A 114613-nucleotide genomic window follows, 5' to 3' on the forward strand; every position below is an offset into this window, starting at 1 on the left:
CCATCGGGGCACCCGGGTGACCGGATTTGGCTTTCTGTACTGCGTCCATGCTCAGGGCTCGCAGCGCGTTGGCGCACAGGCTGCGGGTGGTTTTTGTGGTATTCATAAGTCTCTTTTCCTGCCCTTACAGCATCTGCTGAATCTGATTTTCCAGTTTGACCTGATCGACCGCGAACAGGCGGATACCTTCCGCCAGTTTTTCCACCGCCATCGGATCCTGATGATGCTGCCAGAGGAACTCCGCCTGAGTCATCGGGCTGGGGCGGGTTTCCGTCACGCAGCCGGGCGCCAGTTGGCGACTCAGCGTCCCTTCACTGGCGGCCAGTTCATCAAGCAGCGCCGGGGAGATAGTCAGGCGATCGCAACCCGCCAGCGCCTGGATCTGCTCGATACGGCGGAAGCTGGCCCCCATCACCACGGTGTCGTAGCCGTGCGATTTGTAGTACTGATAAATCTGGCGCACGGAAACCACGCCCGGATCGCTGTCGACCTGATACTCCGACTGCGGTTGGTTTTTCTGATACCAGTCGTAAATACGCCCCACGAACGGCGAGATTAAAAAAACGCCCGCTTCGGCGCAGGCCCGCGCCTGGGCAAAGGAGAACAGCAGGGTCAGGTTACAGTTGATACCACTTTGTTCCAGCTCCTCTGCGGCGCGAATCCCCTCCCAGGTGGCGGCTAGTTTGATAAGGATGCGTTCCGGCCCGATGCCGTTCTTTTCATACATCTGAATAAGCTTGCGCGCCTTCGACACGCACATCCCGCGATCCCAGGCAAAACGGGCATCGACTTCGGTAGAAATACGCCCCGGCACATGACGCAGCACCTCGGTACCGATATCCACCGCCACCTGATCGCAGGCGTTTATCAGCTGCGTTTCCGGGCTGCCGCCCTGCCGACGCGCCTTGCCGATTGCGTCGGCAATGAGCGCCTGATACTGCGGGAGCTGCGCGGCCTTCAGCACCAGTGAAGGGTTGGTAGTCGCATCCTGCGGGGCAAATTTTTTAATCGATTCGATATCGCCGGTGTCGGCAACCACCGTGGTGTATTTTTTCAGTTCGTCTAACTGGCTCATAGTCTGTTCCTTATATTACGACTGCGGATATTAATCTCTGGCGTGCTGGTGTTCGTAATAGTCGATACGCTCCACTTTCGACGCGGAGCCGCCGCCTTCATATTCGGATTCAAGCCAGGCCTGAATAATTTTTTTGCCCAACTCCGGGCCAATCACGCGCGCGCCAAGAGTGATAATCTGCGCGTTATTACTTTTGCGCGCCCGCTCGGCGGAGAAAGTATCGTGGCATTGGGCGGCTCGTATCCCCGGCACTTTATTTGCCACAATGCTCATTCCAATGCCGGTGCCGCAAATCAGAATGCCGCGATCGTGCTCGCCCTGCTTTATTGACATTGCCACCGCGTGGGCAACATCCGGATAGGCCATGCTGCCCTGGCGTTTATCGCTGCTGTAATCCGCGACCTTAATTCCCTGCCCATTCAGATAAGCGACGATAGCGTCGCGAAAAGCATAGGCGGCATCATCCGCACCAATAGCGATTGTTTTCATGATAATTTCCTTAATTTAGCTGTACGTCTTAATTTAGTTCCGGATAAAAAAAGATTTGGTCGCCGCGCTGAATATCCTGGGGGGCGTCACCATTGAGATGCACCATCCCTGGTAATTCAGCGGTGGCAGCGCTATCAAATTTTAAAGTGATATGGCCAAGCCGTTTTAAATTTGCCGTTGCAACACGACCTACCGCCGTGACTCGATAAATAGTCTCATTTATTTTCATTATCTGCCCGGGTGACAATTCAGCTGTCAGCTCACTGCTCTGATGTACGGCACAATACATCGCAATATCGTCAGGAACGGATTCAGAAAATAAAATCAGCTGATGCTCCTGTAGAGAGTTTTTGACATATTCCCCGACAGCCGTGATAAGTAATAAATACAACGGCGCGATCATATTATTTGTTCCCTTTTGTAGCAGGCGAAGATAATGTCACTTTCTCTTCACTGGTTTCTTCTTTTACTGGTTCAACCCTCGGCGCGCGCTTTTTCAGACGTTTATCAAACCAGGCCACCAGTATCGGCGCGGTAATCATGGTGATGATGCTCGCCGTCGCCAGCTGCGCGGTCGCGGCATCCACGTACATCGCCAGCGAGGGATCGGCCTGAGCCACCATTGCCGGCGTCAGCGCAGAGCTGGCTGCGGTCGTCCCCAATGCGGCGCCCAGCGCCGTTTTCCTCTTCAGAAACAGGTTGTAGATAAAATAGAACACAATGCCGGTTAGCGCAGAGATAATGCCAAGCAGGATCCCGGACAGTCCGGCGGTAAAGACCGTGTTAATGCTGGAATTGGCTCCGATGGCAAACGACATAATAATGATAATCAGCGGCTGAGCGGCGGCGCACAGCTGTTTGAAACGCTCATCAAGGTTGCCCCATAGCATACCAATTAGCAGCGGGATCAGCATCGATAGCAGCGCGGCGAAAGGAATATTGGCCAGGCCGCTGACCCCCAGCACCATCATGGTAACAAAGGGCCCATCCTTGACGCAGAAGACGGAGATCGCCCCGGCGTCGCTGGCATCGCCGTAGTTGCTGCACAGCGCGATATATAGCGAGCTGTTGGAGCTGGTTAAACAGGCAATCAGTGCCAGGGTCGAAATACCGAGGAAACCGTTGGGACCAAACATCGCTCCAGCTACCCATACGGCCAGCGCGCCGGCGAGGCATTTCAGGAACAGCAGCACCGCGCCTTTATAGAGCGGCAGGCCGGCCTGGCGGATATTGATCGAGGTACCGCAAATCAGCAGAAAAATCCCCATCATTGCGCTGGAACCGACTTTGAATAATGCGGTCGTCGGGCCGCCGATGCCCAGGACTTCCGGTGCAAAGGTATTAATAAGAATCGCCGCGAGCAACGGAATAATAATTAAACCGCCTGGCACCTTATTCATCTTCTCTAATATATTTATGTTCATAGGGTAACTCATAAATTATGATTTAACAGAGATAACGACGCAATACTACCCGGACGACCATTACGTCGTTTTTTATTTATATGACCGGTGGGTTATAGCTGCGCTTCTTTATAAATTCTTTCAACAATAGTACTAATAATATCTTCTGGTCCGGTTAAACCGCCTTTACCGACGCAAATCAATCCCGCATAATCGCCGCCGATAATACGCACCATATCGGTTTGCGGTATCACGTAGTCAATCATTTCAATCCCGGTAGCGCCGAGCTCTTTAAGAACATTCACCATCGTATCGCCACCGGTCATATACAGGCTTTTAATTTCTCCGGCTGCGCAGTTAAGCACGTCACGAACAATATTCCCCAGTCCCTGGTTAATATTTTCCGCAGCCTGTCCGTGGGCCAGCCCAAAGCGCTGCTCTTCTTCCTGAAGATTCAGCAGCCGCCCGGTTAACGCGGATTCAAAAACGAAGATGGCGTTCTGCTGTGCCGGCACGCACTGCCGGGCATGCTGCACCACGCGATTCACTTCGATTTCAGCGGCGTTTTTCCTGTCAACCAGCAGTTCGGCATCAACAGGAATGTGACATACTCTTTCGTCATTAGCGATCAGATGCTGAAGCTGCTTTTTAGTCACCGGCGTGGCGCTACCGGCAACCACCAGAATCGAACCGCGCGGGTTTTCCGCCCCTGACGACGCTGTCGCGCTGCTGCGCGCTTCCCGCATCAGGCCACGACGGACCGCAAGCCGCTCGGTAAAAGGCCCCGGGTCGACCGCCAGCACGTTCCAGTTCAGCGCCACCACCGCCCCGGCAATCACATCGACATCGTCAACGGTAATCGCATCGACGACGATCACCCGCACGCCGCGCTGCTGCTGTTCCTGGAGATCCCGCTGCAGTTGCTCCTCGCCTTTCATCACCGAGGCCAGCGCGATATGTCCGACCTGATGATGGGTCTGTGCCGCCAGCAATCCCGGCACCCAGGATTCAGTAACCGGGGTACGCACATCGCGTGCGACATCGGTTCGCGAAAGCGCGACGGAGTCAATTACCGAATAGCCGCCAACCAGAATACGCCGCGACTGCGGCATCGCCGGCACGACGACGGCAACCGTTTCCAGCGGCAACTGTTCCAGCATGGCATCAATTTCAAAGCCGATGCCGCCGCGCAGCGTGGTATCAATACGCTTGGTAAAGTAGTGCGCGCCGCGCGCCTGCAGCTGCTTCACCGCGGCGCTGACCTGCTGCTGGGCTTCCGCTTTCGGCAAAGGACGGCTGTCGCTGCTAACGACCATCGCCGGATACTCCACCTCATTGCGGGCGAAGGATTCAGTATCGAAGAACGCGGCGGTTTTTAACCCGCTACGCGCCAGCAGCACCCCGACGGTGGTCGCGCCGGTCAGATCGTCGGCCACGATCCCCAGCTTACCGCCTTCCCCCTGCGGCCAGATCATTTCAATACAGGCGGGCGTCACGCCGGAGACGTAGATCCCTTCATGAATAAACTCCGCCAGCGGGCCACTTTTACCGGTGGGATGGAGGTTAATCGTCGGAATACCGCGTTTGGGATAGAGACCGCAGCGTAGCGTGCCGCCGCAGTCGATAACCATCAGGCCGATCTCCTCTTCCGGCGGCTCGCCATTTTTAAATACGTCGACGGAAGGCCAGCCGGTCAGTTCGCTCAGTCGCTCAACAACCGGGGGACAAATCCCCCCGGTGATATAAGCAATCTTTTTCGCCTGGCTAATATTAATGGTCAGCGGCCCGCCCCAGCCCTTACAGCCTTTGCTAATTAACAGATGTTTTTCCATTTCTCTGCCCTTTTGCTTCGCATTAACCTCAGCGATTAGTGGTTTTTCATTTTCCAGTAGCTCACCGCGGCCATCGTGGACTCCAGCATACTGACGGTGCCCGCTTTACCGGTGCCGGCAATATCAAACGCCGTGCCGTGGTCTACCGAGCTACGCATAAACGGCAGGCCAAAGGTAATGGTCACGGAACGCTCAAAATCGAGGGTTTTACAGGCGATATGCCCCTGATCGTGGTAAAGCGAGAGGATGGCGTCATAGCGCCCCTGTTTACCCAGATGGAAGACGGAATCTGCCGGCACCGGGCCGATGGCGTTAATCCCCATTTCCTGCGCCGCTTTGACTGCCGGGATGAGGTTATCGGCTTCTTCGTGGCCAAACAGGCCGTTGTCTGAACCATGCGGATTCAGCGCGGCTACCGCAATGCGCGGATTTTTGATATTTAGCGCGGTGAACTCATGGTGGATCTGCTGCACGCAGGCCAGAACGCGCTCTTTATTGGCGTAATCGCAGGCGTCTTTAAGCGCCATATGACGGCTCACGAAGAAGACCCGCAGGTTATGAACGTGGAACATGGTCAGGCCATAATCGGATTGCGTTTCAACCTGATAGATCTCGGTATGACCCGGCAGTTTACACCCCGCCAGCTTGATTGCTTCTTTATGAATCGGCGCGGTAGAGACCACATCGATCAGGCCGGCTTTCCCCAGTTCGATAGATTTCAGAACATAGTCCAGCGACATCTGCCCCGCCAGCTTCTGCACTTTGCCCCATTCAATGCTCTCGCAGTCATAATCACCGGTTTCCAGCACGTCCAGCGTACCCCAGTTGAAGCGAGCTTCCTGCGGATGGCTAATTTTGTTAATCGGAAAATCACAGCCCATGATTTTCATTGCTCTGGCGATAATCGGCGCTGAGCCAATCAAAAAAGGTTTGCACTCGTCGTAGACGCTTTTCTCCATCATCGTCGCGACTGAAATCTCCGGACCAATCCCGGCAGGATCGCCAATGGTAAGTGCGACAACGGGCTTTTTCTCTTGTGACATCGTGGACCTCTCGTAGTGAAAATCGACTTGTTCATATGTTCAACAGTGAATCATATGCTCAAAACATTACCTGATGATTGAGAGGTTATTGGTGATTTAGATCACATAAAAAAATCCATAGATTTATTTTATAAAAAAATGTGATCTAACATATGTTCATTGAGTGATAAAAAGTTCAATCTCACTCATAAGCGAAAGCCATTTCACGACAAGCTATTGATTTACCTATTACGGAGAACAAGATGGAACAAATCTGGTTAGGAACCAGCTGGAAAATGAACAAACCGTTATCGCAAGCCATGGCCTTTTGTGAAATGCTGGCGCAGCGGTTACCGCAGGTGATGCATCCGAAAATCCAGCCGTTTATTATTCCCCCTTTCACCGCCATTTATCCCGTCAGCCAGTATCTACAGCAGCATCAGATCCCCTGTCTGACCGGCGCGCAGAATATGCATGAAGCGGAAGACGGCGCCTGGACCGGTGAAATATCCGCCGCCATGCTGGCTGAAACCGGCGCCGCCCTGGTCGAGCTTGGTCACTCCGAGCGTCGCGGCGCGTTCAATGAATCCGACGCCGCCATTAACCAAAAAGTACATCGAGCCCTGCGTCATGGCCTTCGGCCTCTGATCTGTATCGGCGACAGCGCCGATGAAAAACGCTGGCAGGTCTCACGGGAAACGGTAGTGCGGCAGATGAAAATCGCGCTTTATGGCCTGAATGAACAGCAGGTTTTACACACACTGGTTGCCTATGAGCCCATATGGGCTATCGGCGAACACGGCACGCCGGCGACGCCGGAGCAGGCCGCAGAGATCCACCGGGCGCTGCGTCAAGCGTTATGCGAGACCTTCGGCGAAGAAATCGGACGGCGCATTCCCCTGCTGTACGGCGGTAGCGTCAATCGGCAAAATGCCGTAGAACTCCTTCAGCAGGATGACATTAACGGACTGTTTATTGGCCGCGCGGCATGGGATGCCAACGGCTATTGCGACATTGTTCAACGCGTTACAGAGGAATTTATTCTTCAGGCGCAGTAGTATTAGGGAGACATCAAAGATGGAAACACCAGGCGATAACTATGACTGAACAAGACTCAGATTATGCGCTGCTGACAGAAATTGCTGTGGCCTATTACGATCAGGAGCAAACCCAGGAAGAGATTGCAAAACGCTTTGGGATCTCACGCATTAAGGTCGGTCGGCTGCTGAAAAAAGCTCGCCACGAAGGAATTGTCGAGATCAGCGTGAAATACCACCCGGTCTTCAGCTCCCAGATTGAGCAGCAGTTTATCTCCCATTTCGGCATCAAGCGCGCGCTTATCGCCCTGGACCATCACGACGAGGATGAACAGCGCCAGCAGGTCGCGGCGCTGGTCAGCAACTATCTCGCAGGGATCCTCAAAAGCGATATGACGGTGACCGTCGGGCAGGGTCGCAACGTCGCCGCCGTGGCCAACCACGTGGGGATTTTTCCGGAGCGCAACTGTCGCTTTATTTGCGGTATCGGCGGCACCAAGCGCGACAACCAGCTGATCGATGCCGATCACATCAGTCGAAACCTGGCGCGTAAATTCAACGGTTTTAGCGAAACGCTGTACGCCCCGGCCTATGTCGAAACGCCGGAACTGCGCTCGGCGTTTATGCAAAACCGGCTGATTAAAGCCACGCTCGAACAGGCCAGTAAGGCGGATGTCGCCATCATTGGCCTTGGCGATATGAATGAAAATAGCTTTATGGTGCAGCTCGGCTGGTTCTCCCCACAGGAGATTGCGACCGCGCGCCAGGAACAGGGCGTAGTGGGCGATCTCGCCGGCTATAGTTTTTTCAATATTCAGGGTAAACCGGTTGATACGGTGATGAACGATCGGGTTATCGGCCTGAGCCTTGAACAGCTTCGCGCCATTCCATGCGTGATCGCTATTGCTTCGGAAAGCACCAAGGCAACGGCGATCCTCGGCGCGCTGCGCACCGGCGTGATTGACGTGCTGGCCACCAGCGCATCTAATGCCCGGGCGGTGATTAATATGCAGAAAGCGCTATGAATAAAGGACGTCGCGGCGTCCTGAATTTCATGAGCGACCTGCCCTGGCGATTGCAGTACCCTTTTTCGCGGGCGGTGGCAAAAGCCGGGATTATTTCTTGTCCTGGTTTTTCGTTAAGACAGCGTCAAGCTTGCCCGCAATATAATTCAGCGGCTTCCACAACGCGCCCAGCACGATAAGCGGACCGAGCCACGCCGAACCGCCCTGCGCGCTCTGGCCCTCAATCAGCAGATACAGCAGATGAAACAGGCAGGAAGCCGCGGATACGACGCCGAGAATAAGAGAGAGGATGAACAGAATATTTCTGCTATCAGAAAGACGAGGCAGGTCATACTGACTCCACAGGCCAACCCCCACTGCGGCCAAAAATATCGCGGCAGATATTGCTAATGGGCTATCCATAGCCACTCCTGTTTTCCGTAACGCTGTAGTGATGAGGTTGCGTTTATCCTGCCAGCTGTTTAAGCAGTTTTTCCACAAAGCGCGGCACCACTTCGCTTGCCAGGCCATAGTGTTTTTCGGCAAATTCGCTGCCCACCTGGCTTGGCTCGAGGTTGAGCTCTACCGTATGGGCGCCCTGCAGCCGCGCTTCGTGAACAAAGCCTGCCGCCGGATAAACGTGCCCGGAAGTGCCGATGGCGATAAAGATATCGCACTCGGCCAGCGCAAGGTAGATCTCATCCATATCCAGCGGCATCTCGCCGAACCACACCACGTGCGGGCGCAGCGGCGCGGGGAACTGGCAGCAGTGGCATTTGTCTTCCGTCGTCACATCGCCGGTCCACGCCAGCACCTGGCCGCTCCACGAGCAGCGCACCTTCAGCAGCTCGCCGTGCATATGAATCACCCGGCGATTGCCCGCGCGCTCGTGCAGATTATCGATATTCTGGGTGACCAGCAGAAAACGATCGCCCAGCGCCTCTTCCAGCCGCGCCAGCGCCTGATGCGCCGCGTTGGGCACGATGTCCGGTCCTTGCAGCTGGCGGCGGCGGTCATTGTAAAACGCCTGCACCAGCGCCGGATCGCGGGCGAAGCCTTCCGGCGTCGCCACGTCTTCCACCCTATGCTCTTCCCACAGGCCATCGGCGGCGCGGAAGGTTTTAATTCCCGACTCTGCCGAAATACCCGCGCCGGTTAGCACCACGACTCTTGGTTTTTCCATCGTTTCAGGGGTCTCCTTATCTTCGCCGAAGAAAATCCGCTGACGCAGACGGTCTCGTAACCGACGCTTATTGCGGCGAAATCGGCTTAATCGATGTAAGCGGCGCGACTGCATAGCTACCTCTGTCGTTATTGAGTCAGATGAAGGAAGGCCGCACCGCGCATGCCTCCGGCATCGCCATGGCGCGCGCGCTCAATGCGCGGCACGCTGGCAACGGGAAGCAGATGTCGCGGCAGGCGCTGCGCCAGCCCTTCGGTTATTGCTGTAAAGTTAGACAATCCACCGCCAAGCACCAGCAGATCCGGGTCGACAATCGTTAAAATATTGCCCAGGCATACCGCCAGTAAATCGAGATAGCGCTCGACGTGCTCGCGCGCCTTCGCGTCGCCCTGCTGCCATAGCGCGACGATCTCGGGCGAGGTTAAAGCGTGTTGGTAAAAATGTTCATACAGCCAGGCGAAGCCGCGTCCGGAAAGGTAGTTTTCAATGCAGCCCAGCTGGCCGCAGCCGCAGCGCGTAAGCGGAAAATCGCGCCCCACCACCTCCAGCGCATCCACCGGCAGGCGGATATGGCCGAATTCGCCGGTAATATAGCGATGCCCGGTAATCGATTTTCCGTTGAGCACCAGCCCCCCGCCAACCCCGGTGCCGAGGATCATCCCCATCACCAGCGGATATTGGGTGAACTCGTCATCCCACGCTTCGGAGAGGGCAAAACAGTTGGCGTCGTTATCAAGCCGCACATCGCGGCCCAGACGTTCGCTCAGATCGGCCCGCAGCCGCCTGCCGCTGGCGGCGGGCACGTTGGCGGCGTAGAGCGTGCCGTCTTCCGTCTCCGGCATACCCGGAATACCGATGCCCACCGAGCCCTGGCAGCCGAAGCGCTGGTCGGCTTCCTCAACCAGCTCCTCTACCGCCTGCAAAAATGCTTCGTAGCTCTCTTTCGGGGTGGCGACGCGTTTTTCCCACTGCAGCCGCCGCGCTTTATCAAATACGCCCAGCGCTATCTTGCTGCCGCCAATGTCAAATCCATAGTACATTTCAGCAATTCCTCTTTACTGGTCAGCAAAGCCGACCATGACGATAAATTACTGGCCACTCAGCACCCTCGCCGGGTCAATGCGGCTGGCGCGGCGGGCGGGATACCAGCTGGCCAGCAAACTCAGCAACAGTGCCGTCACCAGCACGTAAACGACGTCCAGCCAGTGCAGTTCAGACGGCAGGAAGTCAATAAAATAGATGTCGCCGGAGAGGAATTTATGCCCGATCAGGCTCTCAATACCGTTAATGATTGCGGTCAGCTTAAAGGCGCAGATAACGCCAATCGCCACCCCAATCAGGCTCCCTACCGAACCGGCAAGTAAACCATACCATACGAAAATCGCGCGGATCAGCCCGTCTTTTGCGCCAAGCGTGCGCAGCACCGCAATATCGCCGCTTTTATCTTTCACCGCCATCACCAGGGTCGAGACGATGTTAAAGCAGGCCACGCCAATCACCAGCACCATCGCCAGGTACATAATGGCGCGGATCATCTGAATGTCCCGGTACATATAGCCATAGGTGCCTATCCAGCTCTTGATATAAACGTAGCTATTGGTCACCTGGCCCGCATCGCGTACCAGGGTGTTGGCATGAAACACGTCGGTCACTTTGATGGCGATCCCCGTCACGCTGCTGCCCATATCAAGGTACTGCTGTGCATCCTGCATGGGAATCATGGCAAAACTATGATCGAGCTGACCGCTGAGCTGCAAAATACCGGCGACGTGAAGCCTGACGCGCTTTGGCTGCAGCAGCTGATGCTCGGCATCGGAGTTAGGGATCATAATTGACACCCAGTCCCCCTGCTTAACGTGCAGGGCATCGGCGACGCCTTTACCAAGGATCACCTGCTGTTCGCCGGCTTTAAAGCTGGCCCACGCATTGTTCTGCACAAAGTTGGGCAGCGAACTGAGACGGCTCTCCTGCTGCGGGTCAACGCCTTTCACCTGGATGGCGCGCATATTGCTGCCGCTCTCCACCAGCCCGGTGAAGTTAATATATGGCGCCGCGGCAACGATGCCTTTGACCTTCTCAACCTTCGCCAGCGCCTCGTTCCAGTTGTCCCACGGCTGGTTCACCGGTTCAATCTCACCGTGCGGGACCACCGCCAGAATGCGGTTGTTGAGCTCGCGTTCGAAGCCGTTCATCGCGCTCAGGCCAACGATCAACACCGCCACGCCCAGCGCGATACCGATCGTCGAAATAACCGAAATCAGCGACACCATCCCACCGCGCCGCCGTCCACGGCTGAAGCGCAGGGCAATCAATAACGATAACGGAGAAGCCATTACTCAGCCCCCATCAGGGAGAGTTCGGCTGTCAGGCGCCCGTCGCGCATCTCCAGCTGGCGGCTCATGCGTTTTGCCAGCTGCAGGTCGTGGGTCACCACCAGGAAGGCGGTACGCTGCGCCACGTTCAGCTCGCCAAGCAGCTGAAAAATGCTGTCGGCGTTGCGGGCGTCAAGGTTACCGGTGGGCTCGTCCGCCAGCACCAGGCGCGGTTTATTGACCAGCGCGCGGGCAATCGCAACGCGCTGACGCTCGCCGCCGGAGAGCTCCGACGGACGGTGGTCGCTGCGGTGCTCAAGCCCGACGGCGCGCAGCATCGCTTTCGCCTGCCGCTCGATATCCGCCGCCTTCTGCTTACCAATCAGCAGCGGCATCGCCACGTTTTCCAGCGCTGTGAAATCCGGTAAGAGGTGGTGAAACTGATAGATAAAGCCCAGTTCGCGGTTGCGCAGATCGGCGCGGGCGGCGGCGGAGAGCTGGCTCATCGGCTGGCCGGAAAAGATAACGTCGCCGGAGGTCGGCGTATCCAGCCCGCCAAGCAGATGCAGCAGCGTACTTTTGCCGGAACCGGAGGTACCGACAATCGCCATCATCTCGCCCTCCTCAATGCTGAAGCTGACATCATGCAACACGTCGGTTTGCACGGTGCCTTCCTGATAGCGTTTGCACAGGTTGTCGCATTGCAGCAGGATCTTATTCATAACGTAAAGCCTCAGCGGGTTGAGTGGCGGCAGCGCGCCATGAAGGATACAACGTAGAGAGTAATGCCAGCACCATTGCCACCAGGGCAATCACAATGACCTGCAGCGGCTCAATGGCCACCGGCAGCGCGGCGCCGTCGAGGAACGCGCCGATAATCGGCATCAAATTATTCAGCTGGCTGGCCAGCAGCGCGCCCAGCCCGGCGCCAAGCAGCGCGCCGACGATCCCGGCGCTCGCGCCCTGGACCATAAAGACCAGCATGATCTGCCGCGGCGTCAGGCCGAGGGTCTGGAGAATCGCCACCTCGCCCTGCTTTTCCATCACCATCATTCCCAGAGAGGTAATGATGTTAAAGGCGGCGACGGCGACGATCAGGCTCAGCAGCAGGCCCATCATATTTTTTTCCATCCGCACGGCCTGGAACAGTTCGCCTTTACGCTCGCGCCAGTCCTGCCATTTGGTCCCTTCCGGCAGCGTCTGCTGGCTGAGGGTATCCACCTGTAAAGGCTGATTCAGCCACAGCCGCCAGCCGGTAATATTTCCTTGCGGGTAGCGCATCAGGCGCGAGGCGTCGTCGATGTTGGTCAACATTTGATAACCATCGACTTCACTGCTGGCCGCAAAGGTACCGATCACGTTAAACAGGCGCTGGCTGGGAAGCCGCCCCATCGGGGTAAACTGGCTGGCGGAAGGCACCATCACGCGGATTTGATCGCCGCGATTGACGCCCAGCTGTCCTGCCAGCTGTTCACCCAGGATGACGTTATACTTGCCGGCCTGCAGATCGCTCTGCTTGACGTTAACCAGGTAGGGCGTCAGGGGATCTTTTTGCGCCGGGTCGATGCCGAGCATCACGCCGACCGCCACGCTGCGGGCGCTTTGCAGCACCACATCGCCGGTGGTCAGCGGCGCCACGCGGGTGACTCCCTGTAATCTGGCCGCGCTTTCCGGCAGCTGTTGCGGGTTTACAGACCCCTGCTTGGCGCTAAGAATGGCCTGCGGCATCAGCCCCAGGATGTTGTTTTGCAGCTCGCGTTCAAAGCCGTTCATCACCGAAAGAACGGTCACCAGCGCCATCACGCCAAGCGTAATGCCGATGGTCGAAAGCCAGGAGACGAAACGACCGAAGCGGTCGGCTGCGCGCCCACGCATATAGCGAAGGCCGATAAAGAGTGCGGCAGGTTGATACATGTAATCCATCTGATTGCTGATAGCCGATGCCCGAGTATATAAGCGATTATGGGCAGCGTAAATGACTGATACCTGTAGATTTTATTGACAAAAACAGCAAAACATCAATATAAACAACAAGATAGACAGGTAAGTCATTATTTAACTTTACGCTTATCGGAGTTAGTTACATTTTTGGCCACGCCAGGATGTTTGCGATACGGGTTGGCGAATCCGGGTCGATCGCGGATAATCTCACTATTGAATATCAGCGAGTTGCCCTCCATATCGGCAGAGCGAATACCCAAGAGATCATGATACCGTCTATGCCTGAACAATACCGATACTCTCTGCCGGTTAAAGCCGGCGATCAGCGCCAGATTGGCGAACTGACCGGCGCGGCCTGCGCCACTCTGGTGGCGGAAATGGCCGAGCGCCACGGCGGCCCGGTGGTACTGATTGCCCCCGATATGCAAAACGCCCTGCGTCTGAATGATGAAATCAGGCAGTTTACCGATAGCATGGTGGCGGGCCTGGCGGATTGGGAAACCCTCCCCTACGATAGCTTTTCCCCGCACCAGGACATTATCTCTTCCCGTCTCGCCACCCTGTACCAGCTCCCGACCATGGAACGCGGCGTACTGATTATCCCGGTCAGCACCCTGATGCAGCGCGTCTGTCCGCATAATTTCCTCCACGGCCACGCGCTGGTGATGAAAAAAGGCCAGCGCCTGTCGCGGGATGCGCTGCGCTCCCAGCTGGATAGCGCCGGCTATCGTCACGTCGACCAGGTGATGGAGCACGGCGAGTACGCCACGCGCGGCGCATTGCTTGACCTGTTTCCTATGGGCAGCGAGCAGCCCTACCGTCTCGATTTTTTTGATGATGAGATAGACAGCCTGCGTCTGTTCGACGTCGACAGCCAGCGTACGCTGGAGGAAGTCGCCAGCATTAACCTGCTTCCGGCGCACGAATTCCCGACGGATCAGGCCGCTATCGAGCTATTCCGCAGCCAGTGGCGCGACCGCTTTGAGGTCAAACGCGACGCCGAGCATATCTATCAGCAGGTCAGTAAAGGCACGCTGCCCGCAGGAATCGAATACTGGCAGCCGCTGTTCTTTAACGAGCCGCTGCCGCCGCTGTTCAGCTATTTCCCGGCGAAAACGCTGATCGTTAATACCGGCGATCTGGAGGCCAGCGCCGAACGCTTCCAGAACGAAACCCGCGCCCGCTTTGAAAACCGCGGCGTCGACCCGATGCGCCCGCTTTTGCCGCCGGAACAGCTGTGGCTGCGCAGCGATGAGCTGTTTAGCGAGCTCAAAAAATGGCCGCGCGTCCAGCTCAAAACCGAGCGTCTGGCGGAAAAAGCCGCCAACACCAATCTCGGTTATCAGAAATTACCCGAGCTGGCGATCCAGGCGCAGAACAAAGCGCCGCTGGATAACCTGCGCCGATTCCTCGAGTCCTTCAGCGGGCCGGTGATTTTTTCGGTCGAGAGCGAGGGGCGTCGAGAGGCGCTTGGCGAAATGCTGGCGCGTATTAAGATCGCGCCAAAGCATATCCTGCGTCTTGAAGAGGCGACGGGTAATGGCCGCTATCTGATGATTGGCGCCGCCGAGCATGGTTTCGTCGATAGCCAGCGTAATCTGGCGCTGATTTGCGAAAGCGACCTGCTGGGCGAGCGCGTCGCGCGCCGTCGTCAGGACTCGCGCCGCACCATCAATCCCGATACGTTGATTCGTAACCTGGCGGAGCTGCATATCGGCCAACCGGTAGTGCATCTTGAGCATGGAGTTGGGCGCTACGCCGGAATGACCACCCTTGAAGCGGGCGGCATCAATGGCGAATACCTGATGCTGACCTACGCCAACGATGCCAAACTGTACGTGCCGGTGTCGTCGCTGCATCTGATTAGCCGCTATGCGGGCGGCGCGGAAGAGAATGCGCCGCTGCATAAACTGGGCGGCGACGTCTGGGCGCGGGCGCGGCAGAAAGCGGCGGAGAAAGTGCGCGACGTGGCCGCCGAACTGCTGGATATCTACGCCCAGCGTGCGGCGAAAGCGGGCTACGCGTTTAAACATGATAAAGAGCAATATCAGCTGTTCTGCGACGGCTTCCCGTTCGAGACCACGCCCGATCAGGCGCAGGCTATTAACGCCGTACTAAGCGATATGTGTCAGCCGCTGGCGATGGACCGTCTGGTGTGCGGCGATGTCGGCTTCGGCAAAACGGAAGTGGCGATGCGCGCCGCGTTTCTGGCGGTTGAAAACCATAAGCAGGTGGCGGTGCTGGTGCCGACCACCCTGCTCGCCCAGCAGCACTTCGATAACTTTCGCGATCGCTTCGCCAACTGGCCGGTGCGCATCGAGATGCTCTCGCGCTTTCGTAGCGCCAAAGAGCAGGCGCAGATCCTCGAGCAGGTCGCGGAAGGGAAAGTCGATATTCTTATCGGCACCCATAAACTGCTGCAGCCGGACGTTAAGCTGCGCGATCTCGGCCTGCTGATTGTTGATGAAGAGCACCGCTTTGGCGTGCGCCATAAAGAGCGCATCAAGGCGATGCGCGCCGACGTCGATATCCTGACCCTGACCGCCACGCCTATTCCGCGTACGCTGAATATGGCGATGAGCGGTATGCGCGATCTGTCGATCATCGCCACCCCACCCGCCCGCCGTCTGGCGGTCAAAACCTTCGTCCGCGAATATGACGCGCTGGTGGTCCGCGAGGCGATCCTGCGTGAGGTACTGCGCGGCGGCCAGGTTTACTACCTCTATAATGACGTGGAAAACATCCAGAAAGCCGCCGAGAGGCTGGCGGAGCTGGTGCCGGAAGCGCGCATTACCATCGGTCACGGCCAGATGCGCGAGCGCGAACTCGAACGGGTGATGAACGATTTCCATCACCAGCGCTTTAACGTGCTGGTGTGCACCACCATTATCGAAACCGGGATCGACATTCCAACGGCGAACACCATTATTATTGAGCGCGCCGATCACTTCGGTCTCGCACAGCTGCACCAGCTGCGCGGTCGCGTCGGTCGTTCGCACCATCAGGCTTATGCCTGGCTGCTGACGCCGCATCCGAAGGCGATGACCACCGATGCGCAAAAACGCCTTGAGGCTATTGCATCGCTGGAAGATCTCGGAGCTGGCTTCGCTCTGGCAACGCATGACCTCGAAATTCGCGGCGCGGGTGAACTGTTGGGCGAGGATCAGAGCGGTTCCATGGAAACCATCGGCTTCTCCCTCTATATGGAGCTGCTGGAAAATGCCGTTGACGCGCTGAAAGCAGGCCGCGAACCCTCGCTGGAGGATCTTACCAGTCAGCAGACCGAAGTTGAGCTACGGATGCCGTCGCTGCTGCCGGATGACTTTATCCCGGATGTGAATACGCGCCTGTCGTTCTACAAACGCATTGCCAGCGCGAAGAACGAGAATGAGCTGGAGGAGATCAAAGTCGAGCTTATCGATCGCTTTGGCCTGCTGCCCGACCCGGCAAGAAACCTGCTCGATATCGCCCGACTGCGCCAGCAGGCGCAGAAGCTGGGGATCCGCAAGCTGGAGAGCAACGAAAAGGGCGGCACCATTGAGTTTAACGAGAAGAATAACGTGAATCCGATGTGGCTGATTGGCCTGTTGCAAAAGCAGCCTCAGCACTATCGCCTGGATGGCCCAACGCGCCTCAAGTTTACGCAGGACCTTGCCGAGCGTAAAACGCGGATGGAGTGGGTGCGCCAGTTTATGCGCCAGCTCGAAGAGAACGCCGCCGCCTGATAGCAAGCGGGATACGGCCTGTGCGTCGTATCCCGCCCCTCCCCACTTGTTCGGCAAAATTTACAAACATTTTGCAATCCCTCTGAACTTCCAGACACTCTCTTCGCCATAATTTCAGGGAATTTTCGTATAAAAATAACCACTTACTTATTATGGAATTAGGGTAATGAAAAGCTTTACGCGAATTTCTCTCTGGCTGGGGATGATGGCTATCGCCGCCGCGCTGGCGCTGCCCGCTCGCGCCAATACCTGGCCCCTGCCGCCTCCGGGCAGCCGTCTGGTCGGGCAAAACCAGTTTCATGTCGTTGAGAATAACGGCGGCTCGCTCGAAGCGATCGCCAAAAAGTACAACGTCGGTTTTCTGGCCCTGCTCCAGGCTAACCCCGGGGTGGATCCGTATGTTCCACGAGCCGGTAGCGTGCTGACGATTCCGCTGCAAACCCTGCTACCCGACGCGCCGCGCGAAGGATTAGTCCTTAACCTGGCCGAACTTCGCCTCTATTACTATCCGCCAGGAAGAAGTGAAGTGACCGTTTATCCTATCGGCATTGGTCAGCTCGGCGGCGATACCATCACGCCGACGATGGTCACCACCGTCTCCGACAAACGCGCCAACCCGACCTGGACGCCGACGGCCAATATTCGCGCCCGCTATAAAGCAATGGGCATTGACCTGCCTGCCGTCATGCCCGCTGGCCCGGATAATCCCATGGGGCACCACGCTATTCGCCTGGCGGCGTACGGCGGCGTGTATTTGCTGCACGGCACCAACGCCGACTTCGGCATCGGCATGCGCGTCAGCTCCGGCTGTATTCGCCTGCGCGATGACGACATCAAAGCGTTGTACAACGAAATCACCCCTGGCACCAGGGTGACGATTATCAATACGCCAATCAAGGTGTCCGTGGAGCCGAACGGCACCCGTCTGGTGGAGGTCCATCAGCCGCTGTCAAAACATATTGATGACGACCCGCAGACGCTGCCCATTACCCTTACCGACAGCATGCAGGCGTTTAAGCAGGCACAGTTGACCGACACCGAGGTAATGGAACGCGCGATGATGCTGCGTTCGGGCATGCCGATTGACGTCACCCGCCACCATCGCGTAACGGAGCAGTCGCTCTAGTTCGCTAAACTGCCGACGAAAAAAAAACCGCCTTCAGTTCACTGAGGCGGTTTTTTTATGGCAATAATCAAACAGGGTCCTGCTTTTCTGCGGGTTGCGGCGCCATATAAGGGGTGGGCACCGCCTCTCGTCAGAGAACAACGTACTTCTTACTTCACGCGGACTGCTGAAGGGGGTCAGAACCGCGCGTAGTCAGTGGCATAACAGGGGTAGCGCAACAAATTATTTGTAGATAACCGCAGTCCCGTGAAGGGTGTTAGGACCGGTTACGGACGTAATACGGTAAGAGGTTGCGCCCATCTCTTCCGCTTTTTGCGCCAGCTGATCTTCCAGCGAACCCAGGTTGGTCCCGGCTGAGGCGGAAACGGTACCGATTTTATGCTGACCCGCCGGCGTTGACTGAACTTCTACAGCGGCGAAGCTGGCGAAAGAGAGTGAGCTAAGAACAGCGGCGATAGCGAGTGTTTTAACATTTTTCATGATTGTTATACCTGTGCAGATGAATGTTTTTGTAGGGGCGAACGCATTTAATTAACGATCGATAGGGAAATGATAATGTGATCCACGTCACACGTCAAACTATTTTTATAACGTCCGTTTAACTATTTATAAACAGCTTAAAATTCATACATATATGAATTATTTATTTTTAGAGCAACATCGCTGGTAGCACGTAAGGTTTATTTTTATAATGCCTTTTCAACAAACCAACACAGGTACAGCGGCACCATGACAACTGACGTTCAAAGTTGCACGAAAAAAAGCCGTGGCCGACCTAAAGTGTTCGACAGGGAAGCGGCGCTGGATAAGGCCATGACACTCTTCTGGCAGCACGGCTATGAAGCGACCTCTCTCGCCGATTTAGTGGAGGCGACGGGCGCAAAAGCGCCTACGCTTTACGCGGAATTTGTGAATAAAGAGGGGTTGTTTCGCGCGGTGCTGGATCGCTACATCGCGCGTTTTGCCGCCAGGCACGAAGCGCTCCTCTTTGACGAAGAGAAAAGCGTCGATCGAGCGTTACGCGACTACTTCACCGCCGTCGCGACCTGCTTTACCAGCAAAGAAACGCCGGCAGGCTGCTTTATGATTAATACCTCCGCAGCGCTGGCGGCGGCGTCCACCGATATCGCCAATACCGTTAAGTCCCGGCACGCAATGCAGGAACAGACGCTAACGCAGTTTCTCCAGCAGCGGCAGCTGCGCGGCGAACTGCCGCCAGACGGCGACGTGCGTCAGCTGGCGCAGTTCCTCAACTGCATATTACAAGGCATGTCGATCAGCGCCCGCGAAGGCGCCGACTTCACTAAAATCATGCAAATCGCCGAAACCACGCTGCGTCTGTGGCCCCAGGTTCTTCAGCGCTAAGACCTCGCTTACCGGTGGGCTCCCCACCGGTTCCCCTCCCCTTTATCCCTACATAACGCAATGTTTTTAGTCATTTATTTTGTTCATTTCGCGAGAATGATATTGATAACAATAATCAATACGGGCAAAATTCGGTCTTAAACGTTTCTGTATATTTCACCATGTAACAACCGGTACGCCCGTACCGAATAACGAAAACAACGATATCGTAAGCCCTAAATAATTCGAGTTGCAGGACATGGCGCTTGTGCCTTGATCTGCGCTAGCGCTGGCCCCGTAGGGGCGAGGCCCATGGATGGGCCGAGTAATCCGCAGTCAACACACCTGCAACTTGAAGAATGAGGGGCATAAACTCATAAAAGGAATGAGCATGAACAAGCGTCTCTGGGTACTTAACCCACTGCTGCTGGCAACCGCCCTGCCCGCCTGGGCCGCTGATGACAGCATGATCGTCAGCGCTAACCGAACGCACCGTACCGTCGCTGAAATGGCCCAGACCACCTGGGTTATCGAAGGCCAGGAAATTGAACAGCAAGTTCAGGGCGGAAAAGAATTTAAAGACGTGCTGGCGCAGCTGATCCCCGGCATCGACGTCAGCAGCCAGGGACGCACCAACTACGGCATGAATATGCGCGGCCGCGCGATTGTCGTGCTGATTGACGGCGTTCGCCTTAACTCTTCCCGTACCGATAGCCGCCAGCTGGATTCTATCGATCCGTTTAACATTGAGCATATCGAGGTGATCTCCGGCGCCACATCGCTGTACGGCGGTGGTAGTACCGGCGGCCTTATTAATGTCGTCACCAAAAAGGGCCAGCAGGAGCGCCAGGTTGACCTGGAGCTGGGGAGCAAAACCGGTTTTGCCAACAGCAACGATCATGATGAACGCGTGGCGGCAGCGGTCAGCGGCGGTACCGACCACGCTTCCGGCCGTTTATCGGTCGCCTATCAGCGTTTTGGCGGCTGGTATGATGGCAATAACGATGCGCTGATCCTTGATAATACCCAGACCGGGCTTCAGCATTCCGACCGCCTGGATGTGATGGGAACGGGAACCATTGAGATTGACGAGAACCGTCAGCTGCAGCTGGTAACCCAGTACTATAAAAGCCAGGGCGACGATTACGGTCTGTACCTCGGGAAAAATATGTCGGCGGTGACCGGCGACGGCAAAGCCTTTACCACCGATGGCCTGAACTCCGACCGCGTCCCCGGCACCGAACGTCACCTGATAAGCCTGCAGTATTCCGATGCCGATTTCCTCGGCCAGAATCTGGTCAGCCAGGTCTATTATCGTGATGAATCCCTGACTTTTTACCCTTTCCCTACGCTCAGCAAAGGCCAGGTCAGCAGCTTCTCCTCTTCAAAACAGGATACCGATCAGTACGGCGCGAAGATCACCCTGAATAGCCAACCGCTGGATGGCTGGGATCTGACCTGGGGAGTGGACGCCGACCACGAAACCTTCAACGCCAATCAGATGTTCTTCGATTTGGGCCAGTCTATGTCTTCCGGCGGTCTGAATAACCAGGCTATCTACACCACCGGCCGTTATCCCGGCTACAGCATTACCAACCTGGCGCCGTTCCTGCAGTCCAGCTATGACCTGAACGACATCTTCACTATCAGCGGCGGCGTACGTTATCAGTGGACGGAAAACCGGGTCGATGATTTTGTCGGCTATGCCCAGCAGCAGGATGTCGCCAGCGGCAAGGTCAGCTCTGCGGATGCCATTCCGGGCGGAAAAACCGATTACGACAACTTCCTGTTTAACGCCGGGATTGTCGCCCATCTCACCGATCGTCAGCAGACCTGGTTTAACTTCTCTCAGGGCGTTGAGCTGCCGGATCCGGGCAAATACTACGGCATCGGTAAGTACGGCGCGGCGGTCAACGGCCATCTTCCGCTTCTCTCAAGCGTGAACGTTGGCGATTCGCCGCTGCAGGGAATTAAAGTTAACTCGTACGAACTGGGCTGGCGCTACACCGGCGATAATCTACGCACTCAGCTGGCGGCTTACTACTCGACCTCCGATAAAACGATCGTCGTTAACCGTACCGATATGACCATCGATGTGCAGTCCGATAAACGCCGTATTTATGGCGTAGAGGGCGCGGTGGACTACTACTTCCCGAACAGCGACTGGAGCGCCGGAGCTAACTTTAACGTACTGAAATCGCAGGTGAAAAGTGACGGTAGCTGGCAGAAGTGGGACGTCACTCTCGCCTCGCCGTCAAAAGCCACCGCGTGGGTTGGCTGGGCGCCGGAGCCGTGGTCGCTGCGGGTGCAGAGCCAGCAGGTGTTTGATATCAGCGATGCCAGCGGCAATAAGCTCGACGGCTACAATACGGTAGACTTTATCGGCAGCTACGCGCTCCCTCTCGGCAAGCTGACCTTCAGCATTGAGAACCTGCTCAATGAAGATTATGTCACCCTCTGGGGCCAGCGCGCGCCGCTGCTGTATAGCCCGACCTACGGCAGCAGCTCTCTCTACGAGTATAAAGGTCGCGGACGCACCTTCGGCCTGAACTACGCTTTGAGCTTCTGATAAAAAAAGCCCCTCAGCCAGAGAGCCTGAGGGGCGAATAAAGATACACATCTTTTTTACGCTTTGTTAGTCAGAATCAGTTGGCCATTGCTGTCCAGCGGGATTTGCGTACCAGGGTCGCGATCCATACGGATTTTGCCCTGCTGGTCGCCGATTTTGTAAGTGACATCGTAGCCGAGCATTTTTTCTGATTTATCGTACACCGTTTTGCAGCGCTGCTGCGTCGTGGTGTAGGTATCCCCTTCCTGCATTGAGCCCTGAATCTGGTTACCGGCATAGCCGCCGCCCAGCGCGCCCACAACGGTGGCAACGTCGCGGCCGCGTCCGCCGCCGAACTGATGGCCAATAACCCCACCGGCCACCGCGCCCAGCACGGATCCGGCGATGCGGTTTTCATCCTGCACCGGTCGACGATGGGTCACGGTGACGTTCCGGCACTCCTGACGCGGGGTTTTGACGCTCTCTTTTATCGGCGTACTGGATACTACCTGTGCATACTGCGGGCCGCGATCTAACACGTTAAGACCGGCAACGGCTGCGACGCCCAGCGCGGCAGCCACGCCAATTCCTATACCCGCCAACATTGATTTATTCACGGGACTTCCTCCTTCGTTGCTATTGCCCCTAATTTTGCAATCCAGGCATCAGGCTTGCAAATAAGAAAGCGGATGAAAAGTGCGTGAACGTGTGGCAAATCAACGGGATTCGGAGGAATCTGAGAGGGTTTCCCGGCAAGGAAAGGAGGATATTCTGGTTATGAGTCTCTTAATGCGAAAAGCAAACGGGCGGACAAAACCTTCTGGCTTTGCCGCCCAGAGACATTAATGCAGCTTCAGGCGCGGACGAATAATGCGGTTGATACGTCCTACCAGCATCATCAGGCCGGTTTTAAAGTAGCCGTGCAGCGCAATCTGGTGCATGCGATACAGAGAGATATAGACGAAGCGCGCAATGCGACCTTCGATCATCATTGAACCGCGCATCAGGTTGCCCATCAGGCTGCCCACGGTGGAATAGTTAGAGAGCGACACCAGCGAACCGTGATCTTTATAGGTATAAGCTTTCAGCGGCTTACCTTTCATCTGCGCCAGAATATTGTGCAGGGCGCAGGTCGCCATCTGGTGCGCAGCCTGAGCGCGCGGCGGGACAAAACCGCCTTCCGGGCGGGCGCAGGACGCGCAGTCGCCGATGGCGTAAATATCCGCATCGCGCGTCGTTTGCAGCGTCGGTTCGACCACCAGCTGGTTAATACGGTTAGTCTCCAGACCGCCAATCTCTTTCATAAAGTCCGGCGCCTTAATCCCGGCCGCCCAGACCATCAGGTCAGCGTTGATAAATTCGCCTTCTTTCGTGTGCAGACCGTTTGCATCGGCGCTGGTGACCATGGTTTTGGTCAATACGCGGACGCCAAGCTTGGTCAGCTCGCTGTGCGCGGCGCCGGAAATGCGCGGCGGCAGCGCGGGCAGAATACGCTCGCCAGCTTCAACCAGCGTCACGTTCAGAGCTTCGTTAGTCAGACCTTTGTAGCCGTAGCTGTGCAGCTGTTTCACCGCATTGTGCAGCTCGGCCGACAGCTCAACGCCGGTCGCGCCGCCGCCGACGATGGCGATATTCACCTTACCGTTCGCCCCGAGGTTCGCCGAATACTTGAGGAACAGATCCAGCATTTCCTGATGGAAACGACGCGCCTGATGTGGATTATCGAGGAAGATGCAGTTCTCTTTCACGCCAGGCGTGTTGAAGTCGTTCGACGTACTTCCCAGCGCCATGACCAGCGTGTCGTACGGCAGCTTACGCTCGGGCACCAGCAGCTCGCCCTTCTCGTTATGCAGCTCGGCGAGGGTGATCGTTTTGGTTTCACGGTTAATATCCACCACCGATCCCAGCTGGAACTGGAAGTCGTGGTTACGGGCGTGAGCAAGATAGCTCAGCGCGTCTACACCTTCATCAAGTGAACCGGTCGCCACCTCATGCAGCAGCGGTTTCCACAGGTGGCTGTGGTTACGATCAACCAGCGTGATTTTGGCCTTTTTATTACGGCCCAGCTTTTTACCCAACTGGGTAGCCAGCTCCAGCCCACCGGCACCACCACCCACAATCACTATTTTTTTCAATGGCGTAGTCACGCGACCCCCTAAAATTATTAACCAATTGTTAACTAAAAGTTATACATATAACCTTTAATTAACAACAGGTTACGGCAGTGAAACCATTCAGCGAGATCGAGAATAACATGAACGGTGCATTGGTCATACCAAAATTGATATGCATCAAGTTTTACCGCATATTTTTTGAGCGCAGAATCGCAAAAATGAATAAAAAAAAGCCCGCGATGTTTTCACATTGCGGGCCGGCGCGCGTTTAGCCGAGGGTTTTGAAGGCTTTTATGCGCTGGAGATGCGGGGAGATATTCTTGAACTTGTGGGTCTGTTCTTCATCCCAGATTATCTCATAGTAATGGTGCAGCAGGTCCGCCGAACGCTGGCTATTCAGCGCTTCGTCCTGACGAGATAGCACCACCAGGCAGCGATCGCGGTTTTTTTCGCGGAAATTATTCACGCATTTGGTGGCAATATCCGCATACTCTTCCGGCCGATCAATTTTCCCTTCCATGTTTTCATTGGGAAACAGGTTCGGGTTAAAAATGGCCTGGCGGATATCGCAAAGAAAGCCAATTCGCTCCGCCCAGAAGCCGCCGAGACCCACGCCGCAAATCAGCGGCCGATCGTCGGCGCTCAGCTGCAGCATCTTATCGACCTCTTTTAATAAGTGCTGCATATCATGTTTGGGATGCCGCGTGCTGTAGCTAATCAACCGAACATCGGGGTCAATAAACTGAAGCTGAAGCACCTTCTCATGGTTACCGGGGCTGTTTGAGTCAAAACCATGTAAATAGATAATCATCGCATCCTCACCAGACAACAACGCCTTTCAGGTTTATTACGCGGATTTCGCCTCTTGCCAGCGCGCGTGAAGCTGCTCAAGCTGCGCGCTGATCGTCTTCCAGCGGGCGGAATCCCTTAACGCCTGACGGCTAAAGGAACCTTTATGATACAATTTCGTAACACGTTCTGCTTTGATCGGCGACAGGTTATCCAGCACGCTGACCGCACCCTTACGATTATTGCAGACAAGGATCATATCGCAACCCGCATCCAGCGATGCCTGGCCGCGCTCGGCGTAGCTGCCCATAATCGCCGCCCCTTCCATCGACAGATCGTCAGAGAAAATCACCCCTTCAAATCCCAGCTCACCGCGCAGAACCGTTTTTAGCCAGTGTGCAGATCCGCTGGCCGGACGCGGATCAACGTCGCTGTAGATGACGTGGGCGGGCATGATCGCATCAAGCCGCTGCTCGCCAATCAGCGTACGGAAGATGGCCATATCTCTGGCGCGAATTTCCGCTTCCGCGCGCGGATCGCGCGGCGTCTCTTTATGGGAATCGGCCGTCACCGCGCCGTGTCCGGGAAAGTGCTTACCGGTGGTTTTCATTCCCGCGGCGTGCATGCCGTCAATAAAATGACGAGCTATCGCCAGGGCTTTGTCGGGATCGTCGTGATAGGATCGCTCGCCAATAGCGGCGCTGATATGCCCAACGTCCAGAACCGGCGCAAAGCTGATATCAATATCCATGGCGATCATTTCGCTGGCCATCAGCCAGCCGGCCTCTGCGGCCAGCTTACCGCCCTCCTCCATGCCGAGCAGCGCGGCGAAAGATTGCGCCGCGGGAAGGCGGGTAAAGCCCTCGCGGAAACGCTGTACGCGCCCGCCTTCCTGATCTACCGCCACCACCAAATGGTTGCGCGAGGCCTCGCGGATCTGGCGGACCAGCTCACGCAGCTGCGCCGGATCGTGATAGTTGCGGGTAAACAGGATCAGCCCGCCAACCAAAGGATGCGCCAGAATCTCACGCTCTTCCGCATCCAGTTCAAAACCTTCGACATCCAACATTACCGGGCCCACATCCACCTCTCTTATCCTTTTACTTTTTGTCTAACTGGCGCCATACCTCATCCGCCAGCGCAATAAACTGCCGGTCGCCGGTTTGCTGCCAGCGTAGCTCGTACCAGCCCGCCATCAGCAGCTGCACCCACGGACGCCAGCGCTGAATTTGCCGCCAGAGCTGAAGCTCATCGATGCTCGCCCGTCTCGCGTATTCTGCGGCTAGCCGACGATGCGCGGCGGGCTCGATCCACACCGACGCCAGCTCCAGCGCAACATCGCCATCGCCCGCATATTCCCAGTCAATCAGCCGCAACCCCGCCTCGCCGTGAACGATGTTGCCCGCATGGACATCCATATGTAACGGGGCGAGACGCAGCGGCCGGGGCTCGCCGCGACGCAGCAGCCGTTTGTGCCAGCGTAGCCACTGCGGTGTGCGCCGCGCAGGGCTGCACTGTTGCCAGTACCGCTCAAGCAGCGGCCGCAGCGCGATACGCCAGCCAAAGCGCGGCTGCTGGTGCAGATGATACAGTAACCCTGCGAGCGCCGGACACTCCGGTAATGCGTTAACCACATCGCCTGAGCAATATTCCACCACCATCCAGGCGGGAGAATAAAACACCGGCGCGGGCGCTAACGAATCGGGAAGGCGTGACAGAACGTGATATTGACGGCGAAAGTCGCAGGCCGGCGCATGCGGATCGTGCGGCTGGCGCAGCACCCACTTTTGCCGACCATCGCTGAGAATGCAGCTGCCGCCGCTCAGCCCGTTTTGGGGCGGCGCGGCGACAGGCGTATAGCGCGGGAAAAAGCGCGACAGCACTTCGTCGCGCGTGAGCTTATTGTTGCTGAACAGCACCTTTGCCTGACCAGATAATTTCGCCGGTCTGGACCAGCATTAGCTGCATTTTCAGCTCAGGGGAATTAACGTTGCCGGTCGCGTTGGAATAGAGCACGTACTGTGCGCCAACGGTACGCGCAATGCCCATCGCTTTACTGCGGCTGCCAAGGCTATCCTGCGGCGACAGGCCAAGCTGCTGTTTGGCTACGCCCAGCTGCTGCTGCGAGACCAGGGTGAATTTTCCATTGCCTTCCAGCGCGTTGCGCAGCGCCGTGGTGGCCTCTCCCGCATTCAACGTGCCGTTGGTGCGGTTATTGACGCTGTCGACCAGCAAAATGCTGCCCGCATTTACGCCGCTGGCCTGCAGCATCTGCCCTATCATCGGCTGCACCGCGGAATTCCAGTCAAAATGACGCACGCGCGGCGCCGGCTGCGCTGGCTGCTCGCCGTGTTCAATCGGACCCGGCTGCGTAGGTATCACGGGAATAGTCGGCACAGTCGGCTGCGGCTGAACGGGCTGCTGCGGCTTCGGCTGCGCTTCCTCAACGGGAGCGGGTTCCTGACGTTGACCCACGCATCCGGCAAGGAATATCGCCAGTGCGGTAACTAATGCATAGCGACATAGTTTAATCATTACGATTACCTCTTACAGATAAAGATAAAGACGGGCCTTGTGCGCCCCCAGAATATTGGCGCTGCCATAAAGCGTAACGGAAGAGTGCGCAGGCACCGTTATGCTGCGCGCGGACTCCAGCGGATGCATTTCCAGCCCTCTGGCGTCATACCAGAAAAAGCGATAATGCACGGTCACCGGTACCTGGCGTTCATTGAACAATCGGGTGGTCGCCGTCGCCTGAATCTCGGATGCGGTCACCGTCGGTACTTCAGCGCTGATGCCCGCTGCCAGTACGTTTGATTCCATCACCAGACTTTGCTGATCGCTGACCGGAATTTCCGGATGCGAACTGCACCCGGCCAGTAACGTCACGGCCAGAAGTGCGCCGAAGTGGGCTGCGCGCATGAATGTTAACCTTTATGAGCCAGCATCGGGCCTAACGGACGGCCGCCCAGCAGGTGCATATGGACATGGTAGACCTCCTGGCCCCCGTGGCGATTGCAGTTGACGATCAGGCGATAGCCATCGTCGGCAAGCCCCTCATCGCGGGCGATTTTCGCCGCGACGGTCATCATGCGTCCCAGGGCAAGCTCGTGCTCTGCGGTCACATCGTTGACGGTGGGAATCAGGATATTGGGAACGATCAGAATATGGGTTGGCGCCTGCGGAGAGATGTCGCGAAAAGCGGTCACGAGCTCATCCTGATAAACCACATCCGACGGGATCTCCCGGCGAATGATTTTGCTGAAAATCGTTTCTTCTGCCATGACTGATTCCTTAATAATTTTTATACCGTGCTCTGGCCTGCCTCTGCAGGTAAACGCGGATGCACAGGATTCCCCTAAGAGTATGAGCGAGTTACTCCCTCTCTTTCAACCTGAATGCGTTTTTTCTTACGCGACCAAGCGCTTAGCTGCTGACGGATTAAGCGTTTCTTCGCTGTATGCCCCCCGGTACCGGTCAACAAGACCCGGGTACAGCCGTTTTCCCGCTTGTTTACACATTAAATATTAATGCGTATATTTCTCATTTGCATTCAAAGCAAATGCAGTGCACTGACGATCTACCGCGGCCATCGCGCCGCAGCAAATAACAACAATCACACGATCAAGGGCTTATGATGTCTCTCTCCACCAACTTTCGGGATGGGCGTAACGCGCCGTCCCTGCTTGCTATGGGTATCGCGCTGGCGATCTTTCCCAACCTCAGTCAGGCAGCCGGCACGTCCGAAGACACTATTATTGTAGAAGGTTCCGCAGATAGCGCCTCGGAGACACAAGAGCAGGACTACAGCGTCAGAACCACCTCAGCCGGGACTAAAATGGAGATGGCCCAGCGCGATATCCCGCAATCGATCAGTATCATTACCGAACAGCGGATGCAGGATCAGCAGCTGCAAACGCTGGGCGACGTCATGGACCATACCATGGGGATCAGCAGCAGCCAGGCGGACTCAGACCGCACCAGCTATTATTCCCGCGGTTTTGAGATCGACAATTATATGGTCGATGGCATTCCGACCTGGTTTGAATCTCGCTGGAATCTGGGCGACGCGCTTTCCGATATGGCTCTCTTCGAACGGGTTGAGGTCGTACGCGGCGCCAACGGCTTGCTGACCGGTACCGGCAACCCTGCCGCGTCGGTCAATATGATCCGCAAGCACGCGACCAGTCGGGAGTTCAAGGGAAACGTCTCTGCGGAGTACGGCAGCTGGAATAAGCAGCGCTACGTTGCTGATATGCAAAGCCCGCTGACTGACGATGGCAGCGTACGGGCGCGCATTATCGCCGGTTATCAAAACAATGACTCGTGGCTGGATCGCTATAACAGCGAAAAAACGTTCTTCTCCTGCATTCTTGATGCCGATCTCGGTACGTCGTCCGCTTTATCCGCTGGCTACGAGTATCAGCGTATCGACGTGAATAGCCCGACATGGGGTGGCCTGCCTCGCTGGAATACCGATGGCAGCAAGAACCACTATGATCGCGCCCACAGCACCGCGCCCGACTGGGCCTATAACGACAAAGAGATCAACAAGGTCTTCGTCACGCTGAAACAGCGCTTTGCCGATACCTGGCAGGCAACGATGAATGCCACCCATTCTGAGATCACGTTCGACAGCAAGATGATGTACGTGGACGCGTATGTCAACAAAGCGACCGGAATGCTGGTGGGCCCCTATAGCAGCTACGGCCCGGGCTATGATTACGTCGGCGGTACCGGCTGGAATAGCGGCAAACGTAAAGTCGACGCCGTTGACCTGTTCGCCGACGGCGGCTACGACCTGTTTGGTCGCCAGCACAACCTGATGATCGGCACCAGCTACAGTAAACAAAACAACCGCTATTTCAGTTCGTGGGCAAACGTCTTTCCCGATGAGGTTGGCAGCTTCTATAGCTTCAATAGCGCGACATTCCCGGAAACCAGCTGGGGCCCGCAGAGCCTGGCGCAGGACGATACCACGCGAATGAAGTCGCTGTATGCGGCGACGCGTTTTTCCCTGCTTGACCCGCTGCATCTGATTCTTGGCGTCCGCTATAACAACTGGAGCATCGAGACGCTAACCTACACGATGGAGAAAAACCATACCACCCCGTACGCCGGGCTGGTTTACGACATCAACGACAGCTGGTCGGCCTACACCAGCTATACCTCGGTCTTCCAGCCGCAGAATAAGCGCGATAGTTCCGGAAAATACCTGACCCCGGTTACCGGAAACAACTATGAAGTGGGCCTGAAGTCGGACTGGATGGACAGCCGGTTAACGACGACGCTCGCCCTATTCCGCATTGAGCAGGATAACCTCGGCCAGGCGACCGGCGGGCAAATCCCCGGCAGCAACGGCGAAGCAGCCTATAAAACCGTCGACGGTACCGTCAGCAAAGGGGTGGAGTTCGAAATCAACGGGGCGATTACCGATAACTGGCAGATGACCTTTGGGGCGACGCGTTTTGTCGCTGAAGACAATGAAGGCAATGCGGTGAATCCCAACCTGCCACGTACCAGCGTCAAGCTGTTCACCCGCTACCGTCTGCCGGTAATGCCTGAACTGACCGTCGGCGGCGGCGTTAACTGGCAGAACCGGGTGTATAAAGATACCGCGACGCCGTACGGGACGTTCCGTGCGGAACAAGGCAGCTACGCGCTGGTGGATGTGTTCACTCGCTACCAGGTCACTAAAAATTTTGCTGTGCAGGGTAACGTCAATAACCTGTTCGACAAAACCTACGACACCAACGTCGATGGTTCCATCGTCTACGGCGAACCGCGCAACGTCAGCATTACGGCCAGCTATCAGTTCTGATCTCTGCTTAACGTGACAAAAGCCGCGGGCGCGCTTTTAACGCCTGCGGCCATTAAAAAAGGCAGCCCGTAGGCTGCCTTAGTCTCCCCATATCACAACTTAGCTGTTGCGGATGTATTCATCCATTTCAGTTTTCAGGTTATCGGATTTGGTACCGAAAATAGCCTGAACGCCTGAACCTGCAACAACCACGCCTGCGGCACCCAGTTTTTTCAGGCCAGCCTGATCAACTTTCGCCACATCCGCCACGCTCACGCGCAGACGAGTGATACATGCGTCGAGGTTAGTAATGTTCTCTTTACCGCCGAACGCGGCAATCAGAGCCGGAGCCATTTCGCTGGTCGCGCCAGCTTTACTGTCTTCGGTGGCGTCTTCACGACCCGGGGTTTTCAGATCCAGCGCTTTGATCAGCACGCGGAACACCACGTAGTAAACAATCGCGTAGCAGATACCGACGATCGGGAACAGCCACAGCTTGCTGCTGTTGCCAGACAGAACGATGAAGTCGATCAGACCGTGAGAGAACGACGTACCGTCACGCATACCCAGCAGGATACAGATCGGGAAGGCCAGACCTGCCAGAATCGCGTGGATGATGTACAGGATCGGCGCAACGAACATGAACGAGAACTCGATCGGCTCGGTAATACCGGTCAGGAACGAGGTCAGCGCTGCGGAGATCATGATACCGCCCACTTTCGCGCGGTTTTCTGGTTTAGCAGAGTGCCAGATAGCGATAGCGGCGGCCGGCAGACCGTACATTTTGAACAGGAAGCCGCCGGACAGTTTGCCCGCAGTCGGGTCGCCTGCCATATAGCGAGGAATATCACCGTGGAAGACCTGACCTGCTGCGTTGGTGTATTCACCAATCTGCATCTGGAAAGGAACGTTCCAGATGTGGTGCAGACCAAACGGCACCAGGCAGCGCTCAATGAAACCGTAGATACCGAACGCGACAACCGGGTTCTGGTAAGCGGCCCACTGGGAGAAAGTCTGGATTGCGGTACCGATCGGTGGCCAGATAAAGGACAGGATCACGCCAGTGAAGATCGCTGCCAGGCCGGAGATAATTGGCACAAAACGCTTGCCCGCAAAGAAGCCCAGATACTCAGGCAGCTTAATGCGATAGAAGCGGTTGAACATGTAGGCTGCGATGGCACCGGAGATGATACCGCCGAGGACGCCGGTATCCGCCAGGTGTTTAGCCGCAATCTCTTCAGCAGGTAAATGCAGAACCAGAGGTGCAACCACGGCCATGGTTTTCACCATGATGCCGTAAGCGACGACCGATGCCAGAGCGGATACGCCGTCGTTATTGGTGAAGCCAAGTGCGACACCGATAGCAAAAATCAGCGGCATGTTAGCGAAGACCGAACCGCCCGCTTCCGCCATGACGTGGGAAACTACGGCTGGCAGCCAGCTGAAGTTTGCGGAACCGACGCCCAGCAGGATACCTGCGATAGGCAGTACGGATACCGGCAGCATCAGCGATTTACCGACCTTCTGCAGGTTAGCAAATGCATTCTTAAACATAATTGAGAGTGCTCCTGAGTATTTGGTGCTTTTTTACGTTTTCACGCATTGGCCCGGGGGGAGAACCGCGCCGTGGACAGGACATCTAAGCGCCCTTTATTTATTACACAGAGTAAAATAATTACCGGGATGATTGTTTGACGGCTATCACGTTTCAATCAGACACCCATTAAAAACTGACATTGATTTACATACTCGTGTCTGAATGTTGCCAAAAAACCTTCACCGCCCCATTTGTGGCGGTGAACTTTACTCGCTTTAGCTATTAATTACGAGCCTTAAAATAATAAGCAATATCAGAGAGGTTGCAGCCGGGAGGGGTCAATATGAAAAAGCGTCGCGAAATTTTCAGTCGTCTGTTGTGCCAGTTGCTCCAGCGATACGCCCTTGAGGACCGCCATATACTCGGCGACGTCCCTGACCATTGCCGGCTGGTTCTCTTTGCCGCGATGCGGTACCGGCGCCAGATACGGCGAATCGGTCTCCACCAGCAGGCGATCGAGAGGTACATAGCGCGCAGCATCGCGAAGCTGCTCCGCATTACGGAACGTCACAATGCCGGAAAACGAGATATAGAACCCCATATCCAGCAGCTTACCCGCTGTCTCCCTATCCTCAGTGAAACAGTGTAGTACGCCACCGCAATCCGTCACTTTTTCTTCGCGTAAAATTTCCAGCGTATCGGCGCGGGCATCGCGGGTGTGAACAATAACCGGCTTATTCAGCTCCCGGCCTATACGGATATGATCGCGAAACGACGCCTGCTGACGCGCTTTTGTTTCCGGCGTGTAGAAATAATCGAGCCCGGTCTCGCCCATCGCGACGACGCCGTTCTCTGCTGCGAGTTTGCGCAGCTCTTCAACGTCATACTCTTCATCCTGGTTTAACGGATGGACGCCGCAGGAAAAAACGACGTCGTGACGCTGCCCCACCAGCTCGCGCATACCGCGGTATCCCGGCAGCGTCGTCGCCACCGCCAGGCAAAATTTCACATCGCGCGCGGAAGCCTTTGCCAGTACATCGTCCACATCTTTATGCAGCGTTTGATAATCCAGGCCATCGAGATGGCAATGGGAGTCGACTAAAAACATGATGTCTCTCTCAGAGGTGGGATACGGGAAGAACCGCCCCGGGTTGCAGGTAATGTTCCCAGCGCAGAAGGCGCTCGGTTAGCAGCAGTTCGCGATTAATGCCGACAACGCTCAACAGCTGTTCGCGGCAGGCGCTGACGTCACGCGCAATCGCCTGCAGGCGCGCCGCCGGCAGCGCAGCGGCCAGCTGATTGACCAGTGGCCAGGCGTCCGGATTGCTGATAAGCGTAATCCCCTGCTGCCTTTTTTGCGCATCGACCAGCAGCGATGCCAGCCAGTGCAGGCGAATCGCAGCCTGTTCATGGTTCAAAATCGGCAACAGCGTCAGCCAGTCGCCGTGAGTTAAAATATTACCCAGGATCTGACAAAGCTGCTGGCGCGGTGCCCAGTGAGTATCCTGCAGCAGATCCAGCGCTGCCGCTGGCGCGTTGGCGCTCAGCCGCAGCGCCGCGAGCAGCGCGTCTTGTGACATCGTCACTTCACGCTCTAACCACGCCAGCGCGTAGCGTTCTGTAGGCGGAGCAAGGTGATACAAACGACAGCGGCTGCGCAGCGTTGCCAGCAGGCGCGCTGGCTCCTGACAGGCCAGGAAGAACCAGGTATTCTCCGGCGGCTCCTCCAGCGTTTTAAGCAGCGCGTTTGCCGCCGCATCCGTCAGCATAGCGGCATCGCCTATCCACACCACCTTCGCGCCGCCAAGCCGGGCGTGCTCATAAAGCTTTTCGCTCACCTCGCGCACGGCATCGATCCCGAGCGAGCTCTTCCCCTTTTCCGGGGCCAACGCATAATAATCAGGATGGGTACCGGCCTGCATCAGCTGACAGCTGTGGCAATGACCGCAGCTTTTATGCCCTTCCGGCTGGCGGCACATCAGAAAGCGACAAAGCGCGTAAATCAGCGCATCGCTGCCCATGCCCGGCAGCGCCTGGACCATCAGCGCATGGTGGCCCCGTCCCGCCTGATAGCTGGCAACCAGCTGTTCAAAGGGCGGGCGTAACCACGGATACCATTTCATGGGAGTTGCTCCGCAACCCACCGATTCACCACCGCACGGATGTCGCGCTCGACGGCCTCCAGCGGCTGGGTGGCGTCAACGGTGCGGATGGTGGGATCCTGCGCCGCCAGTTCAAGGTAGCGCGCACGAGTTCGATTAAAGAAATCCAGCGACTCCTGCTCAATTCGGTCAAGTTCGCCGCGGGCGCGGGCGCGCTTCAGGCCCACCTCCGGAGTCACATCAAGATAAAGCGTCAGATGGGGACGAAAGTCTCCCAGTACCGCGTCACGCAGGGTCGCCAGCATCGTCTGGTCGATACCGCGACCGCCGCCCTGATAGGCCTGGGTAGAGAGATCGTGACGATCGCCAATGACCCATTGACCGCGCGCCAGAGCGGGTTTAATCACCGTCTCTACCAGCTGTACGCGCGCCGCGTAAAACATCAGCACTTCCGCTTTATCATTAATCACTTCATCGCCGGTGGACTGAATATCCAGCACCAGGCTGCGCAGCTTCTCGGCCAGAATGGTGCCGCCCGGTTCGCGGGTAAACACCATATCGCTAACGCCCAGCTGTTTTAGCGTCTCTACCACACATTCACGCGCGGTGGTTTTCCCTGCGCCCTCCAGGCCCTCGATGACGATATAGTTACTGCGCATTTTTTTCCTTAAGTACTTTCAAATAATCCTGAACCGAGCGGTTATGGCTGGCCAGGTTGGTGTTAAACGTATGCCCGCCCTTACCGTCCGCGACAAAATAAAGATACGGCGTTTTCGCCGGATGCGCGGCGGCGTTCAGCGAGGCCTCGCCCGGTGCGGCAATGGGTCCGGGCGGCATACCGTTAATGGCATAGGTATTGTAAGCGGTCGGCGTTTCCAGGTCTTTACGCGTCAATTTGCCATTATAACTCTCCCCCATCCCGTAAATCACGGTGGGATCGGTTTGCAGACGCATGCCGATACGTAAACGATTAATAAATACCGATGCGACGCGGTCGCGCTCTTCCGGCAGCGCCGTCTCTTTTTCAATGATAGAGGCCATCGTCAGCAGCTGATTCTTATCATGATACGGCAGATTCTCCATCCGCCCTTCCCAGGCTTTATCGACCGCGGCAACCATCTTCTGATGCGCGCGCTTAAGGATCGCCACATCGCTGGTATTGGCGGTATACATCCAGGTATCCGGCCAGAACCAGCCTTCGACCCAATCGGGATGTTCCAGTTCAAGGGCCTTCGCCACGGTTTCATAGCTGTCATCCGCCAGCGTATGCTTGACGTAAGGCGCATCGCGCAGCTGACGCAGGTAGTCACTCACCCGCATACCTTCAACGAAGCGCAGCGGAAACTGCGCCTCTTTACCGCTGGCGAGCAGCTGCAGCATCTGGCGTACCGTCATATCAGGCGTGAAGCGATAGGTCCCGGCTTTAAAGTGGGACAGCTCAGGCTTGATGCGCAGCAGCCACTGGAACACCCGAGGGCGGTTAATGACTTTATCGCTATACAGCTGTTGCCCAAGCGCCAGGCGCCCCGTTCCGGCCTCAAGGGTAAAGATGGTCTCTTCTTTAATCAGTAACTTACTGTCCGCCAGCTGGCGAACTTTCCACATACCGATGCCCGCGGCGATGCCCAGCACCACCACCAACAGCAGAATGAAACGTAACATTTTCTTCATGGCTAATCAGACAGCTCACACAAGGGGGCTAAAAAATGATAAAGCTCGCGCGTGGACCAACGTTTATCGTTCCAGCGGCGAACAGGCACCAGCGGCATTAATGCGTTACAGACAAGGACCTCGTCGGCTTCGCGTAACGCCTCTGGGCGCATGGTGGCTTCGACAACGCGAAACGGCGATGGTGCCAGCCTAGCGAGAATGTACTGGCGCATAATACCGTTGACCCCCGCCTGATCGAGGCGCGGGGTAAAGACGTCGCATCCTTTACGCCAGAATAAGTTCGCGGCACAGCATTCCGTAAGCCACCCGTCGCTGTCAAGGACCAGCGCTTCATCGGCGTCCGTCTGCTCAAGATGAGAACGAATCAGCACCTGCTCCAGCCGATTAAGGTGTTTGAGGCCGGCGAGCGAGGGATTGCGTCCCAGCCTGACAGGGCTCAACGTCACAGAGATCCCCTCCTCGCGCCAGCGAAGATAGTGCTCCGGCCAGGGCGATACGCTGAGGATTCTCACGGGATTCACGCAGCCGGCAGCGCTGTATCCGCGCCCCCCCGCCCCGCGCGTGATGATGACCTTCAGCACGCCATCCTGATGGGGCTGTGCCAGATGCGCCATCTCCTGCGCTAATAGCGCCCAGTCGTCGTAGGGGATAAAGAGCTGTTCACAGGCCTTCTGCAGGCGGGCCAGATGGGCTGACAGCAGCTGAACCCGGCCTCTGACGATGCGCGCCGTGGTAAAGCAGCCATCGCCGAACTGAACGCTGCGATCGTTCACCGCAAGCGTTTCACTTTCAGCGCCATTTATCAAATACATAAAAGTCTCCTTATCGCTGGCCGGTTAGTTTCGCAGGAGGAGATACATTGAACAAGCGGAGAAAACTGAATAAAAAAAGGCCCGACGAGCGGGCCAGTTTTTCGATGAGCATTGACGTCAGCAAAGACGTGGCGTCAGGCGCGCATCACACCCTTTTAAAGATTAGCGAGCCGTTAGTGCCGCCGAAGCCGAAGGAGTTACACAGGGTATACTCCAGATCGCTAACCTGACGCGCTTCGTGCGGAACGAAGTCCAGATCGCAACCGTCATCCGGGTTATCCAGGTTGATGGTTGGCGGAACCGCCCGATCGCGCAGCGCGAGGATGGAGTAGATAGACTCTACTGCGCCCGCGGCGCCCAGCAGGTGGCCGGTCATTGACTTAGTCGAGCTGACCATGACGCGGCTGGCAGCGTCACCGAAGACAGATTTCACCGCCTGCGCTTCTGCTTTATCGCCTGCCGGCGTAGAGGTGCCGTGGGCGTTGACGTAGCCAATCTGGCTAGCTTCAATGCCAGCATCACGAATGGCGTTCACCATCGCCAGCGCGGCTCCAGCACCATCTTCCGGTGGCGAAGTCATATGGTAGGCATCGCTGCTCATACCAAAGCCGACGATTTCCGCATAGATTTTCGCGCCGCGTTTTTTCGCGTGCTCATACTCTTCCAGCACGACCATGCCGGCACCGTCGCCGAGCACGAAACCGTCACGCTCTTTATCCCATGGACGGCTTGCCGCCTGCGGGTTGTCATTGCGCGTGGACAGCGCGCGCGCTGCACCAAAGCCGCCTACGCCCAGCGGGGTACTGGCTTTTTCCGCACCACCGGCGACCATTGCGTCAGCATCGCCATAGGCGATAACGCGCGCGGCGTGACCAATGTTGTGTACGCCAGACGTGCAGGCGGTTGCGATGGAAATGCTTGGTCCACGCAGACCAAACATGATGGTCAGATGCCCGGCCACCATGTTAACGATTGTGGAAGGAACAAAGAACGGGCTGATCTTACGCGGTCCGCCTTTTACCAGCGAACTGTGGTTTTCTTCGATCAGGCCAAGCCCGCCAATACCGGAACCAATAGCGGCACCGATGCGGGTAGCATTCTCTTCCGTCACTTCAAGGCCAGAATCCTGCATGGCCTGAATGCCAGCGACAATTCCATATTGAATGAAGGCGTCCATCTTGCGCTGTTCTTTGCGCGAGATGAAGTCATCACAGTTAAAATCCTTTACTAAGCCAGCAAATTTCGTTGCATAGGCGCTAGTATCGAAATGGTCGATCAGGCTGATGCCACTCTGACCGGCAAGGAGAGCTTTCCAGGTAGACTCTACGGTATTGCCGACAGGAGACAACATGCCCAGTCCGGTCACAACTACACGACGCTTAGACACGGTTGTCCTCCAGGGAGGGAAAATAGATTCTTGTGGGACAAAATATAGATAAAACTCAGGCGGTCGAATGACCGCCTGGAGATGTTCACTTACGCCTGGTGGCCGTTGATGTAATCAATGGCAGCCTGAACAGTAGTGATTTTCTCAGCTTCTTCGTCCGGAATCTCAGTATCAAACTCTTCTTCCAGAGCCATTACCAGCTCAACGGTGTCAAGAGAATCAGCGCCCAGGTCTTCAACGAAGGAAGCATTGTTGGTAACTTCTTCCTGCTTAACGCCCAGCTGTTCGCCGATAATTTTCTTAACGCGTTCTTCGATAGTGCTCATACTCTTAAATTTCCTATCAAAACTCGCTTTCGCGATGGTTTTCGTAGTGTATAAAATGTTGAAAAATTTGCAACTAAATCCCGGCAGGTCTTACCACGATTTTACGCTATTTTGCGGCTGTTTGCCCTCATAACGCAAATCATTTTGTACAAAACATTACGGTGAACCGCACAGACTGCGCGGTTCCTGAGCGTTTTGCACAAATCTCGGTCAGACCATATACATTCCGCCGTTGACGTGCAGAGTTTCACCGGTGATGTAACTCGCTTCGTCAGAGGCTAAAAATGCCACCGCGCTGGCGATTTCATTTGGAGAGCCTAAGCGCCCCGCAGGAACTGCCGCCAGCGTACCCGCACGCTGCTCATCGGTCAGCGCACGCGTCATGTCCGTTTCAATAAAGCCCGGAGCAACAACGTTTACAGTAATACCGCGGGACGCAACTTCGCGAGCCAGTGATTTACTGAAGCCAATCAGACCCGCTTTCGCCGCAGCGTAGTTGGCCTGACCCGCATTTCCCATGGTACCAACCACAGAACCGATAGTGATAATACGTCCATGACGCTTTTTCATCATAGCGCGCATTACCGCTTTTGACAGACGGAAAACAGATGACAGGTTGGTTTCGATAATATCGTTCCACTCATCATCTTTCATGCGCATTAACAGGTTATCACGAGTAATCCCGGCATTGTTCACCAGGATATCAACTTCACCAAATTCTGCGCGAATATTTCCCAGAACAGATTCGATAGATGCAGGATCGGTCACATTCAGCAGCAGACCTTTACCGTTAGCACCTAAATAATCGCTGATCGCCTGCGCGCCGCTCTCGCTGGTCGCAGTACCGATAACTTTCGCGCCACGGGCAACGAGCGTTTCAGCGATTGCGCGGCCAATCCCGCGACTTGCACCGGTAACCAGCGCGATTTTTCCTTCAAAACTCATGGTTTTCCTCTTTTATTGCTCAAGCGCCGCAGACATCGCCGCCGGCTCGTTAAGCGCGGAAGCGGTCAGGGTGTCAACAATACGTTTAGTCAGACCGGTGAGGACTTTACCCGGACCAACTTCATACAGATGCTCTACGCCCTGTGATGCCATAAACTCAACGGTTTTGGTCCACTGAACCGGACTATACAGCTGGCGAACCAGGGCATCACGGATAGCATCAGGCGCCGTTTCACTTTTCACGTCGACGTTGTTTACCACCGCAATCGTCGGCGCGTTAAAGGTGATTTTCTGCAGCTCAACCGCCAGTTTTTCCGCCGCCGGCTTCATCAGCGCGCAGTGGGACGGTACGCTGACCGGCAGCGGCAGGGCACGTTTCGCACCCGCAGCCTTACAGGCGGCTCCCGCGCGCTCGACGGCCTCTTTGTTACCCGCAATAACCACCTGTCCTGGCGAGTTAAAGTTTACCGGAGAAACCACCTGCCCTTCAGCAGATTCTTCGCAGGCTTTGGCAATCGCAGCGTCGTCAAGCCCGATGATCGCGGACATCGCACCGGTACCTTCCGGTACCGCTTCCTGCATAAACCTGCCGCGCATCTCAACCAGGCGGACGGCATCAGCAAAATCGATAACGCCTGCGCATACCAGCGCAGAGTATTCGCCGAGGCTGTGGCCCGCCAGCAAAGCGGGCGCTTTACCGCCCTGCTGCTGCCAGACGCGATACAGCGCTACGGAGGCGGTTAGCAGAGCCGGCTGCGTCTGCCAGGTTTTGTTCAACTCTTCCGCCGGGCCCTGCTGTGCAAGCGCCCACAGATCGTAACCCAACGCCGCAGAGGCTTCACGGAACGTCTCTTCAATGACCGGGTAAGCGGCCGCCATGTCTGACAGCATCCCGACACTCTGAGAGCCCTGTCCCGGGAACACAAAAGCAAATTGCGTCATGTTTAAATCCTTATCCTAAAAACGAACCAGCGCGGAACCCCAGGTGAAACCACCACCGAAGGCTTCCAGCAGAATAAGCTGACCACGTTGAATGCGGCCATCGCGAACGGCTTCATCCAGCGCACAGGGAACAGATGCCGCCGACGTATTGCCGTGTCTGTCGAGCGTGACGACCACGTTGTCCATCGACATGCCCAGCTTCTTCGCCGTGGCGCTGATAATACGCAGGTTGGCCTGATGCGGCACCAGCCAGTCAAGCGCAGAGCGCTCGAGGTTGTTCGCAGCTAAAGTCTCGTCCACGATGTGCGCCAGCTCGGTTACCGCCACCTTAAAGACTTCATTACCCGCCATCGTCAGATAGATGGGGTTTTCCGGTTCGACGCGATCGGCGTTCGGCAGCGTCAGCAGCTCGCCGTAGCTGCCATCTGCGTGCAGATGGGTGGAGATGATGCCCGGCTCTTCAGAAGCGCCCAGCACCACGGCACCGGCGCCATCGCCAAAAATAATAATGGTTCCGCGATCGGCAGGATCGCAGGTGCGCGCCAGCACGTCAGCGCCGATCACCAGCGCGTAATCCACCGCACCGTTTTTCACGTATTGATCGGCAACGCTGAGCGCGTAGGTGAACCCCGCGCAGGCCGCAGCGACGTCAAACGCCGGGCAGCCTTTAATACCCAACATTGATTGAATCTGGCAAGCCGAGCTAGGAAACGCATGGGTACCGGAGGTGGTCGCAACAATAATCAGACCAATTTGCTCCGGCTTGACGCCCGCCATGTCCAGCGCATTCTTAGCGGCTTCAAGGCCCATCGTAGCAACTGTTTCATTCGGTGCGGCAATACGACGCTCGCGGATACCGGTACGAGTAACAATCCACTCGTCAGACGTATCGACCATATTTTCCAGTTCAGCGTTCGTACGCACGTGCTCAGGCAGATAGCTGCCGGTACCAATAATCTTCGTATACATGTACGCTCAGTCACTCTTGGGTAATATACCGGGTTAACTCAAACTGCGAGGCGTCAGTCGTTGCCGGTCATCCGGGTTTGAGGCCTGGAATTTCCGCTTCTGCCGCCTTCAGGCAATTCGAAACCTGCAGGGTATAAAGATTCCAGGCGAGCGGCAATTCGCTGAGGAACCTGCCGCTGCACAGCCTGCACTGCCTGCTCTATCGCGACGCAAAAAGCGCGCTGATTGGCAGCCCCATGACTTTTAATCACGGAACCGCGTAATCCTAACAGACAGGCACCATTATACTGGTCGGGGTTGAGGTGACTGAATCGCCTCGACAGGCTTTTTTGTAACCAACGCTTTAATAAAAGCAGCCACCACGACCTTTTTTTCCCCTCTCCCTGTGATTTCAACAGTGAAAGGAACATTCTGACAACACCTTCCATCGTTTTTAATGTGACGTTGCCCGTGAATCCATCACAAACCAAAACATCCGTCTTGCCCGTCAACAATTCGTTGGCTTCCAGATACCCAATATAGTTGAGGGTTGGCAGGGTCTTCAAAACCGCCGCCGCGTCGCGAATGCTGCTGAGACCTTTCATCTCTTCTTCGCCGATATTCAGAAGCGCAACGCGGGGATCCTTAATACCGATCGCTTCTTCGGCAAGAACCGCCCCCATGATGGCAAACTGCACCAGCATTGTGCTATCGCAATCCACGTTAGCGCCTAAATCCAGCACCACCGTTTTGCCCTTCAGCTGATGCGGCAACATAGTAACCAGCGCTGGGCGCTCGATCCCCTCAATGGGCTTAAGCAGCAGCTTCGCCAGCCCCATCAGCGCTCCGGTATTACCCGCACTGACGCAGGCCTCCGCCCGCCCTTCTTTCACTAACTCAAGCGCAATGCGCATTGAGCTACCGCGACTGGCGCGAATCGCTTGCGCGGGTCGAGCATCACTGGCAATAACTGACTGCGCAGGGATAACCTGCAGACGTGAACGTTGTTCAAAATCAGCTTTGGCAAGTAATGGCGCGATAGTGTCGGGATCGCCGACTAAAAGAAGTGTGAGTTGTGAATTAGAGTTCAGTGCCTGCAATGCTGCAGGCACTGTCACGGAAGGGCCAAAATCCCCGCCCATGACATCTAACGCCAGGGTTAGACGTGTCAAGGTATCGTCGCTGCTCGGTTCGGTTATTCCCCAGTTACCCGGGGAGATCCTCACTAAGCTTCATCACGCTTTTACTCTTCGTCTTTCACGCGGCAAGTGCGTTGACTGCGCTCGTTCACACCAGTCACATAGTGAGCTATGCTCCTGGTGCTTCTCTCGCTTGCGTCTTCTTGCAACGCGAAATCCATGGAGTAATGCGTGATTACTTAGCGATAACCTTGCGACCGCGGTAGAAACCGTCGGCAGTGATGTGGTGACGCAGGTGTTTTTCACCAGAAGCTTTGTCTACAGACAGGCTGGTGACTGCGGTCAGCGCGTCATGGGAACGACGCATGCCACGTTTGGAACGGGTTGGTTTATTCTGTTGTACGGCCATGGACCTTACTCCTCAATTACTTATGCTTTAAGCTGGCTAATACGGCAAATGGATTTGGTTTTTGTGCCTCTTCAGGCAGTTCACCAAAGACCATGTCCGCGTCGGACACTTCACAGTGTTCAGAATCATGCACCGGAACTACGGGCAAGGCGAGGATGATTTCATCTTCAACCAGCGCCAGCAGATCGATTTCACCGAATTCGTTAACCTCAATCGGCTCATACGCTTCCGGCAGTGCTTCGGCCTGTTCGTCATTTCTGACGGGGCTGAAACAATACGTTGTGTGAACATGATGGGGGAACGGTTTCCCGCAACGCTGACATTCGAGGGTTACCGACACTGTCGCATCGCCGCTTAAAACGGCAAGACGCTGGTTATCGATAGCGAACGACATGCTGCATTCCACATCGCTGTCCACGCTGACAACAGAATCAGCGACACGCACAGCCTGATCACGGGTATAGATACCTTGGTAATCTAAGCGTTTTTGAGCCGTGCGAACCGGATCGAGAGTCAGGGGTAATTTTACCTTTTGCATAGGGCGCGCATATTAACTTTGTAACGTCATAGAGTCAAAGAAAAAGGCAGCCTCAGGTTGCCTTTTGCCATTTATTCGCACACATTGCGGCGCATAGTTTAAAATGATGCTCTGCGAAGCGCTATATGTGGATGAAAAAATATGTCTGAACTAATCCTCGCGTCAACCTCGCCGTGGCGGCGAATGCTGCTGGAAAAACTGTCGGTGCCTTTTGAATGCGCTGCGCCGAACGTTGATGAAACCCCGCTGCCCGGCGAACCTGCCCGCCAGCTGGTGATGCGTCTGGCGCAGGCAAAGGCGCAGGCCCTTGCCGCACGCTACCCACAGCACCTCATTATAGGCTCCGATCAGGTTTGTGTCCTGGACGGTGAAATTACCGGCAAACCGCATACGGAAGAAAACGCCCATCGCCAGCTGAGAAAGGCCAGCGGCACCATCGTCACGTTCTATACCGGCCTGGCGCTGTACAATTCCGCCAACGGCCATCTACAAACGGAATGCGAACCTTTCGACGTTCATTTCCGCCGTTTAAGCGACCAGGAAATTGAGAGCTATATCCGCAAGGAAAACCCGCTGCAGTGCGCCGGAAGCTTTAAAAGCGAAGGTTTAGGCATCACGCTATTCGAACGGCTTGAGGGGCGCGATCCCAACGCGCTGGTCGGTTTGCCGCTCATTGCCCTGTGCCAGATGCTGCGCCGGGAAGCGTTGAATCCCCTGCTCACGTAAACATGATAAAGGCCCCCCGATCCCGCGCGGTCTCTTCCTGAGGCCGCGTGCCGCCGCTTTACCCGGTGCCCAACGGAGCAGAGCAGGTTTACCCCAACTTAATTAATGCATCGCCTGTCACAGTTTATTTTACCCGCGCCATTAGAATCCATTATGAAACGTTGTTTTATTTTTAAATGGAGCCACTATGCCAACCCGCGCTACGCTTTTGACCCTCACCCTGCTGGCCGCCGCCGGCGTTAATGCCCATGACTGGCAGCGCCAGGGCATCGTAGAGGGCAATCTTCCTGCCTCCTGGCAGCAGTTGAAAGCGCAGATGACCTACCCGGACTCGTGGCTCTCTGGCCACTACCGTGATTTTGAGCAATGGCGACAGCAGGCTCGTACGCTGCTTCGGCAGTCTCTGCTAACCCCGGCGTCGACACTCCCCTTCGCGCCGCAAACGCTGATGAGAGAAAATCGAGGCGCGTATACCGCCGAGAAGCTGGCCTTCAACGTAACCGACGATAACAGGATTGCCGCGCTGATGTTGACGCCAAATTCCCCCGGCCCTCACCCGGCAATTGTTCTGCTGCACGACCATGGCTCAAAGTTTGATATCGGTAAGGAGAAGCTAATCCGTCCGTGGAACGACACTGCACGGCTGGCCAGCGCCGAGGCGTGGGCGGATAAATTTTTCAGCGGTCGGTTTATCGGCGATGAACTGGCGCAGCGCGGCTATGTCGTCATCGCCATTGATAGCCCGGGTTGGGGGGACCGAGGGCCGATGGTCTACGAGCAGCAGCAGGCCCTCGCCAGCAACTACTTTAACCTGGGGCGCTCGCTGGCAGGTGAAGTTGCCTATGAAGATCTGCGTACCGTCGATTTCCTCAGCACTTTAAAAACGGTTGATAGTCAACGCATTGGGGTCGTGGGTTTCTCAATGGGCGGTTTTCGCGCCTGGCAGCTGGCCGCCCTGTCTGACAAAGTCGCCGCGACTGCGGTTATCTCCTGGTTTGGAACCTGGAACGGCCTGATGCAGCCTGGCAACAACGTTTTGCGCGGCCAGTCGGCGTTTTATATGCTTCACCCTGGCTTATCCGGACGCCTCGATATTCCCGATATCGCCAGCATTGCCGCGCCAAAACCGATGCTTATTTACAGCGGCGGACAAGATAAGCTCTTCCCGGCGGAAGCCGTTAACGACGCCTTCGCAAAAGTACATAAAGTGTGGGCGTCGCAAAACGCGCAGGATAAGCTGGAAACAAAAACGTGGCCGGAACTGGGCCACGTTTTTAATCAACAACAGCAGGATGAAGTTTTCCCCTGGCTTGCCAGGTGGCTCAAACCCTGAGCCTGAGCGCGGTCATTTCGCGTTACGCAAGACCTGCAGGCAGCGCTTAAGCTGATTATCTAAGGGGGCTTCAATGCGCATAATCTCCCCGCTACCCGGATGGGTAAACTTCAGCGCCGCCGCATGCAGAAACAGCCGGTTAAGGCCGGTGCCCGCCAGCTGCTTATCAAATTCACGGTCGCCGTAGCGGTCGTCAAAAGCAATAGGGTGGCCGGCGTATTGCGTATGCACGCGGATTTGATGCGTACGACCGGTCACCGGGCTGCAGCGCACCAGCGTCGCATGGGTATAACGCTCTTCAACTTTAAAGCGCGTCTCCGACGGTTTCCCCTCCTGGTTAACCCGCACAATGCGCTCACCGCTCTGCAGAATATTTTTCAGCAGCGGTGCCTGCACCACTTTAGTATGCGACTGCCACTGCCCGCGCACCAGCGCCAGGTAATCCTTCTGCATTCCTTTGTCGCGCAGCTGCTCGTGCAGGGAACGCAGCGCGGAGCGCTTTTTGGCGACCAGCAGCACGCCGGAGGTGTCGCGATCCAGGCGATGCACCAGCTCCAGGAAACGCGCTTCCGGACGCAGCGCGCGCAGACCTTCAATTACGCCAAAGCTCAATCCGCTGCCGCCGTGTACCGCCGTTCCGGAAGGCTTGTTAAGCACCAGGATATGATCGTCTTCATATAAAATCACATCGGCCAGCGCGGCCACTTTTTGCAGGTGTGGAGAGACCGCCTCTTCTTCTTTCTCAGAGACGCGAACCGGCGGGATGCGCACTTCGTCGCCGACTTCCAGCTTATATTCCGGCTTCACGCGCTTTTTGTTAACCCGCACCTCGCCTTTACGCAAGATGCGATAAATCATGCTCTTCGGTACGCCCTTCAGCTGCGTACGCAAAAAGTTGTCGATACGTTGCCCGGCTTCATCATCAGCAATGGCAACCATTTTTACGCTTGGGATCTCAGTTTTCATGGTGCGCGATTCTAAATAGCCCGACGCATTAGCGCCACTCATTTTTATATGCTTATATTTATCATCATCCGGATTTCACAGTACGCTTCATCATCGTTTTGTTTGTTATTAGAACAATCTGTATACGCGGGTGAAAAAACTGTGAGTAACCGGGTGATAAAAGGTGAAAGTCAACTTGCTATAACGAGCTTAGCAATGGAATAATGATGCAGTATTCCGTGCTGAAACTTGTTAGAACAAGAAATTAGCGGAATGACCAATTTTGTCTGACCGATCATCAACGCAGCAATGGCGTAAGACGTATTGATCTTTCAGACAGTTAGCGGGCTGCGGGTTGCAGTCCTTACCGGTACAGGCTCTATGGATTTCACGTCGCAGGAAGGCGTTCACACTGGGATATCCCGGCGCTCATCTGGATCAAATGATTAAGATGAGCAGGTTAAGCCGCCACGCCTGCTGCATGAAAAACGATGGGTATAAATGGAATCTTCTCTGGTGATACATCCCAGGCAGTTCCCCTGATAAGTGCGCTGTGTTTCCGTTTGAAATACAGGCGACCGACACTCTGCGCCTCTTAAGCGCGCGACAGCCGTGAGGTTGGCGACGTGAAACAGACACGAGGCCATCGGTTTTCCCCGGTAAGGCGTTACTCTGCCCGTAGCTTAGTCGTCAATGTAAGAATAATGAGTAAGTTACGATGAAAAGAATGTTAATCAACGCAACTCAGCAGGAAGAGTTGCGCGTCGCCCTTGTTGATGGGCAGCGCCTGTACGACCTGGATATCGAAAGCCCCGGGCACGAACAGAAAAAAGCGAACATCTACAAAGGCAAAATCACTCGTATTGAACCTAGCCTCGAAGCCGCATTTGTTGATTATGGTGCCGAGCGTCATGGTTTCCTCCCTCTCAAAGAAATTGCCCGCGAATACTTCCCTGCCAACTACAATTCTCACGGTCGTCCAAACATCAAGGACGTGCTGCGTGAAGGCCAGGAAGTGATTGTCCAGATCGATAAAGAAGAGCGTGGCAATAAAGGCGCCGCGCTGACCACCTTTATCAGCCTGGCGGGTAGCTATCTGGTGCTGATGCCGAATAACCCACGCGCTGGCGGTATTTCACGCCGCATCGAGGGTGACGATCGCACCGAACTCAAAGAAGCGCTGGCCAGCCTTGAGCTGCCGGACGGCATGGGACTTATCGTTCGCACCGCTGGCGTCGGCAAATCCGCCGAAGCGCTGCAGTGGGACTTAAGCTTCCGCCTGAAGCACTGGGAAGCCATCCAGAAAGCCGCAGACAGCCGCCCTGCTCCGTTCCTGATCCATCAGGAAAGCAACGTCATCGTGCGCGCTTTCCGCGACTATCTGCGTCAGGATATCGGCGAAATCCTTATCGACAACCCGAAGGTGCTTGAGCTGGCTCGCCAGCACATTGCGGCGCTGGGTCGTCCGGATTTCAGCAGCAAAATCAAACTGTACACCGGGGAAATCCCGCTGTTCAGCCACTATCAAATCGAATCGCAGATTGAGTCCGCTTTCCAGCGTGAAGTGCGTCTGCCTTCCGGCGGTTCTATCGTTATCGACAGCACCGAAGCGCTGACCGCTATCGATATCAACTCCGCACGCGCCACCCGCGGCGGCGACATCGAAGAAACGGCGTTTAATACCAACCTTGAAGCAGCCGATGAAATCGCTCGTCAGCTGCGTCTGCGCGACCTTGGCGGCCTGATCGTTATCGACTTCATCGATATGACCCCGGTTCGCCACCAGCGTGCGGTAGAAAACCGCCTGCGCGAAGCCGTCCGTCAGGACAGAGCGCGCATCCAGATCAGCCATATTTCCCGCTTTGGACTGCTGGAGATGTCGCGTCAGCGCCTGAGCCCGTCGCTCGGGGAGTCCAGCCATCACGTCTGCCCGCGCTGTAGCGGAACGGGTACCGTGCGCGATAACGAATCGCTGTCGCTTTCTATTCTGCGTTTGATCGAAGAAGAAGCGCTGAAAGAGAACACCAAAGAAGTTCACGCTATCGTACCGGTGCCGATTGCCTCTTACCTGCTGAACGAAAAACGTGCCGCGGTAAGCGCGATTGAAACCCGTCAGGCCGATGTGCGCGTTATTATCGTGCCAAACGACCAGATGGAAACGCCGCACTACTCTGTTCTGCGCGTGCGTAAGGGCGAAGAGACCTCCACGCTGAGCTATCTGCTGCCGAAACTGCACGAAGAAGAGATGGCCATGCCTTCTGATGAAGAGCCGGCCGAGCGTAAACTCCCGGAACAACCGGCGCTGGCTGCTTTTGTCATGCCTGACGCGCCTCCGGCTCCGGCCCAGGAAGAGCCAGCCAGAGCCGCGGCTACCGTTGCGCCTGCCGCATCCGCACCGAAGGCGGCAGCGCCGGCGCAGCCTGGCCTGGTTGCCCGCTTCTTCAGCGCGCTGAAAAATATGTTCTCCAGCGAGGAAGAGACTAAACCGGCAGAAGTTCAGGTTGAGAAAAAAGCGGAAGAGAAATCCGAGCGTCAGCAGGATCGTCGTAAACCGCGTTCCAACAACCGCCGCGATCGCAATGACCGCCGCGACAACCGCGACAACCGGGATAATCGCGATAGCCGCGAGAACCGCGATAGTCGTGCCGAGAACAGCGAAGGCCGCGAGTCTCGTGAAGAAAACCGCCGCAACCGTCGTGAGAAGCAGCAGCAGAACGCTGAGCCGCGCGAAATCCGCCAGACAACGGTCGAAGATAGCGAAAAAGGCAAAGCGCGCGACGAGCAGCAGCCGCGCCGCGAACGTAATCGCCGTCGTAACGATGATAAACGTCAGGTTCAGCAGGAAGCCAAAGCGCAAACCCGCGAAGAGCCGGTTGTTCAGGAGAGCGAGCAGGAAGAGCGCGTGCAGACGATGCCGCGTCGTAAACCTCGCCAGCTGGCGCAGAAGGTGCGTATTGAATCCGCCGCCGCTGAACAGGTTGTCGAGCCGGTAGCCGCGCCTCAGGTCGCCGAAGCGCCGGTCGTCCAGCCGGAAGCCGCAGCGCCGCGCACTGAACTGGCGAAAGTCGACCTGCCGGCGGTTGTTGAAACCGCTGCGGAACATGATGAGAACGGTGAAGCCCGCGAATCCAACGGTATGCCGCGTCGTTCACGTCGTTCCCCTCGTCACCTGCGCGTCAGCGGCCAGCGCCGTCGTCGCTACCGTGATGAGCGTTACCCGACGCAATCCCCGATGCCGCTGACCATAGCCTGCGCATCGCCGGAAATGGCGTCTGGTAAAGTGTGGATCCGCTACCCGGTCGTTCGCCCTCAGGACCAGCAGCAGGAAGACGTGCAGGTTCAGGAGTTCTCAACCACTGCGGCTGAGCCCGTCGTCGCGCCAGTGGCTGCCGCTGAGCCGGTTGTCTCTGAAGTGATTGCCCCGGCTGTCGCCGCAGAAAGCGCAGTCGAGCCAGTGGCCACTACCGAGCCTGTGGCGGTGATTAGCGAACCTGAAGTTCCGGTCGTAGAAACCACGCATCCGGAGGCTATCGCCGCCCCGGTTGATGAACAGCCGCAGCTGATTGCCGAAGCCGATGAAGCCGTGGCCGAAGAAGTTGTCGCAGAAGCCGTTGACGTCGTTGCGCAAGAAGCTGTCGAACCGGAAGCTGCGGTCGCTGAACCTGTGGCGGTTGAAGAGACGGCGGTGGTTGTTGAGGAAGCGCCTGTTGTTTCCGAACCGGTGGTTGAACCTGCACCAGCGGCGGAGCCGGTCGTTGCGACTCAACCTGTTGTCACGGCTGCGCCGGTCGTTAAGGTCGCCAATCGTCACGCCACGGCGCCGATGACCCGCGCCCCAGCGCCAGACTACGTACCTGAAGCGCCTCGTCAAAGCGAGTGGGTTCGCCCGAACTTTGATTTTGACGGTAAAGGTTCTGCTGGCGGTCATAGCGCCACGCACAAAGCCGCTGCCGGACCTACTCGTCCGCAGCCCGTAGAGTAACGTCACCTCGACAAGACCGGCCCCCGCGGCCGGTCTTTTTTTATTCCCCTTCCGGACGCTGCATCCCCGCAATCTGCGGCATGACCTCACGCATCAGATCGAGAAACTTACGCAACCGCGTCGGATAGTAGCGCGCCCAGGGATACACCAGGTGTACCGGCAGCGGTGAGGCTCGCCACTGCGGGAACAGCTCCACCAGCCGCCCGGCGGCAATATCGTCCGCTACCGCCCAGCTCGACACAATCGCCGCGCCCAGCCCCGCCAGCGCGGTATTACGCGCCACATGCACGCTATCGGTACTCAGACACGGCGCGATGGCAAAGGTAATAAGCTGCTCATCCACCTGCGACTGCAGCCTCACCTCATGCTGATAGAACGTGCTGATGGCTATCCACGGCAGCAACGACATCTCCTGCGGCGCGCTTAACGGCGGCAAGTTCGCCAGCAGCGATGGGGATGCCACCACGCTGCGGGGAACCTCGGCCAGCAGTACCGATACCGTAGCCGGATCCACCTCGGCCCCCACGCGAATCGCGCAGTCGATACCATCGCTCAGAAAATCGACCGTCTTATCGTTCAGCATCCATTCAACCGCCAGCTGGGGATAGCGCTGCAAAAAATCCACCAGCGGCCCCAGCAGCTGTTGCTGACCAAACGCATGCGGGGCCCGCACCCTTAAAATTCCCACCGGCCGGTCATCGGCGATCCGCAGGTCGTCCTCCAGCGCCAGCCAGGCATCGACGACCTGGCGGGCATGCTGATAACAGCGCTCACCGTCATCGGTCAGCTTCATCGCGTGAGTCGTGCGCAGAATCAGCTTTGCGCCAAGCAGCCCCTCCAGAGACTGAAGCCGTCGACTTACCGTCGCCTGGGTCGTATTCATCTGTACCGCGGCGGCGGAGAGAGACCCGGCCTCCACGATACGAATGAACGTACGCATCAGTTCGATACGATCTATACGCTCTTGCTTCTTTATTTATATTTTGCCTATACGTTTAGCGTATAACCGTTTTACCACCGGGCTATCTACCGCGCCAGCCGGATTACGGGAAAAATAGCGCCATCGCTTCTAAGAGGAATCCACCATGACACCAACTCCACTCACCTCCCGCGCCGCCGGGTGGGTCATTTTCATCCTTGCGCTGGGCGCGGGCTTCAGCGTCGCCTCAATCTATTACGCGCAACCGCTGCTGCCGCTGATGGGGGCTAACCTCCATTTGAGCGTTGAGGGTATGGGTCTGGTTCCGACCCTGACCCAGGCCGGCTACGCGCTGGGCATACTTTTCCTTCTCCCGCTTGGCGACCGCCACGACCGCAGAAAGCTGATCCTGATGAAAAGCGCCGCGCTGGCCGTCCTGTTGCTGCTCTGCAGCCTTACCGGTCAGCTAAGCTCTCTGCTGATTGTCAGCCTGCTTATCGGTATGGCCGCGACCATGGCGCAGGATATCGTACCGGCAGCCGCGATTCTGGCTCCCGCGGGCAAGCAGGGGAAAATGGTGGGTACGGTGATGACCGGCCTGCTGCTGGGGATCCTGCTGTCGCGAACCGTTAGTGGTCTGGTGGGGGCGCTATTCGGCTGGCGGGTAATGTATCAGGCGGCTGCGGTCAGCATCGCGATGATTGGTGTGGTGATGTGGCGCGTGCTGCCGCGCTTCGAAATTCACTCAACCCTCAGCTACCCGCAGCTGATGAAATCGATGGCGCATCTGTGGAAACGCTATCCGGCACTGCGTCGCGCCGCATTCGCCCAGGGATTCCTCTCTATCGCCTTTAGTGCCTTCTGGTCTACGCTTGCGGTCATGCTGTTGGCGCACTATCAGATGGGCAGCGCGGTAGCCGGTGGCTTCGGTATTGCAGGGGCTGCCGGGGCGCTTGCCGCCCCGCTGGCCGGCGGCCTGGCCGACAAGTTCGGCGCAGAAAAAGTCACGCAAATGGGCGCGGCGCTGGTGACGGTTTCGTTTGCCCTGATGTTTTTGCTGCCTGCGCTACCGCCGCATGGTCAGCTAATCCTGATTGCCATCTCGGCCGTCGGTTTTGACCTGGGGCTGCAATCCAGCCTCGTAGCGCACCAGAACCTGGTGTATGGCCTGGAGCCGCAGGCGCGCGGACGCCTCAACGCGCTGCTGTTCACCGGCGTGTTTATTGGGATGTCGCTGGGTTCAGTACTGGGAAGCAAACTGTATGTGCTCGCAGGCTGGAGCGGCGTGGTGACCCTCGCCGTCGTAACCGGTGCGATTGCCCTTGGGATCCGCCTGCTGGAAAGCGCCAGGGTCGTATCGGCGCAGCGAACCGCCAGATAAAGAGCGAACCGTCAGGTAAAAAAAGCCGCTGTGCAATTCCTGCAGAGCGGCTTTTCTTTCATCAGAACAACTCAAACCGTGCGGCGAGCAAACTCTTTCACGCGAAAGCCCAGCAGCAGCAGCGTCGCGAAATAGGCGACAACGCCGGCCACCACGACCACCATCAAGCGCAGCAGGCGGAACGGCATCGTCCCCTGCGACCACTCCGGCATCAGGTACATCACGCCCAGCAGCGCCGCTGACATAATAATCACCGCGATGACCAGACGCAGCAGGAACAGGAACCAGCCCGGCTGAGGCGTAAAAATTTTCTGTTTCCGCAGCTGCCAGTAGAGCAGCGCGGCGTTCAGGCAGGCCGCCAGACCAATCGACAACGACAGACCAGCGTGCTTCAGGGGGCCAATAAAGGCGAGGTTCATCACCTGCGTCATGATCAGCGTGACGATGGCAATTTTCACCGGCGTTTTAATGTCCTGCCGCGAATAGAATCCGGGAGCCAGCACCTTCACGACGATGAGCCCCATCAGCCCGACAGAATACGCCACCAGCGCGCGCTGGGTCATCGCGGCATCAAAAGCGGTAAATTTCCCGTACTGGAATAACGCGACCGTCAGCGGCTTGGCCAGGATCCCTAACGCCACCGCGCTCGGTAGCGCGAGCAGGAAGCACAGGCGTAATCCCCAGTCCATCAAACGGCAATATTCATCGTGATTGCCGCTGGCGAAGCTTTTAGACAGCGAAGGCAGCAAAATGGTCCCCAGCGCCACGCCCAGTACGCCGGACGGAAACTCCATCAGACGATCGGCGTAGTACATCCACGATACGGAGCCGGAAACGAGGAATGAGGCAAAAATCGTGTTAATGATCAGCGAGATTTGGCTGACTGAGACGCCGAGAATCGCCGGGCCCATCTGTTTTACCACCCGCACCGCGCCAGCATCTTTAAGGTTGACCCGCGGCAGCACCAGCATGCCGATTTTTTTCAGATGCGGCAGCTGCCAGGCTAGCTGCAAAATACCGCCAACCGTTACCGCCCACGCCATTGCCAGCATCGGCGGATTAAAATAGGGCGCGGCAAACAGCGCAAAACCAATCATGCTGACGTTCAGGAAGGTCGGGGCAAAAGCAGGCACCGAAAAGCGGTTCCAGGTATTCAGGATGGCGCCCACGAGTGAAGCCAGGGAGATCAACAGAATATAGGGAAAAGTGATGCGCAAGAGCTGCGTGGTCAGGGCGAACTTTTCGGGCGTATTGGCAAATCCCGGCGCGGTGATAGTAATCACCCACGGTGCCGCCAGCATACCGGCGACGGTGACCAGCGCCAGAACCAGCGTCAGCAGCCCCGAAACATAGGCGACGAAAACCCGGGTCGCATCTTCACCCTGCTTGCTTTTATACTCCGCCAGAATCGGCACAAAAGCCTGTGAGAAAGCGCCTTCAGCAAAAATACGCCGTAAAAGGTTCGGGAGTTTAAAAGCAACGAAGAAGGCGTCGGTGGCCATCCCCGCGCCAAAAATACGCGCCACAATCGCATCGCGCGCAAAGCCCAGCACGCGCGAAAACATGGTCATCGAACTGACGGCCGCCAGTGATTTTAAAAGATTCATTAACGTGTTATTCCACAACCCTGGAGTAAAACGCCCGCAAATGCGGGCGCTGGAAAGTGGCGATAGTCTACCGGGTTCATAATGAATTACTACTGTCAGTTGTTACAACGGATTATTCGCTCATCGCTTCGCGCCACAGTTTCTCTATAACGCGCTGAGCAAGCAGCGCCTGCTCGCCGGACGTTTCAGGAACCGTCTGATTTTGCACGCATTCGATAAAATGCCGCGCGCAGCCGGTAAATCCACGCTGCTCAAGGGTGGTCTGCCAGCCAGGGATCGGGCGCTGGATCACGCCGCGCCCCCGCTCCTCCTGCCACTCCCGCATATCCCGGACTTCATATAATCCGCCGTCGGTCACCGCCTGTACCCACTCCCGCTGGCTTCCGGCGCGGCGGTGCATACTGGTGGTTATCTGCATCATTCCGCAACTGAAATGGTGTTCGGCATACAGCATCTCCCCTTGAGCGGTGGTGTGCAGCGTACCGCCGCTTAAACGCGCTTTATCGCCCGCCAGCCATAGCGCGGTATCGACGACGTGCAGATAGTCATCCAACAGCGTGAAGCGCAGATCGTGGCCCACGCTGTCGCTACGGTGCTTATCCATCCGCAGCGACGCAGCGCTCCCGAGCTGGGCCTTCAGCTCGCGATAGAGGGGGGCAAAACGGCGGTTAAACCCGACCATTAGCGTGAGATGACGGCGAGCGGCCAGCTCAACCAGCGCCTCCGCATCGCTGAGTTTATCCGCCAGCGGTTTATCAACGCAGACATGCACTCCGGCATTGAGCAGGCGGGAAACCACTTCATAATGTGAAGCCGTTGAAGTATGCACGAATACGGCATCACACTGCGCCGCCAGCTGTTCCAGAGAATCCGCATAGGGAATACGCCAGGTTTCACAGATACGCAGCGCTTTCTCTTTCCCGGGCGACCACGCCGCCTGTAGCGTCCAGTCATCGGCGGCCCCCAGAACCGGTAACCACGCCTTTTGCGCGATACCGCCCAGGCCAACCACTCCTATACGTAGTTTCGCCGACATGCTTAATCTCCCAGGTGAGCCAGCAGTGAATCGAGACGCGCTTTCAGCTCGGCAACTTCCGCCTCCAGCGCCTCAACGCGCATCTGAAGATCGTCGCCGGGCGGCGACACGGCCTCCACGACGGTAATCAGTGAATCCATATCATCGCAGAACAGATGCATATAGCGGCTTTCACGCTTGCCAGGCTCCCGCGGCAGACGCGCAACATAGGGGCCATCTTCTCGCGAAGCCAGGTTTTCGAGGACGCTTTCAACCTCGGCCATATCGCTGAATTCATGCATTCGCTGCGCGCGACCGCGGAGTTCGCCAGGCGTCTGCGCCCCGCGCAGCAGCAGTGTGGTCACGATAGCGACTTCCGCCGGCGTGAATTTCAGATCGCCGAATTCAGAGTTGCAGAAGCGTTGTTCATACTTGGTCACCCGATTGCCGAAACCGCTGACCGTACGCAAATAATGGCGTTTGACTAGCGTATCGAGCAGATCCTGAACTTCACTTTCGCTGAGCGACATTACCGGTTCACGGTTTGTTTTCTGGTTACAGGCGGTGACCACCGCGTTGACCGACAGAGGGTACTGCTCCGGCGTGGTGACCTGCTTTTCCAGCAGGCAGCCAATGACCCGCGCCTCATGCGCGGTTAACTGATATTTCATGATGTCTCCTTAGCGACCCGGGGTCCAGTCCGGTGTCGTCAACGCCGTCAGTACGTGATCGCGCCACTGCCCATCAATGAGCAGGTAATCTTTGGCGTAACCCTCTTTTTCAAAGCCCAGACGCGCCAGCAAATCGCCGCTGCGCTGATTATGCGGCATATAGTTTGCCATTATGCGATGGATATGTTGCGTGCGCTGCATATAGCGAATGGCCGACGTCAGCGCTTCATACATCAGCCCCTGCCCTTGCCATTTCTCCCCGATGGAGTAGCCGAGATAGCAGGCATGAAACGATCCGCGCACCACGTTCGAAAAATTCGCCACGCCGATGATCTCTTTTTCTTCCGGGTCAAGCAGAGCAAAATAGAACGCCGAGCCCTGCTTATGAAACTCAGAAATCATCGATAAACGCGCCTGCCAGCCGGAAGGATAACAGTGGCTGTCATCGCGCACCGGTTCCCAGGGTTTTAAGAACCCTTTATTTTCCGCGTAATAATCGGCCAGACGCCAGGCGTCACGATCGTGCACCAGCCGAACCACCAGCCGGTCCGTCGTCAAACGCACCTTCGGTACGTTACTGCGATAGCCAAACATTCCCCTCTCCTGTTCCCCTGACGCAATACTTGCTGACTTTACTATACCTGTCCTGCACGGCGGTGTGAAAACAGCAACATACCATTTTCTGCACCATCTCTGCTTTTCGATGAATAGCCTCTATCGTTCTTGCATTTTGATAAAAAAATATTGTCGCGAGCGCGCTGGGAAAATAGCCATTAACCCCGCAAAATGTCAGAGCTTATTCTTATTTTTCCCTGGAGGGGAAATGTCCCGCGTATCGCAGGCAAGGAGCCTGGGTAAATATTTCCTGTTAGTCGATAACATGCTGGTCGTACTCGGCTTTTTCGTTGTGTTCCCGCTTATCTCCATTCGCTTTGTCGACCAGATGGGATGGGCTGCGCTGATGGTCGGGATTGCGCTCGGCCTGCGTCAGCTGGTGCAGCAAGGCTTAGGAATATTTGGCGGCGCCATTGCCGACCGTTTTGGCGCCAAACCGATGATCGTTACCGGTATGCTGATGCGCGCGGCCGGCTTCGCGGCGATGGCCGTCGCCCACGAACCCTGGGTGCTGTGGCTCTCCTGTATTCTTTCAGGCCTCGGCGGCACGCTGTTCGATCCCCCGCGGGCGGCGCTGGTGGTCAAGCTGGTACGCCCGCACCAGCGCGGACGTTTCTTCTCTATCCTGATGATGCAGGACAGCGCAGGAGCGGTGATCGGCGCGCTGCTGGGCAGCTGGCTGCTGCAATATGATTTTCGCCTGGTGTGCAGCGCCGGAGCGGCGCTGTTTATCGCCTGCGCGGCATTCAACGCCTGGTATCTTCCCGCCTGGAAGCTGTCGACGGTCAAAACGCCGGTTCGTGAAGGACTGGGGCGCGTGCTGCGCGACAAACGCTTTGTCACCTATGTGCTGACGCTGACCGGGTATTACATGCTGGCGGTGCAGGTGATGCTGATGCTGCCGATTATGGTTAATGATATTGCGGGTTCTCCGGCGGCGGTCAAATGGATGTACGCCATTGAAGCGACCATTTCGCTAACGCTGCTGTATCCGATTGCCCGCTGGAGCGAAAAGCGTTTTCGCCTGGAGCAGCGCCTGATGGCCGGCCTGCTGATCATGACGCTCGCGATGATGCCAATTGGCCTGAGCAGCAATTTGCAGCAGCTGTTTACGCTGATCTGCGTATTTTATATGGGGTCAATCATCGCTGAACCCGCGCGTGAAACGCTGGGGGCGTCGCTGGCGGATGCCAGAGCGCGCGGCAGCTATATGGGCTTTAGCCGGTTAGGCCTGGCCTTCGGCGGCGCTTTCGGCTACGCAGGCGGCGGCTGGCTGTTCGATGCCGGTAAGGCCGTCGGTCAGCCTGAGCTGCCGTGGCTGATGCTGGGCATTATCGGCCTCGCGACGTTTATTGCGCTGTGGTGGCAGTTCAGTCCAAAACGTTCGGCCTCCGGAATGCTGGAGCCGCGAACCTGATTTGCCGGGCCTTCGTTTCTCCTCCATACTGAATTGAGGATGTTCAGCAACAATGGAGGAGAAACGTGAAGTTATATATCTACGATCACTGCCCGTTCTGCCTTAAAGCCCGCATGATTTTCGGCCTGAAAAATATCCCCGTCGAACTGATTGTGCTCCTGAACGATGATGAATTAACCCCCACCCGAATGATCGGCCAGAAAATGGCGCCAATCCTGCAAAAAGACGATAGCCGCTATATGCCGGAAAGCATGGATATTGTGCACTATGTCGATAAGCTGGACGGCAAACCGCTGCTTACCGGCCCGCGTAATCCGGCGGTGGAAACCTGGCTGCGGAAGGTCAACGGCTACGCGAACCGCCTGCTGATCCCCCGCTTTGCCAAATCCGCGTTTGATGAATTCGCCACGCCAGAGGCGCGCGCCTATTTTGTGAAAAAGAAAGAGGCGGCTATCGGCAGCTTTGCTGACCATCTCGCCCATTCCCCCGGTCTGGTGAAGAACATCAGCGACGATCTGCGGGCGCTGGATAAACTGATTGTCCAGCCGAACGCCGTCAACGGAGAACTCTCTGAAGATGATATTCAGCTCTTTCCTCTGCTGAGGAATCTGACGCTGGTTGCCGGCGTGAACTGGCCGAGTCGGGTGGCCGCCTATCGTGACAACATGGCCAAACAGACGCAGATCAACCTGCTTTCTTCAATGGCTATTTAACCTCAAGGCAGCGGATGGTTTGGCCCTTCGCTGCCGAACGCCTCTTTTTCAGTCTTTTCCGCTAGCACCTCCTGCGCTGGCGGGCCATGCTGCTTTGTGTCAGGATGAACCCATGGCATGACATTAAGGAATCCAATGAAAAAGATGTTTATCGCGGCCGCGCTTATCGTTAGCGGCCTGCTTAGCGCCTGTAATCAGCTCACGCAATATTCCGTGAGCGAGCAGGAAATCAATCAGGCGCTGCAGAAACGTAACCACTTCGCTAAGGATATTGGCCTGCCAGGCGTAGCGGATGCCCATATTGAACTGCAAAATCTTACCAGCGCTATTGGCCGTGAAGAACCAAACAAAGTCACGTTAAGCGGCGTGGCCAATTTAGATCTGAATTCACTTTTCGGGAACCAGAAAGCGACCATCGATCTGAAGCTCAAAGCGCTGCCGGCTTTCAATAAAGAAAAGGGGGCCATTTTCCTGCAGGAGATGGAAGTCGTCGATGCTAAAGTTCAGCCGGAAAAGCTCCAGTCTGTCGTACAGACGCTGATCCCTTACCTGAATCAGTCCCTGCGTAGCTACTTCAATCAGCAGCCTGCCTACGTCCTGCGCGAAGATGCCAGCACCGGTGAAGCGCTGGCGAAAAAGTATGCTAAAGGGATTGAAGTGAAGCCCGGCGAGATTATTATCCCGTTCACCAACTGATAGCTCGGGCGCTGAAGCGCCCGATTTTTTACGGAAGTTGATGCAAAGGAAAACGTTTACGCTTATCCTTAGTGCCCGGCAAAAACAGCCCTGATGACTGAACCTATTAGCCGGAGCCTTCCATGACAGCACAATCCCAGGTATTGAAAATCCGCCGCCCTGACGACTGGCATATCCATCTGCGCGATGACGATATGTTAAAAACCGTCGTGCCTTATACCAGTGAATTTTATGGCCGGGCGATCGTGATGCCGAACCTGGTACCGCCTGTCACTACCGTCGAAGCCGCCCTCGCCTATCGCCAGCGTATCGTTGATGCGATCCCTGCGGGCCATGATTTTACGCCGCTGATGACCTGCTATCTGACGGATACGCTCGACCCGGCTGAGCTGGAGCGCGGATTTAACGAAGGCGTATTCACTGCCGCCAAGCTCTATCCGGCCAACGCTACAACCAACTCCAGCCACGGCGTCACCAGTACGGATGCCATTATGCCGGTGCTGGAACGCATGGAAAAGCTGGGGATGCCTCTGCTGGTTCACGGTGAGGTCACCCATGCTGATATCGATATTTTTGACCGGGAAGCGCGCTTTATTGAAACGGTCATGGAGCCGCTGCGTCAGCGCCTGCCAGGCCTGAAGGTGGTCTTCGAACACATCACGACCAAAGATGCCGCTGAATACGTACGCGACGGTAACGAGCTGCTGGCGGCCACCATCACTCCGCAGCATCTGATGTTCAACCGCAACCATATGCTGGTTGGCGGCGTGCGTCCCCACCTTTATTGCCTGCCGATCCTGAAACGCAATATTCACCAGCAGGCGCTGCGCGAACTGGTTGCCAGCGGTTTTGACCGCGCTTTCCTCGGTACGGATTCCGCTCCCCATGCCCGCCATCGTAAGGAAGCCAGCTGCGGATGCGCAGGCTGTTTTAACGCGCCGACCGCGCTGGGCAGCTACGCCACGGTATTTGAGGAGATGAACGCCCTGCAACACTTTGAAGCCTTCTGCTCGCTTAACGGCCCCCGCTTCTATGGCCTGCCGGTCAATGAAGGCTACGTGGAGCTGGTGCGCGAAGAGAGCCAGGTGGTCGAGAGTATAGCCCTGCCAGGCGACGCGCTGGTGCCGTTCCTTGCCGGGGAAACCGTGCGCTGGACGATGAAAAAATAAATAGCCCGCCCCCTGTTGTAAATCTTCAGAGTGTACTGTATAAATAAACAGTACATTATCCAGGGGGCAATTATGCGTATTGAAGTCTCTATCGCCAAATCAACAGCCTTACCCAACGGCGCCTTAGATGCGCTGAACAATGAACTCTCGCGTCGTATCGAACAGCAGTTCCCCTCTACCTCAAGTCAGGTAACGGTTCGGTACGCGGCTAATAACAATCTGTCGGTTATCGGCGGCCTGAAAGAAGACAAAGACCGGATTAGCGAAATCCTGCAAGAAACCTGGGAAAGCGCTGACGACTGGTTTGTCCGCGACTAGTCAATTAAATTTGCTCCCTCATTGTGCAATTTTTTGCCGGGTCGCCCCGGCTTTTTTATTTTTTTCATAGTCAGACTCTCCCCTATTGCTTTTCCTTAGCACCTTCATAAATAACAATTAACCCTCCCTGATTTGCCTAAAAAATCAGCACATGAGCGCGTATGTGTCTCTATTTCATTTAATTTCTCGAGTTTATTCTTGACTACTGATATAATTAACTTGCTTCAAAAAACACGCATTAAACCTCGAGAACTGTTGTCTTTTAACATATGAATAAGGGGTTATGATGGAAAAGAATAATGAAGTCATCCAGACCCATCCCCTCGTCGGATGGGACATCAGCACCGTTGATAGTTACGATGCGCTGATGTTGCGCCTGCACTACCAAAACCCCGCTCAAGAAAGCAGTAGAGACGCAGAGATTGGCCAGACGCTATGGCTAACGACGGACGTCGCACGTCAGTTTATTTCGATTCTGGAAGCAGGTATTGCGAAGATTGAATCTGGCGAATACCAGGAAAATGAGTATCGAAGGCATTAAAATTTAGCGCTAATGTCAGAATATTCACTTAACAGGCACCCTCGGGTGCCTGAATTATTTTCGGGCTTGTATAACAGCAGGTTGTTAATTACCCTGCTAATAAAGCAATAACCTGGAACTCACCATGCAATACGATCTTATCATTATCGGTAGCGGCTCGGTCGGCGCTGCCGCAGGCTATTATGCGCGGCAGGCAGGGCTCAATGTACTGATGATTGATGCCCATCAGCCGCCGCATCAGGAAGGCAGCCATCACGGCAGCACCCGCCTCATTCGTCACGCCTACGGCGAAGGCGAAAGATATGTCCCCCTGGTACTGCGCGCGCAACAGCTATGGGATGAGTTTGCCGCCGCCAGCGGTGAAGCCGTCTTTGAACGTACAGGAGTAATTAACCTCGGGCCTGCCGGTTCCGACTTTCTGCGCAATGTTGCCAGCAGCGCGCGCGAGTTCCAGCTCAATATCGAAGAAATGGATGCGCAGACGGTGATGACTCGCTGGCCGGAAATTCGTATTCCTGATGATTATCGGGCGATATTTGAACCCGCATCCGGCATACTGCGCAGCGAACTGGCCGTTGAAAGCTGGATCCGTCTGGCACGCGAAGCGGGCGCCGCACAGCTCTTCAACTGCCCGGTGTCGGCCATTCACCACACGCCGAACGGCGTAACCGTCGATACGCTTGATGGTGAGTACAGCGGCAAAAAACTGCTGGTTAGCGCCGGTACCTGGGTTACCCGGCTGATGCCAGAACTCCCTGTCCAGCCGGTACGTAAAATTTTCGCCTGGTTTCAGGCGGATGGCCGCTACAGCAGCAAAAATAATTTCCCGGCGTTTACCGGTGAGTTAGCGAATGGCGATCAGTTTTACGGTTTCCCGGCAGAAGATAACGAATTGAAAATCGGCAAGCATAACGGCGGGCAGCCTATTTCCACGCCGGAAGAACGTAAGCCGTTTGGTGCCGTTGCAACGGACGGCTCTGAAGCTTTTAGCTTCTTGCGTAATGTGTTGCCCGGTATCGGCGGCTGCCTGCATGGCGCATCCTGTACCTATGACAACACCGCCGACGAGGACTTTATCATTGATACGCTGCCCGGCCAGCCGGATACGCTATTGATTACCGGCCTGAGCGGACACGGCTTTAAGTTCGCACCGGTACTCGGTGAACTGGCCACACGGTTCGCGCTTGAAGAACCCTTTGGGTTTGATCTATCCCCGTTTTCACTGGCGCGGTTTAAGAAATAATCGCCCGCCGTACAACCTGACAACCACGCTAAAGAAACGGCCTCGCTTGAGGCCGTGAATGATGAGAGAGATGATGCGTCGCCTGTTCGAATTACTGGTTAACAACGTCCGCGAACATTTTATGATTTATCTGGCGCTGTGGCTTCTGCTGGCGTTTATCGATCTTATCTGGCTATGGTTTTTCTGAAGGCTCAGGATCCGGGATCCCCAGCTTCGTATTCAACCGACCGCGAGATTTATTAAAGATCTTATTGCCATTCTCGCGGCCGGCGCGCAGTTTTCGCTGCTCCTCTTCCGGCAGCTTATGCTCTTCCATGCAGGCTTCGCTACAGCAGCCGGCGAATTTCTCCGCGCAGGCAGGACACTGAATAAACAGCAGGTGGCAACCATCGTTCAGGCAGTTGGTATGGCTGTCGCAGGGAGCGCCGCACTGATGGCAATGGGCGATAACATCATCTGAGATACGCTCTCCCATACGCTCATCGAATACAAAGTTCTTACCGACAAAGCGAACCGGCAGCCCCTGTTCGCGCGCGCGTCGCGCGTATTCGATAATCCCGCCCTCAATATGCGAGACCTTAGTGAACCCATTGTGCTTCATCCACGCGCTGGCTTTTTCGCAGCGGATACCGCCGGTGCAGTACATCACGATATTTTTATCTTTATGTTCCTGCATCATCTCAACGGCCTTCGGCAGCTGGTCGCGAAACGTATCCGCCGGGATCTCCAGCGCATTCTCGAAATGGCCGACCTCATATTCGTAATGGTTACGCATATCAATAAAGACCGCATCCGGGTCGTCCAGCATCGCGTTGACTTCCGCAGCCTTTAAATAATCGCCCACGTCCGATGCATCAAACGTCGGATCGTCAATCCCATCCGCGACGATCCGATCGCGTACCTTGAGACGCAGAACCCAGAAGGATTTACCGTCATCATCGAGGGCGATATTCAGGCGCAGACCATTCAGGGCGGGATCAAAAGCGTATAAGAATTCGCGCAGCGCATCGACCCGGCTTTGCGGAACGCTAATTTGCGCGTTAATACCTTCGTGAGCCAGATAAATTCGGCCAAAAACGTTCAGCTTAGTCAACGCAATCCACAGCGCATCGCGCGTGGCTTTTGGGTCGATAATAGTGAAATATTTATAAAACGAGATCGTCGTGCGCGGCTCGGTCTCAGCCAACATTTGCGCCTTTAACGTCTCATTTGAAATGCGGTTATGTAACACTGGCATGGTGTACCTGCTCGGCATAGTCAATGAGTAAAATAAACGGCGGGCATCATATAGCAAACACGCTTAATTTACATCCCCACATTTTGCGCTACATTTTTCTCACCCATATTTGCTTGCGTTAACATTAAATGCCATCTGCGGCCGGTATTTTGGCTGAGGCATAAAAAAATGCGATAATAGAACACGTTGCTTAATTAAACAGGTATGAGATGACCCATTTACCTAAATTTTCCGCAGCGTTGCTGCACCCGCGTTACTGGTTGCTTTGGCTCGGGATCGGCCTGCTCTGGTTGGTTGTTCAGCTGCCTTATCCGCTGATTTATCGCCTCGGAACCGGTCTTGGCCGCCTCGCCATGCGGCTAATGAAGCGCCGGGCCAAAATAGCCAACCGGAATCTGGAGCTCTGTTTTCCCGATAAGAGCGAGCAAGAGCGTCACCGCATGGTCGTGGCAAACTTTGAATCCGTCGGCATGGGGTTAATGGAAACCGGCATGGCCTGGTTCTGGCCGACGAAGCGTATTGCGCGCTGGACTGACTCCATCGGCGTCGAGCATATCCGTGATGTTCAGGCGCAAAAGCGCGGCATTTTGCTGATTGGCATTCATTTCCTCACGCTGGAGATGGGCGCGCGCATGTTCGGTATCAACGAGCCGGGCATTGGCGTTTATCGTCCAAACGATAACCCGGTTATCGACTGGCTGCAGACATGGGGGCGCCTGCGCTCCAACAAAGACATGATCGATCGTAAAGATCTGAAAGGCATGATCCGCGCGCTGAAAAAGGGTGAAGTGATCTGGTATGCGCCGGATCACGACTATGGCCCGGCCGCCAGCGTATTTGTGCCGTTTTTCGCCGTTGACCAGGCCGCGACCACCTCGGGCACCTGGATGCTGGCAAAGATGTCTAAAGCCTGCGTTGTGCCGTTCGTGCCGCGCCGTAAACCGGACGGTAAAGGCTATGAGCTGATTATCCTGCCGCCGGAGTGCGATCCGCCGCTGGACGATGCGGAGACTACCGCCGTCTGGATGAACAAAGTGGTAGAGAAGTGCATATTGATGGCGCCGGAACAGTATATGTGGATGCATCGCCGCTTTAAAACGCGTCCTGAAGGCGTTCCTTCTCGTTACTAGCGCCTCCCGGCGCGCGGTCGCGCAATGACTCCGCATCTGAATCCGGATGCGGGGTAAGCCCCACCGTTCAGGTCCCTCCTTTAGCTTTAAAAGCTCTCCTCCATTGCGGCAACCATTTCTCAGGCGCATAATTAGCAGGCTCATATTTTCAATTATTTGACCTGCGCGGCAGGCCAGTGGAATCCTATGCCCTCTGCTGATACCCCCATTAACTGGAAACGTAATCTCACCGTCACCTGGCTCGGCTGCTTTTTAACCGGCGCCGCCTTTAGCCTGGTGATGCCGTTCCTCCCGCTCTACGTCGAACAACTCGGCGTAACCGGCCATAGCGCCCTCAATATGTGGTCAGGGCTGGTTTTCAGCATTACCTTTTTATTTTCCGCCGTGGCCTCCCCCTTCTGGGGCGGTCTCGCGGACCGCAAAGGGCGCAAAATTATGCTGCTGCGCTCGGCCCTCGGTATGGCAATCGTTATGCTGCTGATGGGCCTGGCGCAGAATATCTGGCAGTTTCTGATCCTGCGCGCGCTGTTAGGTCTGCTCGGCGGATTTATTCCTAACGCCAATGCGCTGATAGCGACGCAAATTCCCCGTCATAAGAGCGGCTGGGCGCTGGGGACCCTCTCTACCGGGGCGGTCAGCGGCGCGCTGCTGGGGCCGCTGGCCGGCGGTTTCCTGGCCGATCACTGGGGATTGCGTACCGTCTTCTTTATGACGGCAGGCGTGCTGTTTATTTGTTTCTTATTTACCCTTTTTCTCATCCGCGAAAATTTTGTCGCCGTCAGTAAAAAAGAGATGCTCAGCGCGAAAGACGTTTTCACGTCGCTTAAAAATCCGAAGCTGGTGCTGAGTCTGTTTGTGACATCGCTGATTATCCAGGTGGCTACCGGTTCCATCGCGCCGATTTTGACGCTTTACGTGCGCGATCTCGCCGGCAACGTCAGTAATATTGCGTTTATCAGCGGCATGATAGCTTCAGTCCCCGGTATTGCCGCCCTGCTTAGCGCCCCTCGCCTCGGTAAACTCGGCGACCGTATCGGTCCGGAAAAGATCCTGATCGTTGCGCTGGTGATTTCTGTCCTGCTCCTGATTCCCATGTCGTTTGTCCAGACGCCGCTGCAGCTGGGGATCCTGCGCTTCCTGTTAGGCGCCGCCGACGGCGCGCTGCTGCCGGCAGTGCAAACGCTGCTGGTGTACAACTCCACCAGCCAAATCTCGGGCAGAATATTCAGCTATAACCAGTCGTTCCGCGATATCGGTAACGTCACAGGCCCGCTCATCGGCGCATCGGTTTCCGCCAACTACGGCTTCCGGGCAGTCTTTTTAGTCACCGCCGGTGTGGTGCTGTTCAATGCGGTTTACTCGACCCTGACCCTCGGTCGCTCCCGCCGCCCCCGGGCAACGGACAATCCGGGTTCCGGCACGCATTCGGTAAATTAATGTCCGTGTGGCGTTCACCTCCTTGACGCATTGCCAACCGCCTTCTATAGATTGAATCGTGTTCATTTCTATTCATCTTAGGAGGTTAGCCATGCCAAAGGATTCGATGTTCTATGCCACGCTTGAAGAAGCAATCGATGCAGCCCGCGAGGAGTTTCTGGCTAATAATCCCGATAGCGACGAAGAGAGCGCCAGCATTGAGCAGCTAAATATCCAGAAGTACGTACTCCAGGACGGTGATATTGCCTGGCAGGCCGAATTTTTCGCCGACGAGGATGAACAGGGCGAATGTCTGCCGGTCCTCAGCGGTCAGGCTGCGCAGAGCGTCTTTGACGGCGATTATGATGAGATTGAGCTTCGCCAGGAGTGGCTGGAAGAAAACACGCTGCATGAATGGGATGAAGGCGAGTTTCAGCTTGAACCCTCTCTCGATACCGAGGAGGGCCAGGCTGCCGCCGATGAATGGGATGAACGCTAATTAGTTATACGGGCCATGGCTGGCGTCAAGCGGCAGCAGTAGCGTATCAAACACCAGCGAAAAGGGCAGATCGAGAATAGTGATATAGCGCCATGCTGAATCACGAACATCCCACTGAACGCCGGGATAGTACTGGTTTCCATGGCCCTGGCCAGGCACTGTGCGGCTGATAATACTCCCGCAGCCGCTGAGAAACAGCGCCATTGCGATAACCAGTAAAACTCTCATCAACAACCTCGATTTTCAGGTAAAAAAATACCGGCACCATTGCCGGTATTTTCCTTAACGTACGGCTTACTTCGTTTTTAACGCCAGCGGATTCAACGTCAGCTGCTGATAGGCGCCGACCCACGAAGAGTATTTCTCCGGCGCGGCCCACACGCGATAGTGCAAGCGTGACATCGTGACCGGGTCGCTCAGCAATACCAGACGACGATCGCGGTTTAGTTTATCCGGCGTCTCGTTCAGCGCCTGCTCAACGTGACGTTCGCGAGCGATATCCAGAATATGCCCGTGACGGTGGCGCGCGGTGGCCATCGCCGTTGCCAGCGCGTTAAACGACGGGTTAAATACCGCATGCATAAAGCCGTCGTCCAGCGAACGCTGACGGTTGAGCGTCAGATAAGCGTCAGTATCTTTAAGCACCTGCGGCGGGGAGTACTCTTCCGGGATCAGGAACAGCTTCCAGCGTTTAGTGCGCAGGCCGATGGTGGCGCGGCTGGAAATGGCCGACACGAACGGCGACAGAATCAGTGACACCACAATCGGCGCCAGCCAGAACAGGAAGCGCAGATCCAGCCATGCCATGCCCACCGCCCAGACCAGACCCAACAGCATCTGCGAGCCGTGACGCATAAACGCTTCGCCCCACGGGGTAGAGTCGTCATCACGCTGCGGCGAGTTCCACACCACTTCCCAGCCGAGGAACGCGCTGACCACAAACACGGTATGGAACAGCATACGCACCGGCGCCAGCAGCACCGAAAAGAGCACCTCCAGCAGCAGAGAAAGGGTCACGCGGATAAATCCGCCGTACTCTTTTGGCCCTTTACACCACACCAGGATAATACTCAGCAGCTTCGGCAGAAACAGCAGCACCATGGTGGAAGCAAACAGGGCAATGGCCAGCTCCGGACGCCACTGCGGCCAGACCGGGAACAGCTGCCGCGGCTGCAGAAAGTACTGCGGTTCGGTCAACGCATGCACCACCTGCAGGGCAGTTGAGAGCGCAAGGAACATAAACCACAGCGGCGCCGACAGGTATGACATCACGCCGGTCAGGAACACCGCGCGGTGAACCGGGTGCATCCCTTTAACCAGGAACAGGCGGAAGTTCATCAGGTTCCCCTGACACCAGCGGCGATCGCGCTTCAGCTCGTCCAGCAGGTTCGGCGGCAGCTCTTCATAAGATCCGGGGAGATCGTAAGCAATCCAGACCCCCCATCCGGCGCGACGCATCAATGCGGCTTCGACGAAGTCGTGCGACAGAATGGAACCCGCGAAGTTACCCTCACCCGGCAGCGGCGCGAGGGCACAGTGCTCAATAAACGGTTTCACCCGGATAATGGCGTTGTGTCCCCAGTAGTGCGACTCACCCAGCTGCCAGAAGTGCAGCCCTGCGGTAAACAGCGGGCCGTAGACGCGGGTGGCAAATTGCTGACAGCGAGCATACAGCGTATCCATGCCCGACGCGCGAGGCGATGACTGGATGATACCGGCATTCGGGTTCGCTTCCATCAGGCGCACCAGGCCGCTCAGGCACTCACCGCTCATGACGGAGTCGGCATCCAGCACCACCATGTAGCTATACTGGCTACCCCAACGGCGGCAGAAGTCATCAATGTTACCGCTTTTGCGCTTCACGCGGCGGCGGCGGCGGCGATAGAAGATCTGCCCTTCGCCCTGCACTTCGGCAATGAGCTCCATCCACGCCTTTTGCTCTGCCACGCAGATATCCGGGTTGTAGCTATCGCTCAGGATATAGACATCAAAGTGCTCGGCGTTGCCGCTGGCCTTTACCGACTCCCAGGTCGCACGCAGGCCGGCGAATACGCGGTCAACGTCTTCGTTGCAGATCGGCATGATCAGCGCCGTGCGATGCTCCGGGTTCAACGGCTCATTCCCGACGGTGGAGGCTGAGATACTGTACTTATCACGCCCGATGAGCAGCTGCAGGAAGCCCATCAGCGCGGTCCAGAATCCCGCTGAGACCCAGCAAAAAAGCACGGCGAACAGGATCAGGATCCCCGACTGCAGCACATAGGGCAGCAGTTGCATAAAGGAGATCCACAGGTTCTGCCCCACCATATCCGCCGGGTTAATCAGCGCCCAGCCCTGGTAGGGCAAAATGGTTTTCATGTACCACGTCGCCACCACGGTCTGCGCCAGCGTCAGCAGCAGAAGAATGTAGCGGCGGATAGAGCCGACGGTACGCCATTTCTGCTCGCTCTCCTGCTCTTCCTGGCTCAGGCGAGAAAGATAGCGCGGCGTCACGTCGCGTCCGCGCAGCCGATCCCAGAAGCGCCCGACCGGGTTAGTCCGCCAGGGGTCCGGAAACATGGAGGAGCGTTTTGCTTTCGGCATGGCGTTGAGCTGAGTGCGCCCTTCGTCATCCTTAACCAGCTGGTTACCGGCCAGTGAATCTGGCCAGCTGTGTTCCAGCCGCGATTTTACCGACCCCAGTGGGGAGTCGTCTTCGCGGTGGTAAACGTGATGTTCAGCGTCCAGTGCTTGATGTACGGCCTGCAGACTTGCGTCAGGTAACGCGCGTTTTTCTGCATCCGACAGCGGCAATGCGTCGATGTACTTCGTTATCTTATTCATTGGCAGGCAGCTGATAGCTCCAGGTTTCGCTCAGCGTCTGGTCGGTATTGACCAGGGCTGCTCGCATATCCGTGGTTTTCTTAGGATCTTTCACTTTGACGCGCAGGATCATACGCCAGCCTTTCGTTACTGGGTTGTAGCGCACGGTATTTTCGACGATTTCAGCGTTATCGCCGATGCTGGCCTGGGCAGTCACTGGCGTATCTGCGGGCAGCTTTTTCATCTCGGCGCCGGTGAAATCGACAATAAAGGCAATGGTGCCATCAGGCTGGCGGATCAGGTTCGATTGCTTGACGTCGCCGGTAGAACGGCGGGTCTGCATAACGTAAGCGTTATCCGGCGCATGCAGTTTGTCTTCGTCACGGCTGAAAGTGATGGTGTATTTGAAGTTCATCTCTTTGCCGGGTTCCGGCAGCTGATCCGGCGTCCAGTAGGTGACGATGTTATCGTTGGTTTCATCGTTGGTCGGGATCTCGACCAGTTCGATTTTCCCTTTGCCCCAATCACCTTTCGGCGTAATCCACGCGCTTGGGCGCAGGTCGTAGCGGTCGTCGAGGTCTTCAAAACGAGAGAACTGACGGCCGCGCTGCAGCAGGCCAAACCCCTGCGGGTTTTCCATTGCGTAGCTGCTGACGGCCAGGTGTTTCGGGTTATTGAGCGGACGCCAGATCCACTCACCGTTACCGGCAAGAATGGACAGCCCGTTGGAGTCGTGCAGCGCCGGGCGGTAGTTGGTGGTCGGAGACGGCTGATGCGGCCCGAACAGGAACATGCTGGTTAACGGCGCCACGCCCAGTTTACCGACTTTGTCACGCAGATAGACCTTAGACTGCACGTCCACCACGGTATCGCGACCGGGCATGATCACAAAGCGATAGGCGCCGGTTGCGCGCGGGGAATCAAGCAGCGCATAAATCGTCAGGCGTTTATCGGTGGCTTTAGGGCGCTCAATCCAGAACTCACGGAAGCGCGGGAACTCTTCTCCGGACGGCAGCGCGGTATCGATAGCCAGTCCGCGGGCAGAAAGCCCATATACCTGGCCCTGACCGAGCACGCGGAAATAGCTGGCTCCGAGCATGCTGACGATCTCATCGTTCTTGTCTTTGCTGTTGATCGGATACAGAACCTTAAAGCCCGCAAAACCGAGGTCTTTAACCGTGTCTTTATCGTGCTGAACGTTGCCAAAATTAAAATAGTCCGGGCTATATTTAATTTTACGTACGCTGGTTGCCGTCACTTCATTAATGGTGACCGGCGTATCGAAATACATTCCCTGGTGATAAAACTCGAGCTTGAACGGGCTTTTCAGATTATTCCAATAGGCTTTGTCGTGATTAAACTGAATTTGCTGATAGTCCGCATACTTCATGTCGCGGAAGGCAGAGGGCAGGTTACTTTTAGGCGCTTCAAAGCCTTTGCCGGCTAACGTTTGTGCCTCTTTTGCGACGTCATCAATGCTGAATGCCCATGCAGATGAAGTACACAGGGACAACATTACGGCTGCGCTTAACCAACGCATTTTCATCATCTGTGGTTTATGTTTCATATAAGTAAGCACTTCCCCCTTTGTGTGCTTAAATCGATCCGATCTATTTTAATGGAAACTCAGGCATTCCGACAACATAATCCCTGCATTGTTCGGCATCGCGGCACAGGGAATACACAGTTACTGCCCCGTTTGCACTTTGCGTGCTTATCCTGGAGACAGTTAACCAGAGTTCATGTAGGGTTGCAGAGAATTTAAACGTTATCACGTTGAGTGATAAGACGAATTGTCTGAGAATGTAGTGATATTGTATGAATAATACTCCGGTACAGCGTGAATATTTTTTCGATAGCATCCGCGCCTGGCTGATGCTATTGGGCATCCCTTTTCACATTTCGCTCATATACTCCAGCCACAGCTGGCATGTTAACAGCGCCGAGCCCTCGTGGTGGCTGACGTTATTTAACGACTTCATCCATGCCTTTCGCATGCAGGTCTTCTTTGTGATTTCCGGCTATTTTTCCTACATGCTTTTTCTGCGCTATCCGCTGAAAAAATGGTGGAAAGTACGCGTTGAGCGCGTCGGCATTCCCATGTTAACGGCGATCCCGCTCCTGACCCTGCCGCAGTTTATTATGCTGCAGTACGTCAACGGTAAAGCGGATAACTGGCATACGCTGTCAGGCTATGACAAGTTCAACACCCTCGCCTGGGAGCTGATCTCTCATCTGTGGTTTTTGTTGGTGCTGGTGGTCCTGACGTCGCTGGGCGTGGTGATGTTCAAATGGCTGACGCGACCGCGTTCTGCCGCTGCGCCCACCTTTGGTGACACCGTCACATTAGGCCAGCTGTCGATGATTTTTCTCGCTCTGGGCGTGCTGTATGCGGTCATTCGCCGCACTATTTTTATTCTCTATCCGCCCATTCTCAGCAACGGTCTGTTCAACTTTATCGTGATGCAAACGCTGTTCTACCTGCCTTTCTTTATCCTGGGCGCCCAGACGTTTATTAACGCGCGGCTGAAGACGATGTTCACGACTCCCTCGCCGTGGTGCTTTGTGGCGGCTTTACTGGGATTTATCGCCTACCGACTGAATCAGCAGTACGGCTCGGGCGATGGCTGGATGTACGAAACGGAGTACATGATTACGATGGTGCTGGGGCTATGGATGGTCAACGTGGTCTTTTCGCTTGGCCACCGTTTGTTGAATTTCCAGTCCGCGCGGGTGACCTACTTCGTCAACGCATCGCTATTTATCTACCTGGTGCACCACCCTCTGACCCTGCTCTACGGGGCATGGATAACCCCGGTCATTCAATCAAATACCCTTGGATTTATCACCGGGCTGGTTTTTGTTGTCGGGATTGCACTGGTGCTGTATGAAATTCATCTGCGGATACCGCTGTTGCGCTTTCTTTTTTCCGGAAAATTCCAGCAAAAGACGGCTAAGCCGCAAATTTCCGCCAGTTAAAACAGGGAGCTGCTGTGTGGAACGCACATAGCAGCGCTATTTTTGCGCAAACAACAGCTGAAAGACATCGCGGTACAGGCTCTCCATCGCCGCTTTATCTACCGTCGGGGCCGTCGCCAGGTCGCAACGGTATGCCGCCCCTTCCGTTAATATCGCGATAAATTCGCAGGCGACGCTAATTTGCTCCGCGGTCATCTCAGGATGATAGTGGCGGGTAAGCCGTCCGCCCTCCTCTTTCAGGCGACGATCGGCCTGGATCATAATTTCACGCAGGCGCGGATTTCGGGACGCCTCGGCGTTAATTTCCATCAGCAGATAATTATCGTTTTTCGTAGACTCGGTCGCGGGGAGCACGCCGGCTAAAACTGAAGCCATGCGGGCTAAATCATGATTCCCGGCAACCATTTCACCCACTCTGGCATTCACGATCTCGCTGACGATAACTTCGATGATCTCTTCTTTGCTGGCGAAAACGCGATATAGCTGGCCTACGCTAAGGCCAGCCTGACGCGCAATATCCGCTACGGAGGCGCCATGCAGGCCCTTTTCCGCGAAACATTTTTGTGCCGCGGCAACAATTTCCATCCGGCGAAGCCGTTGTTTCTGTAGAACCTTCCCTTCAGTCACCGATGACTCTCCCGTTATGATAGTTTCCCGCCTTTGCAGGAAACTATCATATCTTATTCTGATGGCCGAGTTGCGCGCGACTCGCCTCGAGTAATTGGGTATAGATGCCGGCGGTTTCGCTATCAAAACAAACGAAATAAACGCGCTCCAGCGGATTGTAGCGAGTGAGAAAGGCAGTTACCGTCCGCACGGCTATCTCCGCGGCGGCCTGTTTAGGGTAACCATATACGCCGGTGCTGATAGCAGGAAATGCGATGGATCGGTAATTATTTGCCGAGGCCAGCAGCAGGCTATTTTTGTAAACGTCAGCCAGTAATTCCGCCTCCTGCCTGTCACCGCCGTGCCAGACCGGCCCTACGGCGTGAATCACCGCGCTGGCGGGCAGATTTCCTGCCGCCGTAATCACCGCATGACCCGGCGGACACTCTCCCTGCTGTTGCCGCACAACTTTACAGGCAGCCAGCAGTTCCGGCCCTGCCGCGCGGTGAATCGCCCCGTCCACCCCGCCGCCGCCAAGCAGCGACGGATTAGCCGCGTTGACGATAACATCGACCTCAAGCCTGGTAATATCGCCGAGAACCACTTCAGGTTGAACAGCCATTTCTCCTCCTGTCGGCATACGTCTTGAAAGGAATACAGGAGGATAATATGGCACGATAGCCCCCGGGGCGAAAGTCCGGGGGCAGAGGGTTACCGATAATCAACATCCAGAATGGCGAGGGTCCGTTGCGGATTAATATAGCGTAATTGCGCAGAACGGATATTTTCGTTGCGGATATTCCCTTTCTCAAGCTGCTGAGCGGAAATTTTAATCGTCTCCGCCCGCGGGCAATCCATAATAACCTGATTATTGATTGCATCGAGCTGGCAGGGTGCTTCCACCACCCGTCCGTAAAAATGGACGACGCCAGCCACGGTCTGTTCGGCGATCGCAGGGCTAATAAACGAGGGTAATATAAACAGGGCTGCAAGCGAAGCATATCTAATTGTTTTCATTATAAAACTCCTCTGCATATCGGTATAGCTACTGAAGAGCACCAGCCATCCATGAGTGCGACGAGTTAATTTTTTTTACTTCAATTTAATTATATTAACAATTTAAAAACAAAAAATATCATTTGTTTAAATGTGCTAACAAAATCGATTCACTAACTCCCGGTACAGTTAAAGTTGCGGATATATAAGGAGAAACAAAATGGCGGGAAGATTTATGATGAGGTAATACATGGCAGCAAAAACAGCCAAAGAGCCCGACGGGCTCTTTGGTGATGAAAAGTGGGATAGGTTAAAAAGATTCGCGACTTTGATTAGCCAGAGATTTATTTTTCTCCGCCCGGGTCGCCAGCCACAGGCCGCTATTTTTCATGGCATAGCCAAATACCAGGCCCAGCGCGAGTGAAGGCACAACTAAACGCCAGTCGCCGCCGGCGGCAAACGTCGCACACGCGCCGATAAAAGTACCCGGCACAAAAGAGAGAATCAGCTGACGCGCCTGGATACACATCAAAAACGCCACGACGCCGGTCATGATATAGCTAACCACTTCCAGCTGCGGCGCCAGCGCGCTACCGTGAATAATCACCAGCGCCCACACCACGCCGCTCATGACCGTACAGGTCGAAATAAGCAGCCCTTTTAACCCACCTTGCGGACAGGCAAAGTAAGCCGTACAGCCGAGGAAACCTGCCCAGCTCAGCAGACCCAATGCGACCGCCACCCATCCCCAGATACCGGAGAGAATGCCCGTCGTTAATGCGATTGCGAAGAGTATGTTCATGGCGCGTATCATAGCAGAAACGCGCCCGTCAAATGCGACACAGAGCACACTAAATGAAATTCAGAATATTTTGTTGCAACTAAATTGTGACCTTAATCACAATTTATTGCTCATTTTCTTCCTGCAGCTCATCCCACATGGCGGAGAGGGCTTCACGAGTCAGCGGGGCCATGGCGCGCCAGAACGGCGTGGTTGCATGGGCTTCAACTTTGCCCAGGAACTCGCCGCACCACGGCAGAATATACTCAGCGAAAAGGGTTTCCAGAACGTCGCTTTCATTTTCCGGCGCGTGATCTTCCAGCCACGAAGCGGCCAGCAGCAAGGAGCCTAAATGATCCGCGGCGCCCTCCCCCGTGGGGACACCATGCGCGCTGAGGAAAGTACGAACGTCAGCTTCCGTAGCGCCTTCTACCCATGCGCTACGGTAAGGCGCCACGCGGCACTCTTCACCGACAAACAGCGCGTTGTATTCGGCGGCCAGAGACGGCATATCGCAGCTTTTTTGCAGACGCTCCAGCAGTTCATCCTGCTCCAGCGGCCAGCTCGCTGCCAGCTTCCCTTCGCGAATAAGGGTAAACAGCGGCACCAGCAGCGGGTCCTGCGGCTGACGATAATAGAGAGAGCCCAGCACGCGGCAGAGGATTGAAAACTCGTTCATTCATTTATTCCAGTTATTCAAATTAAAGTTCAGCAAACTCAGGAATCGCAGGCATCCCACGCGATTCAAGAAAATTAAGCAGACGCCGCGGCGTCACGTTAAGAATTCGCTCTTCCGGAAAATCAACAGCATCGAGGATTTTGCGACATTCGCTAAATTCACCAAGCGTGAATGCCGTATGGGAATCCGAGCCCAGCGCAACCCAGCCGCCGGCATCGCGTACGGCCGCGGCAACGGCACGGCAGTTATCTTCGCTGCCAATGCGCGACGAAACAAAGGATGAGTTATTGATTTCCAGCGCCACGTGGTGCTTCGCCGCTGCCGCGGCAATGGCCGGGATATCAACGGGAAACTTAGGATTACCCGGATGGCTAATGATATGCACCGCGCCGCTCGCTATCGTGGCGATCATCGCTTCGGTATGCGTTGCTTTATCCTTTGGAGGGAACACCGGCTCGTGAAAACCGGCAATGATCAGGTCCAGCGAGTTGAGCATCGGGCCGGTACAGTCAATTTCGCCCTGGGTATTTTTGATATTGGCTTCGATACCGCGCAGGATACCAACGCCCTCCACCAGCCGCGGCCAGATACGCATATTAATAAAATGCCAGTAGTGAGGCGCATCGGCCATATCGGGCCCGTGGTCGGTAATAGCAAAGAGTTTGATCCCCTTGCGCTTTGCTTCTGCAATATAATCGTGCAGGGTACTGTAGGCGTGGGTGCTGGCGACGGTATGCATGTGCAGGTCAACAGGATACATCACAATCTCCTTCTCTGTTTGTGGCAAGAATAGCAGGAATCTGCGCCTGTGATCAGCAAAAACCCCGCTCACGCGGGGCTGTCGCTTAGTATCCCAGCTGGCGATCGACCTGCCCGCTGACCGTTTGACCTCGTTCTAACTGACCGATGGTTTTGGCGATATAAGCCATGGCTTCCAGTGGCCGGGTGACGGCGGCAACATGCGGCGTCATCGCCACTCGCGGATGCCGCCAAAGCGGGCTCGCTTCAGGCAGCGGTTCGCGGCTGTACACATCCAGCATCGCGCCTTTCAACTTGCCGCTATTCAGCGCGTCCAGCAGATCGTCTTCCACCACATGAACACCGCGAGCCAGATTCAGCACGTAGCTGTTTTCCGGCAGCTGCGCCAGGCGCGCGCTATTAATAATTCCAACGGTTTCCGCCGTGTTGGGCAGCAGGTTTATCAGCACTCGTGTTCCGTTGAGGAACGCATTCAGCTCCTCTTCTCCGGCAAAGCTGGTGACCTGCGGCCAGGATTTGCGGCTGCGGCTCCAGATGCGTAACGGAAAACCCCAGCTTTGCAGGGCTTCGGCCACTTTCGCGCCAAGCACGCCCGCGCCCATAATGCCGATGGTGAAATCTTCACGCTGATACTCCTCCAGCGGCTGCCACCGCGCCTCTTGTTTTAATGCCTGATAGTCATCAAAACGACGGAACCAGTGCAACACCTGGCTCACCGCGTATTCTTGCATCTGCAGCCCCATGCCGGTGTCTTCCAGACGGAACAGCGGAGTTGACAGCGGCAGCATTTCCGGGTGTTCCCGCAGTTTGCTGAGGATTGAATCGACGCCGGCGCCCAGGGCAAAGACGGCTTTAAGCTGGCGGCCCTGGAGCATTTCTACCGGCGGATGCCAGACCAGCGCATAGTCAGCGGGTTGATTATCTCCGGGTTTCCACTCGCGGACGCGCGAGCCGGGCAGCTGTTTTTCCAGTTCCGTAATCCAGAAAGGGGTGTCGAACGTGGGGTGGTAAAAGATGATATCCATAAAGGCTCCTGATAGCCGACGCTGCTGGCAGGTTAGGTTAGCGTCGCGTTTTACTCGTTGTTTTCTATTGGATTGCCAGCATAGCAAATTTCATTCGCCGAGCGTGCGAAAAAGGGAATGGCGATAAAAAAATCGATTTTCGCCCATTTAGGGAGCAAGTTGCTTGAAGTTTGGCTAAACGCGCGATTTTTTAAAAAAGTTGATTGACGGGAGATACGTATTTCCCTAAATTAGCGCCCGTTCCCGGCAACAACGGGAAAGACAATATGGTGAGGTGTCCGAGTGGCTGAAGGAGCACGCCTGGAAAGTGTGTATACGGCAACGTATCGGGGGTTCGAATCCCCCCCTCACCGCCATATTTTAAGAAGAGCTCGTACGCAAGTACGGGCTTTTTTTTTCGCATATAGCACCCCGTCCGGTAGCCCGGACAGATGCGCAGCATCGCCTCCGGGAAATTCTGCTACTCCATGCTCTTCTCCCGGGGGCGGCGCGATGCGCGTGCCCGGGCTACAGTACCGCAGATTGCCGATAGCCCGTAGCCCGGGTAAGGCGTTTACGCCGCAACCCGGGGAATATGCCGTGAGGTGGTATTGCTGTGGCTTCTTCCCGGCTTGCGCTGCGCTTAGCCGGGCTACCGGGCCGCAGATCGCCGGTAATCCGAGCCCGGACAGGCGCATCGCGCCGCCGCCGGGATTGTGGCAAATGCTAATCCTCTTCCATCCGCTGATACTCTTCGCTGAGAAAATCCACCAGCGCCCTGACCGAGGGGAGTAATCCGCGACGAGAGGCAAACACCGCATGGATCACCTCCCTGCGCGGTTGCCACTCATCGAGGACAACCACCAGCTCTCCGGCGGCCAACTGATCGCGCACCATTAATAAAGGAAGCTGTACCACCCCAACGCCGGCAATGGCCGCTTCACGGAGCGCCAGCATATCCGTGGTGACCAGCCGGGGAGTAAAGTAGATTTCCGCCCTTGCCCCCTCCGGGCCGGTCAACTGCCACTTATGCTGATGCTTGCCCGCCCCCAGGCTTAACCCCGGCCAATCGCTTAGCGCTGAAGGAACCTGAGGCTGCCCCTGCCGCTCCACCAACCGTGGGCTGGCGACCAGACGGTGCCCGCGATCGGCCAGAACACGCATCACCAGATCGCTATCTTCTATCGGCCTTGGACGTACGCGAATCGCGACGTCGACGCCCTCTCCAACAACATCAACGCGTCGGTTAGTCGCTTCCAGCTGCAGATTCACGCCCGGATAGCGCACCATAAACCGTGCCAGCATCGGCCCGATATGCGCATGCAATAGCGTTACCGGGCAGGTCAGCTTTACGCTCCCGCGCGGCTCGGAACGCAGGGTTTCCACCGCCTGTTCTGCCGCTTCCGCCTCGATCAGCATCGCTTTGCAGTGCTGATAAAAGGTCAGGCCAACTTCCGTTACCGCAAACTGCCGGGTTGTACGTTGAATCAAACGGACGCCGAGGCGTTCTTCTAGCTGGGCGATACGACGGCTCAACTTGGATTTGGGTTGATCGAGCGCCCTGCCCGCCGCGGCAAAACCACCGTGATCGATCACCTGTACGAACCAGGCTAAGTCATTGAGATCCTGCATCCTTCCCCCATCGTTCCATTTTTAGAACAGTATAGGTCATTTTTGCTATCTAGCGGACTATTAGTGGCGAATATATGCTTATTCACATCAGAAACAGCTATTCAGGAGACTACCATGAAACAAATTACAGGTATCTACACCGCGCCTTCACAGCACTGGGTAGGCGATGGTTTCCCGGTTCGCTCAATGTTCTCTTACCAGACTCACGGCGAACAGCTAAGCCCCTTCCTGCTGCTCGACTACGCAGGCCCCCATCACTTCCCGGCGGGGACAGGCAAACGCGGCGTCGGCGAACATCCGCATCGCGGATTTGAAACCGTCACCGTGGTCTATTCCGGCGAAGTTGAACATCGTGACTCTACCGGCAGAGGCGGCGTCATTGGACCGGGCGATGTGCAGTGGATGACCGCAGGCGCCGGGATCCTGCATGAAGAGTTCCACTCGGCGGAATTTACCCGTACCGGCGGCGAGCTGAAAATGATTCAGCTCTGGGTCAACCTCCCGGCGAAAGACAAAATGACGCAGCCGGGATACCAGAGCATCACTGCTGATGTGATTCCGGACGTTGAGCTGCCGAATAATGCGGGCCATATGCGGGTTATTGCCGGGCGCTACGAAGATATTGTCGGCCCTGCGCACACGTTTTCTCCGCTTAACGTCTGGGACCTGCAGCTTAACCAGAGCCAGGAAATCACGCTGCATCAGCCTGCCGGCTGGAGTACGGCGCTGGTCGTTCTGGAAGGTGAAGTGGTGGTGAACGGCGAGGGTAGCGCCCGCGAGGGTCAGCTGGTGGTGCTCAGCCAGAAAGGAGAAGCGCTCCACCTCTCGGCCAGTAGCAACGCAAAAGTACTGCTGATGGCCGGTGAACCGCTGCAGGAGCCGATCGTGGGCTACGGCCCCTTTGTGATGAATACCAAAGCACAAATCGCGGAAGCGGTTCGTGATTTTAATAGCGGCCGCTTCGGCCAAATCTGATACTGAATGAGGTGAATAATATGTCTACCCCAGCTAACTTTAATGGTTCTCGTCCGGTTATTGATGTCAATGATACCGCCATGCTGCTGATTGACCACCAGAGCGGTCTGTTCCAGACCGTGGGTGATATGCCGATGCCGGAGCTGCGGGCGCGCGCCGCCGCGCTGGCGAAGATGGCTTCATTAGCCGGGATCCCGGTGATCACCACGGCGTCAGTGCCGCAGGGACCAAACGGCCCGCTGATCCCTGAGATTCATGCGAACGCGCCCCATGCGCAATATATTGCGCGTAAAGGAGAGATTAACGCGTGGGATAACCCGGAATTTGTTGCCGCGGTAAAAGCGACCGGGCGTAAAACGCTGATTATCGCCGGTACCATTACCAGCGTCTGCATGGCGTTCCCGTCCATTGCCGCCGTCGCCGATGGCTATAAGGTTTTTGCCGTCATTGATGCTTCCGGTACCTATAGCAAGATGGCGCAGGAAATCACCCTCGCCCGCGTCGTCCAGGCTGGCGTCGTGCCGATGGATACCGCAGCGGTTGCTTCTGAACTGCAGCGCACCTGGAACCGCCCGGATGCCGCTGAGTGGGCCGAGGTGTATACCAAGGTCTTCCCGGCATACCAGCTGCTGATTGAGAGCTACGCCAAAGCTCAGGACGTGGTGAAGAATAACGAACAGCTTGATTCACAGCGTTAAAATGACTGCCCCGCCGTGCTACGGCGGGGCAGTGTTCATTGCTTAACCGAACGATAGCGAAAGCATAAATACTGCTTGACCGTTTTAGCGCAACTCCCTATAGTAGCGCCCCGTTGCCCACCCAAGGTGAGCGACAAAACAATATGGTGAGGTGTCCGAGTGGCTGAAGGAGCACGCCTGGAAAGTGTGTATACGGCAACGTATCGGGGGTTCGAATCCCCCCCTCACCGCCATATTTTAAGAAGAGCTCGTACGCAAGTACGGGCTTTTTTTTCGCCTGTTGCACCCCGACCGGGGTCGCCCCCGGCCATCCTGTGTTATTAAGCGGCGGGACGTTTTTCCCGGTATCCTCCCCTCTCCAGCAGCAGGCTAAAGGACGCCGGCAGCACGGTTAACGTGACGAGCGTCGCGACAATCAGCCCGCCAATGATGGCATACGCCATCGGTCCCCAGAATACCTGGTGAGAGATGGGGACCATACCCAGTATCGCGGCGCAGGCGGTCAGAAATATCGGCCTGGCCCGGTGCTCTGCGGCGGCAATAATAGCGGCATCGCTTTCCATGCCCTGAGCCAGATTGCCGTCAACTTCAGTGATAAGTATCACGGCATTGCGGATAATCATCCCCGCCAGCGCGATGACGCCGAGCAGAGCCACAAATCCCATTGGCGTGTCGCCCGGCAGCATGGCCATAACAATCCCCGGCAAGCCGAACGGGGCCATGAACAGAGCCAGCAGCATACGAGAATAGCGCCGCAGCTGAAGCATCAGCAATAACAGCATAATGCCGAGGGTGACGGGTAAAATATTCAATACCGAGCTGTTGCCTTTTTCGGACTCCGCGACCACTCCACCTTCGACAATGCTGTAACCGGTGGGTAAACCCGCGCGCAGTTGATCCACCGTCGGGCGCAGACCGTTCGATACGCCTTCTGCCCGCATTCCCGGCGCGAGGTCGGTTTGTACGGTGATAAACGGCAATCTTTGCCGACGCCAGAGCACCGGATCGTCCACTCCCCAGGTTGGCGTGGCCACCGCGCTGAGGGGAACTTTTTCTCCACCGCGCCCCTCAACCGTCAGCGATGACAGGGTGGCAAGATTCAATCGCTCGCTGTCGTTCGCCCGCAGCACCACATCAACCAGCCGGTCATTGTCTCTCAGCGATGTGACCGTCGTGCCTGACCAGACGGTATTAAGCGTCTGCGCCAGACTCTGCGATGACACTCCCGCCGCCCGCGCGGCAGTCTGGTTCACCTGCAGGACGATGGTTCTCTCCGGCTCGCCGGCGGTCTGATTTACCTCCCGGGTTAACGACGAGCGCCCTATCGCCTCGGCCAGACGCCCGGCATACTCTCTGACCTTGAGATAATCAGGCCCGCTGACCCGGTATTTGATCGGCCAGCCCACCGGAGGCCCTAGCTCAAGAGGCGAAACGCGCGAGGTCAGATCGCTGAATTGCGTGGCCAGCAGCGCGTTTAACTGTTCCCGCAGGCGGTCGCGGGCGGCCAGGTCTTTCGCCACCACCACCAGCTGCGCCGTATTTTCATTATCCAGCAGAACATCCATCGGCAGATAAAAGCGGATGGCGCCCGCCCCAATATAGGTCGAATAATGGTCAATGTTGCGATTCCCGGCGAGCGCCCTTTCCAGCCTCTCCGTTTGTTTCTCCGTTTCCGTCTGCGAAGCATTGGCCGGAAGCGTCAGGCTGACCAGCAGCTCCGGGCGATCAGATGAAGGGAAAAACTCCCCCTGCATAAACGTGGTCCCGTACACCGACAGTCCCAGCGCGGCCAGCGCAATCCCAAGGGTGGCAAGCCGGTGGCGCAGTACCGTACGCAGAAGTCGTCCATATCCCCGCGCCATGCGGCCCGGGCCTGCGGCACGATGTTTCAGCTTTTCCGGCAGCAGCCACGTTCCGGTCAAAGGGGAGAACAGAATCGCCACGACCCATGAATTCAGAAGCGCCATCAGCACCACGGCAAACAGCGAAAAGCAGTATTCGCCCGCGCTGGATGAGGCAAAACCGACGGGAATAAACCCGGCAATCATGACCAGCGTACCGGTCAACATCGGAAATGCCGTGGTTTGGAAAGCGTACGTCGCCGCCTGCCGTCGCGTATCGCCGGCCTCAAGCCGGGATACCATGGTTTCCACGGCGATCATGGCATCATCCACCAGCAGCCCTAGCGCAACGATCAGGGCCCCGAGAGAGATGCGCTGTAGACCAATACCTGCCAGCAGCATCCCGGCAAAGGTCAACGCCAGCACCAGCGGGATCGCCGCGGCCACCACCAGCCCGGCCCTTAATCCCAGCGAGACAAAAGAAACCGCCAGCACAATCAGCACGGCTTCCACCAGTACCCGGACAAACCCGCTTACGGCGCCGCTGACCACCGCCGACTGGTCAGCCACTTTAACTATCTCGATGCCGTGCGGCAGCCCGGCGCCGATGGCGCGCATTCTGTTATTCAGCGTCTCGCCAAAGCGCAGCATATTGCCCGTCGGCGCCATGGAAATCGCCAGCCCAACGGCAGGACGTCCGTTAACGCGAAACGCCGCTGAAGGCGGTTCGGCCGCGCTTCTTTCAATCGTGGCAATATCGGTCAGGGGAAGATAGCGATCGTTGATGTGCAGGATGACGGCGCGCAGGCTCGCTTCGCTCCTGAGGGCCCCGCTGACGTTTAGCGTGATATTCTCCTGCCCGGTGCGCAGGGTTCCTGCCGGCGCCACGGCATTCTGGGCCTTCAGAGCGTCCGCAACCTGCTGAATGGTAAGCCCCATACCGGCCAGCCGGGCGGGCGAAAAAGCGATGACTATCTGCTCCTGCGGCTCGCCAAGGAGGACCGTTTTGCCGATATCCGGCACGGACATCAGTTCACGGCGGATCGTCTCCACCCGCTGTCGCACCTCTTCAAGGCTATATCCGTCAGGGATAAATCCGTAAATGGTGCCGTACGTGTCGTCAAACTCATCGTTCACGCTCGGTCCCTGCGCGCCTTCCGGCAGCGATGGCGCAATATCCTGCATTTTTTTGCGGATCTGGTACCAGATCGCCGGGACGTTGTGCGCCGGGGTGTCATCGCGGAGATTAATATAGATAACCGTTTGCCCGGCTCGGGTTTCACTTTCGATATAATCGAGCCAGGGCGTTTCCTGTAATTTTTTCTCCAGGACATCCGTCACCAGATGCGTGGTATCCGTTACCGACGCGCCCGGCCACTGCGCCGAGACTACCGCCGTTTTGATAGTGAAAGCCGGATCTTCATTTCGCGGCAGCAGCGTATAGCTGAGCGAACCGATAACCATAATCAGCAGCATAAAGAAACTGACCATTTGCGGGTTTTCCAGCGCCCATGCAGAAAGGTTAAAGCGATTTTTTGACGGCGCTATTTTCACGGCAGCCTCTCTCCGGCGACGACTTTTTCGCCCGGGCGCAGTTTGCTAACGCCGGCGGTAATAACCCGATCGCCGGGCACAAGGCCGGAGGCGATGATCGCGGAAGAAGCCGTGTAGCTGGCGAGAACGACAACGCGCAGCTGTGCCTCCATCTGCGGGGTGATGACAAAGACGGCCGGTTTATCTCCGCAGCGGCTCAGCGCAGAAGCCGGTATGGCGTACCCCGTCGAGCCTGATGACGGCAGCCTTACCGTGACGCTGGCGCCCAGCGCCATCGCGGCGGGCGGTTTCTTGAGCGTTGCCCTGACGCGCCATGTCCGGGTCTGGGGATCGGCCTGTGGGCTAATATCACGCAAAACAGCATAAGCCTTCACCCCGGCATCGCTGAGCAAAGCAACCTGAAATTCTTCCGCCCTTTGCGCCTCAACCTTAGCGGGATCCGGGATATCAAACACCACATCGCGCGCCTGACCCACCGCCAGCGTCACCACCGTCTCTCCGGCGCTGACCACCTGACCGGGAGAGGCGCTGACCGCCGTGATAACCCCCTCACCCGGCGAAGTAAGACGCGTCCAGCCCAGGCTTTCCCTGGCGTTGCGCAAAGCGGCCTCGCTGCTCTTCACCCGGGCGCTGGCGACCAGCCAGTCCGCCTGCGCGCTGTCCAGCTGAGAGCGGGCGATTGCGCCCGTGGCGATGAGCTTCTGCATCCGGTTAACGTTCAGCGCGGCGACCCGGGCGGTCGCTCGGGCGCTCTCATCGTCAGCCATCGCGCTGTCCAGCTGATTTCGTGCGCTGGTCTCTTCAAGCGTCGCCAGCAGCTGCCCGTAGTTGACCCGATCGCCGACATCCACCGCGCGCGTCAGTATCCTGCCCGCCGTACGAAAGCTCAGGGCCGTCTCATCATGCGCGTGGATTTCGCCCGTTCTTTCCAGAGCGGGAAGCGTCGCCGGGGAACCCACCACCACGTAGCGCACCGGGCGGGCCGGCGCGGGCTTTTCGGCGCTTTTATCGCCGCAGCCCACAAGCGGTACGATCATCAGGATCAGTACGATCGGCGGCAACAGCGCAAACCAGGATAGCGGTCGTTCTGCGCCGAGCAAAGCGTACACGCACTGACGAAGGGAAAGAACTAACTCATATAACATAACGCCACTCCGTTCGGGAAATGGCGCCATTACATGACACATTCATCGAGAATGGCTCGACGTTGTGTCAAGGGATTATCAAGGCAGGCTGTTTTCTTCTGCGGCGGGAGCGCACGGCAGAACAACGCGAATCTGCAGGCCGCCGCTCGCCGGTAGCGAAGCGCTGATGCGCCCCCCGTGCGCCACGCAGATAGCGCGCGCAATGGATAATCCGAGGCCGCTGCCGCCGGAGTGTCTGGCGCGGGACGCCTCCTCGCGGGTAAAACGTTCAAACATATCCGGTAAAAAATGCCTCGCCACGCCGGGCCCGTCATCGACAAAATCAATGGTGTAAGCGCCCTCGCCGCGGCGCAACGTAATTGCCAGATGTCCCCCCCTGCGCCCGTAGCGTACGGCATTTTCCATCAGTACGCTAAATACCTGGCCCATGCGAAAAGCATCGCCGCGGAAGGGACAGGACGGCGATGGCTGAATGGCGATCGTCACGCTCTGCGCGTCCGCCTGCGGCGTTAACCATGCGGCTCGCTCCTGAAGGAGCTCATCCAGACAAAATGGCCGCTCATCGAGCACCAGATTGCCGGCATCCGCCAGGGAAAGCAGATGCAGCTCATCGGTCAATCGATTCAAATGCTGGAGTTGTTTCATCACCATCTCCAGCTGCTGCGGCTGGGTATCAAAAACGCCATCCAGCATGCCCTGCAGACGGCCAATCGCCGCCGTCAGCGGGGAGCGAAGCTCATGCGCCATCGCAACATGCGAGGCGCGGAGTTCTTTATCATAGCGGGCCAGCTGGCCGGTCATTTTGTTAAAGTCGGCAGCAAAGCGGATCATTTCCGCTGGCGCGTCCTCAATCAGCTCCGCCTGGCGGCCAAATTGGCCCCCGGTGACGTCCTTCGCCGCATCACGAAGACGGCTGAACTGCAGCGAGAGCGGACGGGCGTAGCGGAGCCCCATAACGACAATGAAGGGGATCATGACCAGCACCAGCACCGCCACGGTCACCCAGTCCGCCGAGGCGATAGAGGGCGTGGAATAGCTCAATCCCCACCAGGTATCGACAATCTGATGAAAACGCGCCGGGTTGGCCTCCGGATTGCGGCTGAGCGCAATGAATTCCTCCCGCAAAGCGGGCGGCATTTTGTGCATGATCCAATAGTTCTGCACGGCGAAACGCAGCCACATACAGGTGGCGATAACCATCACACTGCCGATGGCCAGCGCCAGAATGCGCCCGCAAATCCAGCGCCAGAGAGAGGAGTGACGGGTCTTCATCATGGCTGTCTGAACCTGTAGCCCACGCCGCGAACGTTGACTAGCACCCCGGATACCCCCGCCCCCTCCAGTTTTTTACGCAGGTTATAAATATGCGTATCCACCACGCGCTCAAGCGCTTCGCTCTCAGGAAGGCAGCGCTCCAGCAGATACTGTCTCGAAAAGGGACGGACGGGGGCGCGCATCAGCGTAGCCAGAAGCGAAAACTCGGTCGGGGTAAGATCGAGAATATGGACAGGTTCCCCCGGATTGCTGACGGCCGCGACGATGGCAGCGACGTCCACCTCCAGCCCCTGCCAGCGCAGAATGTCTTCCTGCGTCTCAGCTTTGCGGCTCCGCCGGAGCACGGCCTGAACTCGCGCCACCACTTCGCCGGGATGATAGGGTTTCACCACATAATCGTCGGCGCCATAGCGCAGCGCGCCAATACGATCGGGCATATCCCCCATCGCGGTAACCATAATCACCGGCACATCGCTTTTCCGCCGCAGGCTGGCCAGCACCTCGGTGCCGTTCAGCCCGGGCAGCATCACGTCCAGCAGAATCAGATCGGGTTTCCAGCGCTGCGCCATATCCAGCCCAGCGAGGCCATCCACGGTGACCGCCACATCATAGTTTTCCCGGCGTAAATAGGCCTCAAGCACCCCGGCCGCATCGGCGTCATCTTCAATTATCAACACTCTTCTGGACAACATCTGTTCACCTTGACCGTTTCTTAACACTATCCCGACCGTTCATTGATTTAGCAAAACCATACTGCACCGGCATTCTGCGGCGCGTCCTTATCGACGGCGCCCGCGTCCACGTGGAGAACAGTATGATAGCCAGAAAAATTTCGCCGTATATGGTCGTGCCGTTTTTAATGGCGATAACACCCGGCGCGCGTGCCGATGAAGCCGCCGCGCCTTCCGATGGGCTGACTATCGGGGTGGGCGGAAAATACGCGCCTCGTTACAGCGGCTCTGACAAGCAGAGTTGGCAGGTGGTTCCCGTACTACAGGGGCGGAAAGGCGCTTTCTTTATTGATAGCCAAAAAGGCATAGGCTATGACCTGGCTGGCGACAGCGGTCTCTACTTCGAGCACACGCTCGGTTATGACCTCGGGCGAGCGGAAAAAAACTCAGGCTGGCGCGATGGGGCAAATACGCTGAAGGGGATGGGTAATATTAAAGCCACCATGAATACCGCCTTCGCCGTCGGCTGGTCGGTCACGCCGTGGCTCACCGTTGAAGGTAAGGCTACGCTTCCGCTCACCGACGCCCAGGGCGTGCATTATCAGACCTCCGCAACCCTCCTGCTGCTCCAGAATTCGCAGGATATCGTTGCCTTACAGTCCGCCGCGCTGTTTGGCGACGGCCGGTACGCCAATACCTTTTACGGGGTCGATCAACGGCAGAGCGCCCGTTCCGGCTATCGCCCCTATCGCGCACCCGGCGGATTTTACGGCATCGACAACGCGCTGACCTGGAGCCATCAATATGACGAGCATTGGGGTTCCACGCTCAGCGCCGGCTATACCTGGCTCGGAGAACACGCCGCTGACAGCCCGATAGTCTCACGGCGCAATGAAGGTTCCGTGACCGCGGCAATCACCTGGACATTTTAATCGATCCTGCGCTCGTCCAGACACCCACCGCGCCGGTTATGCGCCGCGGCTGACCCGCATCAGTTGATTAAAAAAACCTGAAGCGCTGTTCACGTGAATGATAAGCTTCTGCAGCGTTACATTTAAATGTTAAGGAAGGAAAATGAGCACCATTGCCGTTGTTGTTCTGACTTACGTTAAACCGCTTGATCAGGTAGACGCCCAGCTTGCTGCGCACGTGGAATGGCTTAAGCAAGGCTATGCTGACGGAATATTTCTCGCTTCGGGGCGTAAAATCCCCAAGTCCGGCGGCGTGATTCTGGCTAAAGGCGATGATATGGATGGGCTGCAAAACTGGCTGAGCCAGGATCCATTTCAGCAATCGGGCGTAGCGAAAGTCGAGATCGTTCCTTTTGAAGCCACGATGGCCGCTCCTTCACTGCAGGCTCTTCTGTAGTGCAGCAAAAACAAAGCCCGGTCACCCGGGCTTTGCAGACGCAGAAGTACTCAGTAGTAGGCTTTCAGCGCGCGCTGGCAAAGCGTTGAGCGCACGCAATCATCGGTTGTAAAGCGCACAATACCCACCATCTCATCCTCTTCAAAACGCGCCAGCGCATCGGTCAGACCCGACCGTACGCCTGAAGGTAAATCGCACTGGGTAATGTCGCCGTTGACGATAACCGTCACGTTCTCCCCGAGGCGGGTCAAAAACATCTTCATTTGCGCAGCGGTCACGTTCTGGGCCTCGTCCAGAATCACCACCGCATTTTCAAATGTACGTCCGCGCATATAGGCGAACGGCGCGATTTCCACCTTGCCGATTTCCGGACGCAGGCAGTACTGCATAAAGGAAGCCCCTAGCCTTCTCACCAGCACGTCATAGACCGGTCGGAAATAGGGAGCAAACTTCTCGGCGATATCTCCCGGTAAGAAGCCGAGATCTTCGTCGGCCTGCAGAACGGGACGGGTAACAATAATTCTGTCCACATCCTTATGGATCAGGGCTTCAGCTGCTTTTGCCGCGCTAATCCAGGTCTTACCGCACCCGGCCTCGCCCGTGGCGAAGATCAGCTGTTTATTGTCGATGGCATTCAAATAATGCGCCTGAGCGTCATTGCGCGCTTCGATTGGCGATGCGTCGCGGCTATCCCGCGCCATGCCAATGGCTTCTACGCCACTCATTTGCACAAGCGATGTGACCGATTCTTCTTCGCGCTGCTTATGGCTTCGCGAATCCTGTCTCAGCACACGTTTGGCCTCACGACGAGCTCTGGTCACTGCTTTTTGTCTTCCCATGGATAGCACCTTGCGTTGTTGGTTTACATCACACGCGCCACGATCGACGCGATTATGCGCACTAACGATTGAGGTTTGGCTTCCTTGTAAGCCATTGCTTGCCTGACGAATTGGCAGAGGGTCACGGCTACGCGCACCGGTAACCTTGCCTGGGTTCTGGTTTTCTTTGATAGAGGAGGAGGATTTTGCGGTGTGAAAATCGCGGCCGGAAGTTGGGCTCCCGTGCTGATGAGTACGGTCTGGGGTTTGACGTTTTCCGTTACAGCAATCGGGCATTCGCGATCTCCATAATGAAACGAGACTACTGCCGAGAACTACCGCGCCTGTAATAAGTACATCAGAAATAATTCTAAGCGCAACTTATTTTTCACACACGGACAACAAATAATTCTCATCGCAGCTGAGGAGAGTTTCCGACTATAAGATTACAGAAAAATGAAACAAGGCAGGAAATACAAAAAATGAATGGAAAAACAGCAGAAAACGCCCTGCCCTTGCGGGCAGGTACGTCAGGCTTCGAGCAGCGATTGCCCGAGATAATGCCGCTCGTCGATAACCCCCGGCAGAACAAAGAAATAGCCGCCGCCAATGGGCTTCACGTACTCCTCCAGCGCTTCTCCATTCAGGCGCTTTTGCACCGTCAGGAAGCCTTTTTCCAGATCGTGCTGGTAGCAAACAAACAGCAGCCCCATGTCCAGCTGACCGGAATTGGTCACCCCCAGCGAATAGCTATAGCCCCGGCGCATCATCAGGCTGGATTCGGTTTCCGGGGTACGCGGGTTCGCCAGACGAATATGGCTATCAAGCGCAATGGTATCGCCGTCAGGGTCTTTGCTGAAATCCGGGACATCGTGCTCGTGCTGCATCCCAAGCGGCGCGCCGCTCAGTTTATCGCGGCCAAAAATAGTCTGCTGCTCTTTCAGCGGCGTGCGATCCCAGAACTCAACGTGGAACTGAATAATCCTCGCCGCCTGATAGCTGCCGCCCGTCGCCCACGCAGGCTCTCCCTGGTCGGCGGTGACCCACACCACTTTATCCATTAGCGCCTTATCGGTGCTCACCGGATTCGCGGTGCCGTCTTTGAAGCCCAGCAGATTCACCGGCGTCTCTTTACCCTTGCTGCGCGCGGCGCTGTCGGAGATAAACCCTTCCCGCTTCCAGCGCACGCTGAGCAAATCCGGGGTGTGCTTAATCACATCCCGCAGGGCGTGAATCACCGTATCCTGGGTGTTGGCGCAAATTTGCAGCAGCAGATCGCCGTGGCACAGCGCCGCATCCAGCGAATCGTTCGGAAAACGCGTCATCTTTTGCAGCCTCTTCGGCGCCTGATGAGCCAGGCCGAAACGCTCGTCAAACAGCGAATGCCCCACCGAGACGGTGATCGTCAGATTATCCGGGGCGATCCACGGCCCGAGAATGCCTGAGTCCATCGGCGGCAGCCGCGGGTTCGGCGTCTCCGGCGCGGGACCGCCTTTGGTCAGAAAGGCGATACGCCGGGTCAGCAGGCGAAACAGCCGCTCAAGGTCCGCTTTATCGCTGGCCAGCACATCAAAGGCGACAATCATCATCGACGCCTGCTGCGGGGTCAGCACCCCTGCCTGATGTGGACCATAAAACGGCTGCGCTTCCAGACGCGCATCCGGCGACACCGTACCCGGAGAGCTATGGTCTTTTGCCGCGTGCACCACCGGGCAGCCGCCGGATATCGCCAGCGCGCCGCCAAGCGCGCCAATCCCTTTTAACAACCGCCGCCGGGACGGTTGATTAACATCATATTTTTGCTCAGCCATCGCCTTAGTCCAGACCCAGGATCCCGCGCAGCTGGGCCAAATCTTCCGCCAGCGTGGTGATCGGGCCTTTCAGCGCGTTACGATCGGCATCCGTCAGCTTGTCATAGGTCTCAAAGCCATCTTTGGTGCGGTATTTGCTGAGAATGGCGTCCACCTTTTTGAAGTTGGCATCCACCTTCGCCAGCAGCGCGCTGTCCTCTTTTTGCAGCTGGGGACGCAGCAGGTCGACGATTTTCTGCGCGCCGTCAATGTTGGCCTGGAAATCCCACAGGTCGGTATGGCTGTAGCGATCTTCTTCTCCGCTGATTTTGCTGGCGGCCACTTCTTCAATCAGACCGGCCGCGCCGCCGACCACTTTTGACGGCGGGAACGCCAGTTCGCTAATGCGTTTTTGCAGCTCGAGAACGTCAGCGTTCAATTGATCGGCATAGTTATCCATTCCCTTGACGCTGTTATCGCCAAACAGCGCTTTTTCCAGCCGGTGGAAGCCGGTGAATTTCGGATCTTCGGCTTTTTTCTCGTAGTCATCCTCGCGGGCGTCAATGCTGCCATCGAGATCGGAGAACAGTTCGGCGATCGGTTCAATACGTTCATAGTGCTGGCGCGTCGGCGCGTACAGCGCTTTCGCCTTCTCGATATCGCCCGCTTTCACCGCATCGGTAAAGGCTTTCGTGCCGCTAACCAGCTCCGCGGTCTCGGCGGTGACCCAGGCTTTATAGGCGGTAATGGCTTCACCCAGGCTGAGCAGCGCATCGGCTTTGGCGGCATCTTTGGTCGCCTCGCCGGTCACCGTCAGTTTGCCTTTCGGGTTAGTCAGCAGGCCGCAGGTCATATCATATTCACCCGGCTGCAGGTTGGCCGTCAGCTTTTGCGTAAAGCCGGGGGCGATATTCTCCCGCTCTTCCACCACCATCACCCCTTTCAGAATCTCCCACTCCAGCGCTTTCTGGCTGTGGTTCTGAATGATGAACTGGGTTTTACCCGCCTTCACGGTGACGTTCATCGGCTCGCACTGTTTGTCGGTGACGGTCACTTTGACCTGCGGAATATCGGCCGCCTGGGCGTAAAAAGCCGAGCTGAACAGCGCAGCAAGCGTAAGCTGCAGCGCATTACGACGAAAATGATTCATCATGACCATCCCTTTCGATAAGTATGTTGTCACTATTGCAATCCGCGATGCCCGACTACGCTGCCCGGGATGCGGTGGTTTTTTTACCCGGCGGCGAGACGTACAGCACCAGCGCCGGGATCAAATAGATAAAGTAGACCGCCACTTCGCTGACGGTCGGCGTTTCCTGATAGCCGAAGATCCCTTCCAGCAGCGTGCCGAATAGGGTGTGCGTCGAAATGACGTTGCTGAGGTCGAAGGCGACCGCCTGGAAATGGTTCCACAGTCCGGCCTCATGGAAGGCGCGGATAGCCCCCGCGGCGAGGCCTGCGGCTACCAGTAAAATAAACAGGCTGGTCCATTTGAAAAAGACGGCGAGATTCATGCGGATGCCGCCCCAGTAGATCAGGAACCCTAAAACGATGGCCGTCGCCAGGCCGAGCATCGCGCCGATGGGCGGCCAGATTCCGACATCCTGCTGGAAAGCGGCGAGCAGGAAAAAGACCGATTCCAGGCCTTCACGCGCGACGGCGAAAAAAACCATCATCACCAGCGCCCAGCCGTGGTTATTTCCGCGCTGGAGGGCATTATCAACCGCCTGCTCAAGCTGCTGTTTGACGTTGCGCGACACTTTACGCATCCAGAACACCATCCAGGTCAGAATGCACACCGCCACCACCGCCACGATGCCTTCGAACAGCTCCTGCTCGCGCTGCGGAAACTCGCCGGTGGTTTCGTTGATAAAAATGCCGAGGCCCAGGCACAGCGCCGCCGCAAGCAGCACCCCAATCCACATGACGCCAATCCAGCTACCGCGCTGGGTGCGTTTCAGATAGCTGGCAATCAGGCTGACAATCAGCGCAGCTTCAAGGCCTTCACGTAACATGATGAGAAATGGGACAAACATGCCAACACCCTTAAATGTGAACCGCAGTCAACTGATGCAAAGATAGGTAAATATTTATGATAGTGATTATCATTACAATAATCAGAAACACAAGTGAAATGTGGAGTGAATGATGACGATTTGTAAATCAGTCGCGAACAAATAATGACTTGCGCGATTATCTCGCAGCCCAGGCCCCTCGGGGCAGGAGGACGGGATTTTTTGCGCCAGATATTTACCCGGCTGCCCAGCTGTGGCTAAATGGCGGCCTTATTGACCTGCGAAATAAACGACATGACTCAATTCTTGCACTTCCTGCTGGCGCTGGTGGTTATCCTCGCCCTTGCCTGGCTTGCCAGCTACGACCGTAAAAAAATCCGCATTCGCTATATTATCCAGTTAATTATTATTGAAGTTGCCCTGGCTTTCTTTTTTCTCCACGCCGAAAGCGGCCTGTGGCTAGTGAAAAATATCGCATCCTTTTTTGAATCACTGCTCGGCTTTGCCGCCGAAGGCACCAACTTTGTATTTGGCGGCATGAGTGAAAAAGGGCTGGCGTTTATTTTCCTTGGCGTGCTGTGCCCCATTGTCTTTATCTCCGCGCTCATCGGTATTCTTCAGCACTGGCGTATTCTGCCAATTTTTATTCGCCTGATTGGCACCCTGCTGTCAAAGGTTAACGGTATGGGTAAGCTGGAGTCCTTCAACGCGGTCAGTTCGCTGATTCTCGGTCAATCAGAGAACTTTATTGCCTATAAAGGCGTGCTCGGCGATCTCTCTTCCCGCCGCCTGTTCACCATGTCGGCCACCGCGATGTCGACGGTGTCGCTCTCCATCGTCGGCGCTTATATGAGTATGCTCGACGCGAAATACGTCGTCGCCGCGCTGATCCTGAATATGTTCAGCACCTTTATTGTGCTGTCGATCATTAACCCGACGCGTCCGGGCAGCGAGGAGGAGATCAAGCTTGAAAAACTGCATGAATCCCAGAGCTTCTTTGAAATGCTCGGTGAATATATTCTGGCCGGTTTTAAAGTCGCGATGATTATTCTGGCGATGCTGATTGGTTTTATCGCCTTAATTAGCGCCATAAATGCCCTGTTCGCCACGATATTTGGCCTGAGCTTCCAGCAGATCCTCGGCTACGTCTTTTATCCCCTGGCGTGGCTGATTGGCATTCCGCTTAGCGATGCGCTGAACGCCGGGAGTATTATGGCGACGAAACTGGTGGCCAATGAATTTGTCGCCATGATTGAGCTGCAAAAAATAGCCGCCAGCATGACGCCGCGCGGGCTGGGAATTTTATCCGTGTTCCTGGTTTCCTTCGCCAACTTTGCCTCTATCGGCATTATCGCCGGGGCGATTAAAGGCCTGAACGAGCAGCAGGGGAATATCGTTTCCCGCTTCGGCCTGCGCCTGGTGTATGGCGCAACGCTGGTCAGCCTGCTCTCCGCCAGCTTTGCGGGGCTGGTACTGTAACCGAAGCGCGTTTGGCCTGTTACCCCGGGGTAACAGGCCCGCGTAGCTATGTAGCCCGGGTAAGGCGTTAGCCGCAACCCGGGAATATCACCTGATTCAAATTAAAAATGTACGCAGACCGGCTGGTCAACGCGCATCACCGACTCCTGAGCAAAGCGTGATTTATAGGTCGTGCGCAGCGCCTCAATCCCCTCTTCGCTCTTCGCATCTTTGCCGTGAATCAGCATCAGCGCTTTGCTCTGCTCGCGCGCCACGGTACCGTCATTGCCCAGCCACTGCCCGCGCGCGTCAAAGACCGTCAGGCCATCGCGAAAGCGCGGCGTCACGTCGCGGTCAACGAACTGCTGCCACTCCTGCCCGGTGATATCCTTCCCGGCCGGACGGCTTAAGCCGAAATAAAGCGTGGTTTGCACCATGGCGTTATCCGCCGGGCAGGCGTTAGCGTCCGCCGCCGGAGCCCTCTTCGCGGCGGGCGCTACGCAGCCGCTTAATATCCCTGCCAGTACCAGCGCCACTGCACCCTGTTTGAAACTCATTTTGCTACCCTCATCGTTATTTGTGCTGAGATATCAGCGTATTTTCAAGCCATTAGCAAGAGGCATAAATAACAAAGCCCGCATTACGCGGGCTTGATGGGGTTGCGGAGGATTACTCGGCGGTCGCGCGCACCGGCGGCGCAGAGTGATAATGGGCGTCCGCTTCGGCGAAGCGTCGCTGCATCTCGGCGGAGGGCGCTTTACCCAGCAGGCTGAAGACCACAATCCCCAGGCTACCAAAGATAAAGCCTGGGATGATTTCATACAGGCCCAGCCAGCCGAACTGCTTCCAGATAATGACCGTTAAGGCGCCGATGATCATCCCGGCCAGCGCACCGTTACGGGTCATTCGTGACCACATCACCGAGAACAGCACCACCGGGCCAAACGCCGCGCCAAAGCCTGCCCATGCGTAGCTCACCAGACCCAGCACGCGGTTTTCCGGGTTAGCCGCCAGGGCGATCGCAATTAACGCGACGAGCAGCACCATAAAGCGTCCTACCCATACCAGCTCTTTCTGCCCGGCATTTTTACGCAAAAACGCTTTATACAGATCTTCCGTAATCGCGCTTGAGCACACCAGCAGCTGGCAGCTCAGGGTGGACATCACCGCCGCCAGAATCGCCGACAGCAGGATCCCGGCAATCCACGGGTTGAACAGAATCTGCGCCAGTTCGATAAAGACGCGTTCGGCGTTCTGATTAACCGCACCGGCAAGGGCCGGGTAGTTATTGAAGTACGCAATACCAAAAAAGCCGACGGAACAGGCACCCGCCAGGCAGAGGATCATCCAGGTCATGCTGATGCGACGGGCGTGAACGATGCTGTGATGCGAATCCGCCGCCATAAAGCGCGCCAGAATATGCGGCTGACCAAAATAGCCCAGGCCCCAGCCCATCAGCGAAATAATCGCCACGAAGTTCAGGCCCTTGAGCATATCAACGTTCTCAATGCTCTTTTGCTTAATCACTTCCAGGGAATCGCCAAACCCGCCGACGGAAATCACCACCATCACCGGCGTCAGGATCAGGGCGAATATCATCAGGCTGGCCTGAACGGTATCGGTCCAGCTTACCGCGAGGAAGCCGCCGACAAAGGTATAAATAATGGTTGCCGCCGCACCGGCCCACAGCGCGGTTTCGTAGCTCATGCCAAAGGTGCTTTCAAACAGACGCGCGCCGGCCACAATACCGGAAGCGCAATAGATGGTGAAAAATAACAAAATGACCAGCGCCGAGATAATTCGCAGCACGCGGCTTTTATCTTCAAAACGGCCGGTGAAATAATCCGGCAGCGTCAGGGCGTTATTATTCGCCTCGGTATGCACCCGCAAACGCCCCGCCACCAGCTTCCAGTTAATCCATGCGCCTAACGTCAGGCCAATGGCAATCCAGCTTTCGGAAATACCGGAAATAAATATCGCCCCCGGTAGCCCCATCAGCAGCCAGCCGCTCATATCGGAGGCTCCTGCGGAGAGCGCGGTGACGAATGGGCCAAGGCTGCGGCCGCCGAGAATATAATCATCAAAGTTCTTTGTCGAGCGCCAGGCAATAAAGCCGATGAGTACCATGCCAAAAATATAAACAATAAAAGTCACCAACATGGGTGTGCTAATAGCCATGTAAAAATCTCCAGAATTTTTGTCGACAGCGTCCAAATTTGTCGTTTTATCCACTACCGGAACGGGGCAATGGCCTATTGGTTGTATTGGGCGACCGTATCCTGACGGAAGCTTTGTTTTTTCACAAACGATTTAACACAGCATTTACACGAAATGCTTCCGGGACCAAACTTCATTTTGTTATAGGTTGCACTCTCTCACGTTTTTAGCGGTTGCACCACGCAAAAGTGTTAAGTGACGCATAGAAATACCTTATTAGACAGGGGATAAATACCTGCTATTTTCATCATCATTTTTAACATTCCCGGCATTTTTCTACCTGCCACACAATTCTCAATTAACAAGGTTGCACAAAGTTGCAACATGGTAGATATTTCTACGCAACCTCATCTTGGCACGAAGACGTTCTATTACAGGAGTTCCTGACATGGGCACCACCACCATGGGTGTAAAACTTGACGACGCGACGCGTGAACGCATTAAATTCGCGGCGAGCCGTATTGACCGCACGCCGCACTGGCTGATTAAACAGGCCATTTTCAACTATCTGGAAAAGCTGGAAAACGACGAGACGCTGCCGGAGCTGCCGGCGCTGCTGTCAGGCGCGGCGAACGAAAGCGATGAGGCCGGTCATCCGGCTGACGAACCTTATCAGCCCTTCCTCGATTTCGCCGAGCAGATCCTGCCGCAGTCCGTTTCCCGCGCGTCGATCACCGCCGCCTGGCGCTGGGCCGAAACCGACGCCGTGCCGATGCTGCTGGAGCAGGCTCGCCTGCCGCAGACTCTCGGCGAACAGGCGCACAAGCTCGCCTATCAGCTGGCGGAGAAGCTGCGCAATCAGAAAACCGCCAGCGGCCGCGCCGGAATGGTGCAGAGCCTGCTGCAGGAGTTCTCGCTCTCCTCGCAGGAAGGTGTGGCCCTGATGTGCCTGGCGGAAGCGCTGCTGCGCATTCCCGACAAAGCCACCCGCGATGCCCTGATCCGCGACAAAATCAGCAACGGCAACTGGCAGTCGCATATCGGCCGCAGCCCGTCGCTGTTCGTCAACGCCGCCACCTGGGGGCTGCTGTTTACCGGCAAGCTGGTCTCCACCCACAACGAAACCAGCCTGTCACGCTCGCTGAACCGTATTATCGGCAAAAGCGGCGAACCGCTGATTCGTAAAGGCGTCGATATGGCGATGCGCCTGATGGGCGAGCAGTTCGTCACCGGCGAAACCATCGCCGAAGCGCTGGCCAACGCCCGCAAGCTGGAAGACAAAGGCTTCCGCTACTCCTACGATATGCTGGGCGAAGCGGCGCTGACCGCCGACGATGCTCAGGCCTATATGGTCTCCTACCAGCAGGCGATCCACGCCATCGGCAAAGCCTCCAACGGACGGGGCATTTATGAAGGACCGGGCATTTCGATTAAGCTCTCCGCGCTGCACCCGCGCTACAGCCGCGCCCAGTACGACCGCGCGATGGAAGAGCTTTACCCGCGCATGAAATCGCTGACCCTGCTGGCGCGCCAGTACGATATTGGTATCAACATTGACGCCGAAGAGGCCGATCGCCTGGAGATCTCTCTCGATCTGCTGGAAAAACTCTGCTTTGAACCGGAGCTGGCGGGCTGGAACGGGATTGGCTTTGTGATCCAGGCCTATCAGAAACGCTGCCCGTTCGTGATTGACTACCTGATCGACCTCGCGACCCGCAGCCGTCGCCGCCTGATGATTCGTCTGGTCAAAGGCGCCTACTGGGACAGCGAAATCAAACGCGCGCAGATGGACGGTCTCGAAGGCTATCCGGTCTATACCCGCAAGGTCTACACCGACGTCTCCTATCTGGCCTGTGCGAAAAAGCTGCTGGCGGTGCCGAGCCTGATCTATCCGCAGTTCGCGACCCATAACGCCCACACCCTGGCGGCAATTTATCAGTTGGCCGGACAGAACTACTACCCGGGACAGTACGAATTCCAGTGCCTGCACGGCATGGGCGAGCCGCTGTACGAGCAGGTGACCGGTAAAGTCGCCGATGGCAAACTCAACCGCCCGTGCCGTATCTACGCGCCGGTCGGCACCCACGAAACGCTGCTGGCGTATCTTGTGCGTCGTCTGCTGGAAAACGGCGCCAACACCTCGTTCGTGAACCGGATCGCCGACAGCACCCTGCCGCTGGATGAACTGGTTGCCGACCCGGTCGCCGCGGTGGAAAAACTGGCCCAGCAGGAGGGCCAGGTGGGTCTTCCGCACCCGAAAATCCCGCTGCCGCGCGACCTTTACGGCAAAGACCGCAGCAATTCAGCCGGTCTGGATCTCGCCAACGAGCATCGTCTGGCCTCCCTCTCCTCCTCGTTATTAAACAGCGCGCTGCATAAATGGCAGGCGCTGCCGATGCTGGAGCACCCGGTGGCCGAAGGCGAAATGCAGGCGGTCGTGAACCCGGCAGAGCCAAAAGATATCGTCGGCTACGTGCGCGAAGCCAGCGAGGACGAAGTTCAGCAGGCGCTGACCAGCGCGGTTAACAACGCGCCAATCTGGTTCGCCACCCCGCCGCAGGAGCGCGCGGCGATCCTCGAACGCGCCGCGGTGCTGATGGAAGGCCAGATGCCGACCCTGATGGGCATCCTGGTGCGCGAAGCGGGGAAAACCTTCAGCAACGCGATTGCCGAAGTGCGCGAAGCGGTGGACTTCCTCCACTACTACGCCGGTCAGGTGCGCAACGATTTTGACAACGAAACCCATCGCCCGCTGGGCCCGGTCGTCTGTATCAGCCCGTGGAACTTCCCGCTGGCGATCTTTAGCGGACAAATTGCCGCCGCGCTGGCTGCAGGCAATACCGTGCTGGCAAAACCGGCCGAGCAGACGCCGCTCATCGCCGCTCAGGGCGTGGCGATCCTGCTGGAAGCGGGCGTACCGCCGGGCGTTATTCAGCTGCTGCCGGGCCGCGGAGAAACCATCGGCGCCGCGCTGACTTCCGACGAGCGCGTACGCGGCGTGATGTTTACCGGCTCAACCGAAGTCGCCACCCTACTGCAGCGCAATATCGCCAGCCGGCTGGATGCTCAGGGTCGTCCGACGCCGCTGATCGCCGAAACCGGCGGCATGAACGCGATGATCGTCGACTCTTCAGCATTAACCGAGCAGGTGGTTGTCGACGTGCTCGCCTCGGCGTTCGACAGCGCGGGGCAGCGCTGCTCCGCCCTGCGCGTACTCTGCCTGCAGGATGATATCGCCGATCATACGCTGACCATGCTGCGCGGCGCGATGGCCGAGTGCCGGATGGGCAATCCGGGCCGTCTGACCACCGATATCGGGCCGGTGATTGACGCCGAAGCCAAAGAGAATATTGAGCGCCACATCCAGACGCTGCGCGCCAAAGGGCGCAAAGTCTTCCAGGCGGTGCGCGAAACCGGCGAAGATTCCCGCGAGTGGACCAGCGGTACTTTCGTTCCGCCGACGCTGATTGAGCTCGACAGCTTCGATGAGCTGAAAAAAGAGGTCTTCGGCCCGGTGCTGCACGTTGTGCGCTATAACCGCAACGAGCTGGACGGGCTGGTCAAACAGATCAACGCCTCCGGCTACGGTCTGACCCTCGGCGTGCATACCCGTATTGACGAAACCATCGCTCAGGTCACCGGCAGCGCCAACGTCGGCAACCTGTACGTCAACCGTAATATGGTCGGCGCCGTGGTCGGCGTGCAGCCGTTCGGCGGCGAGGGCCTGTCGGGTACGGGTCCAAAAGCCGGCGGCCCGCTGTATCTGTATCGACTGCTCTCCAGCCGCCCGCAGAACGCCGTCGGGATTACCCTCGCCCGCCAGGACGCGGAGTATCCGCTGGACGCGCAGCTGAAGACGCTGCTGGAAAAACCGCTGGTCGCTTTACAGCAGTGGGCGGCGGATCGCCCGGAGCTGCAGGCTTTGTGCCAGCAGTTCAGCGAGCAGGCGCAGGCCGGAACCCAGCGTCTGCTGCCGGGGCCAACCGGCGAGCGCAACACCCTGACCTTTATGCCGCGCGACCGCGTGCTGTGCGTGGCCGATAATGAGCAGGATGCGCTCACCCAGCTGGCGGGCGTGACCGCCGTTGGCTGCGAAGTGCTGTGGCCGGACGCCCCTCTGCAGCGCGAGCTGGCGAAAAAGCTGCCGCGTGAGGTCAGCGCGCGGATCCACTTCGCCAAAGCGGAATCCCTGACGACCGAGCCTTTCGATGCGGTTATCTACCACGGCGATTCCGATCAGCTGCGGGAGCTGTGCGAACAGGTGGCGGCGCGCGGTGGCGCGATCGTGTCGGTGCAGGGCTTCGCCCGCGGCGAGAGCAATCTGCTGCTGGAGCGCCTCTATATTGAACGTTCGCTCAGCGTCAATACCGCCGCGGCCGGCGGCAACGCCAGCCTGATGACGATTGGCTAAGCCCGCTTCCCGGGTTGCGGCTGATGCCTTACCCGGGCTACCCAACCACAGCCCGCACTATCAGTAGCCCGGGCAAGGCGCTTTGCGCCGCCCCCGGGAAAGCAGACGGCACAACGTCAGCTAATGACACCAGACGCAGGCTGTGGTTAATTAAGGCTCCCGGACGGGAGCTTTTTTTATGGGAGTTGACCAATGAAACGCACTTTACTCGCTTTTGCCGCGCTGCTGGCAAGCACCCATGCGCTGGCGGACGAATGCAGCAACGCCAGCAATCAAACGGAAATGAACCAGTGCACCGCCGAGCGGTACCAGGCTGACGACAAAAAACTAAATGAAACGTACCAGGAAGCGCTGAAGCGCGCCTCCGGCAAGCAGCAGGAGTTGCTGAAAAAAGCGCAGCTGTCGTGGATTGCCCTGCGCGACGCCGACTGTCAATTCCTCGCCTCCGGCGCTGAAGGCGGCAGCGTACAGCCGATGCTGATCAACCAGTGCATGTCCGATAAAACCGTCGAGCGCGAATCGTTCCTCGCCTCGCTGCTGCAGTGCGAGGATGGCGATCAGAGCTGCCCGCTGCCGCCCGCCAATTAACGTACGCGAATCCCTTCGATAATCATCCGCTGGACGTTATCGACGGTTTGCTGAAAAAACGCCTCATCGCGCAGCGTCGCGCCGGTTACCGCCTCAACCTGAGTGGCGAAATCGGCGTAATGCTGTGTGGTCGCCCAGATCATAAAGATCAGATGCTGCGGGTCAACCGGCGCCAGCCTGCCGCTCTCGACCCAGCCGGAAATAATCGCCGACTTTTCATCCACCAGCGCTTTCAGATCGCCGGTCAGCTCGCCCATCAGCAGCGGCGCGCCCTGCAGCATCTCCAGGCAGAACAACCTTGACGCCTGCGGGTGATCGCGGGAAACCTCCAGCTTAAGGCGGATATATTCGCCGATGGCCACCAGCGGGCTGATATCTTCGCGAAAGGCCTTTAGCGGCGCCAGCCAGATAGCCAGAATCTGCTGCAGCACGGCAATATACAGCGCCTCTTTCGACGGGTAGTAGTAGAGCAGGTTCGTTTTCGATACCCCGGCCAGTTCGGCGACCTGCTCAAGCCGGGTACCGTGGATACCAAACTGCGAGAACGCGTCCAGCGCGGCGGCCAGGATAGCCTCTTTTTTCGCGCTCACCGCCTGTGAGCGTTTGCCGATCTTTTTCACGCCGCCCTGTGCCATTCGTTATCTCCTTCTTTTCACGCCATCAGCATAGCAAAAGCCCAGCGCCGACACGACTCTCTGCACCCTGATTGCGCACGACTGCGGTTTTTTCGTGCACCAATTTTGACCATTCAGTCCACTTTTATTGCTGCTATTTTCGGCAACCATCCAGCAACACCTTAATAACATTAGCCTTTGCAAAACTGGCATCGCCTTTGCTTTATCTTTCAGGCGAGGTGATTGAGGGAGATGCAGGATGCAGCGCCGCGCCTTCTTGTTCAACGACATGCAGAGAGGTAGGTATGAAAATTGGTGTCTTCGTTCCGATTGGTAATAACGGCTGGCTGATTTCCACCCATGCTCCCCAGTACATGCCGACGTTCGAGCTCAATAAGGCCATCGTGCAAAAAGCCGAACACTACGGCTTCGATTTCGCGCTGTCGATGATTAAACTGCGCGGCTTCGGCGGCAAGACCGAATTCTGGGATCATAATCTGGAGTCCTTCACCCTGATGGCCGGACTGGCGGCCGTCACTTCGCGCATTCAGATCTACGCCACCGCCGCCACGCTGACGCTGCCCCCGGCGATCGTCGCGCGCATGGCCTCGACTATCGACTCTATCTCCGGCGGCCGCTTTGGCGTCAATCTGGTCACCGGCTGGCAAAAGCCGGAATACGAGCAGATGGGCATCTGGCCGGGCGACGACTACTTCGCCAGCCGCTACGACTATCTCACCGAATATGTCCAGGTCCTGCGCGACCTGTGGGGAACCGGGCGCAGCGACTTTAAAGGCGACTACTTCACGATGAACGACTGCCGCGTCAGCCCGCAGCCGTCGCAGCCGATGAAAGTGATCTGTGCCGGGCAAAGCGACGCCGGTATGGCGTTCTCCGCCCGACACGCTGACTACAACTTCTGCTTCGGCAAAGGGGTCAACACCCCTGCCGCCTTCGCCCCCACCGCCGCGCGGATGATGGAGGCGGCGGAAAAAACCGGCCGCGACGTCGGTTCCTACGTCCTGTTTATGGTGATTGCCGACGAAACCGACGAGGCGGCCCGCGCCAAATGGGAGCATTACAAAGCCGGCGCCGATGACGAAGCGCTGGCGTGGCTCACCGAACAGAGCCAGAAAGACACCCGCTCCGGCAGCGACACCAACGTGCGCCAGATGGCCGATCCCACCTCGGCGGTCAACATCAATATGGGCACCCTTGTCGGCTCTTACGCCAGCGTCGCCCGCATGCTCGACGAAGTAGCGGCGGTCCCCGGCACCGACGGCGTGCTGCTGACGTTTGATGATTTCCTTATCGGTATCGAAGCCTTTGGTCAGCGCATTCAGCCGCTAATGCGCTGCCGCGACCATATCGCCACCATGACTCAAGAGGTTGCCTGATGATTACCCTGCCCGCTCGCCCGGAATCCCTGACCTTTGCGCCGCAGCAGAGCGCGCTGATCGTTGTCGATATGCAGAACGCCTACGCCAGCCAGGGCGGCTATCTCGACCTCGCCGGATTTGACGTTTCCGCCACCCGCCCGGTTATCGACAATATCAACGTCGCCGTGGCCGCCGCGCGCGCCGCCGGGATGCTGATTATCTGGTTCCAGAACGGCTGGGACGACCAGTACGTGGAGGCCGGCGGCCCCGGTTCGCCGAATTTTCATAAATCCAACGCGCTGAAAACCATGCGAAAGAACCCGGAGCTGCAGGGCAAGCTGCTGGCGAAAGGCGGCTGGGACTATCAGCTGGTCGATCAGCTTAAGCCGCAGCCCGGCGATATCGTGCTGCCGAAACCGCGCTACAGCGGCTTCTTTAACACCGCGCTCGACAGCATTCTGCGCAGCCGCGGCATCCGCCATCTGATCTTTACCGGTATTGCCACCAACGTCTGCGTGGAATCGACCCTGCGCGACGGCTTCTTCCTCGAGTATTTCGGTATCGTGCTGGAAGACGCCACCCATCAGGCCGGTCCGGCGTTCGCCCAGCAGGCGGCGCTGTTCAATATCGAAACCTTCTTTGGCTGGGTCAGCGATGTCGCCAGCTTCTGTACCGCCCTTGAGCCCGCCGCGCCGCGCGCCTTTTCCGAGGAGAAACGTTATGCCTAAACAGGTGATTATTCCGCCAGGCACCACTACGCCTATCGCCCCGTTTGTCCCGGGCACGCTGGCCGACGGCGTGGTTTACGTCTCCGGCACCCTGCCGTTTGATAAGCAAAACAACGTGGTTTATATCGGCGACCCAAAGGCGCAAACCCGCCACGTGCTGGAAACCATCAAGAGCGTTATCGAGACGGCGGGGGGCAGTATGGCGGATGTGACCTTCAACAGCATCTTTATCACCGACTGGAAAAACTACGCCGCGATTAATGAGGTCTACGCGGAGTTCTTCCCCGGCGACAAACCGGCGCGTTTCTGTATTCAGTGCGGGCTGGTGAAGCCCGATGCGCTGGTGGAAATAGCCACCGTCGCGCATATCGGGAAGCCGGCATGATGAAGCTAAATGTCTCCCCGGCGCCTTATCCGGGCGCACCGGTGGTGGTTCTGAGCGCCGGGCTCGGCGGCGCGGGCGGCTACTGGCTACCGCAGCGGGCGGCGCTCGAACCGCACTATCAACTGGTGAGCTATGACCATAACGGCACCGGTGAAAACGGCGGCCCGCTGCCCGTCGGCTACAGCATGGCGGCCATGGCGCAGGAGCTTAACGCGGCGCTGCAGGAGGCGGGGATTGTGCGTTTTGCGCTGGTCGGTCACGCCCTGGGCGCGCTGATCGGTCTGCAGCTGGCGCTGGACCATCCCGAAGCGATAAGCGCCCTGGTGCTGGTGAACGGCTGGCTGACGCTCTCCCCGCATACCCGCCGCTGCTTTCTGGTGCGCGAACGCCTGCTGCACGCGGGCGGCGCGCAGGCGTGGGTAGAAGCGCAGCCGCTGTTCCTCTATCCGGCGGAGTGGATGGCTTCTCGCCTGCCGCGGCTGGAGGCCGAAGACGCGCTCGCCATCAGCCATTTCCAGGGCAAAGAGAATTTACTGAAAAGGCTGAACGCCCTCAAGCAGGCCGACTTTTCGCGGCGGGCGGCAGCGATAACCTGCCCGACGCTGATTATCAGCGCCGCTGACGATCTGCTGGTCCCGGCCTCCTGCTCCCGCGTGCTGCAGGCGGCAATCCCCGGCAGCCAGCTGGCGGAAATGGCCTGGGGCGGCCACGCCTGCAACGTTACCGATACCGCCACCTTTAACCCTATTTTATGCGACGGGCTGGCCGCGATGCTGCCCGCCCCCCAGGAGAATCTATGAGCGAAGCCATTAGCCCGGCCGCCTGCGCCGCGCTGTTTACCGAGGCCCGAACCCACAACGGCTGGCTGGACAGGCCGGTCAGCGACGAGCAGCTGCGTGAAATCTACGCCTTGCTGAAAATGGGACCGACCTCCGCTAACTGCTCCCCGGCGCGCTTCGTTTTCATCCGTACACCGGAAGGCAAAGAGAAGCTGCGCCCGGCCCTGTCGAGCGGCAACGTTGCGAAGACCCTGCAGGCGCCGGTCACCGCTATCGTCGCCTGGGACAACGCGTTCTATGACCGGCTGCCGGAGCTGTTCCCTCACGGCGACGCCCGCAGCTGGTTTACCTCCAGCCCGCAGATGGTGGAAGAGACCGCCTTTCGCAACGGTACATTGCAGGCGGCGTACCTGATTTTCGCCTGCCGCGCGCTGGGCCTGGACACCGGCCCCATGTCGGGCTTTGACCGCGAAAAAGTCGATGCGGCGTTTTTTGCCGACGGCGCCTGGAAAAGCAACCTGCTGATTAATATCGGCTACGGCGATCCCGGCAAGCTGTACGCTCGCCTGCCGCGTCTGCCTTTTGATGATGCCTGCCAGCTGGCATAAGGAGCCCGCATGTCTACTGCCGATAAACAAAGCTTTCGCGACGCCATGGCCCACGTCGGGGCGGCGGTCAACATCATCACCACCGATGGTCCCGCAGGCCGCGCCGGCTTTACCGCCAGCGCCGTCTGCAGCGTTACCGACGCGCCGCCCACGCTGCTGGTGTGCCTGAATCGCTCCGCCTCGGTGTGGCCGATCTTCAGCCAGCACCAGGCCCTGTGCGTCAACACCCTGGCGGCCGGCCAGGAAGAGCTCTCGAACGTTTTCGGCGGTAAAACGCCGATGGCGGAGCGCTTCGCCGCCGCCGACTGGCAAACCGGCGCGACCGGCTGTCCGCGTCTGGAAGCGGCGCTGGTCAGCTTCGACTGCCGCATCAGCCAGATCGTCAGCGTCGGAACTCACGACATCCTGTTTTGCGAAGTGGCGGCGATTGTACGCCATCCGGAACCGCGCGGACTGATGTGGTTCGACCGCGGCTACCACACGCTGATGCGTCCAGCCTGTTAACCCTAAACCCAGGATCTCATCATGGCTCTCTTCGATTTTCCTCGCTGGCAGTTAACCTCCCCCTCCGCCGCGTCCGGCGTCGTGGCCCCCGATGAACGGCTGTCGGTCGGGCAAACCGTGGTGATGGGCGTTCAGCACGCGGTGGCGATGTTTGGCGCGACCGTCCTGATGCCAATCCTGATGGGGCTGGAGCCCAATCTGTCGATCCTGATGTCCGGCATCGGCACCCTGCTGTTCTTTTTGGTTACCGGCGGGCGCGTGCCGAGCTACCTTGGCTCCAGCGCCGCCTTTGTCGGCGTGGTCATCGCCGTTACCGGCTTCAACGGCCAGGGGCTTAACCCGCACCTTAGCGTCGCGCTGGGCGGCATTATCCTCTGCGGGCTGGTTTATACCCTGATTGGCCTGGTGGTGATGAAAATCGGCACCCGCTGGATTGAGCGGCTGATGCCGCCGGTAGTCACCGGCGCGGTGGTCATGGCGATAGGCCTTAACCTCGCGCCAATCGCGGTACGCAGCGTATCAGCAACGCCGTTCGACGGCTGGATGGCGGTGCTGACGGTGCTGTGCATCGGCCTGGTCGCGGTGTTTACCCGCGGGATGCTGCAGCGGCTGCTGATCCTCGTCGGGCTGATTATCGCCTGCGCGCTGTACGCGCTGCTGGCCAACGGCCTCGGGCTGGGCAAGCCGCTGGATTTTAGCCTGCTTGAGCAGGCGGCGTGGTTCGGTTTGCCGCAGATGACCGCCCCGACCTTTAACGGCCAGGCAATGATGCTGATCGCTCCCGTGGCGGTGATTCTGGTGGCGGAAAACCTCGGCCACCTGAAGGCGGTTGCCGGGATGACCGGGCGCAATATGGACCCGTATATGGGCCGCGCGTTCGTCGGCGACGGACTGGCAACGATGCTCTCCGGCTCGGTTGGCGGCAGCGGTGTGACCACCTACGCGGAGAATATCGGCGTGATGGCGGTCACCAAAGTGTACTCGACGCTGGTGTTCGTCGCGGCGGCGCTGATTGCGATGCTGCTTGGGTTTTCACCGAAATTCGGCGCGCTGATCCATACCATTCCGGGACCGGTGATCGGCGGCGCATCGATTGTGGTGTTTGGCCTGATTGCCGTCGCGGGCGCGCGAATTTGGGTGCAGAACCGCGTGGATTTGAGCCAGAACGCAAATCTGATTATGGTGGCGGTGACGCTGGTGCTGGGGGCGGGCGACTTCGCGCTTTCGCTCGGCGGCTTTACCCTCGGCGGCATCGGGACGGCCACCTTCGGCGCGATCCTGCTCCACGCTCTGCTTAACCGCCGTCCGCGTGAGGCCGGGCAAACCAACGTCACCCCGGTATGAAAGCGTGCGACGCCAGCAGACCCGTACCGGGAAATCCCCGGTCGCGCTGCGCTTACCGGGGCTACAAAACAGCGTCAACCCGTAGCCCGGTTAAGGCGTTTACGCCGCGAGCCGGGCGTTCCTCCCGCTCAGCGGAACCTGCAAAGTGGAAAAAAAACCGCCGACGTGACGTCGGCGGCGAGGGTGATGGGGTCGGGCCCGGGAGATTAACCCCCATCAGCAACAATCCGGCGCGCTAGCTTTCGCGGCTACCATGACTGTTTTTGCCCCCTTTCTTGCCCGCTTCGGAAGCGCGTTGAGGATCGTTTTTAAAGTTCCCCCCGCTATGCTGGCCACCTTTACGACCTGCTTCTGATGCTCTTTCACGGTCTTCGGCAAAGTTGCCGGCACCGCCACGATGGTTTGCCATTACTGACCTCCATTTAGGTTAGACATCATGCTGCATTAGGTGAAACACGAGGCTCTGGCCTCCGCGATACGGGTTGCGTATCACGTGCTTTTAAGGTTAGCGAAGGAAAGCCGTGCCAGGTGGATATCGTCACATTCTGAAATAGATTTTGTATAAGAACTGCCGCTATTGCGCCGGACGCGCGCTAAGCGACTCTTATGACAGCCTAAAATGGCGCCGCTGAAGATGTATCTTTTTGCAACAGCCCTGAATGTTAGCAATGTTGTTATAAATCAAATAAATGATTGTTGCATTTGCACTCTTCGCCAGAGGTCTTATCTTTAAAGGTAGCCAGTCGACTGGCTGGCTCATAACGCAACCGAGGAGTGATGCAAATGGCTAAGATTCTGGTGCTTTATTATTCCATGTACGGACACATTGAGACCATGGCGCATGCCGTCGCCGAAGGAGCAAACAAGGTAGATGGCGTTGAAGTGGTCGTGAAGCGCGTGCCGGAAACCATGCAGGCAGAGGTTTTTGCCAAAGCAGGCGGGAAAACGCAAAACGCGCCCGTCGCCACGCCGCAGGAGCTGGCTGAGTACGACGCCATCATCTTTGGTACCCCAACCCGTTTCGGCAATATGTCCGGACAGATGCGCACCTTTCTCGATCAGACCGGCGGCCTGTGGGCGTCCGGAGCGCTGTACGGCAAACTGGCCAGCGTATTCAGCTCAACCGGTACCGGCGGCGGTCAGGAGCAAACCATCACCTCAACCTGGACCACGCTTGCCCACCACGGGATGATTATTGTACCGATTGGCTACGGCGCCCAGGAGCTGTTTGATGTTTCGCAGGTTCGCGGCGGCACGCCTTACGGCGCCACCACCATTGCCGGCGGCGACGGCTCACGCCAGCCAAGTGAAGAAGAATTAGCCATTGCCCGCTATCAGGGGCAACACGTTGCGGGTCTGGCAGTGAAATTACACGGTTAATCTTCAGCAGGAGGACAAGCATGCCGAATCAAGAAGCAAAGGCCCACCGCGTGGGTGAATGGGCCAGTCTGCGCAATACGTCTCCCGAAATTGCCGAGGCGATTTTTGAATTAGCCAATTACGATGAAAAGCTGGCGGAGAAAATCTGGGAAGAAGGCAGCGATGAAGTCCTGCCCCTCGCCTTCGCCAAAACCGACAAAGACTCCCTGTTCTGGGGCGAACAAACTATCGAACGCAAGAACGTGTAGCCGGGACAGGTACGCAGTACCGCCTCCGGGAGTTCTTACATGAGCTTCCCGGAGGCGGGGCGTTGCGCCTGTTCGGGCTACAAGACCAGGCTAAACATCGGCAGCAAGACCCGGATTGCTCCGGGTTTTTTATACTCTGCTACTTCGTGGCCTCGGCCATCGCTTTTTTAAAGGTGTCCATCGGACAGAAGCCGTTGTCATCGACCGGACAACCGTTTAGCGCCAGCGTCACCCGCTGCGGCGGCGATTGCAGGGTCAGCGCATCGGCATTGCGCAGCTGTTCGGTACTTTGATACACGTACTCAATCTTCATCAAATCGCGATTGCCGCTCTTATCATGCCAGCGCTGGAACACCAGCTTGCCGCCGATGGGCGTACGTTCGTACTGGTTGTGCAGCTGATAAGGTTTAAAATCCAGCGCCGTCAGCAGCGAGGCGATATTGGAATCGTGCCCCACCAGCAGCGTGACTTTCGCCGCGTCGCCCACCAGCGCGTTATCGATATATTTCACCAGCGGTTTAGCCACGTTGCGCGCCACTTCCGGCGAGGTGAAGAGACTGTCCTGATAGCCGTTTTTCAGCTTCGACAGCACCTGCCACTGCTTATCGCTGGCGATTTCGCCCCACGCCACCTGGTCTTTCGGGAAACCTTCGTAATATTGCAGCGTAAAGGCGTCAACCAGCGAGTTGCCGACTTTAAGCGGCCCGGAAACGCCCGGCTCCTGCTGATATTTGGCGCTAAAGGTATCTTTCGCGTCGCTCAGCGAGCACTGCTGCTTCTCTTTGCAGGACGGGGAGTTACGGTAGTCGGTCATCTCCTCCAGCAGCTTATAGCTTTCGCTCAGCTGCATCCCCTGCCGCTCTTTCTCCATCGCCTGCACCGCCTTTTCGCTAAACGCGGCGGAATCGTCAGTGATCACCGGATTAAACGTCGGGTCCATGGTGCCCATTTTTTCCTGATGGTGCACGGTCACGCCGCAGCCGGGAAACGCGCCGGTGATAAAGAACTGCGCGGTGGCGACGGTGCGCTGCAGGCTATTGGCATAGGCGTAGACCGCGTTCTCCGGCGGGCATTCGCCGCTGGTCACCAGCCCCTGCTGCGCCAGCCATTCGCGCATATAGTGCCCCATATACACTTCCAGCACCCCGCCCTTGGTGGTCAGCTGGCCGCCGGGGACATCCCACTCAGGCCAGGACTTCGGCGTTGATTGCTCCAGCACGCTGCCGTTGTTCGCCAGCGGCGCGCGCAGGTTATGGCGGCTCATGATCAGCACCTGCTGAAGCTGGTACCCTTCCGGTGCCGCCTGTTCCTGCGCCTGGACGCCGGCGGAGAGTAAAATAACGCCGGTCACGGCGGCAGCGAGTAGACTTTTTCTCATCCCTTAATCCTCAGTCAGTGATTATCATCGCCTTAATTGTGACAAATTTATGACATTTTTCCGGGCAATGGCTCGCAAAGTGCGGAAAGAAATACGCTTTCCGCCAGAACGAAGGGAGGCTGAAATCAGAGGGAGGGCGTTACTCCGGTAGCGGTACCGCCGCCAGCGTGCAGATAGCCGCATGCTTGCCGCCGCGATGGTCGACGATCTGCACTTTATCGCCGGCTTTTTTTCCTTCGCAGGGTTTTAACACCTGCTCGACAATACGTTCGCGAATTGACGGGTGCCCGGCGTCAGCCAGGCTATGGAATGAAGTCAGAATCAACAACGGCCCAATAAGACCGATGATATGCTTGTTAAACATTTATTACTCTCAATCCTATTTAAGCGGGCCAAGGGTAGCAGCCTGTGGGGCTCTCGTCTGTAAATTCGCTTAAACGAGTGTAACCCGTTCATTTTTTCACCACACCTTTGCTTTACTCTTCACATTTATTCATGTAAATAATAATTTCAGTGTATTGCTGGCAGTCTATTCTCGTCTGATTCATCGGGTCATCTTTAAGAAATATCCCGATGCTATTATCTCGATATCACGGTATTTTTTCTTCATGTTAAACATAACATTAGGTTAATCTATGTCAGGTATCCTGCTCTTTATCGTCGCGGTGGTTTTGCTGGGAGTAGCCATCTTCAGCCTGGTCTCCTATGTGAAGGATCGGCGCTCTGCACAGCTGCCAACTCATAAGAAAAAGAAATAATACGTCCTCACTATTCTTACCTTCTGCCCCTGCTATCTCTCCCGAGCGCCTGATTTCAAACGAGAATGACAAAAAAGAAGGCAGGCTCAATCGCCTGCCTTTGTGTCGGCGTAAAAAATCGTTACGATTCCCAGGCCTGTTCCGCTTTGGCGCCGTCAAACTGCGGCGGCGGCTTGCGGAAGCGGCGGGTCAGATACGTCAGATACAGCAGCCCGAGACCCGCCCATATCAGACCCAGCGTCAGCGAGGTCGCCTCCAGGTTAATCCACAGTACGCCCACCGTTAGCGCGCCCACCATCGGCAAAAGCAGATAGTGAAAGCGATCTTTCCAGGTTTTGTTAAAACCTTTACGCCGCCAGAAGTGGTTAAATACCGACAGGTTAACGAAGGTAAACGCCACCAGCGCGCCAAAGTTAATCAGCGCCGTGGCGGTGACCAGGTCAAAGAACAGCGCCGACAGCGCGACAATCCCCACCATGATCACGTTCAGCGCCGGGGTACGCCATTTCGGATGGACGTAGCCGAAAATGCGCTCCGGGAAAACGTTATCGCGGCCCATAACGTACAGCAGCCGTGACACGCTGGCGTGCGAAGCCAGGCCTGAGGCCAGGGTATTCACAAACGTCGTGCACAGGAAAATCGACTGGAACAGCTTGCCGCCAACGTAGAGGGCGATCTCCGGCAGCGCCGCGTCCGGGTCTTTAAAACGGCTAATATCGGGAAAAAAGAGCTGCATAAAGAACGAGGCGGCGATAAAAATCACCCCACCGTAGACCGCAGTAAGGAAAATGGCCTTCGGGATCACCCGCGCGGCGTCCGGCGTCTCTTCGGAAAGCGTGGTCACCGCATCGAAACCGAGGAACGAAAAGCAGACTATCGTCGCCCCGGTAATGATCGGAATCAGGTGCGCATTCTGGCTAATAAACGGCTGGAGCGACCAGACGGTGCCCACCCCTTCCCCTTTATGCAACCCCTGCACCACCAGCACGATAAAGACCACCATGATCGAGATCTGCACCAGCACGAACAGGGTGTTGAAGTTCGCCACCAGGTTGACGCTTTTCAGGTTCGCCGCGGTGAGAATAGCCACAAACGTCACCACCCACACCCAGGGCGGCACGTCCGGAAACAGCGCGGAAAGATAAATCTTCGCCAGCAGCACGTTGATCATCGGCAGGAATAGATAATCCAGCAGCGATGACCAGCCCACCATAAAACCGACGTGCGGGCTGATCGACTTCTGCGCATAGGTATAGGCCGAACCCGCCTGCGGAAACTGGCGCACCAGCTTGCCGTAGCTGATGGCGGTAAACAGCACCCCGGCCAGCGCCAGCAGATAGGACGCCGGGACGTGGCCGTTGCTGATGCCGGAGACGATGCCGAAAGTATCGAAAACCGTCATCGGCGTCAGATAGGCGAGGCCCATCATCACCACCTGCCACAGCTTGAGAGACTTGCGCAGGCGCGGTTTTTCCGCCCCGGAGGCGTTATCGAGAGAGGGATTAATAGACATAGCCATTTCCCCCGCTGCACACCTGGGTTTGCGGTCGTAGAGACCGGGAAACCAACCTGCTTCGCAACGGGGTTAATGGCAAATCAAAAGGTAAAAAGAACCGACGAGCGGCGGTGGCGACGCATTCCATGCGGCCATGACGGCCCCCTTCTCCCTGCGGATATTTAAACATCTGCATCATTTCCTACCTCGTTACACACTGTGTCGTTAACTGAAGCCCCGTTGCCGCCTGCGCTCCTTAACGCGACATCCGGGAATGGCTGGGCTCCCAGCAAAAACGTCCGACCAGGCTCCGCTCAGGCCGCATGATGCTACTCGTGATAATGCTAAAGCGCCCCTCGCGGGGCGAAAATCAGGCGTTTTTCAACATCCACTCGATTTCAGTTTCTGTGATCAGACGCTCAAACTGCAGTAATTCGTCATTTTTACAGGCGTGATAAACGTGGCAGAAGCGTTCGCCAAGCCGCTCGCGCAGATGATCGTTTTGCATAAACTCCCACAGCGCATCGCTCTGGCGAATCGGGAACGGCAGCCCCTCCTGCTCGAGGCCGTTGCCCTCCACCTCTTCCTGTAACGGCAGCGGATTATCCAGACCGTGGAGGATGCCGGCAAAAATCGCCGCCATCACCAGATACGGGTTGGCGTCCGCCCCGGCCACGCGATACTCGACGCGGTGATTGTGCCGATCGCCGCACGGAATGCGCAGCGCCACCGTCCGGTTGTTGTGCCCCCACGACGCCTGGGTCGGCACGTACATTCCCGGCTGGAAACGACGATACGAGTTCACGTTTGGCGCCAGCAGCGCCATCGACGCCGGCATCAGGTCAATCATCCCGGCGAGCGCGCGTTTTAACATCGCGGAATCTTCGCCGTCCGCGTCCGCCAGCACGTTCTCGCCTTTGTTGTTCTGCATACTGATA

Annotated in this window: 110 protein-coding genes, 2 tRNA genes and 1 pseudogene (1 of these 113 cut by a window edge); 42 read left to right on the forward strand and 71 right to left on the reverse strand. The window is 56.8% G+C overall.

Features of this window, described 5'->3' with window-relative positions; genetic code table 11:
- From SIK97_RS21155 to pdxA, 7 genes are all read right to left on the reverse strand, one after another.
- Window positions 1–106 (reverse strand): hypothetical protein (locus tag SIK97_RS21155; protein WP_148673295.1); only part of this gene is annotated, 106 nt, incomplete at its 3' end.
- An 18-nt stretch (window positions 107–124) separates the two neighbouring features.
- Entirely contained in the window at window positions 125–1075 is a 951-nt protein-coding gene (gene tal, locus SIK97_RS21160; protein ID WP_004131445.1) for a transaldolase, read from the reverse strand.
- 30 nt (window positions 1076–1105) lie between these two features.
- Window positions 1106–1564 (reverse strand): ribose 5-phosphate isomerase B, encoded by a 459-nt coding sequence (rpiB, locus tag SIK97_RS21165; protein WP_057173149.1) that lies wholly within the window; start codon window positions 1562–1564, stop codon window positions 1106–1108.
- A 28-nt stretch (window positions 1565–1592) separates the two neighbouring features.
- On the reverse strand, window positions 1593–1967 hold the full coding sequence (locus tag SIK97_RS21170) for a PTS glucitol/sorbitol transporter subunit IIA (RefSeq protein ID WP_057173148.1): 375 nt from the start codon (window positions 1965–1967) through the stop codon (window positions 1593–1595).
- Window position 1968: 1 nt separating this feature from the next.
- A complete protein-coding gene (locus tag SIK97_RS21175; protein ID WP_049103738.1) occupies window positions 1969–2988 on the reverse strand; it encodes a 2-keto-3-deoxygluconate permease in 1020 nt (339 codons plus the stop codon).
- Window positions 2989–3080: 92 nt separating this feature from the next.
- Window positions 3081–4799, reverse strand: a complete 1719-nt coding sequence (locus SIK97_RS21180) for a four-carbon acid sugar kinase family protein (RefSeq protein WP_057173147.1) — start codon at window positions 4797–4799, stop codon at window positions 3081–3083.
- Between the two features lie 35 nt (window positions 4800–4834).
- Window positions 4835–5842 carry a 4-hydroxythreonine-4-phosphate dehydrogenase PdxA gene (gene pdxA, locus SIK97_RS21185; RefSeq protein ID WP_032749582.1) on the reverse strand — a complete coding sequence of 336 codons (1008 nt, stop codon included), beginning with the start codon at window positions 5840–5842 and terminating at the stop codon, window positions 4835–4837.
- Window positions 5843–6084: 242 nt separating this feature from the next.
- Between pdxA and SIK97_RS21190 the strand changes: the two genes are divergently transcribed.
- Complete coding sequence (locus SIK97_RS21190) at window positions 6085–6879, forward strand: triose-phosphate isomerase (RefSeq protein ID WP_032749583.1); 795 nt, start codon at window positions 6085–6087, stop codon at window positions 6877–6879.
- A gap of 41 nt (window positions 6880–6920) precedes the next feature.
- The gene (locus SIK97_RS21195) at window positions 6921–7883 is read left to right on the forward strand and encodes a sugar-binding transcriptional regulator (protein WP_004101147.1); all 963 of its coding nucleotides are present in this window, start codon (window positions 6921–6923) and stop codon (window positions 7881–7883) included.
- Window positions 7884–7973: 90 nt separating this feature from the next.
- Here SIK97_RS21195 and SIK97_RS21200 read toward each other — a convergent pair whose 3' ends face one another.
- The 7 genes and pseudogenes from SIK97_RS21200 to SIK97_RS21230 form a co-directional block, all read right to left on the reverse strand.
- Entirely contained in the window at window positions 7974–8285 is a 312-nt protein-coding gene (locus SIK97_RS21200) for a hypothetical protein (RefSeq protein ID WP_032749585.1), read from the reverse strand.
- 43 nt (window positions 8286–8328) lie between these two features.
- Window positions 8329–9159, reverse strand: coding sequence for a Sir2 family NAD+-dependent deacetylase (gene cobB, locus SIK97_RS21205; RefSeq protein ID WP_032749587.1), 831 nt, complete (start codon window positions 9157–9159; stop codon window positions 8329–8331).
- A gap of 14 nt (window positions 9160–9173) precedes the next feature.
- A complete protein-coding gene (gene nagK / locus SIK97_RS21210; protein ID WP_025106920.1) occupies window positions 9174–10085 on the reverse strand; it encodes an N-acetylglucosamine kinase in 912 nt (303 codons plus the stop codon).
- A 48-nt stretch (window positions 10086–10133) separates the two neighbouring features.
- Window positions 10134–11378, reverse strand: coding sequence for a lipoprotein-releasing ABC transporter permease subunit LolE (gene lolE, locus SIK97_RS21215; RefSeq protein ID WP_049103749.1), 1245 nt, complete (start codon window positions 11376–11378; stop codon window positions 10134–10136).
- Window positions 11378–12079, reverse strand: coding sequence for a lipoprotein-releasing ABC transporter ATP-binding protein LolD (lolD, locus tag SIK97_RS21220; RefSeq protein WP_014228855.1), 702 nt, complete (start codon window positions 12077–12079; stop codon window positions 11378–11380). Before lolD ends, lolE begins: the two co-directional genes overlap by 1 nt.
- Window positions 12072–13271, reverse strand: a complete 1200-nt coding sequence (gene lolC, locus SIK97_RS21225; RefSeq protein WP_004849945.1) for a lipoprotein-releasing ABC transporter permease subunit LolC — start codon at window positions 13269–13271, stop codon at window positions 12072–12074. The genes lolD and lolC overlap by 8 nt, the downstream gene beginning before the upstream one ends.
- A 200-nt stretch (window positions 13272–13471) precedes the next feature.
- A pseudogene (locus SIK97_RS21230) lies at window positions 13472–13537 on the reverse strand (hypothetical protein); the annotation flags it as partial.
- A gap of 39 nt (window positions 13538–13576) precedes the next feature.
- Here SIK97_RS21230 and mfd point away from each other — a divergent pair.
- Together mfd and ldtC are read left to right on the forward strand one after the other, a co-directional pair.
- Window positions 13577–17023 carry a transcription-repair coupling factor gene (mfd, locus tag SIK97_RS21235; protein ID WP_014228854.1) on the forward strand — a complete coding sequence of 1149 codons (3447 nt, stop codon included), beginning with the start codon at window positions 13577–13579 and terminating at the stop codon, window positions 17021–17023.
- Between the two features lie 166 nt (window positions 17024–17189).
- Window positions 17190–18149, forward strand: coding sequence for a L,D-transpeptidase LdtC (ldtC, locus tag SIK97_RS21240; protein ID WP_029946911.1), 960 nt, complete (start codon window positions 17190–17192; stop codon window positions 18147–18149).
- A 222-nt stretch (window positions 18150–18371) separates the two neighbouring features.
- Here the strand turns inward: ldtC and bhsA are convergent, their stop codons facing one another.
- Window positions 18372–18629 carry a multiple stress resistance protein BhsA gene (gene bhsA / locus SIK97_RS21245; RefSeq protein ID WP_004131427.1) on the reverse strand — a complete coding sequence of 86 codons (258 nt, stop codon included), beginning with the start codon at window positions 18627–18629 and terminating at the stop codon, window positions 18372–18374.
- A 249-nt stretch (window positions 18630–18878) separates the two neighbouring features.
- Here bhsA and SIK97_RS21250 point away from each other — a divergent pair, with 249 nt between their 5' ends.
- Both SIK97_RS21250 and SIK97_RS21255 read left to right on the forward strand, forming a co-directional pair.
- Window positions 18879–19514, forward strand: coding sequence for a TetR/AcrR family transcriptional regulator (locus tag SIK97_RS21250; protein WP_004849937.1), 636 nt, complete (start codon window positions 18879–18881; stop codon window positions 19512–19514).
- 370 nt (window positions 19515–19884) lie between these two features.
- Entirely contained in the window at window positions 19885–22062 is a 2178-nt protein-coding gene (locus SIK97_RS21255) for a TonB-dependent siderophore receptor (RefSeq protein WP_032749591.1), read from the forward strand.
- Between the two features lie 56 nt (window positions 22063–22118).
- Here the strand turns inward: SIK97_RS21255 and SIK97_RS21260 are convergent, their stop codons facing one another.
- From SIK97_RS21260 to hinT, 8 genes are all read right to left on the reverse strand, one after another.
- Window positions 22119–22658 (reverse strand): glycine zipper 2TM domain-containing protein, encoded by a 540-nt coding sequence (locus tag SIK97_RS21260; RefSeq protein ID WP_004131424.1) that lies wholly within the window; start codon window positions 22656–22658, stop codon window positions 22119–22121.
- Window positions 22659–22883: 225 nt separating this feature from the next.
- Complete coding sequence (locus SIK97_RS21265) at window positions 22884–24188, reverse strand: NAD(P)/FAD-dependent oxidoreductase (RefSeq protein ID WP_004849932.1); 1305 nt, start codon at window positions 24186–24188, stop codon at window positions 22884–22886.
- Between the two features lie 235 nt (window positions 24189–24423).
- On the reverse strand, window positions 24424–24966 hold the full coding sequence (gene ycfP, locus SIK97_RS21270) for an alpha/beta hydrolase YcfP (protein WP_004849931.1): 543 nt from the start codon (window positions 24964–24966) through the stop codon (window positions 24424–24426).
- A gap of 36 nt (window positions 24967–25002) precedes the next feature.
- Entirely contained in the window at window positions 25003–26013 is a 1011-nt protein-coding gene (gene nagZ, locus SIK97_RS21275) for a beta-N-acetylhexosaminidase (protein WP_029946910.1), read from the reverse strand.
- Window positions 26014–26044: 31 nt separating this feature from the next.
- Window positions 26045–26863, reverse strand: a complete 819-nt coding sequence (thiK, locus tag SIK97_RS21280) for a thiamine kinase (RefSeq protein ID WP_032749593.1) — start codon at window positions 26861–26863, stop codon at window positions 26045–26047.
- A complete protein-coding gene (gene lpoB, locus SIK97_RS21285; protein ID WP_014228847.1) occupies window positions 26844–27479 on the reverse strand; it encodes a penicillin-binding protein activator LpoB in 636 nt (211 codons plus the stop codon). Before lpoB ends, thiK begins: the two co-directional genes overlap by 20 nt.
- 12 nt (window positions 27480–27491) lie before the next feature.
- A complete protein-coding gene (locus SIK97_RS21290) occupies window positions 27492–27866 on the reverse strand; it encodes a YcfL family protein (RefSeq protein WP_014228846.1) in 375 nt (124 codons plus the stop codon).
- Between the two features lie 5 nt (window positions 27867–27871).
- Window positions 27872–28228 (reverse strand): purine nucleoside phosphoramidase, encoded by a 357-nt coding sequence (gene hinT / locus SIK97_RS21295; protein WP_004849924.1) that lies wholly within the window; start codon window positions 28226–28228, stop codon window positions 27872–27874.
- Window positions 28229–28581: 353 nt separating this feature from the next.
- On the opposite strand from hinT, the gene fhuE reads away from it, so the two are divergent.
- Window positions 28582–30765, forward strand: a complete 2184-nt coding sequence (gene fhuE / locus SIK97_RS21300; RefSeq protein WP_057173146.1) for a ferric-rhodotorulic acid/ferric-coprogen receptor FhuE — start codon at window positions 28582–28584, stop codon at window positions 30763–30765.
- Between the two features lie 99 nt (window positions 30766–30864).
- On the opposite strand, the gene ptsG is transcribed toward fhuE, so the two are convergent.
- From ptsG to yceD, 14 genes are all read right to left on the reverse strand, one after another.
- Window positions 30865–32298, reverse strand: a complete 1434-nt coding sequence (gene ptsG, locus SIK97_RS21305) for a PTS glucose transporter subunit IIBC (RefSeq protein WP_014228844.1) — start codon at window positions 32296–32298, stop codon at window positions 30865–30867.
- Window positions 32299–32594: 296 nt separating this feature from the next.
- Complete coding sequence (locus SIK97_RS21310) at window positions 32595–33389, reverse strand: metal-dependent hydrolase (RefSeq protein WP_032749596.1); 795 nt, start codon at window positions 33387–33389, stop codon at window positions 32595–32597.
- A 10-nt stretch (window positions 33390–33399) separates the two neighbouring features.
- Window positions 33400–34404 (reverse strand): DNA polymerase III subunit delta', encoded by a 1005-nt coding sequence (holB, locus tag SIK97_RS21315; protein ID WP_032749598.1) that lies wholly within the window; start codon window positions 34402–34404, stop codon window positions 33400–33402.
- A complete protein-coding gene (gene tmk / locus SIK97_RS21320) occupies window positions 34401–35042 on the reverse strand; it encodes a dTMP kinase (RefSeq protein ID WP_025106911.1) in 642 nt (213 codons plus the stop codon). Before tmk ends, holB begins: the two co-directional genes overlap by 4 nt.
- Complete coding sequence (yceG, locus tag SIK97_RS21325; RefSeq protein WP_004849912.1) at window positions 35032–36054, reverse strand: cell division protein YceG; 1023 nt, start codon at window positions 36052–36054, stop codon at window positions 35032–35034. Before yceG ends, tmk begins: the two co-directional genes overlap by 11 nt.
- A 2-nt stretch (window positions 36055–36056) precedes the next feature.
- On the reverse strand, window positions 36057–36866 hold the full coding sequence (gene pabC, locus SIK97_RS21330) for an aminodeoxychorismate lyase (protein WP_032749600.1): 810 nt from the start codon (window positions 36864–36866) through the stop codon (window positions 36057–36059).
- Between the two features lie 145 nt (window positions 36867–37011).
- Window positions 37012–38253: a beta-ketoacyl-ACP synthase II gene (fabF, locus tag SIK97_RS21335; RefSeq protein ID WP_004849908.1), complete on the reverse strand. Its 1242-nt coding sequence runs from the start codon at window positions 38251–38253 to the stop codon at window positions 37012–37014.
- 89 nt (window positions 38254–38342) lie between these two features.
- Window positions 38343–38579 carry an acyl carrier protein gene (gene acpP / locus SIK97_RS21340; protein WP_000103754.1) on the reverse strand — a complete coding sequence of 79 codons (237 nt, stop codon included), beginning with the start codon at window positions 38577–38579 and terminating at the stop codon, window positions 38343–38345.
- A gap of 210 nt (window positions 38580–38789) precedes the next feature.
- Window positions 38790–39524: a 3-oxoacyl-ACP reductase FabG gene (fabG, locus tag SIK97_RS21345; RefSeq protein ID WP_004131399.1), complete on the reverse strand. Its 735-nt coding sequence runs from the start codon at window positions 39522–39524 to the stop codon at window positions 38790–38792.
- Window positions 39525–39536: 12 nt separating this feature from the next.
- Entirely contained in the window at window positions 39537–40466 is a 930-nt protein-coding gene (fabD, locus tag SIK97_RS21350) for an ACP S-malonyltransferase (RefSeq protein WP_025106909.1), read from the reverse strand.
- Window positions 40467–40481: 15 nt separating this feature from the next.
- Complete coding sequence (locus SIK97_RS21355) at window positions 40482–41435, reverse strand: beta-ketoacyl-ACP synthase III (protein WP_004131395.1); 954 nt, start codon at window positions 41433–41435, stop codon at window positions 40482–40484.
- A 53-nt stretch (window positions 41436–41488) separates the two neighbouring features.
- The gene (gene plsX / locus SIK97_RS21360) at window positions 41489–42586 is read right to left on the reverse strand and encodes a phosphate acyltransferase PlsX (RefSeq protein ID WP_071846169.1); all 1098 of its coding nucleotides are present in this window, start codon (window positions 42584–42586) and stop codon (window positions 41489–41491) included.
- Window positions 42587–42788: 202 nt separating this feature from the next.
- Window positions 42789–42962, reverse strand: a complete 174-nt coding sequence (rpmF, locus tag SIK97_RS21365; protein WP_004101077.1) for a 50S ribosomal protein L32 — start codon at window positions 42960–42962, stop codon at window positions 42789–42791.
- A 16-nt stretch (window positions 42963–42978) separates the two neighbouring features.
- On the reverse strand, window positions 42979–43500 hold the full coding sequence (yceD, locus tag SIK97_RS21370) for a 23S rRNA accumulation protein YceD (RefSeq protein ID WP_004849895.1): 522 nt from the start codon (window positions 43498–43500) through the stop codon (window positions 42979–42981).
- Window positions 43501–43641: 141 nt separating this feature from the next.
- Here yceD and SIK97_RS21375 point away from each other — a divergent pair, with 141 nt between their 5' ends.
- Window positions 43642–44226, forward strand: a complete 585-nt coding sequence (locus SIK97_RS21375; protein ID WP_004849894.1) for a Maf family protein — start codon at window positions 43642–43644, stop codon at window positions 44224–44226.
- Between the two features lie 187 nt (window positions 44227–44413).
- Window positions 44414–45559 carry a dienelactone hydrolase family protein gene (locus tag SIK97_RS21380; protein ID WP_032749603.1) on the forward strand — a complete coding sequence of 382 codons (1146 nt, stop codon included), beginning with the start codon at window positions 44414–44416 and terminating at the stop codon, window positions 45557–45559.
- Window positions 45560–45571: 12 nt separating this feature from the next.
- Here the strand turns inward: SIK97_RS21380 and rluC are convergent, their stop codons facing one another.
- Window positions 45572–46525 (reverse strand): 23S rRNA pseudouridine(955/2504/2580) synthase RluC, encoded by a 954-nt coding sequence (gene rluC / locus SIK97_RS21385; protein WP_170927886.1) that lies wholly within the window; start codon window positions 46523–46525, stop codon window positions 45572–45574.
- Between the two features lie 697 nt (window positions 46526–47222).
- Between rluC and rne the strand changes: the two genes are divergently transcribed.
- Window positions 47223–50486, forward strand: a complete 3264-nt coding sequence (gene rne, locus SIK97_RS21390) for a ribonuclease E (RefSeq protein WP_057173145.1) — start codon at window positions 47223–47225, stop codon at window positions 50484–50486.
- 40 nt (window positions 50487–50526) lie between these two features.
- Here the strand turns inward: rne and SIK97_RS21395 are convergent, their stop codons facing one another.
- Window positions 50527–51426 (reverse strand): LysR family transcriptional regulator, encoded by a 900-nt coding sequence (locus tag SIK97_RS21395; protein WP_239692891.1) that lies wholly within the window; start codon window positions 51424–51426, stop codon window positions 50527–50529.
- A gap of 145 nt (window positions 51427–51571) precedes the next feature.
- Here SIK97_RS21395 and SIK97_RS21400 point away from each other — a divergent pair, with 145 nt between their 5' ends.
- Window positions 51572–52786: an MFS transporter gene (locus SIK97_RS21400; protein ID WP_014228834.1), complete on the forward strand. Its 1215-nt coding sequence runs from the start codon at window positions 51572–51574 to the stop codon at window positions 52784–52786.
- Window positions 52787–52857: 71 nt separating this feature from the next.
- Here the strand turns inward: SIK97_RS21400 and murJ are convergent, their stop codons facing one another.
- The 4 genes from murJ to rimJ form a co-directional block, all read right to left on the reverse strand.
- Window positions 52858–54393, reverse strand: a complete 1536-nt coding sequence (gene murJ, locus SIK97_RS21405) for a murein biosynthesis integral membrane protein MurJ (protein ID WP_004849883.1) — start codon at window positions 54391–54393, stop codon at window positions 52858–52860.
- A gap of 112 nt (window positions 54394–54505) precedes the next feature.
- The gene (locus SIK97_RS21410) at window positions 54506–55429 is read right to left on the reverse strand and encodes a Gfo/Idh/MocA family protein (RefSeq protein WP_032749610.1); all 924 of its coding nucleotides are present in this window, start codon (window positions 55427–55429) and stop codon (window positions 54506–54508) included.
- A gap of 2 nt (window positions 55430–55431) precedes the next feature.
- Window positions 55432–56079 (reverse strand): YceH family protein, encoded by a 648-nt coding sequence (locus SIK97_RS21415; RefSeq protein ID WP_014228831.1) that lies wholly within the window; start codon window positions 56077–56079, stop codon window positions 55432–55434.
- 9 nt (window positions 56080–56088) lie between these two features.
- A complete protein-coding gene (rimJ, locus tag SIK97_RS21420) occupies window positions 56089–56673 on the reverse strand; it encodes a ribosomal protein S5-alanine N-acetyltransferase (RefSeq protein WP_004131378.1) in 585 nt (194 codons plus the stop codon).
- Window positions 56674–56902: 229 nt separating this feature from the next.
- Here rimJ and mdtH point away from each other — a divergent pair, with 229 nt between their 5' ends.
- The 8 genes from mdtH (at window position 56903) to SIK97_RS21460 (ending at window position 62978) form a co-directional block, all read left to right on the forward strand.
- The gene (mdtH, locus tag SIK97_RS21425; RefSeq protein ID WP_004849878.1) at window positions 56903–58111 is read left to right on the forward strand and encodes a multidrug efflux MFS transporter MdtH; all 1209 of its coding nucleotides are present in this window, start codon (window positions 56903–56905) and stop codon (window positions 58109–58111) included.
- Between the two features lie 65 nt (window positions 58112–58176).
- Window positions 58177–58824: a glutaredoxin 2 gene (gene grxB / locus SIK97_RS21430; protein ID WP_004849875.1), complete on the forward strand. Its 648-nt coding sequence runs from the start codon at window positions 58177–58179 to the stop codon at window positions 58822–58824.
- A 135-nt stretch (window positions 58825–58959) separates the two neighbouring features.
- On the forward strand, window positions 58960–59520 hold the full coding sequence (locus tag SIK97_RS21435) for a lipoprotein (protein ID WP_004849873.1): 561 nt from the start codon (window positions 58960–58962) through the stop codon (window positions 59518–59520).
- A 122-nt stretch (window positions 59521–59642) separates the two neighbouring features.
- The gene (pyrC, locus tag SIK97_RS21440; protein WP_014838079.1) at window positions 59643–60689 is read left to right on the forward strand and encodes a dihydroorotase; all 1047 of its coding nucleotides are present in this window, start codon (window positions 59643–59645) and stop codon (window positions 60687–60689) included.
- 72 nt (window positions 60690–60761) lie between these two features.
- A complete protein-coding gene (gene dinI, locus SIK97_RS21445) occupies window positions 60762–61007 on the forward strand; it encodes a DNA damage-inducible protein I (RefSeq protein WP_004101040.1) in 246 nt (81 codons plus the stop codon).
- Between the two features lie 286 nt (window positions 61008–61293).
- Window positions 61294–61548 carry a biofilm formation regulator BssS gene (bssS, locus tag SIK97_RS21450; RefSeq protein ID WP_004101039.1) on the forward strand — a complete coding sequence of 85 codons (255 nt, stop codon included), beginning with the start codon at window positions 61294–61296 and terminating at the stop codon, window positions 61546–61548.
- A 124-nt stretch (window positions 61549–61672) separates the two neighbouring features.
- Window positions 61673–62791: an N-methyl-L-tryptophan oxidase gene (gene solA / locus SIK97_RS21455; protein ID WP_025106904.1), complete on the forward strand. Its 1119-nt coding sequence runs from the start codon at window positions 61673–61675 to the stop codon at window positions 62789–62791.
- 73 nt (window positions 62792–62864) lie between these two features.
- Complete coding sequence (locus SIK97_RS21460; RefSeq protein ID WP_004101037.1) at window positions 62865–62978, forward strand: YceO family protein; 114 nt, start codon at window positions 62865–62867, stop codon at window positions 62976–62978.
- Here the strand turns inward: SIK97_RS21460 and SIK97_RS21465 are convergent.
- On the reverse strand, window positions 62964–64028 hold the full coding sequence (locus SIK97_RS21465) for a rhodanese-related sulfurtransferase (RefSeq protein ID WP_004849866.1): 1065 nt from the start codon (window positions 64026–64028) through the stop codon (window positions 62964–62966). The two genes, SIK97_RS21460 and SIK97_RS21465, sit on opposite strands and share 15 nt — an antisense overlap.
- A gap of 209 nt (window positions 64029–64237) precedes the next feature.
- On the opposite strand from SIK97_RS21465, the gene SIK97_RS21470 reads away from it, so the two are divergent.
- The 3 genes from SIK97_RS21470 (at window position 64238) to SIK97_RS21480 (ending at window position 67073) form a co-directional block, all read left to right on the forward strand.
- Complete coding sequence (locus SIK97_RS21470) at window positions 64238–65158, forward strand: Kdo(2)-lipid IV(A) acyltransferase (RefSeq protein ID WP_004849864.1); 921 nt, start codon at window positions 64238–64240, stop codon at window positions 65156–65158.
- 186 nt (window positions 65159–65344) lie between these two features.
- Window positions 65345–66595, forward strand: a complete 1251-nt coding sequence (gene mdtG, locus SIK97_RS21475; RefSeq protein ID WP_014228827.1) for a multidrug efflux MFS transporter MdtG — start codon at window positions 65345–65347, stop codon at window positions 66593–66595.
- Window positions 66596–66686: 91 nt separating this feature from the next.
- Window positions 66687–67073 (forward strand): MysB family protein, encoded by a 387-nt coding sequence (locus SIK97_RS21480; RefSeq protein ID WP_004137236.1) that lies wholly within the window; start codon window positions 66687–66689, stop codon window positions 67071–67073.
- Here the strand turns inward: SIK97_RS21480 and SIK97_RS21485 are convergent, their stop codons facing one another.
- From SIK97_RS21485 to mdoG, 3 genes are all read right to left on the reverse strand, one after another.
- A complete protein-coding gene (locus tag SIK97_RS21485; protein WP_025106903.1) occupies window positions 67074–67301 on the reverse strand; it encodes a YceK/YidQ family lipoprotein in 228 nt (75 codons plus the stop codon).
- Between the two features lie 66 nt (window positions 67302–67367).
- Window positions 67368–69896: a glucans biosynthesis glucosyltransferase MdoH gene (gene mdoH / locus SIK97_RS21490; protein ID WP_014228826.1), complete on the reverse strand. Its 2529-nt coding sequence runs from the start codon at window positions 69894–69896 to the stop codon at window positions 67368–67370.
- Entirely contained in the window at window positions 69889–71442 is a 1554-nt protein-coding gene (gene mdoG, locus SIK97_RS21495) for a glucans biosynthesis protein MdoG (RefSeq protein WP_004101027.1), read from the reverse strand. Before mdoG ends, mdoH begins: the two co-directional genes overlap by 8 nt.
- 251 nt (window positions 71443–71693) lie before the next feature.
- Here mdoG and mdoC point away from each other — a divergent pair, with 251 nt between their 5' ends.
- Complete coding sequence (gene mdoC, locus SIK97_RS21500) at window positions 71694–72854, forward strand: glucans biosynthesis protein MdoC (protein ID WP_014228824.1); 1161 nt, start codon at window positions 71694–71696, stop codon at window positions 72852–72854.
- Window positions 72855–72890: 36 nt separating this feature from the next.
- On the opposite strand, the gene SIK97_RS21505 is transcribed toward mdoC, so the two are convergent.
- The 7 genes from SIK97_RS21505 to ghrA all read right to left on the reverse strand — a co-directional run bounded on the left by SIK97_RS21505 (window position 72891) and on the right by ghrA (window position 77700).
- Complete coding sequence (locus SIK97_RS21505) at window positions 72891–73481, reverse strand: TetR/AcrR family transcriptional regulator (RefSeq protein ID WP_004849849.1); 591 nt, start codon at window positions 73479–73481, stop codon at window positions 72891–72893.
- A gap of 46 nt (window positions 73482–73527) precedes the next feature.
- A complete protein-coding gene (ymdB, locus tag SIK97_RS21510) occupies window positions 73528–74082 on the reverse strand; it encodes an O-acetyl-ADP-ribose deacetylase (RefSeq protein WP_014228822.1) in 555 nt (184 codons plus the stop codon).
- A gap of 89 nt (window positions 74083–74171) precedes the next feature.
- Complete coding sequence (locus SIK97_RS21515) at window positions 74172–74477, reverse strand: type 1 fimbrial protein (protein ID WP_014228821.1); 306 nt, start codon at window positions 74475–74477, stop codon at window positions 74172–74174.
- A 289-nt stretch (window positions 74478–74766) separates the two neighbouring features.
- The gene (locus tag SIK97_RS21520) at window positions 74767–75258 is read right to left on the reverse strand and encodes a DUF1097 domain-containing protein (protein ID WP_014228820.1); all 492 of its coding nucleotides are present in this window, start codon (window positions 75256–75258) and stop codon (window positions 74767–74769) included.
- 103 nt (window positions 75259–75361) lie between these two features.
- A complete protein-coding gene (locus SIK97_RS21525) occupies window positions 75362–75916 on the reverse strand; it encodes a molecular chaperone (RefSeq protein WP_057173144.1) in 555 nt (184 codons plus the stop codon).
- A 22-nt stretch (window positions 75917–75938) separates the two neighbouring features.
- The gene (locus SIK97_RS21530; protein WP_025106900.1) at window positions 75939–76676 is read right to left on the reverse strand and encodes a phosphatase; all 738 of its coding nucleotides are present in this window, start codon (window positions 76674–76676) and stop codon (window positions 75939–75941) included.
- An 85-nt stretch (window positions 76677–76761) separates the two neighbouring features.
- Window positions 76762–77700: a glyoxylate/hydroxypyruvate reductase GhrA gene (gene ghrA, locus SIK97_RS21535; RefSeq protein ID WP_032749611.1), complete on the reverse strand. Its 939-nt coding sequence runs from the start codon at window positions 77698–77700 to the stop codon at window positions 76762–76764.
- 268 nt (window positions 77701–77968) lie between these two features.
- Here ghrA and SIK97_RS21540 point away from each other — a divergent pair.
- Window positions 77969–78056 (forward strand) — tRNA-Ser (locus tag SIK97_RS21540).
- Between the two features lie 349 nt (window positions 78057–78405).
- Here SIK97_RS21540 and SIK97_RS21545 read toward each other — a convergent pair.
- The gene (locus tag SIK97_RS21545; RefSeq protein ID WP_014228816.1) at window positions 78406–79311 is read right to left on the reverse strand and encodes a LysR family transcriptional regulator; all 906 of its coding nucleotides are present in this window, start codon (window positions 79309–79311) and stop codon (window positions 78406–78408) included.
- Window positions 79312–79425: 114 nt separating this feature from the next.
- On the opposite strand from SIK97_RS21545, the gene SIK97_RS21550 reads away from it, so the two are divergent.
- The 3 genes from SIK97_RS21550 (at window position 79426) to SIK97_RS21560 (ending at window position 81217) form a co-directional block, all read left to right on the forward strand.
- A complete protein-coding gene (locus SIK97_RS21550) occupies window positions 79426–80286 on the forward strand; it encodes a pirin family protein (protein WP_014228815.1) in 861 nt (286 codons plus the stop codon).
- Window positions 80287–80306: 20 nt separating this feature from the next.
- Window positions 80307–80984: an isochorismatase family protein gene (locus SIK97_RS21555; RefSeq protein WP_014228814.1), complete on the forward strand. Its 678-nt coding sequence runs from the start codon at window positions 80307–80309 to the stop codon at window positions 80982–80984.
- A 145-nt stretch (window positions 80985–81129) separates the two neighbouring features.
- Window positions 81130–81217: transfer RNA gene (locus SIK97_RS21560), tRNA-Ser, on the forward strand.
- An 87-nt stretch (window positions 81218–81304) separates the two neighbouring features.
- On the opposite strand, the gene SIK97_RS21565 is transcribed toward SIK97_RS21560, so the two are convergent.
- From SIK97_RS21565 to SIK97_RS21580, 4 genes are all read right to left on the reverse strand, one after another.
- Entirely contained in the window at window positions 81305–84379 is a 3075-nt protein-coding gene (locus SIK97_RS21565) for an efflux RND transporter permease subunit (RefSeq protein WP_057173143.1), read from the reverse strand.
- Window positions 84376–85524 (reverse strand): efflux RND transporter periplasmic adaptor subunit, encoded by a 1149-nt coding sequence (locus SIK97_RS21570; RefSeq protein ID WP_057173142.1) that lies wholly within the window; start codon window positions 85522–85524, stop codon window positions 84376–84378. The genes SIK97_RS21565 and SIK97_RS21570 overlap by 4 nt, the downstream gene beginning before the upstream one ends.
- A gap of 78 nt (window positions 85525–85602) precedes the next feature.
- Window positions 85603–86799 carry a sensor histidine kinase gene (locus SIK97_RS21575; protein WP_057173141.1) on the reverse strand — a complete coding sequence of 399 codons (1197 nt, stop codon included), beginning with the start codon at window positions 86797–86799 and terminating at the stop codon, window positions 85603–85605.
- Window positions 86796–87491, reverse strand: coding sequence for a response regulator (locus tag SIK97_RS21580; protein WP_049079877.1), 696 nt, complete (start codon window positions 87489–87491; stop codon window positions 86796–86798). The genes SIK97_RS21575 and SIK97_RS21580 overlap by 4 nt, the downstream gene beginning before the upstream one ends.
- Window positions 87492–87613: 122 nt before the next feature.
- Here SIK97_RS21580 and SIK97_RS21585 point away from each other — a divergent pair, with 122 nt between their 5' ends.
- Together SIK97_RS21585 and SIK97_RS21590 are read left to right on the forward strand one after the other, a co-directional pair.
- Window positions 87614–88402 (forward strand): MipA/OmpV family protein, encoded by a 789-nt coding sequence (locus SIK97_RS21585; protein WP_014228809.1) that lies wholly within the window; start codon window positions 87614–87616, stop codon window positions 88400–88402.
- 142 nt (window positions 88403–88544) lie between these two features.
- Entirely contained in the window at window positions 88545–88838 is a 294-nt protein-coding gene (locus tag SIK97_RS21590; RefSeq protein ID WP_057173140.1) for a YciI family protein, read from the forward strand.
- Window positions 88839–88888: 50 nt separating this feature from the next.
- Here SIK97_RS21590 and phoH read toward each other — a convergent pair whose 3' ends face one another.
- The 4 genes from phoH to efeU all read right to left on the reverse strand — a co-directional run bounded on the left by phoH (window position 88889) and on the right by efeU (window position 93482).
- Window positions 88889–89677 (reverse strand): phosphate starvation-inducible protein PhoH, encoded by a 789-nt coding sequence (phoH, locus tag SIK97_RS21595; RefSeq protein WP_014228807.1) that lies wholly within the window; start codon window positions 89675–89677, stop codon window positions 88889–88891.
- Between the two features lie 509 nt (window positions 89678–90186).
- Complete coding sequence (efeB, locus tag SIK97_RS21600; protein WP_057173139.1) at window positions 90187–91467, reverse strand: iron uptake transporter deferrochelatase/peroxidase subunit; 1281 nt, start codon at window positions 91465–91467, stop codon at window positions 90187–90189.
- 4 nt (window positions 91468–91471) lie between these two features.
- Entirely contained in the window at window positions 91472–92599 is a 1128-nt protein-coding gene (efeO, locus tag SIK97_RS21605) for an iron uptake system protein EfeO (protein WP_057173138.1), read from the reverse strand.
- A gap of 52 nt (window positions 92600–92651) precedes the next feature.
- Window positions 92652–93482, reverse strand: coding sequence for an iron uptake transporter permease EfeU (efeU, locus tag SIK97_RS21610; protein WP_009653546.1), 831 nt, complete (start codon window positions 93480–93482; stop codon window positions 92652–92654).
- A gap of 273 nt (window positions 93483–93755) precedes the next feature.
- Here efeU and SIK97_RS21615 point away from each other — a divergent pair, with 273 nt between their 5' ends.
- Complete coding sequence (locus SIK97_RS21615) at window positions 93756–94940, forward strand: NupC/NupG family nucleoside CNT transporter (protein ID WP_014228804.1); 1185 nt, start codon at window positions 93756–93758, stop codon at window positions 94938–94940.
- 101 nt (window positions 94941–95041) lie between these two features.
- On the opposite strand, the gene SIK97_RS21620 is transcribed toward SIK97_RS21615, so the two are convergent.
- Both SIK97_RS21620 and putP read right to left on the reverse strand, forming a co-directional pair.
- Entirely contained in the window at window positions 95042–95476 is a 435-nt protein-coding gene (locus tag SIK97_RS21620; protein WP_057173137.1) for a DUF3574 domain-containing protein, read from the reverse strand.
- A gap of 112 nt (window positions 95477–95588) precedes the next feature.
- The gene (gene putP, locus SIK97_RS21625) at window positions 95589–97097 is read right to left on the reverse strand and encodes a sodium/proline symporter PutP (RefSeq protein ID WP_032749624.1); all 1509 of its coding nucleotides are present in this window, start codon (window positions 97095–97097) and stop codon (window positions 95589–95591) included.
- Between the two features lie 427 nt (window positions 97098–97524).
- On the opposite strand from putP, the gene putA reads away from it, so the two are divergent.
- The gene (gene putA / locus SIK97_RS21630; protein ID WP_057173136.1) at window positions 97525–101487 is read left to right on the forward strand and encodes a trifunctional transcriptional regulator/proline dehydrogenase/L-glutamate gamma-semialdehyde dehydrogenase; all 3963 of its coding nucleotides are present in this window, start codon (window positions 97525–97527) and stop codon (window positions 101485–101487) included.
- A gap of 192 nt (window positions 101488–101679) precedes the next feature.
- Window positions 101680–102075, forward strand: a complete 396-nt coding sequence (locus SIK97_RS21635) for a lysozyme inhibitor LprI family protein (protein ID WP_014228800.1) — start codon at window positions 101680–101682, stop codon at window positions 102073–102075.
- Here SIK97_RS21635 and rutR read toward each other — a convergent pair.
- Entirely contained in the window at window positions 102072–102710 is a 639-nt protein-coding gene (gene rutR, locus SIK97_RS21640; protein WP_004849813.1) for an HTH-type transcriptional regulator RutR, read from the reverse strand. The two genes, SIK97_RS21635 and rutR, sit on opposite strands and share 4 nt — an antisense overlap.
- 284 nt (window positions 102711–102994) lie before the next feature.
- Here rutR and rutA point away from each other — a divergent pair, with 284 nt between their 5' ends.
- The 7 genes from rutA to rutG are packed head-to-tail and all read left to right on the forward strand — an operon-like array spanning window position 102995 to window position 108416.
- On the forward strand, window positions 102995–104086 hold the full coding sequence (gene rutA, locus SIK97_RS21645; protein ID WP_014228799.1) for a pyrimidine utilization protein A: 1092 nt from the start codon (window positions 102995–102997) through the stop codon (window positions 104084–104086).
- Window positions 104086–104796: a pyrimidine utilization protein B gene (gene rutB / locus SIK97_RS21650; RefSeq protein ID WP_004849808.1), complete on the forward strand. Its 711-nt coding sequence runs from the start codon at window positions 104086–104088 to the stop codon at window positions 104794–104796. The genes rutA and rutB overlap by 1 nt, the downstream gene beginning before the upstream one ends.
- Window positions 104789–105181 carry a pyrimidine utilization protein C gene (gene rutC, locus SIK97_RS21655; RefSeq protein WP_004131297.1) on the forward strand — a complete coding sequence of 131 codons (393 nt, stop codon included), beginning with the start codon at window positions 104789–104791 and terminating at the stop codon, window positions 105179–105181. Before rutB ends, rutC begins: the two co-directional genes overlap by 8 nt.
- The gene (rutD, locus tag SIK97_RS21660) at window positions 105178–105981 is read left to right on the forward strand and encodes a pyrimidine utilization protein D (protein WP_057173135.1); all 804 of its coding nucleotides are present in this window, start codon (window positions 105178–105180) and stop codon (window positions 105979–105981) included. The genes rutC and rutD overlap by 4 nt, the downstream gene beginning before the upstream one ends.
- Window positions 105978–106568, forward strand: a complete 591-nt coding sequence (locus tag SIK97_RS21665; protein ID WP_069684206.1) for a malonic semialdehyde reductase — start codon at window positions 105978–105980, stop codon at window positions 106566–106568. The genes rutD and SIK97_RS21665 overlap by 4 nt, the downstream gene beginning before the upstream one ends.
- A 9-nt stretch (window positions 106569–106577) precedes the next feature.
- Complete coding sequence (gene rutF / locus SIK97_RS21670; RefSeq protein ID WP_004849801.1) at window positions 106578–107072, forward strand: NADH-dependent FMN reductase RutF; 495 nt, start codon at window positions 106578–106580, stop codon at window positions 107070–107072.
- Window positions 107073–107093: 21 nt separating this feature from the next.
- The gene (rutG, locus tag SIK97_RS21675) at window positions 107094–108416 is read left to right on the forward strand and encodes a pyrimidine utilization transport protein G (protein ID WP_057173782.1); all 1323 of its coding nucleotides are present in this window, start codon (window positions 107094–107096) and stop codon (window positions 108414–108416) included.
- 235 nt (window positions 108417–108651) lie between these two features.
- Here the strand turns inward: rutG and SIK97_RS21680 are convergent, their stop codons facing one another.
- Window positions 108652–108825: a general stress protein gene (locus tag SIK97_RS21680; RefSeq protein ID WP_004131287.1), complete on the reverse strand. Its 174-nt coding sequence runs from the start codon at window positions 108823–108825 to the stop codon at window positions 108652–108654.
- Between the two features lie 374 nt (window positions 108826–109199).
- Here SIK97_RS21680 and wrbA point away from each other — a divergent pair, with 374 nt between their 5' ends.
- Both wrbA and SIK97_RS21690 read left to right on the forward strand, forming a co-directional pair.
- Window positions 109200–109796 carry an NAD(P)H:quinone oxidoreductase gene (gene wrbA / locus SIK97_RS21685; protein WP_004100968.1) on the forward strand — a complete coding sequence of 199 codons (597 nt, stop codon included), beginning with the start codon at window positions 109200–109202 and terminating at the stop codon, window positions 109794–109796.
- A 20-nt stretch (window positions 109797–109816) separates the two neighbouring features.
- Window positions 109817–110044 carry a YccJ family protein gene (locus SIK97_RS21690; protein WP_004849783.1) on the forward strand — a complete coding sequence of 76 codons (228 nt, stop codon included), beginning with the start codon at window positions 109817–109819 and terminating at the stop codon, window positions 110042–110044.
- Window positions 110045–110183: 139 nt separating this feature from the next.
- Here the strand turns inward: SIK97_RS21690 and agp are convergent, their stop codons facing one another.
- Window positions 110184–111422, reverse strand: coding sequence for a bifunctional glucose-1-phosphatase/inositol phosphatase (gene agp, locus SIK97_RS21695; RefSeq protein ID WP_057173783.1), 1239 nt, complete (start codon window positions 111420–111422; stop codon window positions 110184–110186).
- Between the two features lie 139 nt (window positions 111423–111561).
- A complete protein-coding gene (locus SIK97_RS21700; protein WP_014838057.1) occupies window positions 111562–111786 on the reverse strand; it encodes a hypothetical protein in 225 nt (74 codons plus the stop codon).
- Window positions 111787–112057: 271 nt separating this feature from the next.
- Here SIK97_RS21700 and SIK97_RS21705 point away from each other — a divergent pair, with 271 nt between their 5' ends.
- Window positions 112058–112180 carry a small membrane protein gene (locus tag SIK97_RS21705; RefSeq protein WP_004849777.1) on the forward strand — a complete coding sequence of 41 codons (123 nt, stop codon included), beginning with the start codon at window positions 112058–112060 and terminating at the stop codon, window positions 112178–112180.
- 121 nt (window positions 112181–112301) lie between these two features.
- Here the strand turns inward: SIK97_RS21705 and SIK97_RS21710 are convergent, their stop codons facing one another.
- Both SIK97_RS21710 and puuA read right to left on the reverse strand, forming a co-directional pair.
- A complete protein-coding gene (locus tag SIK97_RS21710) occupies window positions 112302–113693 on the reverse strand; it encodes an APC family permease (RefSeq protein ID WP_014228791.1) in 1392 nt (463 codons plus the stop codon).
- A 352-nt stretch (window positions 113694–114045) separates the two neighbouring features.
- Window positions 114046–114613 carry the 3' portion of a glutamate-putrescine ligase gene (gene puuA / locus SIK97_RS21715; protein ID WP_004849770.1) on the reverse strand. Its footprint extends 851 nt past the window's final position, so 568 of the gene's 1419 nt are visible here — the last part of the coding sequence; the start codon falls outside the window, past its right edge — the gene reads right to left on this strand; its stop codon occupies window positions 114046–114048.

It is taken from the genome of Klebsiella sp. JN_Kp126 (assembly GCF_033843325.1).
Taxonomy (GTDB): Bacteria; Pseudomonadota; Gammaproteobacteria; order Enterobacterales; family Enterobacteriaceae; genus Klebsiella; species Klebsiella michiganensis.

Coding starts and splice junctions, on each gene's coding strand:
- tal (WP_004131445.1), bottom strand. CDS start 1,075: ATGAGCCAGTTAGACGAACTGAAAAAATACACCACGGTGGTTGCCGAC.
- rpiB (WP_057173149.1), bottom strand. CDS start 1,564: ATGAAAACAATCGCTATTGGTGCGGATGATGCCGCCTATGCTTTTCGC.
- SIK97_RS21170 (WP_057173148.1), bottom strand. CDS start 1,967: ATGATCGCGCCGTTGTATTTATTACTTATCACGGCTGTCGGGGAATAT.
- SIK97_RS21175 (WP_049103738.1), bottom strand. CDS start 2,988: ATGAACATAAATATATTAGAGAAGATGAATAAGGTGCCAGGCGGTTTA.
- SIK97_RS21180 (WP_057173147.1), bottom strand. CDS start 4,799: ATGGAAAAACATCTGTTAATTAGCAAAGGCTGTAAGGGCTGGGGCGGG.
- pdxA (WP_032749582.1), bottom strand. CDS start 5,842: ATGTCACAAGAGAAAAAGCCCGTTGTCGCACTTACCATTGGCGATCCT.
- SIK97_RS21190 (WP_032749583.1), top strand. CDS start 6,085: ATGGAACAAATCTGGTTAGGAACCAGCTGGAAAATGAACAAACCGTTA.
- SIK97_RS21195 (WP_004101147.1), top strand. CDS start 6,921: ATGACTGAACAAGACTCAGATTATGCGCTGCTGACAGAAATTGCTGTG.
- SIK97_RS21200 (WP_032749585.1), bottom strand. CDS start 8,285: ATGGATAGCCCATTAGCAATATCTGCCGCGATATTTTTGGCCGCAGTG.
- cobB (WP_032749587.1), bottom strand. CDS start 9,159: ATGCAGTCGCGCCGCTTACATCGATTAAGCCGATTTCGCCGCAATAAG.
- nagK (WP_025106920.1), bottom strand. CDS start 10,085: ATGTACTATGGATTTGACATTGGCGGCAGCAAGATAGCGCTGGGCGTA.
- lolE (WP_049103749.1), bottom strand. CDS start 11,378: ATGGCTTCTCCGTTATCGTTATTGATTGCCCTGCGCTTCAGCCGTGGA.
- lolD (WP_014228855.1), bottom strand. CDS start 12,079: ATGAATAAGATCCTGCTGCAATGCGACAACCTGTGCAAACGCTATCAG.
- lolC (WP_004849945.1), bottom strand. CDS start 13,271: ATGTATCAACCTGCCGCACTCTTTATCGGCCTTCGCTATATGCGTGGG.
- mfd (WP_014228854.1), top strand. CDS start 13,577: ATGCCTGAACAATACCGATACTCTCTGCCGGTTAAAGCCGGCGATCAG.
- ldtC (WP_029946911.1), top strand. CDS start 17,190: ATGAAAAGCTTTACGCGAATTTCTCTCTGGCTGGGGATGATGGCTATC.
- bhsA (WP_004131427.1), bottom strand. CDS start 18,629: ATGAAAAATGTTAAAACACTCGCTATCGCCGCTGTTCTTAGCTCACTC.
- SIK97_RS21250 (WP_004849937.1), top strand. CDS start 18,879: ATGACAACTGACGTTCAAAGTTGCACGAAAAAAAGCCGTGGCCGACCT.
- SIK97_RS21255 (WP_032749591.1), top strand. CDS start 19,885: ATGAACAAGCGTCTCTGGGTACTTAACCCACTGCTGCTGGCAACCGCC.
- ycfP (WP_004849931.1), bottom strand. CDS start 24,966: ATGATTATCTATTTACATGGTTTTGACTCAAACAGCCCCGGTAACCAT.
- nagZ (WP_029946910.1), bottom strand. CDS start 26,013: ATGTTGGATGTCGAAGGTTTTGAACTGGATGCGGAAGAGCGTGAGATT.
- lpoB (WP_014228847.1), bottom strand. CDS start 27,479: ATGATTAAACTATGTCGCTATGCATTAGTTACCGCACTGGCGATATTC.
- SIK97_RS21290 (WP_014228846.1), bottom strand. CDS start 27,866: ATGCGCGCAGCCCACTTCGGCGCACTTCTGGCCGTGACGTTACTGGCC.
- hinT (WP_004849924.1), bottom strand. CDS start 28,228: ATGGCAGAAGAAACGATTTTCAGCAAAATCATTCGCCGGGAGATCCCG.
- fhuE (WP_057173146.1), top strand. CDS start 28,582: ATGTCTCTCTCCACCAACTTTCGGGATGGGCGTAACGCGCCGTCCCTG.
- ptsG (WP_014228844.1), bottom strand. CDS start 32,298: ATGTTTAAGAATGCATTTGCTAACCTGCAGAAGGTCGGTAAATCGCTG.
- SIK97_RS21310 (WP_032749596.1), bottom strand. CDS start 33,389: ATGTTTTTAGTCGACTCCCATTGCCATCTCGATGGCCTGGATTATCAA.
- holB (WP_032749598.1), bottom strand. CDS start 34,404: ATGAAATGGTATCCGTGGTTACGCCCGCCCTTTGAACAGCTGGTTGCC.
- tmk (WP_025106911.1), bottom strand. CDS start 35,042: ATGCGCAGTAACTATATCGTCATCGAGGGCCTGGAGGGCGCAGGGAAA.
- yceG (WP_004849912.1), bottom strand. CDS start 36,054: ATGAAGAAAATGTTACGTTTCATTCTGCTGTTGGTGGTGGTGCTGGGC.
- pabC (WP_032749600.1), bottom strand. CDS start 36,866: ATGTATTTGATAAATGGCGCTGAAAGTGAAACGCTTGCGGTGAACGAT.
- acpP (WP_000103754.1), bottom strand. CDS start 38,579: ATGAGCACTATCGAAGAACGCGTTAAGAAAATTATCGGCGAACAGCTG.
- fabG (WP_004131399.1), bottom strand. CDS start 39,524: ATGAGTTTTGAAGGAAAAATCGCGCTGGTTACCGGTGCAAGTCGCGGG.
- fabD (WP_025106909.1), bottom strand. CDS start 40,466: ATGACGCAATTTGCTTTTGTGTTCCCGGGACAGGGCTCTCAGAGTGTC.
- SIK97_RS21355 (WP_004131395.1), bottom strand. CDS start 41,435: ATGTATACGAAGATTATTGGTACCGGCAGCTATCTGCCTGAGCACGTG.
- rpmF (WP_004101077.1), bottom strand. CDS start 42,962: ATGGCCGTACAACAGAATAAACCAACCCGTTCCAAACGTGGCATGCGT.
- yceD (WP_004849895.1), bottom strand. CDS start 43,500: ATGCAAAAGGTAAAATTACCCCTGACTCTCGATCCGGTTCGCACGGCT.
- SIK97_RS21375 (WP_004849894.1), top strand. CDS start 43,642: ATGTCTGAACTAATCCTCGCGTCAACCTCGCCGTGGCGGCGAATGCTG.
- SIK97_RS21380 (WP_032749603.1), top strand. CDS start 44,414: ATGCCAACCCGCGCTACGCTTTTGACCCTCACCCTGCTGGCCGCCGCC.
- rluC (WP_170927886.1), bottom strand. CDS start 46,525: ATGAAAACTGAGATCCCAAGCGTAAAAATGGTTGCCATTGCTGATGAT.
- rne (WP_057173145.1), top strand. CDS start 47,223: ATGAAAAGAATGTTAATCAACGCAACTCAGCAGGAAGAGTTGCGCGTC.
- SIK97_RS21395 (WP_239692891.1), bottom strand. CDS start 51,426: ATGCGTACGTTCATTCGTATCGTGGAGGCCGGGTCTCTCTCCGCCGCC.
- SIK97_RS21400 (WP_014228834.1), top strand. CDS start 51,572: ATGACACCAACTCCACTCACCTCCCGCGCCGCCGGGTGGGTCATTTTC.
- murJ (WP_004849883.1), bottom strand. CDS start 54,393: ATGAATCTTTTAAAATCACTGGCGGCCGTCAGTTCGATGACCATGTTT.
- SIK97_RS21410 (WP_032749610.1), bottom strand. CDS start 55,429: ATGTCGGCGAAACTACGTATAGGAGTGGTTGGCCTGGGCGGTATCGCG.
- SIK97_RS21415 (WP_014228831.1), bottom strand. CDS start 56,079: ATGAAATATCAGTTAACCGCGCATGAGGCGCGGGTCATTGGCTGCCTG.
- rimJ (WP_004131378.1), bottom strand. CDS start 56,673: ATGTTTGGCTATCGCAGTAACGTACCGAAGGTGCGTTTGACGACGGAC.
- mdtH (WP_004849878.1), top strand. CDS start 56,903: ATGTCCCGCGTATCGCAGGCAAGGAGCCTGGGTAAATATTTCCTGTTA.
- SIK97_RS21435 (WP_004849873.1), top strand. CDS start 58,960: ATGAAAAAGATGTTTATCGCGGCCGCGCTTATCGTTAGCGGCCTGCTT.
- pyrC (WP_014838079.1), top strand. CDS start 59,643: ATGACAGCACAATCCCAGGTATTGAAAATCCGCCGCCCTGACGACTGG.
- dinI (WP_004101040.1), top strand. CDS start 60,762: ATGCGTATTGAAGTCTCTATCGCCAAATCAACAGCCTTACCCAACGGC.
- bssS (WP_004101039.1), top strand. CDS start 61,294: ATGGAAAAGAATAATGAAGTCATCCAGACCCATCCCCTCGTCGGATGG.
- solA (WP_025106904.1), top strand. CDS start 61,673: ATGCAATACGATCTTATCATTATCGGTAGCGGCTCGGTCGGCGCTGCC.
- SIK97_RS21460 (WP_004101037.1), top strand. CDS start 62,865: ATGCGTCGCCTGTTCGAATTACTGGTTAACAACGTCCGCGAACATTTT.
- SIK97_RS21465 (WP_004849866.1), bottom strand. CDS start 64,028: ATGCCAGTGTTACATAACCGCATTTCAAATGAGACGTTAAAGGCGCAA.
- SIK97_RS21470 (WP_004849864.1), top strand. CDS start 64,238: ATGACCCATTTACCTAAATTTTCCGCAGCGTTGCTGCACCCGCGTTAC.
- mdtG (WP_014228827.1), top strand. CDS start 65,345: ATGCCCTCTGCTGATACCCCCATTAACTGGAAACGTAATCTCACCGTC.
- SIK97_RS21480 (WP_004137236.1), top strand. CDS start 66,687: ATGCCAAAGGATTCGATGTTCTATGCCACGCTTGAAGAAGCAATCGAT.
- SIK97_RS21485 (WP_025106903.1), bottom strand. CDS start 67,301: ATGAGAGTTTTACTGGTTATCGCAATGGCGCTGTTTCTCAGCGGCTGC.
- mdoH (WP_014228826.1), bottom strand. CDS start 69,896: ATGAATAAGATAACGAAGTACATCGACGCATTGCCGCTGTCGGATGCA.
- mdoG (WP_004101027.1), bottom strand. CDS start 71,442: ATGAAACATAAACCACAGATGATGAAAATGCGTTGGTTAAGCGCAGCC.
- mdoC (WP_014228824.1), top strand. CDS start 71,694: ATGAATAATACTCCGGTACAGCGTGAATATTTTTTCGATAGCATCCGC.
- ymdB (WP_014228822.1), bottom strand. CDS start 74,082: ATGGCTGTTCAACCTGAAGTGGTTCTCGGCGATATTACCAGGCTTGAG.
- SIK97_RS21515 (WP_014228821.1), bottom strand. CDS start 74,477: ATGAAAACAATTAGATATGCTTCGCTTGCAGCCCTGTTTATATTACCC.
- SIK97_RS21520 (WP_014228820.1), bottom strand. CDS start 75,258: ATGAACATACTCTTCGCAATCGCATTAACGACGGGCATTCTCTCCGGT.
- SIK97_RS21525 (WP_057173144.1), bottom strand. CDS start 75,916: ATGAACGAGTTTTCAATCCTCTGCCGCGTGCTGGGCTCTCTCTATTAT.
- SIK97_RS21530 (WP_025106900.1), bottom strand. CDS start 76,676: ATGTATCCTGTTGACCTGCACATGCATACCGTCGCCAGCACCCACGCC.
- ghrA (WP_032749611.1), bottom strand. CDS start 77,700: ATGGATATCATCTTTTACCACCCCACGTTCGACACCCCTTTCTGGATT.
- SIK97_RS21545 (WP_014228816.1), bottom strand. CDS start 79,311: ATGCAGGATCTCAATGACTTAGCCTGGTTCGTACAGGTGATCGATCAC.
- SIK97_RS21550 (WP_014228815.1), top strand. CDS start 79,426: ATGAAACAAATTACAGGTATCTACACCGCGCCTTCACAGCACTGGGTA.
- SIK97_RS21555 (WP_014228814.1), top strand. CDS start 80,307: ATGTCTACCCCAGCTAACTTTAATGGTTCTCGTCCGGTTATTGATGTC.
- SIK97_RS21570 (WP_057173142.1), bottom strand. CDS start 85,524: ATGTTATATGAGTTAGTTCTTTCCCTTCGTCAGTGCGTGTACGCTTTG.
- SIK97_RS21575 (WP_057173141.1), bottom strand. CDS start 86,799: ATGATGAAGACCCGTCACTCCTCTCTCTGGCGCTGGATTTGCGGGCGC.
- SIK97_RS21580 (WP_049079877.1), bottom strand. CDS start 87,491: ATGTTGTCCAGAAGAGTGTTGATAATTGAAGATGACGCCGATGCGGCC.
- SIK97_RS21585 (WP_014228809.1), top strand. CDS start 87,614: ATGATAGCCAGAAAAATTTCGCCGTATATGGTCGTGCCGTTTTTAATG.
- SIK97_RS21590 (WP_057173140.1), top strand. CDS start 88,545: ATGAGCACCATTGCCGTTGTTGTTCTGACTTACGTTAAACCGCTTGAT.
- phoH (WP_014228807.1), bottom strand. CDS start 89,677: ATGGGAAGACAAAAAGCAGTGACCAGAGCTCGTCGTGAGGCCAAACGT.
- efeB (WP_057173139.1), bottom strand. CDS start 91,467: ATGGCTGAGCAAAAATATGATGTTAATCAACCGTCCCGGCGGCGGTTG.
- efeO (WP_057173138.1), bottom strand. CDS start 92,599: ATGATGAATCATTTTCGTCGTAATGCGCTGCAGCTTACGCTTGCTGCG.
- efeU (WP_009653546.1), bottom strand. CDS start 93,482: ATGTTTGTCCCATTTCTCATCATGTTACGTGAAGGCCTTGAAGCTGCG.
- SIK97_RS21615 (WP_014228804.1), top strand. CDS start 93,756: ATGACTCAATTCTTGCACTTCCTGCTGGCGCTGGTGGTTATCCTCGCC.
- SIK97_RS21620 (WP_057173137.1), bottom strand. CDS start 95,476: ATGAGTTTCAAACAGGGTGCAGTGGCGCTGGTACTGGCAGGGATATTA.
- putP (WP_032749624.1), bottom strand. CDS start 97,097: ATGGCTATTAGCACACCCATGTTGGTGACTTTTATTGTTTATATTTTT.
- putA (WP_057173136.1), top strand. CDS start 97,525: ATGGGCACCACCACCATGGGTGTAAAACTTGACGACGCGACGCGTGAA.
- SIK97_RS21635 (WP_014228800.1), top strand. CDS start 101,680: ATGAAACGCACTTTACTCGCTTTTGCCGCGCTGCTGGCAAGCACCCAT.
- rutR (WP_004849813.1), bottom strand. CDS start 102,710: ATGGCACAGGGCGGCGTGAAAAAGATCGGCAAACGCTCACAGGCGGTG.
- rutA (WP_014228799.1), top strand. CDS start 102,995: ATGAAAATTGGTGTCTTCGTTCCGATTGGTAATAACGGCTGGCTGATT.
- rutB (WP_004849808.1), top strand. CDS start 104,086: ATGATTACCCTGCCCGCTCGCCCGGAATCCCTGACCTTTGCGCCGCAG.
- rutC (WP_004131297.1), top strand. CDS start 104,789: ATGCCTAAACAGGTGATTATTCCGCCAGGCACCACTACGCCTATCGCC.
- rutD (WP_057173135.1), top strand. CDS start 105,178: ATGATGAAGCTAAATGTCTCCCCGGCGCCTTATCCGGGCGCACCGGTG.
- SIK97_RS21665 (WP_069684206.1), top strand. CDS start 105,978: ATGAGCGAAGCCATTAGCCCGGCCGCCTGCGCCGCGCTGTTTACCGAG.
- rutF (WP_004849801.1), top strand. CDS start 106,578: ATGTCTACTGCCGATAAACAAAGCTTTCGCGACGCCATGGCCCACGTC.
- rutG (WP_057173782.1), top strand. CDS start 107,094: ATGGCTCTCTTCGATTTTCCTCGCTGGCAGTTAACCTCCCCCTCCGCC.
- SIK97_RS21680 (WP_004131287.1), bottom strand. CDS start 108,825: ATGGCAAACCATCGTGGCGGTGCCGGCAACTTTGCCGAAGACCGTGAA.
- wrbA (WP_004100968.1), top strand. CDS start 109,200: ATGGCTAAGATTCTGGTGCTTTATTATTCCATGTACGGACACATTGAG.
- SIK97_RS21690 (WP_004849783.1), top strand. CDS start 109,817: ATGCCGAATCAAGAAGCAAAGGCCCACCGCGTGGGTGAATGGGCCAGT.
- agp (WP_057173783.1), bottom strand. CDS start 111,422: ATGAGAAAAAGTCTACTCGCTGCCGCCGTGACCGGCGTTATTTTACTC.
- SIK97_RS21700 (WP_014838057.1), bottom strand. CDS start 111,786: ATGTTTAACAAGCATATCATCGGTCTTATTGGGCCGTTGTTGATTCTG.
- SIK97_RS21705 (WP_004849777.1), top strand. CDS start 112,058: ATGTCAGGTATCCTGCTCTTTATCGTCGCGGTGGTTTTGCTGGGAGTA.
- SIK97_RS21710 (WP_014228791.1), bottom strand. CDS start 113,693: ATGTCTATTAATCCCTCTCTCGATAACGCCTCCGGGGCGGAAAAACCG.